Here is a 113,410-nt window from a genome sequence, read left to right as displayed (position 1 = left end):
CCGGTGAAGAACTTCGCCGCCATGCAACCGCCGCGGCAGGAGTCGTAATGGTCGCACTTGCTGCACGCGCCGCCGGTCTGCGGGGACCGCAGGTCCGCGAACAACTCGGAGTGCTGCCACACGTGCTGGAAACCGCCGTCCGACACGATGTTCCCGGCCAGGAACTGGTCGTGGATCGCGAACGGGCAGGCGTACACGTCGCCGACCGGATCGATCAGGCACACCACCCGGCCGGCGCCGCACAGGTTCAGCCCGGGCAGTGCGTCGCCGTACGCGGACAGGTGGAAGAAGGAGTCGCCGGTGAGCACGCCGTCACCGTTGGCAACCAGCCAGTTGTAGAGCTCCCGCTGCTGTTCCTGGGTGGGATGCAGCTCGTCCCACACGTCCGCGCCGCGGCCGGACGGGCGCAGCCGGGTGATCCGCAGCGTCGCACCGTACTTGTCGGCGAGCGCCTTGAACTCGTCGAGCTGGGAGACGTTCTGCCGGGTCACGACGACGGAGATCTTCGCGTCCTTGAACCCGGCCTCGGCGAGGTTCTCCAGCGCCCGCACCGCCATCGCGAAGGAACCGGGCCCGCGGACCGCGTCATTGACCTCTGCGGTCGCGCCGTCGATGGAGATCTGCACGTCGACGTAGTCGCTCGCAGCCAGTCGCGCGGCAACCTTCTTGTCGATCTTCACGCCGTTGGTCGAGAACTTGACCCCGACCTGGTGCGCGGTGGCGTAGTCCACGAGCTCCCAGAAGTCCGAGCGCACCGTCGGCTCGCCGCCGCCGATGTTGACATAGAACACCTGCATCTTCTGCAGCTCGTCGATGATCGACTTGCACTGCTCGGTGCTCAGCTCGCGCGGGTCGCGTCGACCGGACGAGGACAGGCAGTGCACGCACGAGAGGTTGCAGGCGTAGGTGAGCTCCCAGGTGAGGCAGATCGGCGCGTCGAGGCCGAGCTCGAACTGGTCGACGAGTCGACCGACCGGGGCCGGAGCGGCCGGGGATGCGACTGTCGGGGGCTCTAGGACTGAGGTCATGGGCTGTGTCCTCTTAGCGGAAGAAGGAGGGGGAACTGACGGTCGGGCGGGGCAGCCTCAGGCTGCGCTCGTCGCCACCACGGACGGCACGATCATCGTGGACTCGGCGAGGGTGGACAGTGCGCGCGCGTACGTCTCGATCTGGGCGTCGGGAATGCCTGCCGCACGGATGGCGGTGCGGGCATCGGGGTGCTCCCCCAGCGACTTGACGATTCCCACGATCGTGACGTTCTTGAGGAACGAGAGCTTCCTGGTGCCGAAGTGGTAGAGCAACGCCCCGAAAGGTTCGGGGCGAAGCGCCACCTGCGGGTGAAGCTTCCACCCGGTATCGAGATCCACGATCAGTACACGCCGCACATGCCGTCGATCGAAACCTCTTCCACGAGCGATTCCTGGACGAGCTCGGTCTCGGCAATGACAGTTTCGCGATGGTCGGACATCGACTTGCCTCCTGTGTCAGGGTTGGTGCCGGCCACGCCGCGATGTGCGCTGTGACCCGCTTCACGACAATAATGGCATCGAGTGCAGAATGAAAGACCGGAGGAGAAATTGGCGCGAAGCGGGAGCAACACACCCCGTCGGATCGGCCGGAGGCCGTCCACGACCCGCGATCGGATCAGCAACATCGCCATCGCGCTGTTCGGCGACCACGGATTCGAGGAGACCAGCGTCGACCAGATCGCCGAAGCCGCGGGGATCGCCAGGCGCACCTTCTTCCGCTACTTCCCGTCCAAGAACGCCGTGCCGTGGGGCGATTTCGATCTCCACCTGGCCAACATGCGCGAGCAACTCGCCGAACTGCCCGCCGACATCCCCCTTGCCGAGGGTCTCGCCGAGGCCCTGCTCGAGTTCAACAGCTTCCCCGCCGACGTCGCGGCCCTCCATCGCCAGCGGATGGAGATCATCCTGAAAGCGCCTGCGCTGCAGGCCTATTCGATGGTGATGTACAACGGCTGGCGGGAGGTGATCGCCGAGTACGTGGCCGCCCGACTCGGCCTGAGTCCGTCCGACCACCTTCCCCGCACGGTCGGTTGGACCGTCCTCGGCGTTGCCCTGTCGGCCTATGAACTGTGGCTCGACGACGAGTCTCTGGAACTGGCGACGCTACTGCGGGCGGGCAGCGACACCCTCTCGCGCGGACTCGCGGCGCTGCCGTCCGACCACCCACCGAATTCCGTTGCCGATCAAGATCTTTCCACCTGCGGGTAGGGCCACATCCAGCCGGAGCATCGGACGCCCCACCGGATGCAATTCTCCCGACCCGATCCCTTCGCGGCCGATACGCCCTAAAATGAGGATGGGAACGGCGCCTGCCGCCCCAACTTTGGGCCATGAAGGACACGATGACGGACAAGTCCGTGATCTTGGGACGACCGGCTGGCCGCAACTCCACCGGCGACTCACGGACGCCCGGCTCCACACACGGCAACCTGTCCGAGCAGGAGATCGTGGAAGCGGCCCTGCGCGTAGTACATGACGACGGGCTCGACAAATTGTCGATGCGACGCCTCTCGCGCGAGCTCGGCGTCTCCGCCATGGCGCCGTACTACTACGTCTCCGACAAGAACGAACTCCTCGACCTGGTCGCGACCGCGGCCCTGGCCGGCGTCACCGCCCCGGATCCCACCCTGGACTGGACGGAGCGGCTGCGCATCCTGATCGACCAGATCGACGAGTGCCTCGCCGCGTACCCCGGGCTCGGCGAGATCCTGCTCGAGCAGATGTTGCGCAAGCAGCGGCGGCTGATCGCGCTGGTGATGGAGATCCTGTTCGACGCGGGTTTCTCCGAGCGCAATGTGCTCGCCGCCTACGCGACGATCCACACCTACCTGTTCGGCCGCAGTGGCATCTCCACGCAGGACCCGACCCTGCCGGACCAGACCGGGCTGCCGGAGGTCGTCGCACGGGCAACCAGTCACCTCGACGAGGTGCACGGCCGCGACATCTACCGCTTCGGCGTCGAAACCCTGCTCGCCGGCCTGCGGGTTCAGCTCGACAGGCAGCTCGCCCAGCGGTAGTGAGCTGGGGTGTCCCGATTATCGGGAATCGAGGGTCGAGTTCTACGATCCAGCTGCTTCCATGGTTACCTGCTACATTTGAAACTAGAACACGTTCCAGATTTGCCACGAACACCGAGAGGATCCATCCCGATGACCACTGTTGACGTGCCGCACAGCTCGAGGTCGGTTGTGCTCACAGTGTCGGGCGTCGTCGAGGAAACCTCGGACGCGCGATCGCTCGTGTTCGACGTCCCCGCCGACCAGCGCAGCAAGTTCGACTACAAGCCCGGACAGTTCCTGACCCTGCGCATCCCGAGCGACCAGACGGGCTCCGTCGCCCGCTGCTACTCGCTGGCGAGCTCCCCGTTCAGCGACGCCGAGCCCAAGGTCACCGTCAAGCGCACCGTCGACGGCTACGGCTCGAACTGGCTCTGCGACAACGTCAAGGTCGGTGACACCATCGAGGTGCTGCCCCCGTCGGGCGTGTTCACCCCCAAGTCGCTCGACCACGACTTCCTGCTCTGGGGCGCGGGCAGCGGCATCACCCCCGTGATGTCGATCCTCAAGTCCGCGCTGAGCGAGGGTTCGGGCAAGGTCGTGCTCGTCTACGCCAACCGCGACGAGAACTCAGTGATCTTCCGCGACGAGCTGCGCAGCCTCGCCGCCCAGTACCCGACCCGGCTGACCGTCCTGCACTGGCTCGAGAGCCTGCAGGGCCTGCCCACCCCGGACCAGTTCGCGACCCTGGCCGCACCGTTCACCGGCTTCGAGTCGTTCATGTGCGGGCCGGGCCCGTTCATGGACACCGTGCACAAGGCCCTCGCCGAGGCCGGCGTCCCGCGCAACCAGGTGCACGCCGAGGTGTTCAACTCACTCGCCGGCGACCCGTTCCTGGATGTCGAGCTCGAGGAGATCACCGCGGAGGAAGCCGCCGACGCGGCGTCCGTCTCGGTCACCCTGGACGGCGAGACCCACGAGATGAGCTGGCCGCGCAAGCAGACGCTCGTCGACATCATGCTGGCCAAGGGCCTGGACGTGCCGTACTCGTGCCAGGAGGGCGAGTGCGGGTCCTGCGCGTGCACCGTGCTCGAAGGCAAGGTCGAGATGGGCAACAGCGAGATCCTCGACCCCGAGGACATCGCGGCCGGCTACATCCTCGGCTGCCAGGCGCGGCCCCTCACCGACAACCTCAAGATCGAGTTCTGACCCGCATCGCCCGGTAGCGGGCGCGGACGCCGGCGTCCAGGTGCTCGGTGGCATAGCCGAGCGCCGTCGCGCCCATCCGTGCGGCGTGCTCGTCGAGAAACCCGAGCAGCAGTCCCCGGTCGACCCGCTTGCCGACTTCACGCAGCATCCAGCCCAGTGCCTTCTGCGTGAGGTCGCGGCGGTCGTCGAGCAGTCGCGGGGCCAGATCGAGGGTCGTACTCGCGTCGCCGCGGCGGATGAACCCGAAAGTCGTCAGCAGTGCCACCCGCCGGCGCCACAGGTCCTCGTCGGCGGCCAGCTCGAAGACGAGCTCTCGTGGCCGGTCGTAGAGCCAGCCGCCCAGGATCCGTTCCGCGGACGAGTCGACCAGGTCCCAGTTGTTCACCCGGCCGCGCCGCACCGCAGCGAGGTAGAAGTCCGCGATACGCCCACGGTCGGCGTCGTCGCGGGTGCGCGCCGCACTCGCACGCTCGAAGCGTCCGCACGCGATCACCAGTCCGGCCAGCCGATGCTCGTGCACCTCGCTGTCGAGCAGTACGTCGACCTCGGCGAGGCCCAGGTCAGCGAACCTTCTTGCAACCTTCCGGATGGCGGGGACACGCACGCCGATGAACACGTCACCCTCGCCGTACTCCCCCGGACCCGTCTTGAAGAAGCGCTGCAACTGCTCGCTGTCCTGCGCGTTCGATTCCTCGTCCAGCGCCCGGATCACCTCTCCCGCCACCTGCATGACCCGACCCTGCCACGGTGGGCCCGACGACGCTGCCCTCGCATCGACCGATGCATTGACCGGGCGGTCAATCAGGTCTATACCGGAGGTATCAGTTCTCTGTGCAAGGAGGCAGGAAATGAAGGCAGAAATGGCGCGGTGGCAGGACTGGGCCGCCGTCGTGATCGGTGTGGTCGTGGCGCTTTCGCCGATCTGGGTCAGCACGAACAGCGCTGCGCGTTGGTCGATGATCGTGCTCGGCGTGCTGGTTGCCGTCGCAGGTCTGGCCAACATGATGTCTCCCGCAACCGAGATGGTCGTGTGGGCGATGGGCGTGCTCGGCGTTCTGATGTTCATCGCGCCGTGGGTCACCGGCTACTCCAGCATGATGGGTGCCTCGTGGACCTCCTGGGTCGGTGGCGCACTCACCCTGCTGACCGCTATGGCCGCGCTCCCCGAGGGGTCGCGGATGCACATCGGGCACGGCGGCGGGCTGGCAGCTCACCACTGATCCGCACACCCACCACCAACGACGACAACCGAGCCGGGCCGACCTCGATCGACCCGGCCGAAGGAGTACGCATGCCGGGTCCGCGCCAGCGCCGGACAGCCAGCGTGGACGGTGACGCGCGGGAACTGATCCTCGACGCCGCCGAAGAACTCATCGCCGCACGGGGTTTCGACGCCACCCCGACCGCCGCCATCGCAACGAAGGCCGGGGTTCCGAAGGGACTGGTCTTCTACTACTTCCCCACCAAGGAGTCGATCCTCACCACCCTGATCGCCGAGCGAATGCCCGCCGAACCGCTCGCCGACGTCGGCGACCTCGTCGTCACCGGCGAGCCGGAGTCGGCGCTGGTGAACCTCGACGCCGCCCTGAACCTGCGCGACCACCACTCCTCGGTCATGCGGGTGATCATCTGGCGTGAAGCCGAGACCCACCCCGCCGTGCGCGAGCACCTCCGACGACTGCGGGCGTACCTGCACAACGCGACAGTCGAGGTCCTGCGCGCGAGTTCCCCGCTGACCGCACCGGCCCGGGTCCTCGACTCCTGCGCCACCGCCTGGGTCGCGGCGATGTTCTCGGCCGCCAGCACCGACCGACTACGGGACCTCGACGAACTTGCCCGAGACCGCGCCGAAGACCTGCGCGGCGTCGCCCGACTCGTCGCGGCGGGACTGACCCAACTCAGCGCTGCCGGGGCCTAACGCGCCTTCGGCGCCTGTGCGCGCGGTTCACCCCGGTTGGGGTGAACCGCGCGCACAGTTGGCGCAGCCAACTCACGGCCGTCCTCGTACGCGCTCGCGCTGGCCGGCAACTGTCCGGGGCGCCCACTGAGCAACACCGAGACCGTGCCGCCACCGAAGCGCCCCGCCCCGAGTCCCTCCATGCGTCGCAAGGTCTGCGCCGCAACAGCTTCCGCACTGTCGAACAAGGTCACTCCCGAGGGCAGGCGCGCGGCGATCTCGTCGGCGACGAGCGGATAGTGCGTGCACCCCAGCACCACCGCATCACAGTCCGCCGGCGTCCGCGCGACCGCGTCGGCGATGGCACGCGACGCCAACTCCGCGTCACCCAGGTCGATCGCGTCGGCGAGGCCGTGACAGGCCACCCCGACCACCTCGGTGCCGTTCGCGAACTGCTCGATCAGGTTCGCCTGGTACGCGCTCGCGGTGGTCGCCGCGGTCGCCCAGATCGCCACCGACCGCGACACCGCCGCCGCCGGCTTGATCGCAGGCACCGTCCCGACCACCGGGATGTCGGCACCGAGACGGACCCGCACATGATCGAGAGCGGTGACGCTGGCGGTATTGCACGGCAGCACGACCACCTCGGCGCCGAGGTCCACCGCGCGCTCAGCCGCCTCGAGCACCCGATCGATCACCCACTGCGCGGGCTTCGGCCCCCACGGCGCACCCTCCGGATCCAGGCACAACAACAGGTCCAGATCGGGACGCAGTCGGCGCAGCCAGGCCGACGTGGGCAGCAACCCGAGGCCGGAGTCGATGAGCGCGACAGTCACCGAACCAACTTATCTCGGGCAGCATCCCCGTCCCGGACTGCCTCTGTCATCGCGGACAGGAACCGCTCCACGGTCTCCAACTCGTCGGCATCGAAGCCGCGGATCGGAGTGACCAGCCGGCCCACCAGCGGACCGAAGTACGACCATCCCAGGTAGCGGGCCTGCTCCTGCACCCGCAACAGCACCCGGCGCCGGTCGGCCGAGTCGGCAGCCCGGATCAGGTGACCCGCCCGCTCCAGCCGATCGATCAGGGCAGTCGTCGCCGCTGATCCCAAACCCAACTGCGCGCCGAGCCAGCCCGGCGTGGCCGCAATCGCGGCCCGGTCGGCGTCCAGCAGCACGATGAGCGCGCGCAGGTCGGTCGCGTGCAGGCCGTTGCGTTCGGCGAAGGCGGCACCGAACTGGTCCATGTCCGCGGCCAGTCGTCGCAGCCGGTGCACGAGCGCCAGCGCGGAGTCCGAGTTCACGAACGCCCCTCTCGATCGACGATTATCTCGATGATCGAGACTATCGTCGGTCGAGCGACCACTCGAAGGCGGGTCGGGCTCAGCGGGACAACAGCGCGCAACCGGCCACCGTCGGGACGCCCAGCCCCACCGCGGCGACCTGCGGATCGCCGACCTGAGCCGAGCCGGCCGACCCGCGCAACTGCTCCACTGCCTCGACGACCAGCTCCAGTCCCACCCGCCGACCTCGCCCCAGCTGCCCGCCGCCGGGGTTGACCGGCAGCGCGCCGTCCCGCGCGATCCGAACACCACCCGCGACGAAGCCCCCCGCCGCGCCGACCTCGCAGAAGCCCAGCGACTCCAACCACGGCAGCACCAGGAAACTGAACTCGTCACCGATGAGGGCGAGGTCGACGTCAGCGGCGCGCAGGTCGCACCCGGCCCACAGCGCGGCCCCCGCCCGGTGCACCGCGCTCACCGCCACCTCCGAAAGTTGCTCGGGCAGTGGACTGCTCGCATACGCGGACCCGACCGCCCCGACCCGGATCGGCCGCGACCGCGGATCGACTGCGGCATCCTCGCCACTGAGCACGACCGCCGCGGCGCCGCCCACCGCGGCCGCGCGGTCGTACACGCACAGCGGATCGGCGAGCATCGGGGCGGCGAGGTACTCGCGCAGCCCGAGCGGCGGTATGGACCCTCCGTTCCGGCTCGCGAGCAGGACAACCTGAGCCAGTTCGGTTCGGGTCAGGCCGAACCGCTCGACATAGGCCCGCGCGGCAAGCGCAGCCGCCACCAGAGGGGAGTCCGCTCCGTACGGCGCATGCCAGCCCTGCCACCCGCCGGCGCGCGAAACCGGGCCGAACGGCTCGGGTGGCCGCAGCCTGGCGGGTGCCGGCTCGGCCGCCTCGACGCACACCAGGTGCCGCACCTGCCCCGACGCGACCGCCATACTCGCCTGCGAAAGCACGGCCAGCACCGCGAATCGATCCGATTCCTCGGTCCGCCAACATAATTCGAGACCGAGCCCGTCGGCGACGGTGGCCGCGGACGCCCCGCAGGCGAACAATCCGTCGACCGCCGACCCGGACACCCCGGCGTCGGAGAGCGCGGCCCGCACCGCCGTCGCCGCGGCCGCCACCGGACCGCCGCCGCCTGTGGGCGCCCGGCCGACGCCCGTGATCGCGACCGCGCTCACGACACCGCCTCGAGTTCGTCCTCGGGCTCCTCGAGTTCCTCGATCTCGGCGATCGGCAGCCAGACCTCGGCGTCGACCTGCACGAACCGGAGACGGACCGGCGCGTCCACTCGCAACTCGTCCGCGGTCGCGCCGACCAGGTTCAGCAGCAGCCGCACGCCCTCCTCGAGGTCGACGACCGCGACCACGTACGGCGCCGCCGGTGCGGGCCGGACCGCCTCGGCGACCCGGGTCCAGCTCAGCAGCACGCCCTTGCCCGTCACCGGCTCGAACCGCAGATCGGTACGCCAGCAGTGTCGGCAACACGGAGTCGGCGGGAACGACCAGCGCAGGCACGAGGCACAACGCTGGACGGACAGCCGGCCGGACGCTCCGGACGTCCAGTGCGCCTCGGTGAGCTCGGTCAGCTCCGGCAGGGCACGCTGCCCGTGGACCATGAATCCACGCTAGTGCCTCACGCTCGGGTGCGGGGGACTACACGCCCGCGGCGGCCAGCACCTCGCCGATCGGGACCCGTCCGGCGATCTTGGCGCGCATCTTCATCACCGCACCGGCGAGACCGCCCCCGACCACCGCGACGAGGTGGCCGTCGCGCTCGTAGTAGGCGACGAACTTGCGGCCGTCGTCGCGGACGATGTGCACGGTGTCGTGTGCGGACGGCTCGCCCAGCGCCTGGATCTTCACGTCGTACTGGTCGCTCCAGAAGTACGGGACCTGGGCGGGTACCACGGGCCGGTCGCCGCCGACGAGCGCGTGGGCCAGGGTCTGGGCCTGCTCACCGGCGTTGCTCCAGTGCTCGACGCGCCGCTGACGACCCTCGGGGTGACGCCACGCGGCGACGTCGCCCGCCGCCCACACGTGCGGGTCGCTGGTCCGACCTGCCTCGTCGGCGAGCACCCCGCCGCCGTCGGCCGGTGCGGCCAGTTCGATGCCGGAGTCCGCGAGCCAGCCCGTGACCGGATTCGAACCGATGCCGACGACCACCAGGTCCGCGCGAACCTCGCTGCCGTCACCGAGCACCGCGCCGGTGACGCGCTGCTCGCCGACCAGCGCGGACAGTCCGGTGCCGGTGCGCAGGTCGACGCCCTCGTCCTTGTGCAGTCGCGCGACCAGCGCGCCGACCTGCTCACCGAGCACCGATGCCAGCGGGGTCGGCTGCGGCTCGACCAGGATCACCTCGAGGCCCGACTTGCGCATGGAGGCGGCCAGCTCGCAGCCGATGAAGCCGGCGCCGACGACGAGGGCGGTCCGGCCCTCTGTCAGCTCCGCGCGCAGTCCCCGCGAGTCCTCGAGGGTGCGCAGCACGTGCACGCCGTCGAGCTCGGCCAGTCCCGGGATGCGGCGCGGGGTCAGCCCAGTCGCGATCACCAGGTCGTCGTAGCTCAGGGTGGAGCCGTCGGCGAGGGCAACCTCGCGGGCGGCGGTGTCGAGCCCGACCGCCCGCGTGCCGAGGCGCAGGTCGATCTGCTGTTCGGCGAAGAACTCGGCGGGTTTGAGGGTGACGTCGTCGACCTCGCCGCGCACGACCTCCTTCGACAGCGGGGGCCGGTCGTACGGCGGGTGCGACTCCTCCCCGAGCAGCACCAACTCGCCCGGGTATCCAGCCCGCCTCAGCTCCTCTGCGGTCCGTAGACCAGCCAATCCGGCCCCGACGACCACGATCCGACCGACACTCATCTGCTCAACCCCTCTTGCCCGATACGTCCGCGACCGCGAACCGTCGCGCACAAGTCATACCAAACTGACACGTGTTCTAGAAAGGCCTCCGTCGCGTCAAGACGCGTCGAAGTTCGAGATCAGCCAGTCGTCGCCCACCTTCTGGAGCTCCACCCGTGCCCCCACCGTGGCCGACGCACGCTGCGGCTGCGCGGCAGAAGTGGTCTCCTGCGTCAGGAACACCAGCACCACCGCACTGTCCGCGTCGACCGAGGTCAGGCCGGTGCCGGTGACTGTCGAGTGGGCGGCGATCTTCTTGTCGCGGGCGGCCGGCACGATCACCGTGTCGGTGAGCCGGCCGTAGTAGTCCCGGAAGCTGCCGGTCAGCCGCTGCTGCGCGGCGTACATGTCGGCGGCGACCGTTTCCGGGGTGTAGGTCAGCAACGCCGCCGCACCATCCCCCGCGACCTGCCGGACCTCCGCGCGCACGGTGTCGTCGACCCGCGCGTCCGCCCGGTACCGGGTCAGGTACAGCCCACCGGCAAGCACCGCCAGCGCCACCGAAACGACCGCCAGCGCCGCCGTGAGCTTCGTCCGACCGTTCACGCCACGAACTCCATCTTCGAGACCTTGTATCCGCCGTCGACCTCGTCGACGGTCACCCGCAGGCGAGAGATCCGCGGCTGGGCCTCGGGCCCCGTCCGGTTGGTCACCTTGGACGTCACCTGCACGAGGACGGTCGCGGTCCCGTCACCCTCCGACTCGATGCCGGCGTCGACCCGCTCCGCCACGGCACTGACCTGTGCCTGCTTGACGACCGAGATGTACGAGTCGGCACTCTGCTCGAAGTCGTCGTGGAACTGGCCCGTGGCGCCGTCCAGCACCCGTTGCACGTCCTGCTCGGGGTGCTGGTGCGAAATGGTCGTCATGTTGGTGGCGCCGTCCCGCGCCGCCCGCAGGAAACTCTCCCGCTCGGACTGTGCGGCGGTCACCGAGTGGTGCTGCCACAGCAGGGCGCCACAGACCGCGGCCAGCAGCAGCACCACCGCGCCGAGCGCCGCGGGCAGCAGGATTCCCGACCGCCCACGACCACCGTCGGCCGGCGCGGCAGCGGATTCGACCTCCGTGCGCGCGTCGGTGGCCTGTGCGTCCCCCATGTCGGAAATCCTTCTCTGTGGTGTGCGAGTGCGCTCCACCGTAGGTGATTCGACTCACAGGCGTCGCGGGGCGTCCGCACTCACTAATGTTGACGGTGTGACCACCGAACCGCACCGGACCGAAGTCCCAGCGCAGCCGACGTCTCCGGCACAGCCCGAGCGATACAGCCCCGTGCAGTTCGGAGCTGCGTCCTCCACCGAGTTGGTGAGCTCGCAGGGCCGCACGATCATCGCGGACGCGGTGGTCGCGAAGATCGCCGGCATCGCGACCCGCGAGATCAGCGGTGTGTTCGACGTCGGTGGCGGCACGGCCCGTGTGGTCGGCGCGCTGCGCGACCGGATTCCCGGCGCCCGCGTCAACCACGGCCAGGGGGTGGCCGTCGAGGTCGGTGCCAAACAGGCTGCCATCGACATCGGCATCGTCGCCGAGTACGGCGTCGCGCTGCACGAACTGGCCGCCGGTATCCGCCGGAACGTGATCGCCGCCGTGGAACGGATGACCGGACTCGAGGTCACCGAGGTCAACATCACCGTCTACGACGTCGTGCTGTTCGACGAGGCCGCCCCCACCGGTGATCCCGACGCGAGGCCACGAGTCCAGTGACCGGCACACAAGACCCGCCCGTCGAGCCCGCGGAACGGATCGCCGCGCTGGCGCTGGCGGTGCCCGGCGTCGCGGACCTACATGGCGGGATGTTCGGGGAGGTCGCCACCTACCTGCCGGGCCGTCGGCTGCTGGGCGTCGCGCTCACCGAACAGGCCTGCGCTGTGCACATCGCGGTCACCTACCCCGGCAATGTCGTGGAGGTTGCGGAGGCGGTCCGCCGGGCGGTCACCCCCGTGGTCACGGTCCCCGTGAACGTGACCGTCGAGGACGTTCAGCTGGAGAGGACTGCGCCATGAACAACACAGTGATCGGCCTGATCACCGGCCTGCTGCTGGCGCTGGCAGGCATTGTCGGCGGCTTCGGTGGCTTCGTGTTCGCAGTGCTGCTCGGTGCGCTCGGCATGGCCATCGGCGCGCACCGTGACGGGCACGTCGACCTCGGCGCCCTGCTACGGGGCCGGGGCCGTGGCTGACCAGCCCGCCGCCGCCGGCGTGAGCGCCGCGGTTCCTGCAGTCACCACCCCGGTTCCCGCCGCGAGCGACGAGCAGATCGCTCTCGACCACGAGCGTGGCGCCCGGGGCCACCTGGTCGTCAAGGACAGGGCAGTCGCCCGGATCGCGGTCGCCGCGGCGCTGGGCGTGCCGGGGGTGGTCCGGCAGAGCGGCGGACTTTTCAAGCTGCCGGGACGGGACCTGCCGAGGGCCGAGGTGTCGATGGGCCCGGAGTCGGTGGCCGTCGCGCTGTACATCGCGGTCTCCTGGCCCTGCCCGATCGCGGTGCTCTCGCGCGAGGTGCAGCGGGAGGTGGGCGAGCGCATCGAAACCCTCACCGGCCTCCCGATGGACACCCTGCACGTGGTGGTTGCCGCGGCGGTCCCCGGTGACGCCGGCACCCCGGCCGACGTCGACACCCGGCAGTTGGTGGCCGAGGTTCCCGCCGACTGCCGCCCCACACCCCCACGCGCCCCCCTCGCCCGGCCCGCCGCGGCGCTGGTCACGGTGTTCGTCGCGGCCGGACTGCTGATTGTCGCCGGGCTCACCGGGCGGGAGTTCCTGATCGCCAAGGACGTCATCGCGCCGGCGGCCTGGCTGCGGAACTCGGTGTCCTGGGTGGCGGGGTTGCACTGGCAGTCCTGGATGCTGCCCACGGCCACCCTCGCTACGCTGACCGGCCTCGCCCTGGTCTACCTGGCTGTCACTCCCCGCACCCGCACGCACCTTCCGGTCGGGAAGCCGAAGGCCTCGGTGGTGTGGGTGCGGCCCACCGATGTCGCCCGGATGTGCAGCGCGCGAGCTCGGACGGTCGCGGGCATCAGGTCCGTTCAGACGACCGTGGACCGCCGACGCGCGACCGTGCACGTCGCGCCGACCGGTGAGGTGCACGCGCACGATCTGGAGGCCACCGTGCGCGACGCGGTCCAACCCGGGCTCGCCATGCTGGCCACCCCGCGGGAACTGCGGGTCCGAATCGGGCGGGTCAAGTCGTGAAGCGGCGGACCGCGGTGGTCGATCGGCTTGTCGTACTCGCGGCGGGCGGCGTGCTGCTGGCCGGCGGCGCGCTGGCGGTGAGCTGGCGACTGGGCCTGGACGCCTCCCGCGAACTCGTCAGCAGGCTCGACCGCGCCCGGGTCGCGTCGATCCCGGACCAGTCCTGGTGGCCTGCCGCACTCGGTGCGACCTGCGTCCTCACCCTGGTCGCCGGCATCACCCTGCTGCTGCTGAACCTGCGTCGCGGGCGCACCTCGACCGCGCAGATCGGCGGTGATCTCTGCGGTGCCGATCTCTCCGTCGACCTGGGACCGATGGCGGTCGGTCTGGCGGGTGAGCTGTCCGCGCTCGACGGGATTCGAACGGTCCGCGCGACCGCCGTCGACGACCGCGGCCTCGCCACCCTGCGGGTCACGGTGATCGGCGACCCGTCGCTCGACCTCGAGGACTTCACCCGCAGCGCGGAGGCGATGGCACAGTCCATGGCGGCGGCGCTGCCCGGCGCGGCGGTCGCGACGCAGGTGCTGTTGCACCTCGATCCCGTCGAACAACCCGGCTGAGCTTCCTCGGTACTGACGAAACGCCGAACGGCGCCCACTCCCGAGGGAGTGAGCGCCGTTCGGCTTTGGTACAGCTAGATCAACGGTGAAGCGAAATCACTTGATGATCTTGGTGACGCGACCGGCGCCGACGGTGCGGCCACCCTCACGGATCGCGAACCGCAGGCCCTCGTCCATGGCGACCGGCTGGATCAGCTTGACGGACATCTCGGTGTTGTCACCGGGCATGACCATCTCGGTGCCCTCGGGCAGGGTCACGACGCCCGTAACGTCCGTGGTACGGAAGTAGAACTGCGGGCGGTAGTTGTTGAAGAACGGCGTGTGGCGGCCGCCCTCGTCCTTGGACAGGATGTAGGCGTTGCCCTCGAACTCGGTGTGCGGGGTGGTGGTGCCGGGCTTGACCACAACCTGGCCACGCTCGACGTCCTCGCGCTTGATGCCACGAACCAGCAGACCGACGTTGTCGCCCGCCTGGCCGGAGTCGAGCAGCTTGCGGAACATCTCGATGCCGGTGACGGTGGTCTTGGTGACCGTCTCCTTGATGCCGACGATCTCGACCTCTTCGTTGACGTTGACCACGCCACGCTCGATACGGCCGGTGACCACGGTGCCACGACCGGTGATCGTGAAGACGTCCTCGACGGGCATGAGGAACGGCTTGTCGGTCTCACGGACCGGGTCCGGGATCGAGTCGTCGACGGCCTGCATGAGCTCGAGAACGCTCTCGCCCCACTTGGCGTCGCCCTCGAGCGCCTTGAGCGCCGAGACCTTCACGACCGGAGCGTTGTCGCCGTCGAACTCCTGCGACGACAGCAGCTCGCGGACCTCCATCTCGACGAGCTCGAGGATTTCCTCGTCGTCGACCATGTCGGACTTGTTCAGCGCGACCAGGATGTAGGGCACGCCGACCTGGCGGGCGAGCAGCACGTGCTCACGCGTCTGCGGCATCGGGCCGTCGGTGGCCGCCACGACCAGGATCGCGCCGTCCATCTGCGCAGCACCGGTGATCATGTTCTTGATGTAGTCGGCGTGACCCGGGGCGTCGACGTGCGCGTAGTGGCGCTTCTCCGTCTGGTACTCGACGTGGGAGATGTTGATCGTGATACCACGAGCCTTCTCCTCCGGCGCCTTGTCGATCTGATCGAAGGCCGAGGCCTCGTTCAGGTCCGGGAACTTGTCGTGCAGGACCTTGGTGATGGCCGCGGTCAGCGTCGTCTTGCCGTGGTCAACGTGACCGATGGTCCCGATGTTCACGTGCGGCTTCGTCCGCTCGAACTTCGCCTTCGCCACTTGATGGCCTCCTGTTGTGTTGCTTGCGGTATGCAGCAGTGCGGTTGGTTGTTACTTCTGTCGTGCTCAGCTGGTGAAAACTCGCCAGCGGTCTTGCTCCCAGCCGGTGTTACTCGCCGGTCGCCTTGGCGATGATTTCCTTCGAGACGTTCGCGGGAACCTCTGCGTAAGAATCAAACACCATGGAGAAGTTCGCTCGACCCTGGGTCTTCGACCGCAGGTCACCGATGTAGCCGAACATCTCCGAGAGCGGAACCAGCGCCTTCACGACACGGGCACCACTGCGTTCCTCCATGGCCTGGATCTGGCCACGGCGGGAGTTGAGGTCGCCGATCACGTCGCCCATGTACTCCTCGGGCGTGGTCACCTCGACCGCCATGAGCGGCTCGAGGATGACCGGACCGGCCTTGCGGGCGGCTTCCTTCAGGGCCTGCGAACCGGCAACCTTGAAGGCCATTTCCGACGAGTCGACGTCGTGGTACGCGCCGTCGAGCAGCGTCAGCTTGAGGTTCACCAGCGGGTAGCCGGCGAGGACGCCGTACTGCATGGCATCCTGCGCGCCGTGGTCGACGGAGGGGATGTACTCGCGCGGGACGCGGCCACCGGACACCTTGTTCTCGAAGGTGTACGACTCGCCTTCCTCGCCGATGTACGGCTCCAGCGCGATGATCACCTTCGCGAACTGACCCGAACCACCGGTCTGCTTCTTGTGGGTGAACTCGTGCTTCTCGACCGTCTTGGTGATGGTCTCGCGGTACGCAACCTGCGGCTTGCCGACGTTGGCCTCGACCTTGAACTCGCGACGCATGCGGTCGACGAGGATGTCGAGGTGGAGCTCGCCCATGCCGCCGATGACGGTCTGGCCGGTCTCCTCGTCGAGCTCGACGGAGAAGGTCGGGTCCTCTTCGGCCAGCTTCTGGATCGCGGTGCCCAGCTTCTCCTGGTCGGACTTGGTCTTGGGCTCGATCGAGACCTGGATGACCGGGTCCGGGAAGCTCATGGACTCGAGCACGATCGGGTCGGCCTGGTCGCAGAGGGTGTCACCGGTGGTGGTGTCCTTGAGGCCGATCATCGCGTAGATGTGGCCGGCCACGGCCTCGTCGACCGGGTTCTCCTTGTTGGCGTGCATCTGGAAGAGCTTTCCGATGCGCTCCTTCTTGCCCTTGGTCGCGTTGAGCACCTGCTGACCGGGATCGAGGCGGCCGGAGTACACGCGGACGAAGGTCAGCTTGCCGAAGAACGGGTGCGCAGCAATCTTGAAGGCCAGCGCCGAGAACGGCTCGTCCTTGCTCGGCTTACGCGTGATGATCTCGTCCTCCTTGTTGAGGACGTGACCCTCCACCTCGCCGATGTCCAGCGGGGTCGGCAGGTAGTCGATGACCGCGTCGAGCATGGGCTGCACGCCCTTGTTCTTGAACGCGGAGCCACAGAGCACCGGGTACAGCTCGGAGTTGACCGTCAGCTTGCGGATGGCGCCCTTGATCTCCTCGACCGTGAGCTCCTCACCGCCGAAGTACTTCTCCATCAGCGCGTCGTCGGTCTCGGCGACCGTCTCGAGCAGCTTGGTGCGGTACTCGTTGGCCTTCTCGACGAGATCCGCGGGGATCTCCTCGATGGTCGGCTCGGCGCCGGTCGGCACCACGCCGCGCCAGGTGATGGCACGCATCTCGACGAGGTCGACGACGCCGTCGAAGTCGTCCTCGGCGCCGATCGGCAGCTGCAGGACGAGCGGCTTCGCGCCGAGGCGGTCGATGATGGTCTGCACGGTGAAGTAGAAGTCCGCGCCCATCTTGTCCATCTTGTTGACGAAACAGATGCGCGGCACGTCGTACTTGGCGGCCTGACGCCAGACCTGCTCGGACTGGGGCTCGACGCCCTCCTTGCCGTCGAACACGGCAACGGCGCCGTCGAGCACGCGCAGCGACCGCTCGACCTCGACCGTGAAGTCGACGTGGCCGGGGGTGTCGATGATGTTGATCTGGTTGTTGTTCCAGAAGCAGGTCACGGCGGCAGACGTGATCGTGATGCCGCGTTCCTTCTCCTGCTCCATCCAGTCCGTCGTCGACGCACCGTCGTGCGTCTCACCGATCTTGTAGTTGACACCGGTGTAGAACAGGATGCGCTCGGTGGTGGTGGTCTTGCCGGCATCGATGTGCGCCATGATGCCGATGTTGCGGACCTTGTTCAGGTCGGTCAGCACTTCCTGTGCCACAGGACTGTCCCCGCTCGTATCTCGTGTCGGTCCTCGCGGACCACGTCTTTTTGTATTGTCAGCCGGCCCGGGAGGAACCGACACATCAGTGACAACGCGCGGGCGGCACGCGAGGTGCCGCCCGGCGTCAGATCACCAGCGGTAGTGCGCGAACGCCTTGTTGGCCTCGGCCATCTTGTGGGTGTCCTCGCGACGCTTCACGGCTGCACCGAGGCCATTGCTGGCGTCCATGAGCTCGTTGGCGAGGCGCTCGACCATGGTCTTCTCACGACGTGCACGCGAGAAGGTCACCAGCCAACGCAGGGCGAGGGTGGTGGAACGGCCGGGGCGAACCTCGACCGGCACCTGGTAGGTGGCGCCACCGACGCGGCGGCTGCGCACCTCGAGGGCGGGCTTGACGTTGTCCAGCGCGCGCTTGAGGGTGACGACCGGGTCGGTGCCGGTCTTCTCGCGCGCCTGCTCGAGGGCTTCGTAGACGATGCGCTCGGCGGTGGACTTCTTGCCGTCCAGCAGGATCTTGTTGACGAGCTGCGTGACCAGCGGCGACCCGTAGACGGGGTCGGCGATCAGCGGACGCTTGGGAGCGGGGCCCTTACGAGGCATTAGCTCTTCTCCTTCTTGGCACCGTAACGGCTGCGGGCCTGCTTGCGGCCCTTGACACCCTGGGTGTCCAGCGAGCCACGGATGATCTTGTAGCGAACACCGGGGAGGTCCTTCACACGACCGCCGCGGACGAGCACCATCGAGTGCTCCTGCAGGTTGTGACCCTCGCCGGGGATGTAGGCCGTGACCTCGACCGAGCTGGTCAGGCGAACACGCGCGACCTTACGGAGCGCGGAGTTCGGCTTCTTGGGGGTGGTGGTGTACACGCGGGTGCACACACCGCGGCGCTGGGGGCTGCCCTTCAGGGCCGCGGTCTTGAGCTTCGCGACCTTGTCGCGGCGACCCTTGCGGACCAGCTGGTTGATGGTTGGCATAGACCGGCTTTCCTCGTGTTGTTACAAAACGTCTTTTAGTCGAGCTCTGCGTCCCGCCTCTAAGTACCCGAGGTCGGGCGTGTCGAGCACCCGAAGTCCACCCTTTTCAGGGCACGCCGACTCGCGTCAGCCGCTTTCGCTGGCCTACCGGATACTCAAACTTGCCCGCATGCTCCGGGCACAGCGATCCACATTACCCGTCGGCGCGGCCTGAGGTCAAAGTGGACTGACGGTGGTAGTGAGCCGACGCCGCCGCGAGGCCCGATCTCCGCGACCGCGACTGTGCATTACCGAGCCCACCGCGAACGCACCGGGACCGACCGCAGCGATGAGCAGGAACGCCCAACTGTAGAGCGCGGCCGGCTCCCCGCCGTTGAGAATCGGCAGCGCGCCGTGGGGCTGATGAACCGTGAAGTAGGCGTACGCCATTGCGCCGGAACAGATCAGGGCCGCGCCCCGGGTTCCCAGCCCGATCATCACGAGGAAGCCGCCGACCAGTTCGATCAGCCCGGCCCACCAGTACGGCCAGCTCGCGAAGGCCGCCAGGTGCCCACTCCACGGCATCGCCGGGAAGCCGAACAGGTCGGTGGTGCCGTGCACGAAGAACAGGAACCCGACGACGATCCGGAACAGGCCGAGCGCGGTCGCCTCGAGCGTGCTCGCCCCTCGCACGTCCAGGCCTGGAGCGCTCGAACGAGTCCGGTCCATGGTGACACCTCACAGAATGTGGTCGGAGCTGGCAATCGGCGCGGCGCGCTCGGCGCGACACATCTATGTCACGAGGCGCGCACCCGGCGCGTTCACGTCGTGCCGCCGACCGATCGCTATTGGAAATCGTTTTCGTTACCTTCGCCACATTCCATTGCCCCCGCGGTCGCCCGCCCACTACGAATGATCGCGGTGCAGTTGATGCGCCCCGACCGAGAATCACCCGCAACACGCAAGGAGCACATCATGGGTTCTGCAGAATTCGCCACCGCCCTCGACGCCGTCAGCACGTTCGCCACCGCGATCGGCGACCTCACCGGCGGAGCGAGCACCCTCATCGGTTCCGTCGACGGCCTGGTCAACCCCAAGGCCTGATCGCCTTCTCCCGACACCCGACAGGGCCCGCACTCGGTTCGAGTGCGGGCCCTGTCGCGTTGCTCTAGGGGGAATCCTCGGCGCGGGACCACAACCCGTTCAGGCTGACGTGTCCGCCTGTGATGCTTCCAATTCGCTCAAGGCCGCCAGCTCCGTGAAACCGGCGCGCAGCAGGCGCGCGTATCGCTCCAGTTCCGGCATCATCACGGCGTCTGCGGTGAACGTGATCGTGAGTCGATCCGCCAACGACGCGACGAAGTGACTCAAGCCCGCGCCGTCGGTGATCGGGAGAATGCCGAACGAGTCGACCACGGGCGAGCCCAACAACTGCAGGTCGGCGATACCGCGGCCGACGTTCGAGATCAACGTGTTCCCGCCGAGGACCGGTTGTCCTGCGCGCCTCGCTCGCGCATCGGCCTTCAATGCCATCCGCATGTAGGGCGCGGGAATCTCGTCCAGGGTGTGAGCGTTGGGCGCCCCCAGGCGTTTCGTCAGGCCGTCCTTCGCCTCTTGAGCAGAATCCCGGATCGCACGCAGTCGCTCCAACGGGTCGGCTACGTCGGTGTGCAGATTCACCGAGAGCACATCGAACCGGTTTCCTGCCGTCGATTCCTTGAAGGCTCGTGTCGAGTAGGGCATCCTCGCCCCGAGCGAGCCGTCAGGCCACTCCCCGACCTCGGCAAGGTATGCCGACATCGCATCGGCGATGACAGACAGCACGACGTCGTTGACTGTGGCGCCCAGGCACTGGGACCGCACCGCCATGACTGCAGGCAGGTCGAACACCACCCGGCCGAACCGCAGCGTCGACGTCAGCGGCCGGTTGAATCGTGTCTGCGGCCATTGCCTCGCTGCGGCCGGGATTTCGGCTGCCGCACCTCGACCGTCCTTGCGAAGGCGGGCGAGCCCGGAGACCAGCCGGGCAACACTCCGCGGGGCACGTCGCACCGCCACGCCGAGCATCGACAGCCGGGAGCGGTCGCGCTCCGTACCCACGTCTGCGGTCGCGGGCTCCGACTCGCTTGCAAACAGTTGCCGCCCGAGCCGTACCGTCTCGGTCGCGTCGCCGACGCAGTGGTGGAACTTCAGCACCGCCACCGCGGCGTCTGCTGGCAGGTCGGCGATCCCCGAGACGTCCGTGATCACGTGCAACTCCCACGGCGGGCGCGTCAGGTCGACCGGCCCGTCGACGATGCCGCCGATCTGGTGCATCAGCGAGTCCCACCCCGGACCCGCCGAGGCTGTCAGCGTCACGTGGTTGCGCAGGTCGAACGTCGCGTCGAGCGACCAGTAGGGATAGTCGAGGTCACCGGGCACCCGGACCAGCCGCTGACGGAAGATCGGCGCACAGCGCTCGATCCGGTCCGACACCCAGGTCAGCAAGTCGTCGTACGCCAGCTCGACCCCGGCCGCAGCTGCGTCGAAGACGTAGACGTCCATGATCTTGGTTTGAGCGCCGTGCTCCTCGGCGTAGACATGCACCGCGTCATCGGCTGTGAGCTGTGTCGACAATGTCCCGGCCTCCTGTGCGACCCCCTGTCGCACAGTATCGGACATGCGACGCTCAGACGGAGATTCACAGACCGTCCAGTATGTCGACGTTCAGCCGACCGCCGGCTGCCCCAGCGCCGCGTCGAGGGTCGCCGACCACTGCCGAATGATGTGGGAGCGGCGCAGCGAGTCGTCCGTCAGCACGTCCGCGAGCCCGAGTCCGCGGGCCAGGTCCAGGGTCGCCTGCACCAACCGGTGCGCGACCGGATCGGCGTCGTCTGCTCCGAGCAACTCGACTGTCACGCGGTGCGCGACGCGGCCGAACTTCGCCTCCAACGGGACCACCCGCTGCCGCAACGCGTCGTCGGCCGCGGCAGCGGTCCACACCTGCAACGCCGCCCGGAACAGCGGACCCGTGAAATATTCGACCATCCGGGACACCACCGCTTCGGTCCGGCCGGGCCCGATCGGCAGGCCGACGGCCTCCTCCCGGATTTCCGCCATCCGGCCGTCGAACATGAAGTCCAGCGCCGCGGTGATCAGGTCCTCACGGGTGGGGAAATGGTGCTGAGCGGCGCCGCGGGAGACCCCCGCCTGCTCGGCGACCACCGACACTGTCGTCGCACCCCAACCCTGCGCGGCGAGGCAGTCGATGGTCGCCTCGAGCAGTCGCAGCCGGGTGGCCCGGCTACGGTCCTGCTTCGGTTCGCGTTCCATCGCAATCTCCTCGTGCGCTTCTCACTCTGCCCAGCGCGGCGGCCGCTTCTGGAAGAACGCCATCATGCCCTCCCGTGCCTCGTCGGAGCCAAACAGCCGTGCCGACTGTGCGGCCAACTCGTCGGCGTCCCGATCGAAGTCGGCGAGCACCCGCATGGTGGTGAGCTTCTTCGACTCCGCCAGTCCCTGCGGTGAACCCTGCCGTAGCGCCGCGAGCAGGTCGTCGACGCTCGCCCCGGTGTCGGCCGAGGCCACGGTGATCAGACCGATGGCTTCGGCCTGCTCGGGGCCGAACTTCTCCCCCGTCAGGAAATAGCGCCCGGCCGCACGGGAGGTCAGGCGCGGCAACACCGTCAGCGAGATGATCGACGCGGCCAGGCCGAGTCGCGCCTCGGTCAGCGCGAAGGTGCTCGACGGTCCCGCGACCGCAAGGTCACACGCGCCCACGAGTCCCATACCGCCGGCGCGCACATGTCCGTCGATCCGCGCCACGATCGGCTTCGGCAGCTCCAGGAAAACCCGCAACAACTCGGTCATCTGTCTCGTGCGCTGCGCAGCGATTTCGGCCGGATCGGCATCCGCGCTCGACGCAGCCTCCGACAAATCCGCTCCGGCACAGAACGTTCCGCCCGTGTGGGTGAGCACGACCGCGCGGACGTTCTCGTCTCGTGCCGCGTCCTCCAGCGCCTGCCGGAGCTCGCCGACCAACCGCGAGGAGATCGCGTTGCGGTTGTGCGGCGAGTCCAGCGTGACGGTCGCGAACCCGCCGGACACCTCGTAGCGGACGTACCGCTCGCTCACCTCGGCCATGACTAGTACGACCGGGGCAGTGCCAGCGAATGCTGGGAGACGAAGTTGAGGATCATCTCCCGGCTGACCGGCGCCACCCGCGCGATCCGCGCCGCGCCCAGCATCGCGGCCAAGCCGTACTCCTTGGTCAGACCGCCGCCGCCGTGTGTCTGGATGGCCTGGTCGAGCGCCTTGATGCTGGCCTCGGCAGCCGCGTACTTGGCCATGTTCGCGGCCTCCGCAGCGCCGAAGTCGTCGCCGCTGTCGTATAGCGACGCGGCCTTCTGCATCATCAGCTTGGCGAGCTCCAGCTCGATCTTGCACTGCGCCAACGGATGTGCGACGCCCTGGTGCGCCCCGATCGGCGTCTTCCAGACGGTGCGCTCCTGCGCGTACCTCACGGCGGCGTTCAGCGCGTACCGACCCATGCCGATCGCCATCGCGGCGCCGAGGATGCGCTCGGGGTTCAGCCCGGCGAACAACTGCATCAGCGCCGCGTCCTCCGAACCGACCAGCGCATCGGCGGGCAGTCGCACGTCGTCGAGGAACAGCGTGAACTGGTGGTCCGGCTCGACGATGTCCATCTCCATCGGCGTCTTGACGAAGTTCTCGGCGTCGGTGGGGACGATGAACAGCGCCGGCTTGAGCTTCCCGGTCTTGTGGTCCTCGGTACGGGCGACGATCAGCACCGCGTCGGCCTGGTCCACGCCCGAGATGAAGATCTTGTTCCCGTTCAGGATCCAGTCCTCACCGTCGCGACGTGCGGTGGTCGAGATCTGGTGCGAGTTGGATCCGGCGTCCGCCTCGGTGATGCCGAAGGCCATGATCTTGGTGCCGTCGGCCAGGCCCGGCAGCCACTGCTGTTTCTGCGCGTCGGTGCCGTACTTTCCGATGATCGTCCCGCAGATCGCCGGCGACACGACGACCAGCAGCAGCCCTGCACCGTGCGCGGCCATCTCCTCCTGCACCAGGGCCAACTCGTAGATGCCTGCCCCACCGCCGCCGTACTCCTCGGGCAGGTTCACCCCGAGGAAGCCGAGCTTGCCCGCCTCGTTCCACAATTCCGTCAGTGGTTCGCCCTTACGCGCCCGCGGCAGCACGTAGTCAACGTAGTTGTAGCGTTCGCCGAGCTTGGAGACCGCGGCGCGGAGCTCTTTCTGCTCGTCGGTCTCGATGAAACTCATGCGCTCTCCTCGGTAGTTTCTCCGACGGTGGGTTCTTCGACGATGGCGAGGATCGCCCCGACATCGACCTGCTGGCCGACCACGACATCCAGTTCGGTCAGCACGCCGTCCGTGGGAGCCGCGATGGTGTGCTCCATCTTCATGGCCTCGAGCCACAGGATGGGCCGGCCCGCGCTCACCGTCTCGCCGACGGCCGCACCGAGCCGGATCACGGTGCCGGGCATGGGCGCGAGCAGCGATCCGGCCGCCACCACGGACGCCGGGTCGACGAAAGTCGGCACCGCGGTGAGCGTCACCGCGCCGAGCGGCGAGTCGACGCAGACCAAGTCGCCGTAGCGGGCCACCTCGAATCGGCGGCTCAGACCGTCCACGGTCAGCACGACCGCCTCAGGAGTGGCCGACTCGAGCTCCGCGCCGGACACGAAGTCGGTGACCAGAACGCCGTTGCGGGTCAGCCGGTAGTCCACTTCGTAGGTGGCAGAAGCACTCTCGTACACCTTGCGCAGCGGCTGCGACGACACGTTGCGCCAGCCACTGGGCAGCGCGCCGTTGACGGGCGCGGTGCGACGGTTGGCCGCCACCTGCGCCAAGGCCGCGGCCAGGGCCGACACGCGCTCGGCCACCTCCACGGCGACCGGCGCCGACAGGGTGTCGAGCCCGTGCCGGTCGAAGAAGGCGGTGTCGGTCTCCCCCGCCAGGTAGGCCGGGTGCCGCAGCACGTTGACCAGCAGGTCGCGGTTGGTGACCAGTCCGTGAATCTTCGCACGCGACAACGCCGAAGCGAGCTGCGACGCAGCCGCAGACCGGGTCGGGGCCCATGCGATGACCTTCGCGAGCATCGGGTCGTAGAACACCCCCACGACCGATCCGTCGACCACGCCCGAGTCCAGGCGCACGCCACGAGTCGCAGTCGGAACGCCGAATTCGGTGTCCACACCGGCAATGTCGAACCGATGCACCGTGCCGCTCTGCGGCTGCCAACCCTGCGCCGGGTCCTCCGCGTACAGCCGAACCTCGATGGCGTGGCCGCGTTGGGCGGGCGGGTGCTCACCGAGCGCCTGCCCCTCGGCGACCTGCAGCTGCAGCTCCACCAGGTCCAGACCGGTGGTCAGCTCGGTGACCGGGTGCTCGACCTGCAGCCGGGTGTTCATCTCCAGGAAGAAGAAGCCGCCGTCCTCGTCCGCCAGGAATTCGACGGTGCCGGCACCCTGGTATCCGATCGCGGCCGCGGCGTCGACGGCCGCGTGGAACAGCTTCGCGCGCATCGCAGGAATCCGCTCGACCAGCGGCGAGGGCGCCTCCTCGACCACCTTCTGATGCCTGCGCTGGATGGAGCACTCGCGCTCGCCGACCGCCCAGACGGTACCGTGCGCGTCGGCCATCACCTGCACCTCGATGTGCCGGCCGGTCTCGAGGTAACGCTCGCAGAAGACGGTGGGATCACCGAACGCGGACGCGGCCTCGGCGCGCGCACCCTCGAGCTGCCCCGGCAGCTCGGCGAGCGTGCGCACCACCCGCATGCCACGACCGCCGCCGCCTGCGGACGCCTTGATCAGCACCGGCAACTGGTCCTCGGTCACCTGCGCGGGGTCGAGCTCGGCGAGCACCGGAACGCCGGCCGCGTCCATCATCTTCTTGGACTCGACCTTGGAGCCCATCAGCTCGATTGCCTTGACCGGCGGACCGATCCAGGTCAGCCCGGCATCCTGCACGGCCTTCGCGAATTCCGCGTTCTCGGAAAGGAATCCGTAGCCGGGATGCACGGCATCGGCACCTGCCGCCCGCGCCGCGGCGATGATCAGGTCGCCGCGCAGGTAGGTCTGCGCCGGGGTGTTGCCCGGCAACCGGACCGCGGCATCAGCCTCGCGCACGTGCGGCGAGTTCTCGTCCGCATCGGAGAAGACTGCGACGGTGCCGAGTCCCGCGCGGCGGGCGGAGGCGAACACGCGCCGGGCGATCTCGCCGCGGTTCGCGACGAGGACGGTGTTGAACTTCTCGGCTCCGGCTCGCTCCGCTCCTCGCTCCTTCGTCGCTGCGATGCTCACTCGACCCTCGCCTTCGGTGTTGAACTGGTCAGACATGGAGGCGGCGCTCACATTCTGAAGACACCGAAGTTCTCGGTGCCTTCGATCGGGGCGGTGGCAATCGCCGAGAGACAGAGACCCAGCACGGTGCGCGTGTCGCGCGGATCGATGATGCCGTCGTCGTAGACACGGCCGGACAGGAACAGCGGCAACGACTCGGCCTCGATCTGCGCCTCGACCATCGCGCGCATGCCCTTGTCCGCTTCCTCGTCGAACGGCAGCCCCTTGGCCTCCGCGCTGCCCCGCATCACCATCGACACGACGCCGGCCAGCTGGGCGGGCCCCATCACCGCGGACTTCGCACTGGGCCAGGAGAACAGGAATCGCGGGTCGTAGGCCCGGCCGCACATGCCGTAGTGCCCGGCCCCGTAGGAGGCACCCATCAGGATCGAGATGTGCGGCACCTTCGAGTTGGAGACCGCGTTGACCATCATCGCGCCGTGCTTGATGATGCCGCCCTGCTCGTACTCCTTGCCGACCATGTAGCCGGTTGTGTTGTGCAGGAAGATCAACGGCGTGTTCGCGCGATTGGCCAGCTGGATGAACTGGGTGGCCTTCTGTGACTCCTCACTGAAGAGCACGCCGCGGGCATTAGCGAGAATGCCGACGGGGTACCCGTGCAGCTCCGCCCATCCCGTGACGAGCGAGCTGCCGTACATCGCCTTGAACTCGTCGAAGTCGGAGCCGTCGACGATCCGCGCAATCACCTCTCGCGGGTCGAACGGGATCTTCAGGTCGGCCGGCACGATGCCGAGCAGATCCTCGGGATCGTAGAGAGGCTCGATGACCTCCGCTCGCGGCGCCGGGCCCTGCTTGCGCCAGTTCAGCCGCTTGACGATGTTGCGACCGATACGGATCGCGTCGTACTCGTCCTGCGCGAAGTAGTCCGCCAGACCCGACTTGCGGGCGTGCATCTCGGCGCCGCCGAGCGACTCGTCGTCGGACTCCTCTCCGGTGGCCATCTTCACCAGCGGCGGTCCGCCGAGGAAGACCTTGGACTGTTCCTTGATCATCACCACGTGATCGGACATACCGGGGATGTAGGCGCCGCCGGCCGTGGAGTTGCCGAACACCAGTGAGATGGTGGGAATTCCGGCCGCAGACGCGCGGGTGAGGTCTCGGAACATCCGTCCGCCCGGAATGAAAACCTCCTTCTGCGTGGGCAGGTCCGCCCCGCCCGACTCGACCAGCGAGATGACGGGAAGCCGGTTCTGCTCGCAGATCTCGTTGATCCGGAAGCTCTTCTTGATCGTCCACGGATTGCTGGCGCCGCCACGCGAGGTCGGGTCGTTCGCAACGATCATGCACTCGACGCCCTCGACCACGCCGATACCGGTGACCACGTTGGCACCGACCGGGAAGTCGCTGCCCCAGGCCGCGAGCGTGCACAGTTCGAGGAACGGAGAGTCCGGGTCGATCAGCAACTCGATCCGCTCACGAGCGAGCAACTTGCCCCGCTTGTGGTGTCGCTCCACCGACTTGGGCCCGCCGCCGGCGAGCGCCTTGTCGAACTCGACCTGCACCTCGGCAAGTTTCGTCTCCATCGCCTCCGCCGCCGCGAGGAAGTCCTCGCCCGCGGTGTCGAGCGTCGATCTCACTACCGTCATCGTTGCTTACTCCACTCTCACGCTTGGAATCCGAGAAGCTTTGCGGCCAGGGATGTCAGGATCTCGTTGGTGCCACCGCCGATGCCGAGGATGCGCATGTCGCGGTACTGCCGCTCGACTTCGCTCTCGCGCATGTAACCGAGACCGCCGAACAACTGAACCGCCTGGTGCGCAACCCATTCGCCGGTCTCGACGGCGGTGTTCTTCGCGAAGCACACCTCTGCGATGAGATTGACGTCGCCGGCGGTGTACCGGTCGACCACCGACCGGGTGTAGACCCGGGCGACGTCGATCTTGCGGGCCATCTCCGCGAGCGTGTTCTGCACCGACTGCCGGGTGATCAGCGGCCGGCCGAACGTCTCCCGGTCGCGGCACCACTGTGCGGTCAGGTCCAGGCAGCGCTGCGCGCTCGCGTAGGCCTGGGTGGCGAGCGCGACCCGTTCGGCGACGAAAGCCTGGGCGATCTGAGCGAAGCCGGAGTTCTCCGCCCCCACCAGGTTCGACGCAGGTACCCGGCAGTCCACGAACGAGAGCTCCGCGGTGTCCGAAGCCAGCCAGCCCATCTTCTCGAGCTTGCGCGAAACCGTGAACCCCGGTGTGCCCTTCTCGATCACGAGGAGCGAAACCCCGTTCGCCCCCTCGCCGCCGGTACGCACTGCGGTGACGACGAAGTCCGCTCGACAGCCGGAGGTGATGAAGGTCTTCGCGCCGTTCACGATGAAGTCGTCACCGTCGCGAACCGCCCGGGTGGTCAGATGTCCGACATCGGACCCGCCGCCCGGCTCTGTGATGGCCAGGGATCCGATGAGCTCGCCCGCGAGGGTCGGCCGGACCCATTTCTCGATCTGCTCGGGATCACCCGCGGCCACGAGGTGCGGAAGTGCGATGCCACAGGTGAACAGCGAGGCGAACAGCCCGCCCGAACAGCCCGCGTAGTGCATTTCCTCGCACACCACGATCGCGTCGGTCGCCTCTCCACCACCGCCACCGACCGACTCGGGGAACGAGACTCCGAGCAGACCCAGTTCGCCCGCCCGCCGGTGCAGTTCACGGGGCAACTCGCCCGCCCGCTCCCACTCGTCCTGGTGTGGCAGGACTTCCTTGTCCATGAACCTGCGGACGGTCTCACGCAACTCGCTGCGCTGCGCATCGTTCCACGCGTCGGTCACTACGCCTGCTCCTCGATTGACGGTCCCTCAGGCGAAGCCTCGGGCTGGTTTTCGACCAGTGCCTGCGGCACGGGAATGTGACGGGACCGCAACCATTCCGCGAGCCCCTTCGCCTGCGGGTCGAACCGGGCCTGGTAGGCCACGCCCTGTCCGAGGATCCCCTCGATGACGAAGTTGACCGCCCGCAACTCGGGCAGCATCGTCCGAACGATCGTCAGGTTCTCGGTCTCGGGCAGCATCGTCCGGATCCGGTCGACGGTGAGCTCGTGGGCGAGCCAACGCCACTGCTCGTCGGTGCGGACCCAGACCCCGATGTTCGCGTTACCGCCCTTGTCGCCGCTGCGCGCCGCCGCGATGGCGCCGAGCGGCACCTCCCGGACCTGGCCTGCGGGCAACGGCTCCGGCATCGCCGGGTCCGCGACCGCCGCGAGGGCGCGAGTGTCGACGGCCTGCGCGACATCGACACGGCTGCCGTCCGGCAGCACGGCGATGTGCGGAACCTGCTGGGCGTCCACGTATCCGGGGGTGAAGACGCCGTAGGGCGCGCCGTTGCCCGGCATCGAGGTGAAGGTGCACCCGGGATAGCTGGCCAGGGCGAGTTCGACGGCCACGCTGGAGAACGACCGTCCAACCTTGTTCGGGTCCGGATCCCGGACCACGCAACGCAGGATCGCGCTGGCTTGCTCCTCGGTCTCGGCGTCCGGGCGATCCAGTCGGGCGAGTTCCCAGTCGAGTTCCGCGGGCGTGACGGTCAGCCAGGACTCGAGTTGCTTGCGCGCCAGTTCCGCCTTGGCCTCGATGTCGAGACCGGTGAGCACGAAAGCCATTTCGTTTCGGAAGCCGCCGAGCGTGTTGAGTGAGACCTTCAGCTCCGGCGGCGGCGCCTCACCGCTGACCGGACCGATCCCGACCCGGTCGGGACCCGCCTGGGTCAGAGTCACGGTGTCGAGGCGGGTGGTGACATCCGGTCCCGCGTAGCGGGCGCCCTGGATCTCGTACATCAACTGCGCTGTCACGGTGCCGACCGAGACCGCGCCGCCGGTGCCCGCATGCTTGGTGATCACCGAGGATCCGTCGCTGCTGATCTCGGCGATCGGGAAGCCGGGTCGGGTGAGGTCTGCAATCTCCTGAAAGAAGGCGTAGTTCCCGCCTGTGGCCTGGGTGCCGCACTCGATGACATGCCCCGCCACGACGGCCCCGGCGAGCTGATCGTAATCGGTTCTGCGCCAACCGAAGTGTGCTGCCGCGGGTCCGACGATCACCGAGGCGTCGGTGACCCTGCCGGTCACCACCACGTCGGCCCCGGAGTTCAGACACTCCACGATGCCCCACGCACCGAGATACGCGTTTGCGGTCAAAGGCTGTCCCAGACCGAGTTCCGCGGCGCGGCCCGTCAGGTCGTCACCCTCGACATGCGCGAACTCCGCTGCCACACCGAGTTTGACCGCGATCTCCCGCAGCTTGTCCGTCAAGCCGGCCGGATTGAGGCCGCCCGCGTTGACCACGATCCGCACACCCTTGTCGACGGCCAGACCTAGGCAGTCCTCCATCTGACGGAGAAAAGTCTTGGCGTAGCCCAGGTTCGGATCCTTCATCCGGTCCCGCCCCAGGATGAGCATGGTCAGCTCGGCGAGGTAGTCGCCGGTCAGGTAGTCGAGTTCACCTCCCTCGAGCATCTCCCGCATCGCGGTGATGCGGTCGCCGTAGAAGCCCGAGCAGTTTCCGATCCGGACCGGGGCGCTCACGCGTCCGCCTTCCTCTCACGGCCGGCCCCGGGCGGGCCGGCGAAGACCTGCGCGATGCCGAGCCACGCCTCGGCGGCCGGCCCGACCGCTGTGAGCGCGAGGTCGTCTCGGTGCGCGCGCTGGGTCACGAGCAGGCAGAAGTCGTAGGCGGGACCGGCGACCCGCTGGGCCGCGTCGGGCGAACCCCAGGTCCAGACCTCGCCGCCCTCCGGCGCCGCGAGCTCGACCCGGAACTCCTCCGCCGGTGGAGCAAGCTCGTTGACGGCATAGGCGAAGTCGCGCGTGCGCACGCCGAGGTGAGCGATCGCGCGGAGCCGATTCGTCGGCGCGATGACCGCTCCGAGCGCCTCGGCGACGTCCCGCCCGTGCGCCCACGTCTCCATCAGCCGGGCGGTGGCCATCGACATGGCACTCATGGGTGGTCCGTACCACGGCAACTTCACACCGGCCGGGACGGCCGCCAGCGCATCGGCCAGGGCGTCGCGGCCAGCGCGCCAGTCGGCCAGCAGTTCGGCGGGCGGGCGGGCCGCTTCGATCTCGGCGCCCTCGTCCACGAAGCCGGTCGGGTTGGCCCAGGCTTGTTCGAGCGAGGCCGCGAACGCGTCGGCATCGGTGACGGCCATCAGCGAGGCGCGGTCGGTCCAGGCCAGGTGGCCGATCTGATGCGCGACCGTCCAACCCCGAGCCGGGGTGGCCGTCGCCCACCGCTGGGGCTCGAGGCCTGCGACGAGCGCGTCCACCGCGTCGCCCTCGGCGCGCAGATCGGTGAGGACGGTGTTCAGATCGGCCATGAGTCTCCCTCGACGGTGCTGTGTCCAGCATCACCCCACGAGAGAAAAAAAGCAAGCATGCCTGATTGTTATTGCCGGCCACTGACACCCGCGAGAAATGGTTTCGGAGGCAAACTTTCTTGCGCCGCAATACTGTTCAACGTTTCGCGAGAGTGCCGAAACGCTCCCGGCACACCGTCGCGTGCGGTACAACGGACGCGCGCCGACACCCGGCGCACCCATCCACCCACCGACCACCCCCAGGAGTGATCCATGTTCGATGCAATCCTCCCCCTGCTCGCCCTCTTCGCCCCTCCGACCATCACTGTCGGGAGCAGCGTCCCCGCCCCCGCGGTCGGCAGCAGCGTGGGATTGCCGGGCATCAGCCTGGGCCTGCCCGGGATCACCCTCGGCAGCTGACACGGCGGCCCGAGATCGCACCGTGTCGTGACAGTTCCCGGAACGAGACGTCATTCAACTGGCGGACAAATTCTCCGGCCACCCGGCGTTTACTCACCATTCGCTGGTCACGAACCGGTCACATCGGGTAGAACTGTCTGAACGCTTGACCAGGCGTCACACAATTTAGTCACGAGTAAACCAGGAGTGAATATGCTCTCGTCCGATCTCGCCGATCTGTTCGGCGGCCTGAACACCGTCTTCACGGCCCTCGACAACCTGTCCTCCGGCTCCAGCAGCGGCGGCTCGTCGGGCGGCTCGTCGAAGTAGGCAACCCACCCTGAGGGGGTCGTCGGCTCATGCCGGCGACCCCCTCAGTGCATCTTCATCCAGTGTGAATTCTTCGAATCATGCGCAGCATCAACAGCTTTCATCCGGTCACACTCGGACACAACGCCCCGAAACCAGTACACCGCGCCCGACCTTCCGGTAGAACTGGACCGGCCCCGCGCCCGCCGGGGTGACACAACGCCCAGGAAGACGGAGTGACAGCATGAGTTCCGAACTGACATCACTGCTCACCGCGATCGCGGCCCTGCTCGGCCCGGCGGAGCCCAAGGCCACGACAGACGGCTTCACCGGCAGCAGCACCGGCAACGTCGGCAGCACCTTTCCCTGATCCACGGCCGGGTCCGGACATGTCGTCCGGACCCGCCACCGCCGGGCCCCGCTCCGACTGCCCCGCCAGACCTCTCGCAACGACCGCACGTAGACACCGATGTTGACCATCCGCTACGCGGTCCCTGTGCTCGACGCCGGATTGGACGTGCGGGCGTGAGCACCCCGATGACCGGGCCGGCGACGATGGCCGACGCCACCGAGACGATCAGCACGCCGAGCGCCGCACTGGACAGGTAGGCACGCTGCCATCCGGCGCTGTGCAGCAGGGCGGCGAGCGGACACACCGAACGAACTGCCCTGGACTATGGCGACGACGTATGCGGCGACCCCGACGCACCAGACCAGCCACACCCGTTCGTTAACCAAACGGTACATTTCTCGACAGTCGCGGCGGGGTCGGGGTGGCGAGGTCGTCGAGCAGGCCCGCGGACCAGTCGAGCAGGCCTGCCACGTCCAAGCCGTGCGGCGGATCGTCGGCGTACGCGCGAATCCGCTCGCGCCCCCGGTCGAGCAGTGACCGCGCACCCGCCCGGTTCCCGCGCATCAGGTGGGTCAAACCGACCGCGAGCTGCGCGAGGCCCTGCCACAGCGCCCGCTCTACCTCGGGTGCGGACTTCCACGCGTCCTCGAGGACCTCGTGCGCATGAAACGGCATTCCCTCGTCGAACAGCCGTTGTGCCTCGGCGACGGACTCCGCGGGCGTTCGAACCTGCCCCTCGGAAATTCTCGGCACTCCGTCGGCGCCCCGAGGCAGCGGGCGCCCCAGCCCGTCGCGCGGCCGCGCGTTGAGCGGCCGGCCCCGCGCATCTCGCTCACGCCCGTCCATGCGTCCACTCTAATTCCGCGCAAATTCGACACCCAAACAACTGTCCAACTTCGAATTTAACCGTTACCGTGAGTAACACGGGTTAGTCGGTCAGCCGGCACGTCAAGGGAGACAAATGGGTCAGATTCACCACCGCGCGATCGCGAACGTGCCGGTCGAGCAGGCGTTCGCGTACGTCGACGACTACCGCACTGTGCCGAAGTGGATGTTCGGCATCACCAAGTTCGCTCCCGTCGGCACCCGGACGCAGGGACTCGGCGCCACCTACGACGCCGCCATGCAGATCGGCCCGAAGTCTCTCGGATCGCGGGTCCGGATCACCGAATGGGAAGAGAACGTCGTGATCCGACTCGAGTCGGTCGACGGCATTGCCAACGGTTCGACCTGGCGGTTCACCCCGCACGGTGCGGACAAGACCGAATTGACCGTCGACTTCGACTACTCGCTCGGCGGCGGGCTGCTCGGCAAGGCGCTCGCGAAGATCGTCGAACCCATCGTGGGAACGGCCATCAAGCACACCGAGGCCACCCTGCGCGCCCAGGTCGAGGCGCTCACGGAGAAGCACAGCGCCTGAAAAGGCCTCGGGGGCCCACCCGCATCGCAGGTGAGCCCCCGAAACCGTGCACCCGAACTCAGGCCAGCAGGCCCTTCGCGATGTGCGTCACCTGGATCTCGTTGCTGCCCGCGTAGATCATCAGCGACTTCGCGTCCCGCGCGAGCTGCTCCACCTTGTACTCCGCCATGTAGCCGTTGCCGCCAAAGAGCTGCACCGCCTCCATCGCGACCTCGGTCGCGGCCCGCGAGGAGTACAGCTTCATTGCCGAGGCCTCGGCGAGGGTCACCTTCGCGCCGGCAGCAGTGCGCTCGATCGCGTTGAACACCATGTTCTGCACATTGATCCGGGCGACCTCCATCTCGGCCAGCTTGAGCTGGATCAGCTGGAACTGCGCGATCTCCTTGCCCCACAGCTTGCGGGTCTTGGCGTAATCGATGCACAGTCGGTGGCACTCGTTGATGATTCCCAGTGCGAGCGAGGCGATGCCGATCCGCTCAGCCGCGAACGACTCCTTCGCGCTCTCCTTGCCGTCGCCCTTGGCCGGGTTCTCGGTCTCGCCCAGCAGACGGTCCTTGCCGATCCGCACGTTGTCGAAGAACAGCTCGCCGGTGGGCGAGGAGTTCATGCCCATCTTCTTGAACGGCGGGCTCTGGGTGAAGCCCTCCATCCCCTTGTCGAGGACGAAGCCCAGCACCTTGCGGTCGCGGCGGTCGACGGAGGCGTCGCCCTCGTCGAGCTTGGCGTAGACGATGGTCACATCGGCGTACGGGCCGTTCGTGATGAAGGTCTTCTGGCCGTTGAGGATGTAGTCGTCACCGTCGCGCCGCACGTAGGACTTCATGCCGCCGAACGCATCCGAGCCCGAGTCGGGCTCGGTGATCGCCCAGGCGCCGACCTTCTCCATGGTGACCAGCTCGGGCAGCCAGCGCTTCTTCTGCGCGAGGGTGCCGCGGCTGCGCAGGGTGCCCACCGTCAGGCCCAAGCTCACGCCCATCGACGCGACCAGGCCGAGACTCACACCCGCGAGCTCGCTGTTGAGGATCACGCCCATGCTGCCCGCGCCGCTGAATCCGGCGGTCTTGTCGCCGGACTCGGGCAGCGTCTCGCCGCGCTCGCGCGCGTCCTCCTTCGCGAAGGCCTTCTCGAGCGCCTCGCTGGCCATCTCGTCCATCCCGAAGGTGGCGTACATCTTGCGGATGATGTCGAACGGGGGCAGCTCGCCGCTCTCGAGCTTGTCGACGTGCGGCTTGATCTCCTTCTCGATGAACCCACGCAGGGCGTCGCGGAACATCAGATCGGTATCGGACCACTCGTACATGTAGTGAACTCCAGGGATTCGACGGGGATGACCAGAGGCAAATATAGAACACGTTCTCATTTGGACACTACGCGTGCGGAGCGTCCTGGACACTCCCATCTCGCCACGCGCACACTGAAATGCACAACGGCCCTCGACAACGGTGCGTCGTCACGCGCCGGTGAGGCAGCGATGAACCTCGGATACGCACTGGCCTACCGTCTCGGCATCACGCCCTGGGAACGAGCGCGGCCAGGGTTCCGCGCCCAACTCGGGACCTACCTCGACCACGAGGAGACCGGCGGCGGCGCACCGGGCAGGGCCCTCGACGTCGGCTGCGGCACCGGCGACCATTCGATCGAGCTTGCAGGTCGCGGCTGGCAGGTCACCGGGGTCGACGGGGTCGCCACGGCCGTCCATCGGGCGAAGACCAAGGCGGCGGCCGAGGGGGTGGACGTATCGTTCCTGGTCGGTGACGTGACCACCCTCGGCCCCGCGGCCGGTTCCGGCTTCCGCTTCGTGCTCGACGTCGGCTGCTTCCACGGCCTGACCGCTTCCCAGCGCCACGACTACGCGCGCGAGATCTCTGCCGTCACCGACCCCGGCGCGTCACTACTGATGTTCGCGTTCGGCCCAGGTCATCGCCGGCCACTGCCGCGCGGGGTGGCGCGTGCCGAACTGGAACGCACATTCCCGGACTGGACCCTCGACGCCGACGACCCCGCCGATACTGCGGGGATGCCCCGGCCACTGCGCAATTCGAACCCGCGCTGGTTCCATCTGACGCGCAGATGACTGGCAGCAACTCAAGCGGCGTGGCGGTGCGCGCGCCGATGGTGCCTGCCTCCGGACAGCCCCCAGTTCTCGTCGGGCACCTGCGAGGCGCGGCCCCTGCGCTCGATGGTGAAGTCGGTGATCGGCAGCCGCTCGAGCAGTCCGGGTTCGGCGCAGGCGTCCCCGCGCACGCCCTGCTCGAGCAGCGAGTAGGCCGTGTGATTCACCGATTGGACCGCGAGGCGCAGCGCGTCCATCGCAGTGGGTTGCGGACCGAATCGAGCCAGGGTGTGCCCGCCCTGGACGGTGGTGCCGACCACCGCGTAGAAGTGCCAGTCACACTCGGGTTCGGTCGCCATGATGCGCCTTCTTCCCTGTCCGGTCTTCGTCGTTAGACGGTATCGCCGCAGTCCGACACCTTTGCGGAGCCACGCCCGAAGGACCGTGACGAGTCGTGGCACCATCAGTGATTCGTAGCCGACACCCGGAGCGATTGCCGCCGAAGAATCCTCCACCTTGGACATCCCGATCCAGCCCGAACTGTTACAGCAGCACGGCCCTAGTCCTCCTTCTGCGCCGACCGCAGCTTGTCGCAGAGCCGTTCGAGGGTCTCGAGTTCCTCGCGGTCAAGGGCGGTCCCGACCAGTCGGCGGATCTGCGCGGCGTGCCGGCGCCCGATCCCGCGCTGAATCTGCCCGCCCGCCTCGGTCAGAGCGACAACCGTGCCCCGCCGGTCCTGCGGGTCGGCCTCGCGACGCACCAGACCGGCGGTCTCCAGCCGCTCGACCATCCGACTCAGCGACGGCTGGGCCAGCAGGATCTCGCGGTTCAGGTCGCGGAGCCGCAGGCGTCCGTCGGGGCAACGACTGAGAGTGAACAGCACGTCGTACTCGCGGCGGCCCAGCGGATCCCAGGCGTCCTCGGCGTCGAACCTGCGCATCAGCGTGACCTGAGCACGAAAGAGAGACTCCCAGGCCCCGGTCGCGAGCGCGGTGGTGCTGCGCGGTCCCACGCCGCCCCGCTCAGCGGGCGGCATCGGCCGCACCGTCGACCTGGGTCGGATCCGCGAGCCGGCTCGCGTGCGTCGGCGGGTTCTCGGGAACCCCCGCCGGCCTCCGAGCGGCGAACTCGCGGCGCAGCACCGGGACCACCTCGCCGCCGAGCAGGTCGAGCTGCTCGAGCACCGTCTTCAGCGGTAGTCCGGCGTGGTCCATCAGGAACAGCTGGCGCTGGTAGTCGCCGAAGTGGTCGGCGAACTCGAGGGTCTTCTCGACCACCTGAGCCGGCGAGCCGACCGTGAGCGGGGTCTGCTCGGTGAAATCCTCGAGCGACGGGCCGTGCCCGTAGACCGGCGCGTTGTCGAAGTACGGGCGGAACTCGTCCACCGCGTCCTGCGAGTTCTTCCGCATGAACGCCTGCCCCCCGAGTCCGACGATCGCCTGGTCCGCCCGGCCGTGGCCGTAATGCTCGTAGCGCTCGCGGTAGAGGTTGATCAGCGCGATGTAGTGCTCCTTGGGCCAGAAGATGTTGTTCGCGAAGAAGCCGTCGCCGTGGAAGGCCGCGATCTCGGCGATCTCGGGGCTGCGGATGGAGCCGTGCCAGACGAACGGCGGAATCCCGTCGAGCGGTCGCGGAGTGGACGTGAAGTCCTCGAGTGGCGTGCGGAACCGACCTTGCCAGTTGACGACGTCCTCGTCCCACAGGCGACGCAGCAACTGGTAGTTCTCCAGTGCCAGCGGGATTCCCTGCCGGATGTCCTGGCCGAACCACGGATACACCGGTGCGGTGTTTCCGCGACCCATGATCAGGTCCACCCGCCCGTCGGCGAGGTGCTGCAGCATCGCGTAGTCCTCCGCGATCTTCACCGGGTCGTTGGTGGTGATCAGGGTGGTCGAGGTGGACAGGATCAAGGTGCTCGTCTGCGCGGCGATGTAGCCGAGCATGGTGGTCGGCGAGGACGGCACGAACGGCGGGTTGTGGTGCTCGCCGGTCGCGAACACGTCGAGGCCGACGTCTTCGGCATGCTTGGCGATGGTGGTCATCGCCTTGATCCGTTCGTGCTCGGTAGGCACCGAACCCGTGGTGGGGTCGACCGTGACGTCCCCGACGGTGAAGATTCCGAACTGCATGTGCCGTCTCCTATTCATGCGTTTGCATGAATCCAACCGCAGTGCAGATCCCGGCATTCCCCGACACTCAAGAGGTCGGCAACCGCCGGCAAATCGAAGCCATGCAGGGCGGTGAAAACGAGGGGGTAGGGGAAGACGACGCGGCTCTCCGGAATCCCCCCATCGGCCCCTAATCTGCGACTGCTTCTCCGCGCGGCCGGGACGCCGCGGGTTCCAATGACTCTCGACGCCGCCCGGCGTCCTCAGTCACCAACGCGACACACAGGAGCGCTCATGTCCTTCTCGACCGCCTTCTCTTCCCTGTTCTCCTCGTTGTTCGGCGCGCAGTTCAGCGGCGGCCCGTTCGGCGGCAACTTCGGCGGCAACTTCGGCGGCGGCGCAAACGGCGGCGGCACCGGCGGCTTCCACTTCTGACAGGTCGTGGCGCCGGCGTGAGCCGCCGGCACGAACGACGATGGCCCGCACTCCCCGTGGGAGTGCGGGCCATCGTCATCGTGAGCGGCTCAGTGCATCATCATCGGCGCCGCGGACTCGCCCTCGGCAGGCGCGACCGGCTTGCGCCGCGGCAGCAGGAATGCCGGAATCAGCGTCAGCAGCAGCAGCACCAGCGCCACCATGAAGGTGTTGCCGAAGGCATCGGCGGCCGCGGACAGGATCGAATCCGAGGTTCCGGGCGGCTCCGCGGCGACGACCTCGGGCACGTGCTGGGACATGATCTTCATGTTGTCCAGCCCGCGATCGAGCATCTGGTTGGTCAGCACGACCGACATGGTCGCGGTACCGATGGAGCCCGCCACCTGCTGGACGATGTTCATCAACGTCGAGCCGCGGGCCACCGTGTGGTCGGTGAGCGTCTGCATGGCGGCGGTCATGATCGGCATCATCGTGCAGCCCATACCGAGACCCATGACGAACAGCGAGCCGAGCAGCAGCACGTACGAGGTCTCCGCACCGACCTGGGTGAACACACCCATGCCGATCGCGATCAATGCAACGCCGAACATGACGATCTTGCCGGGCCCGATCTTGTCGACAAGGTTGCCCGCGATCGGCATCGTCAACATGGCACCGATGCCCTGCGGCGCCAGCAGCAGACCTGCCGCCAGTGTGGTCTCCCCGCGCACCTGCAGGAAGTAGCTCGGGAACAGTAGACCCGCACCCATGAACGCGACGACGAACAGACTCGACGTCGTCACGGCGATCGTCAGGTTGCGGTTCTTGAACAGTCGCAGGTCGATCAGCGGGTGGTCCTTGCGCAGCGCATGGAAGACGAAGGCAATGATCAGCACGAGGCCGATACCCGCCGAGACGAGCACCCGGGCCGAGGCAACAGTGCCGGTCTCCGGGATGGAGGAGACACCGAAGAGGAACAGCGCCAGACCGGGCGAGAGCAGCAGCATGCCGAGGAAGTCGAAAGATTCGGACGGACTCGGCTTGTCCTGCGGCAGCAGCATGAACGCGGCGGTCAGGGCGATGATGCCGATCGGCAGGTTGATCAGGAAGATCCAGTGCCAGCTCGCCGCCTCGATCAGCCAGCCACCGAGGATCGGACCGCAGATCGGACCGAGAAGCATCGGGATGCCGAGCACCGCCATGACGCGACCGACCCGATGCGGGCCGGCGGCGCGGGTCATGATCGTCATGCCCAGCGGCATGAGCATGCCGCCGCCGAGACCCTGCAGCACCCGGAAGCCGATCAGCGACTGGATGTCCCAGGCCATGCTGCACAGCACCGAACCAGCCACGAACAGCACCAGTGCGGACATGTAGAGGCGCTTGGTGCCGAACCGGTCCGCTGCCCAGCCCGTCACGGGAATCACGGTCGCCAGCGCGAGCGTGTAGGCGGTCATCGTCCACGCGACGGTGGCGTACGTCGTGTCGAATTCGGCCATGAAGGTCGGCAGCGCCACGCTCACGACCGTCACGTCGAGGATCGACATGATGGCGCCGAGCACCACCACGCTGGCGATCTTCAGAACTGCGCCGTCGAGCTTGTCCGAGGCAGCTGGTGCTCCCGGTGTCGGCGTCGTCATGTGTTCTCCTGACAGTGGGCTCGCAGGGCGTCGCCCGCGAGAATGGATTTCAGTGATTCGAACAGCTGCGTGCGGTCCGAATCCGGCAGCCTGGCCGCGAAGGTCCGCAGCTCGCCCCGCTTGGTCTCGATGTAGCCGGCGACGAGGATACGACCCGCCTCCGACAGGGAAATTCGTTTGATGCGCCGGTCCTTCGGGTCTTCCCGACGGACCACCAGGTCCTGGTGCACCAACTGGTCCACATTGCGCCCCGCTGCCGCGACCGAGAGGCCCAGCGGCCCGGCCACCTCGTGGATCGCCACCGGCTCGCCGAACTGCGCGAGCACGAACAGGGCGCGCACCTGGGAGAACGAGAGATCCATCGCCACCAAGGTGTCCATGGCCCCGCACTCCTCCATCCCCAACAGTCGCATCAGGAACTCGTCGAGAGCACCGTAGAGATCATCCGGGGAAGCAACCACCGCGCAATAGTAGCGGTGGTGCAACTATTGCTCAATCGTAATTAATGTGAACGCCGTCTCATTGCCCACCAATCCGACCATGCGGTCTGCCGGAAGGCAAACGAGTTTCCGCGAGGCCCCGAGCTTCGCGCAACAGCCGCTCGCTACTGTCGGGAGCATGGCGCCTCGGATCCTGATCTTGATGCGGCACGGCAAGTCTGCCTATCCGCCGGGCATCGCCGACCACGACCGCCCCCTCGCTCCCCGCGGCGAACGCGAGGCCGGACTCGCCGGCGACTGGATCCGACGCACGCAACCGCCGGTCGACGCCGTCCTGTGTTCTACCGCCACCCGGACCCGACTGACTCTCGACGCCACCGGCATCGAGGCACCCGCCCGATACGAAGAGTCCCTGTACGGGACGAACGCGGCGGGTGTCCTGCACGAGATCGCCCGGACCGACGACGGTGTTCACACCCTGCTGGTGATCGGCCACGAACCCGGCATCCCCGACGCCGCCGTCGCGCTGGACCCGAGCGGCGCGACGGCCGACCGGATCGCAAAGCGCTTTCCCACCTCGGCGATCGCCACCCTGTCGGTGACCGGCAGCTGGTCGCGAATCCTCTCGACCCGCGCCGCACTCACGAACTTCCACGTGCCGCGCTGACTGGGCCAGTCGAATCCGTGCTGACTGGGCCAGTCGAATCCGTGCTGACTGGGCCAGTCGATTCCGTGCTGACTGGGCCAGTCGAATCCACGCTGGTGTGTCAGTCGCGGACCAGCACCGCCTTGCCCAACACCAGGCCCGACTCGAGATCGGTGAGGGCCCGCGCGGCGTCGGCCAGCGGGTAGCGCGCCTTGACGAGCGGTCGCAGGCCCTCGGCTACCAGCTCGGTGAGGGCCTCGTGGGTCTGCGTCATCGCTTCCGGGTTCGAGCGAAGGAACTCCCCCCAGGCAGCGCCGACGATGCTGATGTTCCGGAAGAGCACCCGGTTCACCTTCACCGACGGGATCGCGCCGCCCGCGAACCCGATGACCACCAGCCGACCCTCGGGCGCGAGTACGCGCACCGCGTCGTCGAAGGCATCCCCGCCGACCGGATCCACCACGATCTGCGCGCCGACGTTGCCGGTGAGCTCACCTATCCGCGCGGACCAGTTCTCGTCCAGCGCCACGACCTCGTCCGCGCCGAGCTCGCGCAGGAAGTCGGCGGCGCCCGAGCGGCGCACCACCGCGATCACCCGCGCCCCGTGCGCCTTGGCCAGCTGGATCGCCGCCGTGCCGACACCGCCTGCCGCACCAAGCACGACGACCGTCTCCCCCGCGACCAGTCCGGCGCGACGAGCGAGCGCGAACTCCATCGTCTGGTAGTTGATGATCAGCGAGGCCGCCTGCTCGAAATCGAGTTGCTCGGGGATCCGCATGACCCGCGAAGCGGGAATCGCCACCCGCTCCGCGTAGCCGCCGAGATCCGACATCGCGAGCACCCGGTCGCCCGGCTCCAGGCCACTGCCCTCCGGCGCGGAGATCACGACACCCGCGATCTCGGCGCCTGGCACGAACGGCGGTTCGGGTCGCAGTTGGTACTTGCCGTAGCTGATCAGCAGGTCCGGAAAGCACACACCCGCGGCCTTCACGTCGACGAGAACCTTGCCGTCACAGTCGGGTTCGGGAATCTCCCGCACCACCATCCCGGCCGGACCGGTCAACTCCGACACCACCACTGCCTGCACCAGACACCTCCATCACCCGTCGCGCACGCGCCGTGTCGCCGACGCTAGTCGCCATGTCACCGACGCTAGTCGCCGCCGTTCGATTTCGGCGATAGTGTGCGGATCGCCGACGTGATCGGCCCCCACCTGTCGAGAGGACTCCTGTCGTGGACTTCGATCAGCCGCTCGCCGCGCCTCCGGGTGACGGATTCGGGTTCTCGGTCTCGCGACCGGTGCGCACCGGCGACGTCGACCCTGACAACCGGTTGCGGCTGGACGGGATCGCCCGCTACCTGCAGGACATCGCGTCCGACAACCTCGACGCCGCCGAACTGGCCGACAGCGACCCCGTGTGGATCGTGCGTCGCTCGGTGATCGACGTGGTCCGGCCCGCCCTGTGGCCGGATCGGGTACACCTGCACCGCTGGTGCTCGGCCCTGTCGACCAGGTGGTCGTCGATGCGGGTCCGGTTCACCAGCGACAAGGGCGCGCTGATCGAGACCGAGGGGTTCTGGATCAACATCAATCCCGACACCGGGATGCCGACCCGGATCAGCGACCAGACAATGGAATTGCTGGCGCGCAGCACCGACGAGCACCGGCTCAAGTGGCGGCCCTGGCTCGGCGATCCGGCCCCCGAACCGGACGGCACCGACACCGCGTTCCCGCTGCGGGCGACCGACATCGACCCCCTGCAGCACGTCAACAACGCCGCGTACCTGCACGCCGTCGAAGAGCACCTGGTCGGGCGGAGCGACCTGCTGGAGCAACCGCATCGGGTGGTCATCGAGTACCGCGCGCCGATCAGGGCCGGCGAGCACCTGACCATTCGACGCCGCGACGACGAGCGGTCGGTGATCCTGTGGTTCCTGGTCGACGACGCCGTCCGGGCCGTGGCGCGGGTCTCGGGCGTTCACTACTGACGCCCGAGACCGGGCACGGTCAGCTCTTCGAGCGCCCCAGCGACACCATTTCGACGATGTCGAGCATCTTGACCCGGGGCCGTCCCGCGGCCTTGCCCAGCTCGCGTTCGCGCGCGTCGATCAGTTTCCAGCCTGCCCAGTCCAGTTCCTCGGGCGCCCGATCGGCCAGCAACGTCGTGAGCGCTTCGCGGTCGCCCTTCGGCGGGTTCAACCGGTCCGCGGCCAGATCCTCGAGGATCAGCGCGATGGTGTCGTGCGCGCACTGGCGGTTCGTGCCGATCACGCCGGAGGGGCCGCGCTTGATCCAGCCCGCGGTGTAGGTACCCGGCACCGGGACGTCGGTGCCGACCTCGGTGACGCGGCCGCCGATGTTGGAGATCGTGCCCCGCTGTTCGTCGAACGGCAGGTCCGCGACCGGCACGCCGCGATACCCGACCGACCGCAGGACCAGCCCGGTCTCGAGCAGTTCGGTCTGCTCGGTGCTGCGGGCACGCAGCGCGCCGTCCTCGCCCGCGACCATCTCGTTGCGCGCGACCAGCAGGCCGGTGACGTGGTCCGCGCCCTGCACCTCCACCGGGGAGACCAGGAACCGCAACACGATCCGCTTGCGGTGACCCGCCGACGGGCGGGCCGCGTACTCACGGAGGATCTCGAGCTTGAGCCGCTTCGCGGGGTTGGCCCCGACCTCGGCCGCGCTGACCTCGTCCAGCTCGAGTTCCGCGGGGTCGACGATTATGTCGACGTCGGGCAGCCGGCCGAGCGCGAGCAGTTCGGGGCAGGTGAACGCGGCCTGCGCCGGGCCGCGGCGACCGAGCAGGACGACCTCCTCGATCGCACTCGAGCGCAATGCCTCGACGGCGTGCTCGGCCATGTCCGTCTTCGCCAGGACGTCCGGGTCGACGACCAGCAGTCGCGCGACGTCGAGCGCCACGTTGCCGTTGCCGACGATCACCGCCCGCGAACCGGTCAGGTCGAAGGAGTGGTCCGCGTAGTCCGGGTGGCCGTTGTACCAGGCGACGAACTCGGTGGCGGCCAGGCTGCCGGGCAGCTCCTCGCCCGGGATGCCGAGGTGTCGGTCGCTGGGCGCGCCGACCGCGTAGATGACCGCATGGTGGTGTGCGAGCAGGTCCTCGTGGGTGATGTGCTTGCCGACCTCCACGTTGAGGTGCAGTCGGAACCCCGGCCGGCGGGAGACCTCGGCGAACAGGTCGGTGACGGCCTTCGTCTCCGGGTGGTCGGGGGCGACGCCGGCACGCACCAGGCCCCACGGGGTGGGCAGCCGGTCGAACATGTCGACCTCGATGCCGGACCGCTTGAACGCCAGCAGTTCGCGAGCCGCGTAGAACCCGGACGGGCCCGACCCCACGATCGCGACGCGGAACGGATCCTGGTCGGTCTTCGGGAACTTCAGCGACGGCGCGGGTTCGAAGTCCTCGAGCTCGACGCCCTCGAAGTAGTCGGCGTTGATCTTCGAGTAGCGCGCCATCGCTTCGGGCAGGTCGTCGTCGCGGAAGATCGCCTCCACCGGGCACGCGTCGACGCAGAGCCCGCAGTCGATGCAGGTCTCCGGGTCGATGTACAGCATTTCGGTGGACTTGAAGGCCCGCTCATCCGGTGTCGGATGGATGCAGTCCACCGGGCACACCTCGGTGCAGCTGGCATCGTTGCAACAAGGCTGGGTGATCACGAACGCCACTGTCGGTCTCCTCCGAACTAGAACCTGTTCTCGCAACAATACCTGGGTCGTGCGAGCAAAGTCACAGAGGTCGAACGATAGTCGGACCGTTCCGCTCAGCTCAGCGTCCGGGTACCGATCACGCGCAGCAACTCGAGCTTCTCGCGGGCCCTCGGCGCCCGGCCGCGGGGCGTACACCAGCAACGACTGGGACGCGTCCGGGATCACGACGCTGATCGGATCGGACCTCGCCGGCAGGCGCCGGCACGAAGCCGTGATCGCCGGCGCGCGCTACCCGGAGGCGCAGCTCGCGGCCCTCGACTGCGAGCGCTGAGTACCGACCGTCAGCCGAGGAACTTCCGTCCTGCAACGACGACCACGCCGAGGATCACGGCGATCAGCAGAGTGGGCCAGAACCCGAGCAGCCACCAGCCGAGACCGAACAGCACGATGCCAGGGGTGGCCACCATCAACGCGATGGCCGGGCTCTCCCGGACCGTCTCGAGCGCGGCCTGCGTCTTCACCTTGTCGATTCCCTTGCCTGCCATGGCGTCCTCCGTGCTCGCGAAACCGATGTCCGGTTTGTTCCCACAGTAGACGCGAAACGACCCCCGCACCCATTGATGGGGGCGGGGGCCGTTTCGTCGAACAGACGGGTCAGCGGTAGTCGGTGCTGAACCCGTAGTCGTCCAGCGGAACCGCAGCACCGGTGCCCTGGCCGAAGCCTTCCGGGCTGTAGTACTGGTCGTCGTAGGACGGCACGGCGTACGCCGCGGCGCGCGCCTCCTCGGTCGGCTGAACCTGGATGTTCCGGTACCGGTTGATGCCGGTGCCGGCCGGGATCAGCTTGCCGATGATCACGTTCTCCTTGAGACCGATCAGCTTGTCCGAGCGGCAGTTGATCGCCGCATCGGTCAGCACGCGAGTGGTCTCCTGGAAGGACGCCGCCGACAGCCACGAGTCGGTCGCCAGCGAGGCCTTGGTGATACCCATGAGCACCGGACGACCGGCTGCGGGCTCACCACCCTCGGCGACGACGCGACGGTTGGACGCCTCAAACTCGGCCCGCTCGGTGAGCGAACCGGGCAGGAACTCGGTGGCGCCCGAGTCGATGATCGTCACGCGGCGCAGCATCTGGCGCACGATCACCTCGATGTGCTTGTCGTGGATCGACACACCCTGGCTCCGGTACACCTCCTGGACCTCGTTGACCAGGTGGATCTGCACCTGGCGCGGGCCCATCACACGCAGCACCTCGTGCGGATCGGCAGCACCCTCCATGAGCTGCTGGCCGACCTCGACGTGGTCACCGTCGGAGAGCAGACGCTCGGAGCCGTCGTCGTGCTTGAACACGCGCAGGCGCTGACGCTTCGACAGCTTGTCGTACACGACCTCTTCGCCGCCGTCGTCCGGGACGATGGTGATCTTGTAGAAGCGGTCGCCGTCCTCGAGCTGCACCCGTCCGGTGACGTCGGCGATCGGGGCCTTGCCCTTGGGGACGCGGGCCTCGAACAGCTCCTGGACACGCGGCAGACCACCGGTGATGTCAGCCGCGCCGGCCGCACCACCCTGGTGGAAGGTACGCATGGTCAGCTGGGTACCCGGCTCACCGATCGACTGGGCGGCGACAATGCCGACCGCCTCGCCGATGTCGACGAGCTTGCCGGTCGCCATGGAGCGGCCGTAGCAGGTGGCACAGACACCGGTACCGGTGGTGCAGGTGAGCACGGAGCGCACCTTCACCTCGGTGATGCCCGCCGCGAGCAGCGCGTCGATCGCCGGATCACCCAGGTCCGCGCTGCGCTCGACGATCACGTTGCCGTTCTCGTCGACCGCGTCCGCGGCCAGCGTGCGGGCGTACGTGGAGGTCTCCACGTGCGCGTCCCGGATCATCGTGCCGTCGGCCAGCTTCTCCGCGATGGTCGTGACGATGCCGCGCTCGGTGCCACAGTCCGTCTCGCGCACGATGACGTCCTGCGAGACGTCCACCAGACGACGGGTCAGGTAACCCGAGTCGGCGGTACGAAGCGCGGTGTCGGCCAGGCCCTTACGGGCACCGTGCGTGTTGATGAAGTACTCGAGAACGGTCAGGCCTTCCTTGAAGGAAGACTTGATCGGACGCGGGATGAACTCACCCTTCGGGTTGGTCACCAGGCCCTTCATACCGGCGAGCGAGCGAACCTGAGTCATGTTGCCGGCGGCGCCGGACTTCACGATCATCGGGATCGGGTTGTCGTCGGGGAAGTGCGCCTCCATGGCCTTGCCGACCTCGTCGGTGGCCTCGGACCAGATCTTCACCAGAGCACTGTTGCGCTCGGCATGGTTGAGGGCACCGCGCTGGTACTTCTTCTCGATCTGGTCGGCCTGCGCCTCGAAGGACTCCACGATCTGAGTCTTCTCCGGCGGCACCAGGACGTCCGAGATCGAGACGGTGACACCCGAACGCGTGGCCCAGTAGAAGCCGGCGTCCTTGAGCTTGTCGACCGTCTGCGCGACCACGATCATCGGGTAACGCTCGGCGAGATCGTTGATGATCGTCGCCTGACGCTTCTTCGGCATCTGCTCGTTCACGAACGGGTAGTCCGCGGGGAGCAGCTCGTTGAACAGCACGCGACCAAGGGTGGTCTCGGCAATCCAGCTGTCGCCGTAGTTCCAGCCGCCCTCGGGGAACAGCTCGTCCTCGATCTCACGCGACGGACGCTGCGTGGTCAGGCGGACCTTGATCTTCGCCTGCACCGCGAGCGCGCCACGGTCGACGGCCATGATGGCCTCGGCGGGCGAGGAGTACACGCCGGTCTCGGCGTGGTCCTTCGACGCCGCGACGAGCTCACCCTCGGCGCCCTCGTCCAGACGGGTCAGGTGGTACAGACCGGTCACCATGTCCAGACGCGGCATGGCCAGCGGACGACCCGACGCGGGCGAGAGGATGTTGTTCGAGGACAGCATCAGGATGCGGGCCTCGGCCTGCGCCTCCGCGGACAGCGGCAGGTGCACGGCCATCTGGTCACCGTCGAAGTCGGCGTTGAACGCCTCACACACCAGCGGGTGCAGCTGGATGGCCTTGCCCTCGACGAGCTGCGGCTCGAAGGCCTGGATGCCGAGGCGGTGCAGCGTGGGTGCACGGTTGAGCAGCACCGGGTGCTCGGCGATGACCTCTTCCAGGACGTCCCACACCTGGGCACGCTGACGCTCGACCATCCGCTTGGCCGACTTGATGTTCTGCGCGTGGTTCAGGTCGACCAGTCGCTTCATCACGAACGGCTTGAACAGCTCGAGCGCCATCAGCTTCGGCAGACCGCACTGGTGCAGCTTGAGCTGCGGGCCGACGACGATGACCGAACGGCCCGAGTAGTCGACGCGCTTGCCGAGCAGGTTCTGACGGAAACGACCCTGCTTGCCCTTGAGCAGGTCGCTCAGGGACTTCAGCGGGCGGTTGCCCGGACCGGTGACCGGCCGGCCACGACGACCGTTGTCGAACAACGCGTCCACGGACTCCTGCAGCATCCGCTTCTCGTTGTTGACGATGATCTCGGGGGCGCCGAGGTCGATCAGTCGCTTGAGGCGGTTGTTGCGGTTGATCACGCGGCGGTACAGGTCGTTCAGGTCGGAGGTGGCGAACCGGCCACCGTCGAGCTGGACCATCGGGCGCAGCTCCGGCGGGATCACCGGAACGGCGTTGAGGACCATGCCCATCGGCGAGTTGCCGGTGGACTGGAACGCCGCGACGACCTTGAGGCGCTTGAGAGCGCGCAGCTTCTTCTGGCCCTTGCCGCTACGGATGGTCTCCCGCAGGTTCTCGGCCTCCGCATCGATGTCGAAGACCTCCATCAACTTCTGGATGGACTCCGCACCCATGGCGCCGGTGAAGTACTCGCCGTAGCGGTCGACCAGCTCGCGGTACAGACCCTCGTCGACGATGAGCTGCTTGACTGCCAGCTTGGTGAAGGTGGTCCAGATCTCCTCGAGCCGGTCCAGCTCACGCTGGGCGCGGTCACGGAGCTGACGCATCTCGCGCTCGCCGCCGTCCTTGACCTTGCGGCGGACGTCGGACTTGGCGCCCTCGGCCTCGAGCTCGGCGATGTCGGCCTCGAGCTTCTGGGCGCGGGCCTCGAGGTCGGCGTCACGCTGATCGGCGACCGACTTCTTCTCGACCTCCATCTCCGCCTCGAGGGTGGACAGCTCGTTGTGGCGGAGCTCGTCGTCGACACCGACGATGACGTAGGCGGCGAAGTAGATGATCTTCTCGAGATCCTTCGGCGCCAGGTCCAGCAGGTAGCCGAGCCGGCTCGGCACACCCTTGAAGTACCAGATGTGGGTGACGGGAGCGGCGAGCTCGATGTGGCCCATGCGCTCGCGACGCACCTTCGCCCGGGTCACCTCGACGCCGCAGCGCTCACAGATGATGCCCTTGAAGCGGACGCGCTTGTACTTACCGCAGTAGCACTCCCAGTCCCGGGTGGGGCCGAAGATCTTCTCGCAGAAGAGGCCGTCCTTCTCGGGCTTGAGCGTGCGGTAGTTGATGGTCTCCGGCTTCTTGACCTCGCCGAACGACCACTGACGGATGTCCTCAGCGGTGGCCAGGCCGATGCGGAGTTCATCGAAGAAGTTGACGTCGAGCACGTAACTTCCTTTCCCCAGAGGGATTATGGTTTGCGCCCTCGCGGGCGCCTACCTGTCTGCCAAATTCAAATGTGGGCTACGCCCCCGGGCCACATCTTTCGACGTGGCCCGGGGACCAAACACCTAGTTCGCGAGGTCGTCCACGGTCGCCGCTTCGTTCCTGGACAGGTTGATGCCCAGGTTCGCCGCCGCACGCTCGAGGTCCTCGTCGTCGCCGTCGCGCATCTCGATGGCCGCGCCGTCCGAGGACAGCACCTCCACGTTGAGGCAGAGCGACTGGAGCTCCTTGAGGAGCACCTTGAACGACTCGGGGATGCCGGGCTCGGGGATGTTCTCGCCCTTGACGATCGCCTCGTACACCTTCACGCGACCGACCACGTCGTCCGACTTGATGGTCAGCAGCTCCTGCAGCGTGTACGCCGCACCGTAGGCCTGCATCGCCCAGCACTCCATCTCACCGAAGCGCTGGCCACCGAACTGGGCCTTACCGCCGAGCGGCTGCTGCGTGATCATCGAGTACGGACCGGTCGAACGGGCGTGGATCTTGTCGTCGACCAGGTGGTGCAGCTTGATGATGTACATGTAGCCGACCGACACCGGGTACGGGAACGGCTCGCCGGAGCGGCCGTCGAACAGGGTGGCCTTTCCGTCCGCGCCGACCATCCGGTCGCCGTCACGGTTCGGCAGAGTCGACGCGAGCAGACCCGTGAGCTCGTCCTCCTTCGCGCCGTCGAACACCGGGGTGGCGATGTTCGAGTCGACGGGAGCGGAGAGCATCTCCTCGGGCAGGTTCTGCGCCCAGTCGGGACGGGTCCCGTCGGACGCGATCTGCACGTTCCAGCCGGCCTTGCCGATCCACCCGAGGTGGGTTTCGAGCACCTGACCGATGTTCATACGACGCGGGACGCCGTGCGTGTTCAGGATGATGTCGACCGGGGTGCCGTCGGGCAGGAACGGCATGTCCTCCTGCGGGAGGATCTTGCCGATGACGCCCTTGTTGCCGTGGCGGCCGGCGAGCTTGTCGCCGTCCTGGATCTTGCGCTTCTGGGCCACGTAGACGCGGACCAGCTCGTTGACGCCGGGGGGCAAGTCGTCGTCATCCTCACGCGAGAACACGCGGATGCCGATGACCTTGCCGTTCTCGCCGTGCGGCACCTTCAGCGAGGTGTCGCGCACCTCGCGCGCCTTCTCACCGAAGATGGCGCGCAGCAGGCGCTCCTCGGGGGTCAGCTCCGTCTCGCCCTTCGGGGTGACCTTGCCGACCAGCACGTCGCCGTCGCGAACCTCCGCGCCGATCCGGATGATGCCACGCTCGTCCAGGTCCGCGAGAACCTCGTCGGAGACGTTCGGGATGTCCCGGGTGATCTCCTCGGCACCGAGCTTGGTGTCGCGGGCATCGATCTCGTGCTCCTCGATGTGGATCGAGGTGAGCACGTCCTCCTCCACGAGGCGCTGCGACAGGATGATCGCGTCCTCGTAGTTGTGGCCTTCCCACGGCATGATCGCCACGAGCAGGTTCTTGCCGAGGGCCATCTCGCCGTCCTCGGTGCAAGGACCGTCGGCGAGGACCTGACCGGCCTCGACGCGCTGACCCTCGTCCACGATCGGACGCTGGTTGGCACAGGTGCCCTGGTTCGAGCGAGCGAACTTGCGCATCCGGTACGTCTTGCGGCTGCCGTCATCCGCCATCACGGTGACGTAGTCGGCCGAGACCTCCTCGACGACACCGGTCTTCTCGGTGACGACGACGTCGCCGGCGTCGACCGCGGCCCGCAGTTCCATGCCGGTGCCGACCAACGGCGCCTCGGAACGGACCAGCGGCACGGCCTGACGCTGCATGTTCGCGCCCATCAGTGCGCGGTTGGCGTCGTCGTGCTCGAGGAACGGAATCATCGCGGTCGCGACGGAGACCATCTGTCGCGGCGAGACGTCCATGTAGTCGACCGCGGTGGACGCGACGTACTCGACCTCGCCGCCCTTGACGCGGACCAGGACCCGCTCGTCGGTGAAGTGCCCGGCGGAGTCGACGGGCGAGTTGGCCTGCGCGACGACGTGCCGGTCCTCCTCGTCCGCGGTCAGGTAGTCCACCTGGTCGGTGACCTGACCGTCGACGACCTTGCGGTACGGGGTCTCGATGAAGCCGAACGGGTTGACCCGGGCGTACACCGACAGCGAACCGATCAGGCCGATGTTCGGACCCTCAGGGGTCTCGATCGGGCACATGCGGCCGTAGTGCGACGGGTGCACGTCGCGCACCTCGAGGCCGGCACGCTCACGGGACAGACCACCGGGGCCCAGCGCCGACAGGCGACGCTTGTGGGTCAGGCCCGACAGCGGGTTGTTCTGGTCCATGAACTGCGAGAGCTGGGAGGTTCCGAAGAACTCCTTGATCGCGGCCACGACGGGACGGATGTTGATCAGGGTCTGCGGCGTGATCGCCTCGACGTCCTGAGTCGTCATCCGCTCGCGCACGACGCGCTCCATGCGGGACAGGCCCACCCGGATCTGGTTCTGGATCAGCTCGCCCACGGTGCGGAGACGACGGTTACCGAAGTGGTCGATGTCGTCGACCTCGACCGGCACCTCGACGCCGCCGGGAGCGGTCATCGTGGTGTCACCGCCGTGCAGGCGCACCAGGTACTCGATCGTCGCGACGATGTCTTCCTCGGTGAGGGTCGACGCCGTGATCGGCTGGCCCGCGTTCAGGCCGAGCTTCTTGTTGATCTTGTAACGACCCACGCGAGCGAGGTCGTAGCGCTTCTCCTTGAAGAACAGGTTCTCCAGCAGGGTCTGCGCGGACTCCTTGGTCGGCGGCTCGCCCGGGCGCAGCTTGCGGTAGATGTCGAGCAGCGCCTCGTCGGTGCCGGCGGTGTTGTCCTTCTCCAGCGTGGCCATGAGGATCTCCGAGAAGCCGAAACGCTCGGTGATCTGCTCGGTGGTCCAGCCGAGGGCCTTGAGCAGCACGGTGACCGGCTGACGACGCTTGCGGTCGATGCGGACGCCGACGGTGTCGCGCTTGTCCACGTCGAACTCGAGCCACGCACCGCGGCCCGGGATCACCTTGACGCTGTGCAGGTCCTTCTCGGTGGCCTTGTCGACCGAGTGGTCGAAGTACACGCCGGGCGAACGCACGAGCTGCGAAACGACGACGCGCTCGGTGCCGTTGATGATGAAGGTGCCCTTGTCGGTCATCATCGGGAAATCACCCATGAAGACCGTCTGGCTCTTGATCTCGCCGGTGTTGTTGTTGATGAACTCGGCCGTGACGAACAGCGGGGCCGCGTACGTCATGTCCTTGTCTTTGCACTCGTCAGTCGAGGCCTTGACCTCGTCGAAGCGCGGGTCCGAGAAGGACAGGGACATCGAGCCCGAGAAATCCTCGATCGGGGACAGCTCGGTGAGGATGTCCTCCAGACCGCCGGTGGCACCCTCGTCGCCACGGGCCTTGGCCCGCTCGCGAGATGCCGGCGAGCCGATCAACCATTCGAAGGAATCGGTCTGTAGATCAAGTAGCCCGGGGACTTCGAGAGGCTCGCGAATTTTCGCGAACGAGACCCTCTTCGGGGCTCCGGGGATTCCGGCAACTGCCTTGGTCTGGCTAGAGACTGCCAAGATGCGTCCTTCCAGCACCTCACGCGGGCCGCTCGTGCTGTTGCGACCGCCGCTGTATCTGCTTCTTCTGTGGGGCGAATTCGCTGGTTACAACCCGAACGAAACTCGTCAACAGACGTAGGAAGCGATCGCTTCACACGCGGTGAGGTCGAGAGGTGGACAGGAGGCAGCCAGCGCAACGTCCAAAGGTACCGGAAACCGGCGCAGAATACAACCGGGCGCGGCAGCAAGCCAACATCCGCGGCCTACGACCAGCGGATCCTGCCGAGAAGCAGGCGTCCAGGCACTGTGCAATACGACCACGAATGGCAATACGGACCACGAGTGGCGGCGAGACGACCACGAATGGCGCAACGCGGGCCACACATGGCGATACAGCCAGGCATTGGCGAGGTTCGTGCATCCATGCCGTCACTCGCGCGCAGTGCCTCCATTTGCGCCGGCGCGAACCCGCACAGACCCGCGATCACTCGCATGTCTCGCCAATAGAGTGACGCGTCACGCCCGCCGCGTCAAGACCTCGTCCCGCGATTCGCCCGACGGATCGCCGAAGCGACGCCCCAACCGGGCCGTCAGCGGTCCCGGATGTCGGAGAGCAACCAGGTGTCGCCGACCTTCGTCATGGTCACCGACAGCGGGCCCTCGGCACTCCCCTGCGCCTGACCGTCATTGCTCGCACTGACGTTCATGCTGGCCACCAACTCCGCCTTGTCGTCGGAGAGCAACTTGGCGCCGATGTCCGTGACCTGCGCACTTGTCGCGGTCTTCGTCTGCACGACGGCATCCCGGGTGACCTTCGCGGTCTTGTCGAACTCCGTGCGCATGTTGTCCGTGAGGACCGCGCGGGCGTTGTCGAAGTCCTGGTCGACCGTGTCGAACTTGTAGGTGTAGAGCGTCTCGATGGCGTGCTTCGCGTCGGCGGTGACCTTCGAGGTCGCCGAGGTGTCCACCCAGGCCCGGTTGGACACGTCCGCACCCGGCTCGAACGCCGCGACGACCGCGAAGGCGCCCAGCACGACCGCCACCGCACCGACCACCACGACCGGCTTCCAGGCGCCTCGATCGGACTCGCCGGGTCCCGTGGCCGCTTCGGCCGCGGCACCTGCGGACTCCGACGCCCCCCGGGGGCGCAACGCGCTGGTGCGGTTGATCTTCTTGCGCGGCAACTCGGGCTCCGCCGCCGCACCGGCACCCTCCGCGGCATCCGGGGTGTCGACTGACGCGCCCGCCGGGATCTCGACCTCGACCTCGGGCGTGGGCTCGGTCGCGGCGACCGCGGGCGTCGTGGTTGCGGGCTCCGGATCGAGCGACTGCGTCGCGGCGACCTCGGGCTCCCGGACCTCCTCCACGGGTGCAGCGGCCGCCTTGCGGCTCCCTGCGGGCCCGGTTCCGGCGACCTTGGGACGGCGCCCCTTGGGCGGCGGCGTGTTGCTGGTGCGACGAGTTGGGGGCACTGTTCGATACTCCTTGGATTCCTCGGCGGGCGTAGGGCTGAGTGCCGCTACTGTCCGCCCGAGTTCGCTGCCGGCGCGGGCGCCTCGGGGGCTGGCGCAGGCGCCGGTGCGGGTTCGGTGGTCGGCGCGGGAGCGGCACTGCCCGCATCCATGGCCAACGGTGCACCGACGTTCTCGACCTTCGACGCCTTCCAGGTGCCGTCGACATCGGTCAGACCGATGCGCATGGTCACCTTCACCTTGTTGGCGGGCTTGTTGGGCCACGTCGTGGTGGTGGTCAGCACGACCAGCGAGGTCGCCGTGCCCTCGTCCCGACTGAACTCGGTGAGTGCCGCGTCGACGACCTGCGCCTCACTCTTGGCGCCGGTCTGCTTGACCTGCTCGGTCATCTGACCCTTGGTGTCACTGAGCGACTTCAGCATGTCGTCGCCGGTGATCGACGACTCCATGTCTGCGAAGGTCTTGTCGAGGTTCGCGGAATCGACCGTGTTGAGGTTGATCGCCGCCTGCCGCGCACCCGTCAGCGCATCGTCGCGGGCGGCGGCCGCCGGCTTGTCACTGAAGAACGCATGCCCCCAGCCGTAGCCGAGCCAGACGGCGAATCCGAGTGCGACGACAGCGAGCACGCTCACCGCCGCCAGAGCGGCCTTCTGCAGTTTCGTGCTACGCATCACGTTTCTACCCTACTACCTAGTAACTTCGGCCCTGTGAACGCCGACTCGGGCGCAGCCTCGGAAGATGACGCCGACTCGGGCGCAGCCTCGGAAGATGACGCCGACTCGGGCGCAGCCTCGGAATATGTTTGCGACCTACTTGGGCGTGACCCCGAGCAGGGTGGCGAGCTGAGTCGCGATCGGATTGAGGTTCAGCGTCTCCGGCGCCTTCTTCGGCTTGTTGTCCCACGGCTGCGGGGTCTGTGGGTCCGCGTACACAACCCGGTTCGCGCTCCGAACGCCGGTGACGCTGCCCAGCGGCGTGGTGCAGTTCGCCTTCGTGTTCAGCGGGAACTCGTCCCGGGTCGGATCGAAGTTCGGGTTGTCCTTCTTCATCTGGGCGAGGATCTCGTAGGTCCCCTCGTAGCCCTGTGTGCAGGGCGGCGGCTGGTTCATCTCGAGAAGCAGACCCTGGTGCAGCGTCCCGTCGCCGGGCGCGGCAGTGCTCGCGCCCGCCGCCAGCGCGGGCAGGAACGTCAGCAGGATGTTCAGTGCGATGCTGCGTGGTCCGAGCGCCTGCGTGACCAGCGACAGGTTGGACAGGTCCGTCGTCAACGCCGGGCCGGCAGTGCCGATCAGCGAGCCGACCTGGTCGCTGGCAGCCGTTCCCGTACCGATCAGCCGGCGAATGTCCGGATCGTTGGACTTGAGCTGCGCCGAGATCAGGTTCAGGTCGGAGCTGAACTGCTTGATCGACGACGACTGCTCGGACTGGGTGTCCAGCACGGTCCGGCTGTCGTGGATCAGCTTCAGCGTCTGCGGCAGGTTCTCGATGCCGGTCTTCGTGAACGAGTTGACCGAGTCGACGAGCTTCTGCAGGTCGTCGCCCTTGCCGTCGAACGCCTTGCCCAGCTCGGTGACAGTGGTGTTCAGCGCCTCCAGCGGCACCGACCGCACCAGCGAGTTGGTGCTCGAGAGCACCGCCTCCACCGGCACCGGGATGGCGGTGTTCTTCCTCGTGATCACCGACCCGTCCTCGAGGAACGGGCCCTCGTCGCTGGTCGGCTGCAGATCGACATACTGCTCGCCGATCGCGGACCGGTTGGCGACAACCGCCTTGGCCGTGGCCGGAACCTTGGGAGCGCCGGACTTGAGCTTGAGGTCCACCTCGACCCCGTCGTTGGTCAGGTGCAGGTCGCCGACCGTGCCGACCGGAACGCCGCGGTAGGTGACCTCGGCATTGGTGAAGATGCCGCCCGAGTCCGGGAAGTCGGCCTTGACCGTGTACTGGCCGAAGCCGAGCAGATTGTCCAGGCGCACGTACTTCCCGCCCACGTACACCAACCCGACGATCGCGACGAGCACGAACGCGACCAGCTGCACGCGAACCAACCGTGACCTCATCGGCCACCCACCCCCAGCTTGTCGAGGAGCCCGCTCAGCGGGTTCTGCGGAGCCTCGTCCTTCTTGGCTTCGTCGGTCTTACCCTTGGCAGGCTCCGTGCCCGGGGCCACCGGCGCGCCCGGCGGCGGCGCGGGGGCCGGCACGATCGGGGGCAGCGGCAGCAGCGAGACCGTCGGCCATCCGGGCCGCGGACCGTTGCCGTTGTAGTACGGGTTGGACGGATCCACCTTCGGCACGTGGCCGCCGTAACCCGGCGGCGGCGCGATGTAGACCGGGTCCGGCTGCCCGACACCTAGGGCGTCGAGCTGCTGGCCGATCCGCATGTCGAGCGAGAGGAAGAGGTTCATCGAGTTGCCGTGGATGACCTTCTCCGCTCCGTCCGGGAACGGGAAGGTCGGGATCAGCGGCAGCACGGTGACCAGGTCGTCGCCCGAGTCGGCCAGCGCCTGCAACGTCGGGCGCAGTGCCCGCAGGTCCGCGATCAGGTTGTCCTTGGACTTGGTGAGTACGTCGGTACCGACCTGCCCCAGCCGGTCGAGCTGGCCGAGCATCTGGACGAACTGCGGACGCTGCTCGTTCAGCACCTGCACCGCGGGCGGGATCTCCGCGAGGATCTTGTCGATCTGCCCGGTCTGCTCGACCACCCGGCCGCTGAGCGCGTCGAGTCCGTCCAGCGCGCGGGTGATGTCGTCGCGTTGCTGGTTCAATCCGTCGACGAGTGTGTTGGCCTGATCGAGCAGGCCGCGCACCTTCTGCTCGCGACCGTCGAAGACATTCGTCAGCTCGTGGATGATCGGCTGCAGCTGGGCGACGCCGCCGCCGTTGAGCAGCAGCGACAGCGCGCCGAGGACCTGCTCGATGTCGGTGGCGTGCCGAGTCCGGTCCACCGGAATGGTCGCCCCGTCCGACAGCCGCGCCGCGTCGGGGTTGGCCGCCGGAGCCTTGAGCTCGATGAACTTCTCGCCGAGCAGGCTGGTCTGCTGGACACTCGCGAGTGCGTTCGCGGGCAGGTTGACCGAGGAGTCCACCACGACGTCCACGTTCGCGGTCCAGCCGTCGCTCGGCACGCCGACGTTCTCGACGCGGCCGACCGGCACGCCGTCCACCTTGACGGTGGACTGCGGGACCAGGTCGAGCACATCGTCGAACTGCACCGTCAGGTGCATCGGGTTGTCACCGATCTTCGCGCCGCCGGGCAGCGGGATGCTGTAGATGCCCTGGGAACCGCACCCCGAGGCGACCAGCGCGATCACGCAGGCGCCGGAGCCGATAGCGATTGCGCGCTTCACCCGTGTCCCTTCCCGCCCCGGCTTCACTGCCCGCTCCTGTGTCACTGCCCGCCCCCGTTTCACTGCCCACTCCGGGGGATGTTCTGATCGCTGAGACCCGGCGCCTGGGAGTTGCCCAGCCGCGGTGAGACGGTGCCGGGCACGGTGCCCGGCTGGGACGGCCGCTGCAGGTTGTCGCCACTGAGGATGCCGAACGGCAGGTTCAGGGTGGGCGTCTTCACGCCCGCGGTGACCTGGTCCATGATCGTCTTGCAGTTGTCGAGCACCGGCCGCATCTGCCGTCCGAGCGCGTCGAACTTCGGGTCGCCCGGCATCAGCTTCGACAGGTCCATCAGCTTGCACAGCGTGCCGAACGGGTCCTGGGTCTCGGGCAGGTTCACCCGCGAGGCGAGGGTGCCGGACTCGGCGTCGTAGGAGTTGACGACATTGCTGATCGCGAGCGGCAGGGTGGTCAACGAGTCGACCAGGTCCTGACGGTTGTCGGCGAGGGTCTGCGTCACTTGGACCAGACCCTCGGCGTTGCTGGCCACCAGGTCCTTGTTGTCGCGGACGAAGTTGGCCACGTCGCCGAGTGCGAACGACAGCTGGTTCAACGCGGCGCCGAGGTTCTGACGCTCGCCCGAGAGGAACCCGCTGAGATCCGCGAGCTGACTGTTGAACTGGCGGACCTGCGCGTCGTTCGCGGCGAGGGCGCTGACGAATGTCTGCAGGTTCTTGACCGTGTCGAACAGGTCTCCACGGTAGTAGTTGAGGGTCGCCGCGGCCTTGGACAGCTCGGTGATGGTGGTACCGAGGGCCTGACCGTTGCCGTCGAGATTCTTCGAGGCGGTGTCGACGAGATTCGACAGCGCACCGTTCTTGTTGGCGCCGTTGGGACCGAGCGCCTCGGACAGTCCCTCGATGCTCGAGTACAGCTGGTCCACCTCGACCGGGGTCGCGGTGCGCTCGCGCGGGATCGTCGCGCCGGACGCCATCACGTCACCGCCGTTGTAGGCGGGAGCGAGCTGGATGTACCGGTCCGAGACCACCGACGGCGTGATCTGCGCGGCCTTGGCGTCGGCCGGGATGTCGACGCCGCGGTCGACGCGCATCTGCACCTTCACCTGGTCACCCTGCGGCTCGACGTCGGTGATCGAGCCGACCTTGACTCCGAGTACCCGCACGTCCGAGCCGGCGTAGATACCGACCGACTTGTCGAAGTACGCGGTGATCTTGGTCGTGCCGGCCCGGGTGAGCAGCCACCAGCCACCGAACGCCAGGACCAGCGCAACCACCACGACCAGTGCGGTCGTGATCATCTGGGCGCGGGTGAACCGCGTCCGCTTACCAGGGCTCACGCCGGTCATCAGTTACCCCCCAGCGTGCGCACCGGATCGCGGTATCCCGGGATGAGCGGGAGCGCGGGCGGTGTCAGGTTGACGACCACCTGGTCGAACCAGCGCCCGTTGCCGACGATGTTCGCGTACAGCCGTGTGAACGGTGCGTACAACTTGATTGCCTTGTCCAGGTTCGCGTTGTTGTCCTGCAGGATCTGCACCACACCGCGCAGTTGCTCGAGCGCGGGACCGATCTGCGCCTCGTTGTCCTTGACCAGGCCGGTCAGCTGCTGCGAGAGCCGCTGAGTTCCGGTGAGCAGCTTCGAGATCGACTGCTGACGGTCGTTGAGCTCGCCGAGCAGCAGCCCCGCGCTCCCGATCAACTGGGTGAACTCGGCGTTGCGGTCGGCCAGCACCTTCGAGGTCTTCGACGTCGCCGCGAACAGCTTGTTCAGCTCCACGTCGCGGCTCTCGATGGTCTTCGACAACCGCGAGACGCCGTCGAGCGAGGCCCGGACATCGGCCGGGGTCCCGGAGAACGCCTCGGAGAGCGTCTGCATGCTCTTCGCGAGTTGGGGGGTGTCCACTTCACTCAGCGTGGTCGCCGCGCTGGAGAACGCGTCGATCACGTCGTACGGCGAGGTGGTGCGATCGAGTGGGATGGTGTCGCTGGCCCGCAGCGAGGAGGAGCCGCGGGGGTCGAGGGACAGGTACTTCTGCCCGAGGATCGTCTTGATCTGGATCGAGGCCGTGGTCTGGTCGCCCACCCATGCGTCCTTGACCTTGAAGGCGACCTCGACCTTGTTGCCGTCCAGCGAGACGTTGGTGACCTTGCCGACCTTGACGCCCGCGATGCGGACCTCGTTGTTCGGCTTGAGGCCCGCGGCCTCGCTGAACTCGGCCCGGTACGTGGCACCGGCCCCGATCAGCGGCAGGTCCTCGAGGAAGAACGCGGACATCGTCGCGAGCAGCACCACGACGATGCCGAGCGCACCGATGGTTGCCGGGCTGCGTCGTTGCTTCACTGGCCGGCTCCGTTCGCCGAGCACCGCGGTGCGGAGTTGGTGTACAGCGGCTGGTTCACGGTCGGCAGTCCGGTCGGCAGGTTCAGGTGCTTCGACTCGCCGGGACCGGCCACGACGTCGATGCCGCAGAGGTAGAACTGGAACCACGAGCCGTAGCTGGCGATCCGGCTCAGCTTGTCCAGCTTGACCGGCAGGGTCTGGAGAATCTTGTTCACCTTGTCGCTCTGCGCGTTCAACGTGCCCGCGAGGGAGTTGAGCGCGGACACCGAACCCTGGATGGACGGCCGCGTCGGCTCGAGCAGGCCCGCGGTGGTGTCGGTGAGACCCGCGAGCGAGGTCACCGCGCTGCCGAGCACGCCGCGGTCGTTGGCGAGGCCGGTGACCAACTGCTGGGTGTTGACGATCAGCGAGCTCAGCTCGTCGTCGTGCTTGTTCACGGTGCCGAGGATGCCGTTGAGGTTGTTGATCACGTCGCCGATCACCCTGTCCTTGTCGGCGATCGTGTTCGTCAGCGAGGCGGTGTTGCGCACCAGTTCGGAGATGGAACCGCCCTCCCCCTGGAACACCTGGATGATCTGGAAGGACAGCTTGTTCACGTCGTCGGCGTTCAGCGTCTGGAACAGCGGACGGAACCCGTTGAACAGTGTGGTCAGGTTGACCGCCGGCTTGGTGTGGTCGAGCGGGATCGTCTCGCCCGCAGTCATTTTCATGCCCTGCTGGCCCTGGCCCTGCTCGAGCGCGATGTAGCGCTGGCCGACCAGGTTCCGGTACCGGATGGTCGCGGTGGAACTCGCGGGGATCCAACTCCGGTCGGTCAGCGAGAACTGCACCTGCGCCTCGCGGTCGTTGACGATCGAGATCTTGTCGACCTGACCGACGCGGACGCCCGCGATGCGAACCTCGTCGCCCTTGTTGAGCGAGGCGACGTCGGAGAACACCGCGTTGAACTTGGTACCCCCACTGCCACTGGTGTTCGCGATGGTGAACGCGAGCATGGCGGTGGCCACCACTGTGACGACGGCGAAGATGATGAGCTTGGTCAACGGCGCTGCGAGGCCACGGAACTGCTGCTTCACTTGACGCTCACCTCCGCTCCCCGCAGTGCCGGTGCGCCCAGCAACGTCGTCCAACCGGGTACGTTCTCCGGCAAAGTGTCGGTACCTGCCCCGTAGATCACGGCCAGTGTGTCCTGTTCGAGTGTCGAGCCGGTGTAGCTGGCGGGCGTGTTCGGTGCGCCCGCCGCGGTGGGAACCGGCGAGTACTGCGGCCGCTCCGGCGAGGCCACGTAGGACGGTCCCGGGTTACGCGAGGGCACCTGGTAGGCGCCGTCGTTGTACGACCCGCCCGGGTACTGGCCGAACTTCTCCCCCGGCGCCGCGGGCGTGTAGCACTTGGCTCCGCGGTTGTCGAAGAGCCGCGGCTCGTCCTGGTTGGGCAGGTAGCGGCCCTTCGGGTTGACGAACACCGTCGCCGCCCGCGCGCCGGGATGGTCCTTGAGGCTGCCGTCCGCATTGAGGCCGAGGATGTCGCTGGCGCTCTTCACGATCGGGACGAACTGGGCGAACGTGCAACCGAAGGTCGGTGACGCGTCGGCCAGCACCTGGAGGGTCTCCCTGGAGTCGGCCGCGATCGTGATCAGCGAGTCCCGGTTCGTGGTCAGGAAATCAGCTGTGGTGCCCGCGGTCCCGGTGGCCGTGGAGATCAGCGTCCGGATCTGGTTCTGCTGCTGGACCACGGTCGCGCTGGTGGTGCGCAGGTTGTCGAGTGCGTTCACGAGTTCCGGCGCGGCGTCGGCGTAAGTCTGGGAGAAGTCCGCGAGACCCTTGATGCCCTGACGCAGGTTCGGCATCTCGGTGTTCACGCCCGCGAAGATGGTCTCGAGCCGCTCGAGGCTCAGGCCGATGTCCTTGCCGCGCCCGGTCAGCGCCTGGTTCAGCGCGCCGAGAGTGTTCGCGAGATCCTGCGGCGGGACCGCCTGCAGCAGCGGGAGCAGGCCGTCGAGCAGTTCGCCCACCTCGATCGCGTTGCCACTGGCGTCCTGGTACAGGGTGTCGCCGTTGGTGATCGGCGCCTTGGTGTCCCCCGGCGGCACGATCAGCGAGACGTAGCGCTCACCGAACAGCGTCTTGGGCAGCAGTCGTGCCGTGGCATTGGACGGGATCAGCTCGGCCTTGTCCGGGTCGATGGCCAACTGCGAGGTGACCTTGCCGTTTGCGGTGGACGCGGACCGCACCTCCCCCACGATCAGACCGCGCACCTTCACGTCGGCATGGTTCGGCAGCGAGTTGCCCACGGTGTCGGTCACCAGGCTGACGTTGACGACCTTCTTGAAGGACTTGTTGTACATGCCGATCGTGAACGCCACGAACAGCGCGAGCACGAGAAAGAACACCAGGCCGAGCACCCGCCGGCGCACGACCGATCCTGTGTCGCTCATCCAGCAACCCTCACTGTGGTCGTCGTTCCCCAGATCGCGAGGCTGAGGAAGAAGTCGAGCACGGCGATCGTCACGATCGCCGTCCGGACGGCCCGGCCCACGGCCACACCGACGCCGGCAGGGCCGCCGGAGGCGTTGTAGCCGTAGTAGCAGTGGATCATGATCAGCACGAAGGCGAAGACCAGCACCTTGCCGAACGACCACAGCACGTCGGCGGGTGGCAGGAACAGATTGAAGTAGTGGTCGTACGAACCGCTCGACTGCCCGTTGAACAGCGTGCTGATGATCCGCGAGGCGAAGTACGACGCCAGCAGGCCGACGATGTACAGCGGGATGACTGCGACGAACCCGGCGATCATGCGGGTGGTGACCAGGAACGGCACCGACGGCACCGCCATCACCTCGAGCGCGTCGATCTCCTCGGAGATCCGCATGGCGCCGAGTTGGGCGGTGAAACCACAGCCGACCGTCGCCGACAGGGCCAGGGCCGCAACGATCGGCGCGATCTCACGGGTGTTGACGTACGCGGAGAGGAAGCCGGTCAGCACCGAGCTTCCGAGCTGGTCGAGCGCGGCATAGCCCTGCAGGCCGACGACGACACCGGTGAAGCCCGACATCATCACGATGACGCCGATGGTGCCGCCGATCACCGCGAGCGCCCCGGAGCCGAACGTGACCTCGGCGAGCAGCCGCAGCACCTCGCGGCCGTAGTGCGTCACGGTCCGCGGGATCCACGCGATCGACCGGGCGTAGAACGACATCTGGTCGCCTGCGCGGTCGAGCACGTTCAGCGGTGCGCGCCCCACCTTGCGCGCCCGCATCAGTGTGCGGTCGCCGCGCCCCTTCGCGATGGTCATTCGGTCAAGCCCCCTTCGCAGGAACGACCTGCAGGTACACCATGGTCAGGATCAGATTCGCGAAGAAGAGCAACAGGAACGTGATGACGACGGTCTGGTTCACGGCCTCGCCGACGCCCTTCGGGCCGGGGTTCGGGTGCAGCCCCTTGTAGGCGGCGACGACGCCGGCGATGACACCGAAGATCGCGGCCTTCGCTTCGGCGATGTAGAGGTCGGGCAGCTGCGCCAGCGCTGAGAACGAGGACAGGTAGGCACCGGGGGTGCCGCCTTGGAGGATCACGTTGAAGAAGTACCCACCGCCGATACCGACGACCGACACCAGTCCGTTGAGGAGCACCGCGACCAGCACCATGGCCAGCACGCGGGGCACGACCAGGCGCTGAACCGGGTTGATGCCCAGCACCTCCATCGCGTCGATCTCCTCGCGAATCGTCCGGGAGCCGAGGTCCGCGGTGACCGCCGAGCCGGCGGCGCCCGCGATCAGCAGCGCGGTCACGATCGGACTGCCCTGCTGGATCACCGCGAGGACGCTGGCCGCACCGGTGAACGACTCCGCGCCGAGCTGCTTGATCAGCGAACCGGTCTGCAGCGAGACGACCGCACCGAACGGGATGGCGACGAGCGCGGTCGGCAGGATGGTGACGCTGGCGATGAACCAGGCCTGCTCGATGAACTCACGGAACTGGAACGGCTTACGAAACAGATTCCGGATGACGTCGACGAACAACTGGACGATCAGCCCGGCTTGGGTCAGCGCTGCTGAAACGGGACTCAGCAGCGAGGACTTCGAACCCCCCATCCGCGCGGACTACCCGTGGCTCCACGACGACGACTCGGCACCGGAGTCGTTGTACGCGGGAATCACCTGAGTTGCCTGGTCGTCGCCGAGGCTCTCGAGAATGGGCTGCTGGGCCTCGGGCGGGAGGGTGTGCAGGATCGAGCGCACGCGGGCCTGCCGACGTCCGACGGCCTGACGCACCGGCATGCCGGGGGTCGCCTGCATCTGCGGGACCACACCGGAGACCTCCTGGGAGCCGTCGTGATGCCCGGCTTCCTTCATCGCGAGTTCGGCGGCCATCTGCGAGTCGTCCTTCTCCTCGGACATACCGATCGGACCGATCTTGCTGCCGTTGAGGAACTGCTTGACCACCGGCTCCTCGCTGGTGAGGAGGACTTCGCGCGGGCCGAACATCACGAGCTGCTTCCGGAAGAGCATGCCCAGGTTGTCCGGCACGGTCCGGGCGAGGTTGATGTTGTGCGTCACAATCAGGATCGTCGCGTCGATCTGCGCGTTGATGTCGATCAGCAGCTGACTGAGGTAGGTGGTGCGAACCGGGTCGAGGCCGGAGTCCGGCTCGTCGACGAGGATGATCTCGGGGTCGAGCACCAGCGCGCGGGCCAGCCCGGCGCGCTTGCGCATACCGCCGGAGATCTCGCCGGGCAGCTTGTTCTCGGCACCGATGAGTCCGTTGAGCTCGAGCTTCTCCATCACGATCTTGCGGATGTCGGACTCGGACTTCTTGGTGTGCTCACGCAGCGGGAACGCGACGTTGTCGTAGAGGTTCATCGAGCCGAACAGCGCGCCGTCCTGGAAGAGGACGCCGAACATCTGCCGGATCTCGTAGAGCTCCTTGGACGTGCACTGAAGGATGTCGGTGCCGTCAATCACGATCGACCCCTGTTCGGGCCGGAGAAGACCGATCAGCGACTTCAGGAATACCGACTTACCGGTTCCCGAAGGCCCGAGAAGGGCGCTGACCTCGCCGGCAGGCAGCGTCAGGGTGACGTCCTGCCAGATCTTCTGAGAGCCGAAAGACTTGGTGAGCCCCTCGACCGATACCTCTACTCCCACCGCAAACCTCCACGCTGTTCGATACACCGACCCCGTTGTGGGTTGGGTCACTCTATCGCATCGATGTGGTACCTGTGACCACCGATGCTACTCACGAGTAAGTACGTAGTGCAACAGCACCCAGCGGCCCTCGTGTACACCCGTCCGACCTGCGCGGATCGCCGGGTCACCAACTGGTCACTCGTTCAGATATCGCCTGGTAGAAACAAGAAAAGAGGGCCACTCCCCATTCGGGGAGTAACCCTCTTTTCGATCGTGACGCCGAGGCGTTACACGAGGAGTCTTACTTGATGGAGATGGTGGCGCCGGCGGCGACCAGCTTCTCCTTGGCGGCCTCGGCCGCGTCCTTGGCGACCTTCTCGAGGATGGCCTTCGGCGCGCCCTCGACGAGGTCCTTGGCCTCCTTCAGGCCCAGGCCGGCGACGACCTCACGGACGACCTTGATGACCTGGATCTTCTTGTCGCCAGCCGACTCGAGGACGACGTCGAACTCGTCCTGCTCCTCAGCGGCCTCGGCGGCAGCGGCCGGGGCACCGGCGGCGGCAACGGCGACCGGCGCAGCGGCGGTGACCTCGAAGGTCTCCTCGAACGCCTTCACGAACTCGGAGAGCTCGAGGAGGGTGAGCTCCTTGAACTGGTCCAGCAACTCTTCGGTGGTGAGCTTCGCCATGATGGCGGTCCTTCCTGTAAGTCCCATGTCGCTGATCCGCGACGAAGTGGGAGGGGTGTATTACGTGATACGCAAGGCCTCGATGCGCCCACGACTGGCGTGGACACGACCTCGTGCGGATCAGCTTTCGGCTGCGGAGCCTTCCGCGGCCTTCTTGTCCTGCAGCGCAGCGGCCAGACGGGCCATCTGCGAGGCGGGGGCATTGAACAGGCCGGCGGCCTTTGCCAAGTTGCCCTTCATCGCGCCGGCGAGCTTGGCCAGCAAGATCTCGCGGGACTCGAGGTCCGCGATCTTGTTGACCTCGTCCACGGACAGCGCATTGCCGTCCATGTAGCCGCCCTTGATGACAAGCGCCTTGTTGTCCTTCGCGAAAGCCTTGATGGCCTTCGCGGCGTCGACCGGCTCGCCCTTGATGAACGCAATGGCGGTCGGTCCGACGAACAGGTCGTCAAGGCCCTCGACGCCCGCCTCTGCGGCGGCACGCTTGACCAGGGTGTTCTTGGCGACGGAGTAGGTTGCGCCTGCTCCGAGCGCGCGACGCAGCTGCGTCAGACTCGTCACCGACAGACCACGGTATTCCGTGATGACAGCGGCAGTCGAACCCTTGAACTGCTCAGTGATCTCCGAAACCGCGGAGACCTTTTCGGGCTTTGCCATACTTCGCCTCCTCTCGTGACATCGTGTTGGTCCGCCCTGCGGACGTGGCCACAACATGCAAAACGCCCCGGTGCAGGGCACACGGGGCGTACACGAGGAGGTCCGCACCCAGCTCGCGCCGGATGCACATCTCCCCTACCTCGTCCTCCTGCGTGGGCCGTCGGGCATATCCCGAACCTTCAACCGATGCTGTTGCCAGCGCCGGTGACCAACGGTCTTGGGTAGAACTTCTTGGGGTGAACTCGAAATAGTTCGAACTCTTTCCGAGACAGTACCGGACCCTGCAGGTGAACGCCAAAACGGCACAGCCGAACCCGAAGACGCCGGAGACCCGCGTCACACCCGCACCCCGAAAGTGATGCGGTCGGCGCTACCACCGCAGCTTTGACTGTTACCTATCGTCACACATAGTTCTATTGTCATCGCATGACGTCCACACTCGACGCACGGCCCGGGCTTCTCGGCTCACGATCACGCCGATTCGCCGCGCTTGCCGTGATCTGCCTCGCCGAACTACTCGTCGTCCTCGACAACACCATCGTCAACGTCGCCCTCCCGTCCATCGGCGTGGACCTGCAGACCGGTGTCAGCGGGCTGCAGTGGGTGGTCGACGCCTACACCCTGACCTTCGCCGGACTGCTGCTGGCCTGCGGCAATCTCGGCGACCGCTACGGCAGGCGACGGGTGATGGTGATCGGTCTCGTCGGGGTCGGCGTGATGTCGGTCGCCGGCGCAAGTGCCGAAACCCTCGGCCAGGTGATCGCGGCACGTGCTGCGATGGGGGTGTTCGCGGCCGCGGTCTTCCCCGCGACGCTGGCGCTGATCATCAACATCTTCACCGACGTCCGCGAGCGCGCACTGGCCATCGCCGCCTGGACGGCGATGGCCGGATTCGCCATCGCGATCGGCCCGATGTCCGGCGGCTGGCTGCTCGAGCACTTCACCTGGCACTCGGTGTTCTGGATCAACGTCCCGGTCGCCGCGATCGCGGTGGTCGCCACGCTGACCCTGGTTCCGGAATCCAAGGCGTCGGCGGTCGGCCGCCTCGACCCGCTCGGAATCGGACTGTCGATCGCGGGAATCACCCTGCTGGTGTGGTCGATCATCGAGGCCCCGAAGCACGGCTGGACCAGTGCCACCACACTCGGCGGCATCGCGGCCGCGAGCACCCTGCTGGTCGGGTTCGTGCTCTGGGAACTGCGCACCCCGACTCCGATCCTGAACATGGCCCTGTTCCGCAATCGCCGCTTCTCCCTGCCCGCACTGGCGATCGCCATCGCCTACTTCTCGATGTTCGGCTTCCTCTTCCTGATCACCCAGTACTTCCAGGGCGTGCGGGAGTACACCCCGTTCGAGTTCGGTGTCGCGTCACTACCGTTCGCGATCTCGGTGGCGGTCGGCGCACCGATCGCGACCCTGCTGGCCCAGCGAATCGGGACCACCGCGGTCATCGTGTTCGGGCTGCTCCTCACCGGGCTCGGCCTCTACCTCGGCGGACAGGTGAACGTCGACAGCATCTATCTCACCGGAGTGCTGCCGTCGATGGTCTCGATGGCGCTCGGCCTCGCGATCGTGCAGGGCCCGGCCACGGAATCGATCATGTCCTCGCTCCCCCTCGACGAGGCGGGCGCGGGCTCCGCAGTCAATGACACCACCCGCGAGATCGGCGGCACCCTCGGCGTCGCGGTACTCGGGTCGATCGTCGCCTCGTACTACGCCACCACGATCGCCCCCGTCATCGACCGGGTGCCAGACAGTTTCATGAACGAGAACGAGAAGGGCTTCGCCCGCGCGACCGTGCTCAGCGTGCTCGAGATCCGACAGCGGGAGATCCCTGCCCTGCTGGAACCGCAACGCGAACAGCTGATCACCGCGATGAAGACGACCGTCCTGCACGGATCGCACACCGCATCCCTCGTGGCGACCGGCGCGGTACTCGTGTGCGCACTGGTCGTGGCTATCTTCCTGCCCTGGGCTCCGGCGGACGGCGACTCCGTCCTGCTGGCCTGGCGCAACAAGGACTGAGCCCGAACGACGACGAGGCCGGTACGGGAATCCCGTACCGGCCTCGTCGGCTGTGAAACGACTTACTCTGCAGCATCCTCGAGGAGGTTGCGGGTGCGGTTCGGATCCACCGGGATGCCCGGTCCGGTGGTGGTCGCAACCGTGACCTTCTTGACGTAGCGGCCCTTGGCGGAGGACGGCTTCGCACGCAGGATCTCGTCCAGCGCGGCGCCGTAGTTCTCCACCAGCTGGGCGTCGTCGAAGGACGCCTTGCCGATCACGAAGTGCAGGTTGGCCTGCTTGTCGACGCGGAAGTTGATCTTGCCGCCCTTGATCTCGGTGACGGCCTTGGCGACGTCAGCGGTGACCGTGCCCGTCTTCGGGTTCGGCATCAGGCCACGCGGTCCGAGGACGCGGGCGATGCGGCCGACCTTGGCCATCTGATCCGGGGTGGCGATCGCGGCGTCGAAGTCCAGCCAACCGCCCTGGATACGCTCGATCAGGTCCTCGGCGCCGACCGCGTCCGCACCGGCGGCCTCGGCCTCGGCGGCCTTCTCGCCCACCGCGAACACGATGACACGGGCGGTCTTACCCGTGCCGTGCGGGAGGTTGACGGTGCCGCGGACCATCTGGTCCGCCTTGCGGGGATCGACGCCGAGTCGAACGGCGACCTCGACGGTCGCGTCCATCTTCGTGGAGGCGGTCTCCTTGGCGAGCTTCGCAGCCTGCAGCGGGCTGTAGAGCTTGCTCTGGTCGACCTTCTCAGCGGCGGCGAGGTATGCCTTGCTGCGCTTTGCCATTTCTTCTGTCCTAACTAGCGGTTCAGTTGTGGTTACGGGCCTGGCCGGCCCTCCCACGTGTTCATTCGAACTGTGCGCGCCCTGCACCCCTACCGGGGTGAATACCGCGCACGGGCGGCGGAGCCGCTCTTAACCCTGCAGTGTCATGCGGGGCTTCGCTGCGCTCAGCCCTCGACGGTGATACCCATCGAGCGAGCGGTGCCGGCGATGATCTTCGCGGCCTGCTCGATGTCGTTGGCGTTGAGGTCCTCGGCCTTGGTCTTCGCGATCTCGCGCACCTGGTCCATGGTCACGGTCGCGACCTTGGTCTTGTGCGGCTCGCCGGAGCCCTTCTGCACGCCGGCGGCCTTGAGCAGCAGCTTGGCGGCCGGAGGGGTCTTCAACTTGAAGTCGAAGGTCCGGTCCTCGTAGACGGAGATCTCCACGGGGATCACGTTGCCTCGCTGCGACTCGGTCGCGGCGTTGTAGGCCTTGCAGAACTCCATGATGTTCACGCCGTGCTGACCAAGCGCGGGACCCACGGGCGGGGCAGGGTTAGCCTGACCGGCCTGGATCTGAAGCTTGATGAGCCCGGCGAGCTTCTTCTTCTTGGGGGGCATCTTCGTTCCTAATTTCTTGCGGTGTGTGTTTCTTGCTACTGCAATGCAAGTGTGTGGGGCGCTAGATCTTCGAAACCTGGTTGAACGAGAGCTCGACCGGAGTCTCACGACCGAAGATCGAAACCAGCACCTTGAGCTTCTGCTGCTCTGCGTTGACCTCGCTGATGCTGGCGGGCAGCGTCGCGAACGGACCGTCCATGACGGTGACCGACTCGCCGACCTCGAAGTCCACCTCGATGAGCGGCTTCGCGGCGGTCTCGCCCGCAGCAGTCTCGCCGGCGGCGGCCGACGCCGCAGCGGCGGGCTTCTTCGCGCCCTCCTGCGGCATCAGGAACTTGACGACCTCGTTGATGGTCAGCGGGGACGGACGCGAGGTGGCACCGACGAAGCCGGTGACGCCCGGGGTGTTGCGCACCGCGCCCCACGACTCGTCGTTGAGCTCCATGCGGACCAGGATGTATCCGGGCAGGACCTTCCGGTTGACCTGCTTGCGCTGACCGTTCTTGATCTCGGTGACCTCTTCGGTGGGAACCTCCACCTGGAAGATGTAGTCACCGACGTCGAGGTTCTGGACGCGGGTCTCGAGGTTGGCCTTCACCTTGTTCTCGTACCCGGCGTAGGAGTGGATGACGTACCAGTCACCGGGGGCGCGGCGGAGCGCGGCCTTCATCTCGGCGACCGGATCGACCGGCTCTTCCTCGACAGCGGAGGCATCCGCATCGGCGGCTGCTTCGACCTCGGCGCCTTCGGCCGTGACGGCGTCACCGTCAGTGCCCTCGTCGACGACTACGCCGTCAGCGGACTCCACAGCGACCGCGTCATCGGCAACATGCTCTTGCGCTGCAGCCTCAATTGCGTCGTTCTCGGGGGTGCTCACTGGCGCACTCGCTTCCTCTCATCGCATTTCGGTGTCCGGTTTCAGCCGAACAGCCAGCTGACGCCCTTGATGAACGCCAGGTCCAATCCACTGATGAACGCCACCATGAAGGCGACGAAGACCAGGACCACGGTCGTGTACGTGATCATCTGCTTGCGGTTGGGCCAGATCACCTTGCGGAGCTCGGCGATCACCTCGCGCAAGAATTTCCGCAGACGCTTGAAGAAGTTCTCCTTGCGCGGCTTGTCGGCCTTGGCCTTCTTGCCGGGCTTGGCCACGGCCGGCGATCCGGCGGTGGCGGCGACCGTGGTCGCGGTGGAGGTGTCGGCGTCCGCGCCGGTGGCGCGGGTACGACGTCCCGGACGTTTGCCGGTCGGCCGAGAGGAATCCGAAGCGACGATGTTGGCGTCGTCAACGATGTCGTCGGAGCCCGAGGACCCCGCCGCGTTGCCGGCGTTTCCGCGATCCTCGCTCACCGTCGTTCCTCTCAGTCGCTGGCATCCGGGGCAGGGGCGACAGGACTTGAACCTGCAACCTGCGGTTTTGGAGACCGCTGCTCTGCCAGTTGAGCTACGCCCCTCTGGTCGACCGTCACGTCCGAGTCCTCAGGACCCGAACCAGCCGACCAATCTGTGATTACACAACACGCGCGCCACCCCGATCGGCATTGAACCGGCACCGTAGGGCAGCGCGCAGCGCTGAGTTATCGCAGAAATCTCAGTGTACTGCACGGTGGTCTTGCATTCCCAATCGGCTGGAAGTCAGCCGAATCGGACGGTGGCGGTCGCCCGTCCGAAGATCTTCTTCTCGTCCACCTTGGCGACGATGGCGATCACCGCGGTGCGGTTCTCGTTGTCGACCGACCGAATCTTACCGGTAAGCACAATCGCGGTGCCCTTGGTGTCGTTCGGAACGGCAACCGGGCTGGTGAAGCGGACGTTGTATTCGAGGACTGCACCCGGGTCGCCCACGAACTCGGTGATGTAGCCGGCGCCGATACCCATCGTCAGCATTCCGTGCGCGACCGCCGTCGGCAGCCCGACACCCTGCGCCACCGCGTCGTCCCAGTGGATCGGATTGGGATCGCCGGCCACGCCCGCGTACTGCACCAGGTCGGACCGGGTGAGCTGGACCGTCTTCTCCGGCAGTTCCTGGCCCTCGGTGATCTCGTCGAAAGTGCGCAGCGCCATCACTCGCCCTCCTCGACGTGTCGGCCCATCAGTGTGGTGTAAGTGGTGAGCACCAGCTCGCCGTCCTGGTCGGTGATGTCGTTCCGGGTCACGATGATGTCACTGCCGCCCATCACCCGGAGCGAGTCCACGAACACGTCGCAGTACAGGCGGTCGCCGACCTTCATCGGACGATGGAAGACCAACCGCTGGTCGGTGTGCAGGATCCGGCTGAGGTCGAGCTCGACGTTCAGGGAGTTGAAGAACTCCTCCTGAGCGAGGAAGCCGAATACCGAGATGAAGGTCAGCGGGGCGATCAGGGTGTCGTACCCGAGCTCCTGCGCTGCGGCCTCGTCCCGGAACGCAAGGTCGTCGTTCTTGACCGCGCGCGCGTACTCGCGCACCTTCTCGCGGCCGACCTCGTAGTAGTCGCTGAACCTGTGATGCAGGCCAACGAGATCAGCTGTCAGTTTCACCGAAGTGGCACCCTATCTGCACTGGACGCAGCAGTTGAGGGGCGGTCGTCGGTCGTGGGAAACCTGCTCCGGACACCGTCGCGCGTGCGTCGACACCAAAAAAATTCGCGTGCCCCGCGGTGGAGATTGCGGGGCACGCGAGGAAGACTACTTGGATTCGCGGTGAGCCTGGTGAGTTCCGCAGTTCGGGCAGAACTTCTTGATCTCGAGGCGATCGGGATCGTTGCGCCGGTTCTTCTTGGTGATGTAGTTCCGGTGCTTGCATACCTCGCAGGCCAAGGTGATCTTGGGTCGAACGTCAGTCGAGGCCACGGTATGCCTTCTTTCGGGTGAATCTGATCGGGGTCAATCAGGGTGTGTTGCCATGTTCTTCTGTGAAACCATGTGTCACTTGTGTAGCGATGGCCGGACTTGAACCGGCGACACAACGATTATGAGTCGTTTGCTCTACCAACTGAGCTACACCGCCTCGGTGCATCGATGCCAGTCTAATAGGCACCCAATCCAGCGAGCCCCCTAACGGAATCGAACCGTTGACCTTTTCCTTACCATGGAAACGCTCTGCCGACTGAGCTAAGGGGGCGTGCTTCCGCGCACTTCGTTCGTGCGTTGAAGCCTCCAAGAGGTTACACAGTCTCTGTCCGGAGTTCCAAACCGCGAGGTCAGGGCCCGTTTTCAACTGTCTAACCACCAGGCCCCAGCAAGCGCGAACTCGCTGGGACCCAGGTGTGGCAGATGTAGGATTCGAACCTACGTAGGCATAAGCCGACGGATTTACAGTCCGCTCCCATTGGCCGCTCGGGCAATCTGCCGGGTGACATCCACGGTCGCTGCGGCCCGCCGTCTCCGGCACACCGCTCGCTTCCCTGGCGCGGAAAGTAGAATACATCGGCCGGGGCGGGTAAATGCAAACCGTGTGGTTATCGTGGGTTCTCGAGCGCCGGAACGGGTCCGCGCGCACCGAACAGAACTGGGAGACGTCGTGGCGGATTCGTCCTTCGATGTGGTGAGCAAGGTTGACCGACAGGAAGTCGACAACGCGCTGAACCAGGCCGGCAAGGAGCTGTCGACGCGATTCGACTTCCGCAACACCGGCGCGAGCATCGAGTGGTCCGGCGACGAGGCCATCGCGTTGACGGCCGACACGGAGGAGCGCCTGCTCGCAGCACTGGAGGTGTTCAAGGAGAAGCTGATCCGCCGGGACATCTCGCTCAAGGCCTTCGAGGCGGGCGAGCCGGCCCAGTCCGGCAAGGTCTACAAGCTCACCGGCACCCTGGTCCAGGGCATCACCAGCGAGAACGCCAAGAAGATCTCGAAGAAGATCCGCGACGAGGGCCCCAAGAGCGTCAAGGCTCAGATCCAGGGCGAGGAACTGCGGGTGACCAGCAAGAACCGCGATGACCTGCAGTCGGTCATCGCGCTGCTCAAGGGCTCGGACTTCGGCATCGCCCTGCAGTTCGTGAACTACCGCTAGGACGCCTCTCCTGAGTCCTTTCGGGTCACCGGGTGCATCCACATCACAGGTGAATCCGAAAGGAGGTCAGAGCACCGGCGCGTGAAGGCGGCCGATGGTCCGCGGGAACGCCCGCGGACCATCGGTCATACCTTGATCAGCCGGCGACGACCGGCAGCACCAGTTGTTGGGCCGGATCCCCGGTCGCGACGGTCACCTGGTGCGGCACCAGACCGCCGCGGAAGCTGGAGTCGCCGCCCGCGAGGACCAGGCGCACGCGGTGGCCGGTGTCGAAGCGGTGCACGATCGCCGGCAGCGTCACCTGCACCGGCTTGCTCGGATCGACGATCCGGACCGGGGCGACCTGGCCGTTGATCTGCGTGGCGGACCCGTCCGGTCCGACGTCGTACAGCTTGGCGAACACCACGACGGCGTCCAGGTCACCGGTGACCGGCGTCGGCGTGGACACTTGCACGGTCAGTGTGGGCGCACCCACGACGTCCATCGGTGCGGCCTGCGGATCCGATGTCCAGTCGACGTAGCTGCCGGGCGGCTGGTTCTCCGGCCGCGGTCCCGGGTCGACCTTGATGTTCGACGGCGTGGACCCGGCGACGACCCCGCCGGCCGGGGTCCCGAAGGTCTGTGTGCCCGGGCGGATCGTGTCGCGACCGCCTGCCAGCTGCCGACCGTCGGAGAGAGGGAACGAGCGCGGCTCGCCGACCGCCGTCGAGGAGGCCGTCGCGTAGCGGACCGGGTCGTCGCCGCTGCCCGCCGCCCAGTCCTGGAAGTAGGCGAACGTGGGCCCGGTGCCGACCGCGGAGTCCTTCAGGTAGTGGTCGAACCAGTCGAGGTAACGCGCGGTGGTGTACTGCGTCGCCGGGTCGGGCTTCGCGAACGCCCGCGACAGCAGGTTGGTATCCCCACCGGTCGAGTGACCGGCCTTCTGCCAGATCATCTTGACGTCGGAACCGCGGCGCTGCAGGGCGTCGAACGTGGCCTGCGCCTCGTTGAGGTTGAACAGGGTGTCCTCCTCGCCCTGGATCAGCAGCACCGGGACGTGGATCCGGTCCACGTAGGAGGCGGCCGATGCCGAGCGCAGGAACTGCACGGTCTGCGGGTCCGGGAAGCCCTGCGTCATCGACGTGGCCAGTGCGGTGCAGACCTGGTCGGAGAAGTTGGGGCAGCCGAGCAGTTTGGTCGGGTCGGCCCGGTAGCCGGCCTCCCCCGGCGCGGTCAGCCCGGCGGCCATGAACATCGTGGCCCAGGTGGTCTTGGTGGCACCGGGGACGGCGCTGCTCACGCCCGACACGGCACTCGTACTGTTGGGCGCGAGCGAATAGCTCAGGTCGTTCCACGTGATCATCGGCACGATCGCGTCGATGCGCGGGTCGGTCGCGGCCGCGGCGAGCTGGATCGCGCCGCCGTAGGAGCCGCCGACCATGCCGACCCGGGGATCGTTCGCCAGCGCCCGTCCGTCGTGCGCGACCCGGTCCTTGACCACGTAGTCGAGGCCCGGCACCGGCTGCGTGTGCGCGGCGTCGCGGAACGCGATGCCGTTGGCACCGCCGAGGAAGCTGACCAGATCCTGAGCTGCCTGGCCGTCGGGATCCGGGCTGTCGAGTCCGACCTTGCAGCCCGACCCACCGAATCCGACGCCCGAGTAGGCGAGCACCACATAGCCACGGCCGGCGAGGAACTCGGCGGTCGGGCGCTGCGCGTCCTTGGTCTGCCCGAACCCGTGCGTCGTCAGCACTGCGGGCGCCGGATCGTCCGCCGACACCCCGGCCGGGGTGTACAGGTCGCCCTCGATGTCGCAGAGTCGACTTCCGTCCGGCCCGACCGTCGTAGCGAAATGCAGTGTCTGCACGGCGATCCCGGCAGGGTCCGCGTGCGCGGCGACCGTGGGAATCACAGCGCCCGCTGCGGCGACGGCTACTGCTGCCAGCAGCGTCGTAACTCTCGTCATCTGACCACCCGTCTCGTATGTCTACCGGACGGTAAACCTACTCGCCGGGACCCATTCAGTCGGGCAACTTTCGACCTGCCAGGTCCTCGAGGCGGGCGATCCGCTCGGCCATCGGAGGGTGGGTGGAGAACATCCGACTCATCTTGTCCCCCGCGCGGAACGGGTTGGCGATCATCATGTGCGACTGCGCGGCGATCTTCGGCTCCGGCGGCAGCGGTGCGGCCTGCACACCCCGCTCGAGCTTGCGCAGCGCCGAGGCCAAGGCCAGCGGGTCACCGCTCAACTCCGCCCCCGACTGGTCGGCCTGGTACTCGCGCGACCGCGAGACCGCCATCTTCACCACCGTCGCCGCGATCGGCCCCAGCAACGAGACCAGCAGCAACGCAAACGGATTCGGGCGGTTCTCGCCACGACCTCCGAACATCGACGCGAACATCGCCATGTTGGCCAGACCGGAGATCACCGCCGCCATCGCGCCCGCCACCGAGGAGATCAGGATGTCGCGGTTGTACACGTGCGAGAGTTCGTGGCCCAGTACCGCCCGCAGTTCCCGCTCGTCGAGGATCTGCAGGATTCCGCTGGTGCAGCAGACCGCCGCGTTGCGCGGGTTGCGTCCGGTGGCGAACGCATTGGGCGCCGCGGTCGGGCTGATGTACAGCCGCGGCATCGGCTGGTGCGCGGTGGTCGCCAGCTCACGGACGATCTTGTAGATGACCGGGGCCTCCACCTCGGTGATCGGCTGCGCGTGCATCGCCTTGAGCGCCAGCTTGTCGCTGTTGAAGTACGCGTAGGCGTTCATGCCCACCGCCAGCACGATCGAGAAGATCAGGATCGTCGGGTTGCGGAACAGCGCGCCGATGAAGACGATCAGCGCCGACATTCCGACCAGCAGGCCGAAGGTCTTGAGCCCGTTCGAATACCGATGCACGGTCGCCTCTTCTCTCGCAGTCAGTCACGAGGTGAACGAAGAAAACAGGATCAGCGTTCCCACGCGCGGGGGTCGCACCCCCGCGCTGGGACCAACGCTACCGTCAGCCGACCCGGGCGATCGTGTATTCGACCAGGCGTTGGAGCGCCTCGTTGGCCGGGCCCTGCGGCAACTCTGCGAGCTGGGCACGGGCGGAATCTGCGTACTCGCCCAGCTTCGCCTTCGCCGCGGCCATACCCGGCGAGCGCTCCAGCAGCGCCAGCGCCTCGGCGACCTCGTCATCGTCGGTGACCGGTCCGTCCAGCAGCACCCGTAGCCGGTCCGCGTCAGCCCCCTCCTCGCGCAGCGCGTACAGCACCGGCAGGGTGTGCACCCCCTCACGGAGATCGGTGCCCGGCGTCTTGCCCGACTGCGCGGCCACCGAGGAGATGTCGATGATGTCGTCGGAGATCTGGAAGGCAGTCCCGACCGCATCGCCGAGGCGCTCGAGCCGCTCCACGTCCTCGGGGGCGGCGCCGGAGAACGTGCCGCCGAACCGGCCGCACGCCGCGATCAGCGAACCCGTCTTCTCCCAGACCACCTTCAGGTAGTGCTCGACAGGATCCTGGTTCGCCTTGACGCCGATCGTCTCGCGCATCTGACCGGTCACCAGCTCCGCGAACGTCTCCGCGATGATCTGCACTGCCTCCGGGCCGAGCGTCGAGACCAGCCGGGACGCGTGCGCGAACAGGTAGTCGCCCGCGAGGATCGCCACGCTGTTGCCCCAGCGGGAGTTGGCGCTCGGGGCGCCCCTTCGCATGGACGCCTCGTCCATCACGTCGTCGTGGTACAGCGTCGCGAGGTGGGTCAGCTCGACGACGGTCGCGGCCGTGGTCACCGCCTGGGCGGTCGGGTCGGGACCCAGCTGCGCGGTGAGCACCGTGAACAGGGGGCGGAAGCGCTTGCCGCCCGCCTTCGCCAGATGCAGGGCGGCCTCGGTCAGGAAGTCCTCCCCGTCGGACAGCTCACCGACCAGCAGCGCCTCCACGTCGGCCAGCCCGGACCGCACCACGTCGGCCAGCGCCTGGTCGCCCAGATCCACACCGGCCACGACGGTGTTCGTCGCTTCGCTCGTGCTCACGATCTCAGTACCCATCCTTCGTTCTCCGGAATACCGGTTCCCGGGATCCCGGCACCCGCCATCCGCCACTCGGCAACCGCCTCTGGTGCCACGGTAGTGAACCTATCGGGTCGGCCGCTCCCCCGGGCTGCCACGACTGCGCTCGGTCGTCCTGAGAAGATACTGCTGTGGTGCCTCCGCAGGTCGACCCCGACTCGTCTACAACCGTGCCCACCGACACCGACGAGGTACCGACACGGACCGAGGTGCTGGTGATCGGCGCAGGTCCGGCGGGCTCCGCGGCCGCCGCCTGGGCCGCCCGCTCCGGCCGCGACGTCCTGCTCGCCGATGCCGCGACATTCCCGCGGGACAAGACCTGCGGGGACGGGCTCACCCCGCGGGCGATCGCCGAACTCGAACACCTCGGCCTCGGCGACTGGCTGGCCGGGCGGGCGACCAACCGCGGGCTGCGACTGTCCGGATTCGGCCAGAACCTGGAGCTGCCGTGGCCCGGCGGCTCGCTGCCCGCGACCGGGAGCGCGGTGCCACGCACAGAACTCGACGACCGGATCCGGCAGGTCGCGCTGGCGGCCGGCGCGCGAATGATGCAGGGCGCCAAGGCCGTCGACGTCGAACGCGACGGCGGGCGCGTCCGCTCGGTGACGCTGCAGACCGCCGACGGCCCCCGTACCGTCGCCTGCGACCGGCTGATCGTGGCGGACGGGGTCCGCTCGAGCCTGGGCAAGCAGCTCGGCAGGCAGTGGCACCGCGACACCGCCTACGGCGTGGCTGCCCGCGCGTACGTCGACTCCGGCCGCAGCAGCGACGAGTGGATCACCTCGCACCTGGAACTCCGCGACCACGAGGGCACCCTGCAGTCGGGGTACGGCTGGGTGTTCCCGCTGGGCACCGGCGAGGTCAACCTCGGCGTCGGCACCCTGGCCACCGCCAAGCGTCCGGCCGCCGGCGCGCTGCGACCGCTGATCGAGCTCTACGCGCAGCAACGCCGGACCGAGTGGGAACTCGACGGGCCGGTCCGCGCGGTGGCGTCCGCGCTGCTGCCGATGGGCGGCGCCGTCTCGAACGTCGCGGGCCCGAACTGGGCGATCATCGGCGACGCCGCGGCCTGTGTGAACCCCCTCAACGGCGAGGGCATCGACTACGGCCTCGAGACCGGACGGCTGGTCGCGCAGGCGCTCGGCGAACCCGACCTCACCGAGCTGTGGCCGACGCTGCTGCGGCAGCGGTACGGACGGGCCTTCTCCATCGCGCGACGGCTCGCCGGCCTGCTCACCGTGCCGCGGGTACTACCCGCGACTGGCCCGGTGGCGATGCGCTCGCGGGCGCTGATGACCGTCGCGGTCCGGGTGATGGGCAATCTGGTCACCGAGGCCGACCGGGACCTCACCGCCCGCGCCTGGCGGGCGGCCGGCGCGTCGTCGCTGCCGCTGGACGCCCGGCCGCCGTTCAGCTGAGTCAGATCCTCCCGAGCGAGAAGGCGGGGAACCGCCCACCGGTGCGGTGCCCGCGGAACACGACCCGGGCCTGCCCCCGGCCGGGGTCGGGCAGGGCCCCCTCGATGGAGGCGTAGACCCACGGCCCGTCGTCCAGTTCGACGATCGCGATCGTGGCCGGCTCGTCGTGGGAGTGCGGCATGCAGCCGGGCACTGTCACCGGCGGCACGGCGTCGGGATGCATACGGGTCCACGACACGATCGATCCGGTGCCCGAGCACGGCACCCAGTCGAGGTCGTCGCCGCCACACGACGTGCACGCCCAGGTGTCCGGGGCGAACATGGTCGCGCAGTCCTCGCAGCAGCGGATCATCAGCGTGTCGACTGCCTGCCGCGGCAGCATCGCGGTCATGCCGGCACCACGTCTCGCCGGGGCTCGAGGGCTCTCGTCATCGCGTCACCGAAGGTTTCCGGATCGCCGATCAGCCAGCAGTGGTTGCCCGCCACGGTGACCACCCGCGGATCACCGAGCGCCTCGCGCATCGACTCGAAGCTGACCTGCGGGATCACTGCGTCGGAGGTCCCCCACAGCAGGGTGACCGGGATGCCGCGGTCCGCGAGCTCGGCGAGCTCGGTCCGCAGGTCGGCCTTGCGGGCGACGTGTGCGGTGCGCCAGACGGCCATCGGGTCGCGCAGCACGTTCGGCAGCGCGTCGCCGGCGATGGCGCCGACCACCTGGGCGAACCGACCCGATGAGACTGCGTCCGCCTGCAGGTGCCAGAGCCACTCCCACAGCGGGCGCTCGCGGATCGGTCGGGCCACGCCGTCGGGCGACCACTGCGCCCCGCCTACCGAGTTGACGAGAACCAGGGCGTCCACGTGATCGGGCAGGTCGTGCGCGGTGCGGGCGGCGACGCCACCGCCGAAGGAATGCCCGGCCACCGTCACCGGGCCGCGGATCCCGATCGCGTCGATGAACTTGCCGACCCACTGCGCATAGCCTGCGAGGTTGCGCTGGCCGACCGGGAGTTCCGGGGTGCCGCCGAATCCGGGCATGGCGGGGGCGTACACCCGCACGCCGCGACCGGCCAGGCTACGCAGCGCCGCCTGGTAGGCGCCGGGGGCGAGCCCCCACCCGTGCAGGAACACGACCGGCCGCCCGTGCCCGCCGACGCCGTAGGAAACCTGAGTCGAGTCGACGCGGACGTCCCGCCATCGAATGTCCTGCGCCGGGCGCCGGACATGGGAACGCGGCGTGGTGAACTCGAACTCGTGCATCGGAACCTCGACTTCGCGACAGGCATCTGAGACTTGCATCACAGTGCCGGGTGTCGCGCGTAGGCACCACGGCCGAACTACCCGTGTAGGTACCTGTCTTTCTGGAACAGGTACCTACTTGGAACCTGTTTCGGCAGGTCAGTCCTGCGAATCCGGATTGTGGTGCGCACGGGACCGGCCGACCACCCACGCGGCGATCTGGGCCCGTGAGGTGAATCCGAGCTTCGCGAGCACGTGCTCGACATGGCCCTGGGCGGTGCGCTGGGAGATGACGAGCCTCGCCGCGATCGCCTTGTTGGTCAGGCCCTGCGCGACCAACTCGGCCACCTGCTGTTCGCGTCGGGTGAGCCCGACCTCGGTGGCCTGCTGCGGCGCGCTCGGGGTTTGACGTTCGTCCAGCGCGTATGCGACGGCATCCTCGAAACTCAGGTTGCGACCCTGTTTGAGCGCTACGTCGAACAGTCCCTCGCCGAGACCCGCGCGGGCGTCACGCTCGCACTCTTCGTGGCAGACGAGAAGGTTGGGCACCAACACCGTCGGGCTGCCCACCGCGCGGGACAGCGACCCGGCGGCACCCATCAGCACCGTCGCCCGCCGGTGCCTGCCGTCGCGGGCCGCGATCCAGGCGAGGACTTCCATGCAGGAACTCGACGCCAGCGGATCGTCCACCACGCGGGACAGTCGCAGGCCCTGCTCGAGCAGTCGCTCCGCCCGCACCGGATCCTCGGTCCACACCGTCAGTGCGAGTGCCAGCGTGGTGTACCCCCGGATCGCCGACTCACCGTGCGGCTCGGTGATGGCGAGCACCCGTTCGTGGTACTTCACCGCCCGGTTCTCGTCGCCGAGCACGCCGCAGGCCACGGCGAGCCCGAGCAGGGAGGTGGTCTGCCGGAGCAGGTCGCCCTGGGACTCGAATCCCTCGATCGCGGCCTCGAACAGCCTGACCGACTCCGTCAGCCGTCCGCCGAACAGCGCCTGCGATCCCGCGGCCAGCGTCGCGTCCAGATCCGCGCGCGGGTCACCGAGGCGGTCCGCGACCACACGCGCCCGAGCCACCAGCCCTCCCGCGGCGTCGATGTCACCCTGAGTGCCGGCCAGCACGCTCGCGACGTAGAGGCCCCTGACCAATTCCGGCGTCGGGACCTCCGGTGCTGCGGCGACGGCGCGGTCGAGCCAGAGTCTTCCCTCTGCGGCCAGGCCCCGACACAACCAGTACGGGTACAGCGCTGTCGCGATGCGTAGGCCGGGCAGCACCTCGCCGGGCACGCTGACGCAGCAGTGCATGGCTTCGCGCAGGTTGGGCTGCTCGCGTTCGATCCGGGTGAGCCACTGCACCTGCTTCGGGCTGATCCATTCGGCCTCGGCCTGCAGCACGAGCGCCTCGTACCAGTCCCGGTGGCGCCGGTGCACCAGCTCGTACTCGCCAGAGGACTCCAGCCTTTCGCGGCCGTACTCGCGCAGTGTCTCGAGCATCCGGTAGCGGACGACCGCCCCGGCCTCCTCACGGATCAGGATCGACTTGTCGACCAGGGAAGCGAGCACGTCCAGCAGGTCCGCGGGTGCCGGATCGCCGGCGCACACGCCCTCGACGGCGTCGAGCTCGAAGCTGCCCGCGAACGCCGCGAGGCGGCGCCACAGGACCTGTTCGTCCTCGGTGCACAACTCGTGACTCCAGTCGACGCTCATCCGCAGCGACTGCTGGCGGGTCGGTGCGCCGCGACTGCCGATGGTCAGCAGCCGGTAGCGGTCGGTGAGCCGTTCGAGGATCTGCTCCGCGGACATCGCCCGCAACCGCACCGCCGCGAGCTCGATGGGCAGCGGCAGACCGTCGAGCTGATGACAGATCTGCGCGACCGCCGCCCAGTTGTCTTCGGTCAGGGCGAACCCCTGCACGGCCGCGGAAGCCCGCTCGACGAACAGCGTCACCGCCTCGTAGCGGGGCAGGCCCTGCAGTGTCGGCGGCTTGTCGAGGTCCGGGACTGTCAAAGACGGCACCCGCATGACGGCCTCGCCGCCGATGGCGAGGGGCTCGCGACTGGTCGCCAGGATTCGCAGTTCCGGACAGGCGCGCAGCAGGCCCTCGACGATGCCCGCGACGGCGTCGATCAGGTGCTCGCAGTTGTCGAGAACCAACAGCAGACGCCGGGTGAGCAGATACTCCGTCAGCATGGTCAATGCGCTGTGCCCGGGCTGCTCACGCAGACCCAGCGCCGCCGCGACGGTGTCGACAACCAGCGCCGCGTCCTGGAGTTCACCGAGTTCGACGAGCCACACGCCGTCCTCGAAGGCCCGGCGCGAGTCCTCGGCCACCCGCAGCGACAGCCGGGTCTTGCCGACGCCCCCGATCCCGGTCAACGTCACCAGCCGGGACACCGACAGCAGCCGCTTCGCTTCGGTGACCTCGCGGCGTCTGCCCACGAAACTGGTCAGCTCCTGGGGCAGGTTTCCCGGTGCACCACGGACGGCGGACTGCTTCATCAGGCGTCACTCTCGTCTCGCGGGGGTGACCCGCACTGCGGACAGATCGGTCGTCGGCGTGCGTGTTGCGGCCGACGGGCAAACCTATCGCGGCCCAGGCTCACAATCGCGCAGTTTCCTACCGCTGTGCTCTATGTAACGCGACGACCCCACCGGTGAGGTTGCGCCACTGCACGTGCCGCCAGCCGGCGGCCTCGATCGTGGTCGCCAACTCCTCCTGCGTCGGCCAGGCACGAATCGACTCCGCGAGGTACACGTAGGCGTCGGGATTACTGCTCACCGCGCGCGCCACCCGCGGCAGCGCCTTCATCAGGTACTCCATGTACACCTGGCGGAACGGGCCGAAGGTCGGGGTGGAGAACTCACTGACGACCAGGCGTCCACCCGGTTTGGTGACGCGTGCGATCTCGCGCAGTCCGGCCTCGAAATCGGAGACGTTGCGGAGGCCGAAGGAGATGGTCGCGGCGTCGAACACCGCGTCCGCGTACGGCAACGCCATCGCGTCGCCCGCGACCATCGGAACCCGGCGGGTCGCGCCCGCGTGCAGCATCCCCTTGGAGAAGTCGGTGGCGACCACCCAGGCTCCGGACCTGCCGAGTTCGACCGTCGAGACACCGGTGCCCGCCGCGAGGTCGAGCACCCGCTCCCCCGGCTTCAGGTCGAGCGCAGCGCGAGTCGCCTTGCGCCAGCGCCGGTCCTGACCGAACGAGAGGACGGTGTTGGTGAGGTCGTAGCGCTTGGCGACGCCGTCGAACATCGACGCGACTTCGTGCGGTTTCTTGTCGAGCGACGCCCGCGACCCGTGTGTTGTTGCCACACCACTGACGGTACAGGCGCGCCGCCGACCGCCTGCGGCCAGTTCACAGGGGCGCCGGCAAGGTCCGTCACTCACGCGATGCGCGGAAATCGCACGTCCGCGGACCCGGTCACCTCGGCGTAGTGGCCGAGCAACTCCTCGCAGACGGCGGCCCAGGTGCGGCCGCGGACCGAGTGCCGCGCGGCCTCGCCGAAACGGGCGCGCAGCATCGGCTCACGCAGCGCATCCACCGCGCTGGGCAGCAGTTCGGCGAAGCGCTGCACCGGCAGCAGGTACCCGGTGCCGCAGTGCGTGATCAGATCGCGCGGTCCGCCCGCGTCCGGACCGATCACCGGCACCCCGCTCGCCAGGGCCTCCTGGACGGCCTGGCAGAACGTCTCGTGCTCGCCGGGATGGACGAACACGTCGAAACTCGCGAAGGCGCGGGCCAGGTCGTCGCCGCCGAGTTGACCGGTGAACACCGCGGACGGCAGCAGCGCCTGCAGTCGCGAGCGCTCCGGGCCGTCCCCGACGACCACCAGCTGCACGCTCGGGTCGTCGGCGAGCGCTGCCAGCCGCTCGACGTGCTTCTCGGGCGCCAGCCTTCCGACGAACCCGACGACCGTCCGCGCGCCCGTCGGGTCCCAGCGCGACCTCAGCTCGGGGCAGCGCCGGGCGGGGGCGAACCGGGTGGTGTCCACGCCGCGGGCCCACCGGTGCACCCGCGGCACCCCGTGCGCGACCAGCGCGTCGACCGCGGAGGTGGACGGGGCGAGGGTGCGGGCGGCGCCGCGGTGCAGTCGCCGCGTCCAGCGCCACGCGGCCCGGCTGGTCAGCCCCAGCCCGTAGCTCTCGGCGAACCCGGCGACGTCGGTCTGGTAGACCGCGACCGCGGGCACCTCGAGTCGGCGTGCGGCGGCGAGACCGGCCGCGCCCAGCACGAACGGCGACGCCAGATGCACCACGTCCGGGTCGAACGCGCGCAGAGCGGCGGTCAGCCCGGGCTGCGGGATCCCGACCGGCAGGGAGCTGACCTTCGGGATCGTGACGGCGGGAACCCGGTGTACCGGGACCCCCTCGTGCACGGTGGCCGCGGCCGGCTGCCCGGCGACGGTGTCCGGGGCGACGATCATCGCGTCGTGTCCGCGGCGACCGAGGTGCTCGACCACCCGGAGCACCGAGTGGGTCACTCCGTTCACGTTCGGCAGGAACGACTCCGCAACGACGGCTACGCGCACCACACCAGTGTCGGGGCCGCCGCCGACGCGCGTGGGCGGCGAAGGTGACGGTCGGGGAAAGTTCCGGCGAACCTCTGGTCTACCCGACCGTGCGGCGCCGGACGATCCACAGCACCGGCAGCGCCACGATCCAGGTCACCACTATCACCGAGCCCGCCGGGACGAGCGCCACCCGGGCGTCCCGGCCCGCGACCCGAACCAGGTCCGGGTCGGAGCGGGCGTACTCGACGTCGATCCGCTGCCCGACCGTCAGCTTGGTCGGGTACAGCACACCGAGTCGCGGCGTGTGGGTGACGCCGTCCGGGGTGACGAAGCTGACCGCGGAACGACGGGTGCCCGCGGACAGCACCTCGGCGGTCGCGACGCCCTTGTCCGAGTTGATGGTGTGGTCGTTGCGCCAGGCGGCGAGCACCAGCAGCACCGCGAGCGCGGAAATGCCGATCGCGACGACCAGCACACCGCGGGTGACCCGGCGAGCGGTCTTCGGCGTCACAGCTGGGCCCGCACAGCGGCGTGCAGTTCGCGCAGGCCGGACCGATCGGTCGCGACCTCGAGCACCCGGATGCCGTCGGAGTTCGGCTGCGAGAGCGCGACCGCCAACTGCTCGACATTCACCGCGCGGTGCGCGATCCGGTACGCCGCGCACAGTGCGGACAGGTCCATGCCGTGCGGGGTGCCGAAGATCCGCTCGAAGACGCCCGCGTACTGCGGGTCACCCTGCTCGAGCAGCTCGAAGATGCCGCCACCGTCGTCGTTGGCCACGACGATCGTCAGATCCGTCGGGCGGGGTTCGCCGGTACCGATCAGCAGCCCGGACGCGTCGTGCAGGAAGGTCAGGTCACCCATCAGCGCGACCGTCCGCGTGCCGGTGCGTTCCGCGACCAGCGCGGCGCCGACGGCGGTGGAGACGGTGCCGTCGATACCCGCGACGCCGCGGTTGGACAGCACCCGGACGCCGTCGTGCGGGTAGCTGACCAGCGCTGCATCCCGCACCGGGTTGGAGGCACCGAGGACCAGCTGGTCGCCAACGGAGAGCGCGTCCATCACGACCGCGGCCACGTGCAGTCCGGTCGCGTGCGGGTGAGCCGAAAGTTGTTGCCGCACAGCCTTGTCCGCATGCTCGGTCAGGTGCCGGCAGCGGTCGAGCCAGGCCTGCTCCGGCGCCCCGGAGATCACCGCCCGGGTGCCCGTGGCCAGGACGTTGCCGGAGACGTCGGGCCAGCGCGGGCCCGTCGTCAGGGCGTACACCGACACCCTCGGGTCCGCGAGCAGCTTGGCGACCGGCCGGTGCAGTGTCGGCCGCCCGGTGATGACGGCCTGGCGCGGACCCAGCTGCGACAGCGCCAGCGGATGTAGCGGCACACCGTGCAGCGGGGCCGTCGGTTCGGCCACGGTGGGCAGACCCGCCAGTTCGGGGCGGTGGCCCGAGCCGTGCCCGGAGATCACCACGGTGTCCGGCGTGAGGTCGAGCTCGAGCGGGACGTCCAGCGTGGCGTGCTCGGTGGTGGTCCAGGCCGCGCCGCCGGGCCTGCCCTCGGGGACCGGGCCGTGCGGGTGCACGTCGGGGACGAGCGGCTCGCGCAGCGGAATGTCGAAGTGCACGGGGCCGGCGTTGCCCGACCGGGTGCCGCGGGCCGCCGCGAGCACCCGACACACCGCCGAGCGCCACTGACTGTTCTGTTCGTGCGCGCGGAGTCCACGTGCCGGCCCGGTGTCGCCGCTCTCCTCGGCCAGTCCGAGGCTGATGGTCGCGCGGACCTGACTGCCGAACAGTCCGAGCTGCTCGACGGTCTGGTTCGCGCCGGTGCCGAGCATCTCGTAGGGACGGTTGGCGCTGAGCACCACCAGCGGCACGCGCGCATAGTTGGCCTCGAGGACGGCCGGGCCGAGGTTCGCGACGGCGGTGCCCGACGTCATCACGATCGGTACCGGGCGACGGTCGGCAATCGCCAGGCCCAGCGCGAGGAAGCCGGCGGTGCGCTCGTCGATCCGCATGTGCAGCCGCAGCTGCCCGGCGGAGTCGGCGCGCTGCAGCGCGAAGGCCAGCGGCGCATTGCGCGAACCCGGGCACAACACCACGTCACGGACCCCGCCGCGGATCAGTTCGTCGACTACGGCGGTGGCCTGGGCGGTGGACGGATTCACGGCTTCCAGGGTGTCAGACGACACGCGCCACGCCACCGTCGGCACCGCCACGGGCCGCGGCCGGCTGGCACGATGGCGACGGTGCGCACGTGATCGAGGGCCGGGCCGTCCGTGAACCCGGTGCAGCAAACCACCCAGATCGATAGGTTAGCCTTGCCTGAATTCAACCCGGAGTAGAGGTGGGGCATGGCCAAGCGCACCAAATTCGTCAAACCCGAGCACCGCGAGTTCCTTCGGGCACGGGTGCTCGGCAGCAAGCAGATCAGCCCCAACTTCGTCCGGGTGACGGTCGGCGGCGAGGATCTGCGCCGGCTGCGCCCGATGGGGTTCGACCAGTGGTTCCGGATGTTCATCCCGGCGACAGGAGCGACGGGGAACGAACTGAGACTGCCCAGCGCGACCAGCAACCTCTGGTACGCCCAGTATCTCGCGACTCCGAAAAGTGTTCGGCCGGTGCAGCGCAACTACACGGTGCGCGCGTTCCGCACCGCCGAGCACGCCACCTTCGGCCAGGAGGTGCCGGAGCTGGACATCGACTTCGCAGTTCACGGCTCGGGGGCCGCGTCGGAGTGGGCGAACGCAGCCGCGCCCGGCCACGAGATGGCCCTGCTCGACGAGGGGTTGATCTACAACCCGACGCCGGACGCCCAGTGGCAGCTACTTGTCGGCGACGAGAGCGCACTGCCGGCAATCCTCGGAATTCTCGGCTCGGCGCCCGCGGATCTGCGAGCGGAGGCGTACATCGAGATCGCGCACGCCGACGACGCTCAGGAGGTCGCGGCCCCTGCCGGGGTGAACCTGCACTGGCTGGTGCGGTCGGACCCCCATGCGCGCCCCGGCCGGCTGGCACTGGAAACCGTGCGGTCGGCGCGACTGCCGGACGGCCCGTCGTACACCTTTGTCGCGGGCGAAAGCGAGCTGTCCACGGGACTGCGACGGCATCTCGTCAACGACCGCCACATCCCCAAGTCCGACATCGCCTTCACCGGGTACTGGCGCTGACGCGCCTGTGAGTACTTCTGGTCCCCATCGGGGCCAGAAGTACTCACAGGCAGCGGAGCTGCCTAGCTTGCGTGCTTCTGGACGAGCGCGCCGAGCCGGGGCAGGGCCTCGACGACGTTCTTCTTGGCCGACGGCCGCAGGCTCGAGTAGACCTTCTTGACGGCGCTCTTGCTGGTGCCCTCAATCTTCTCGTCGGTGACGCCGAGAAGCGCGTCCGCGACCTCGTCGCCACGGGCGGTGAGGAACTCGCCGAATCCGGCGGCACCGGCCGTGCCGAAGTCCTGCCAGAACGGCTCCAGACGGGCCACGAAGCCCGGCAGCAGTCCCTCGACCGCGTCCGGAACGATCGACGGTCCGACCTTCTTCACGGCGCCGTAGCCGCCCTTGAGGGCCAGACCCGAGGCGCCGGACTTGTCCGAGACCTCCGCGTCGATCAGCTCCTGCACGTCCGCGACGACGGCCGGCAGCCGCGACGGGTCGAGCAGGGTTTCGTTCAGTGCTGCAACCACTTTCAATGCCTCCGATGTTGACTGGGATGTCGAGGCCAGACCCTATACGACGGCACGACCCCCCAGTACACACCAGTCACTCAGTTCACATCTGCCACTCCCCGATTCCCGTCCCGACATTTCGCTGGCAACACTCCAGCACATTCGGGGCACGCGGCGACGCGGCGGCTCAGTGCCCGCCGAGCAGCCCGTGACAGCGCGTCAGCCGGGCGAGCCACCAGTCCGTCCGCTCGCCCGGCGCCTGCAGCTGGGCGAGCCGTTCCGGATCGGGGTCCACGAGCGTCGCGGCCAGGACTCCGTCGCGCAACGGGCGCGGCGCAGCGACGTCCGCCTCGAACAGGCTTCCGGTGCCGAGCCCGCATGCGAACTCAAGGTCCGGCAGTGCCGCGGCCGCGGCCAGCCCGGCGCCGATCCCGACCACCGTGTCCAGCGCACTCGACACGACGACCGGAACACCGTGCGCGGCGAGCTCCTCCGACAGTCGCAGCAGTGCGCGCATGCCGCCCAGCGGCGCCACCTTCACCACCGCGACGTCCGCCGCACCCGCCCGGACCACTCGCATCGGGTCCTCCGCCCGCCGAATGCTCTCGTCCGCGGCGATCCGGACCCCGCGGCCGGTCAGCCTGCGCCGCAGCTCGACGAGTTCCGGAACACTCGCGCAGGGCTGTTCGGCGTACTGCAGCTCGCCGTCGGCGGTCAGCGCCGTCAGCGCGGTCGCCGCCTCTGCCACGCTCCAGCCGCCGTTGGCGTCGACGCGGACGTGCTCGACGTGCTCGCGGACCGCAGCCACCCGTGCCAGGTCGTCCGCGAGGCTCTGACCCTGCTCCGCGACCTTGACCTTCGCGGTGCGAGCTCCGGGGAAGCGGGCCAGGATCTCCGGCACCCGCGCCGCGTCGACCGCGGGCACGGTCGCGTTGACCGGCACCTGCGAGCGCTGGGAGGGCGGCGGACCCTGCCAGGCACACTCGATCGCCGAGCGCAGCCAGGACACGGCCTCGCGGTCGTCGTACTCGGGGAAGGGCCCGAACTCACCCCAGCCCGCCGGCCCGCGCAGCAGCAGCACCTCGCGCGTGGTGATGCCGCGGAAGCGCACCCGCATCGGCAGGCAGACGACGGTGGCGGCGGCGAGGAGCTCGTCCAGCCCCGGCGCAGTCGCACTCACGCCGTCACCGCCGCGTCCACGAAGGCCTCGCCGCGCAGCACGGGCACGACCGCGCTGGCATCGAACTCGGCGGCGATCTCCACATCCTGCGCGAATCCCTTCTCGATCAGCTCCCGACCGCTCGCACAGTCCCGCAGCCGGGCGGTCAGGTCCCCTGAGGACGCGACGAACACCTCTGCCGCCGAACGCGACTCGGGCGCGCACCGGTCCTGTGCCACACCGAGGGCCGAGAGCACCGCGCCCGCACCCCAGAGGTCCTCCACCGCGGGTCGCAGGGTGCCGTCCGGCCACCGCTCCCCCGCCGCGATCACCGCGACCCGGTCCGCCCCGCTCTCGCGCACCCACGTCGCCACCGCGCTCGCGTTACGCAGCGACGCGCCGACCACCTCGACTCCCGATTCGGCGAGCCCGAAGCACAGCGCCGACCCGTTCGGGGACGGCAACACCAGCCGGGCGGGCGCCGGCGTCGCGCGAACCGAGGCCGGCGAGAGGCTGATCTCGCCCGCCGCGGCCCGGGACCGCCCGACCGCGACCACCGCATCCCGCTCGGCGGCATACCCCGCGGCCGAACTCGGGTCCCAGCGGTACGGGTAGACGGCGGTGCCCGCGTCGAGAGCGACGGTGAGCGTGGTGGTGAACGAGAGCACGTCCACCACGACAGCGACGTCGCAGTCCCGGACCAGCGCGGCCGCACCGGCGGGGCCCCAGTCGAACCGGACCCGGTAGTCCCCCTGTCGGTGGGCGGGCGGCAGGCGCCCGTCCTCCCCGTGCAGCCCGCTCACGGTCAGGGCTGCCCTGGTAGCAGCACCAGCATCAGGGCCTCGCAGTCCGCGACCAGGACGCCGTTCTCGTCGACCATGCGGGCGCTGACGAAGGTCTTGCGCCCCTCCACCCGGTCCACCTGGCCCTCGATGACGAGCTTCCGGTTGATCGGGGTGACGCTGCGGTAGTTGACGTGCAGGTACGCAGTGCGGCTGATCGGTCGACCGTAGGCGTGCGTGATCATGCCGAACAGATCGTCGAACACCAGTGGCAGCGTGCCCCCGTGCGCGGCGCCGTTCCCGCCGAGGTGGAACCGGCGGAACACCCCGGTGCTGCGGACGCCGGTGTCGTCGAACTTCTCGATGGTCCACGGGAGCATCAGCAGGCTGCCGCGGCCGGGCAGGTTCATGCAGCGGCCGCCGATCTGGGCGCCTTCCGGGACGCGGTGCGGTTCGAGCAGCGCGGCGAGCGCCTCAGCCTGGTCCGCCGCCCGCTTGACCACGTCGGCGGGCGGCGCGGTGGACACCGCGAGGTCCTGCACGGTGCGCAGTGCCTCGATCAGCCGGCCGAAGTCGGGGCCGCCGCCGTCCTCCGCGGCCTTGTAAACCGGGAACCCGCCGTGATGGTCGTAGTCGTCGGTCTTCTCGCGCTGCTCGCTCATCCCTGCACGGTAACCCGGGCTTTTCGGCGCACGCACGTCGGTCGCGTACCCGGGGCATATCCTTGGGCACCGTGACCTTCAATCCGCAGCTGTGGCGCCCCGTCCCCGGGTTCGAGAACCTCACCGACATCACCTATCACCGGCACGTCACGCAGGGCACTGTCCGCGTCGCGTTCAACCGCCCGGAGGTGCGCAACGCCTTCCGTCCGCACACCGTCGACGAGCTGTACCAGGCGCTCGACCACGCGCGGATGACCTCCGACGTCGGTGCGGTGCTGCTGACCGGCAACGGCCCGAGCACCAAGGACGGCGGCTGGGCGTTCTGCTCCGGCGGCGACCAGCGGATCCGTGGGCGCAGTGGCTACCAGTACGCCGACGGCGAGACCGCGGACACCGTGGACAAGGCCCGCGCCGGCCGCCTGCACATCCTCGAGGTGCAGCGACTGATCCGCTTCATGCCGAAGGTGGTGATCTGCCTCGTGAACGGCTGGGCTGCGGGCGGCGGGCACTCCTTGCACGTGGTGTGCGACCTGACGCTCGCCAGCCGCGAGCACGCCCGGTTCAAGCAGACCGACGCCGACGTGGGCAGCTTCGACGGCGGCTACGGCAGTGCCTACCTGGCAAAGATGGTGGGGCAGAAGTTCGCCCGTGAGATCTTCTTCCTCGGCGAGACGTACACCGCCGAGGAGATGCACCGGATGGGCGCGGTGAACAAGGTCGTCGACCACGCAGAACTCGAGGACGTCGCGATCGAGTGGGCAGCCAAGATCAACGGCAAGTCGCCGCAGGCGCAGCGAATGCTCAAGTACGCCTTCAATCTTCAGGACGACGGACTGGTCGGCCAGCAGCTCTTCGCAGGCGAGGCCACCCGGATGGCGTACATGACCGACGAGGCCGTCGAGGGGCGGGACTCGTTCCTCGAGAAGCGTGACCCGGACTGGTCCCCCTACCCCTGGTATTTTTGAGTCGCAGGCCTGTTCGGCGAGCCGACTCCGGCTCGCCGAACAGGTGTGGACCCCCTAGCTTTTCGCGTTGACGACCTCGTCGGAGAAGCGGCGAACCGCATCCAGGCGCGCCTGCGCGTCGGTGAAGTCCGCACCGTAGAGATGCCACGGCGAGACCCGGACCTCGGTGACGCCGAGTTCCGCGAGCGCGCGATAGTCGTCGACGTCGCGGATCCCGGTCGGCGAGGCGTTGATCTCGAAAGGCTCGTCGCTGCGTCCGTATTCGGCGCGCAGCTCACCCAGCCGGGTGATCGCGGCGGTCAGCTCGTCGATCTCCGTGTTGACCGACAGCCACCCGTCCCCGAGCCGGGCCGCCCGCCGCAGGCCGGCCTCGCTGTGACCGCCGACGTACACCGGCAATGCGCGATCGGGTGCGGGGCTGATCATCAGCCGATCGAAGTCGTAGTGCTTGCCGTGGAATTCGACCCACTCCGGTCCGCGCCCGGCGCACACCGCCTTGATGATCTCGATCGCCTCGTCGGTGCGCGCGCCCCGTGTCCGCATGTCGGTTCGGGTGAACGCGAACTCCTCGGGGATCCACGACAGCCCGACACCGACCGCTATCCGGTTGCCCGACATCACGGCCATGGTCGAGAGCTGCTTCGCGGTGAGCAGTGGGTCTCGCAGCGGAAGCTTGAGCACGTTGGTGTAGAAGCGAATTCGCTTGGTCACGGCGGCCATTGCAGTCATGGCGATGAAGGGGTCCGGCATCGGAGCCTCCGGCGCCCACATCCGTTTGCCGTCGGGCGAGTACGGATAGGGAGCCGAGACGTGCTCGGGGTAGAACACCGAATCGGAGAGCGAGATGCTGTCGAATCCCACTTCCTCCGCAACCTGAGCCAACTCGCACAGATCCAGGGCGTCGATCATCGCGCCCGCCAACGACCACTTCATCGCTCCACCATCTTCTTCGCTGCTCGACCGACAGTTCACAGCCGACCGTATTGTCGGGCGGTACGGAATCGCTCAGCGATTCCGATGACCGGGACCGGTCGAGACCGGCCCCGGCCAACCCCTCGTCAGGTCACTTCGGCGAGATCCAGGCCTTGTCGAAGAACATCATGTCCGCGATGTCGCGCTTGACGCCGTGAACGTTCGCGTCCCACGCGGTCAGTACCGTCGCCGGGCCCCAGATCACGTAAGGCACCGTCAGGTTGGCGTACTCCTGCACCCGACTGATGGCGTCACGAACAGCGTCTTCGGTCGGCGCGGTCTGGACCGCCGTGATCAGTGTGTCCATCTTCGGGTCCGCGAACCCGGAAGCATTGTTCTTCGAGTCGCTCGCCATGCTGTTGTACAGATTCAGGTAGGGCGCTTCTTCGCCGACCGGCGCCGCGCCCCTGGTCATGTCGAAGTCATGGTCTCTGTACACCCTGCGGACCAAGTCGGTCACGTCGGTTGCGTAGTCGATGGTCACGTCGAAGCCGATTGCGTTCAGTGACGCCTGCACCGTCAACGCCGTGGCCTGGGTGCTGGGCTCTGAGGTTGCGAGGTAGCGGAGTTTGCCGTCGTACCCGTCTGCCTTCGCTTGATCCAGCAGTGTCTTCGCCTTCGTCGGATCGAAGGGAATGCCTGCGGTGTTGTTGTACCAACGTGACGCCTTCGGGACGAGTTCAGAACTGGCGGTGCCCAATCCATTGTTCGCACGCGTATTGAGAGCCTCCGGATCCACCCCGTACGCGATGGCCTGGCGGACGCGAACATCGGCCCCAGGCCTGCCCTCGCGATTGTTGATCGTGCCGAGTCCGTTCTGACCGGTGGGACTGAGATACCCGGAGTACCCGTCGTCGAGAACCTGTTTGACGACACCTTCGTCCCGGAGGATGTACGTCATGTTGATCTGGCCGCTCTTCAGTGACTCGTACTGAGACTGAGCGCCCGAGGTGGGAACGAATCGCAGTGTGTCCAGCGGAGGTCTACCACCCTGATAGTCCTTGCGCGCAGCAAGGACCAATTCCTCGTGCGGCGTGAACTTGGCCAGGGTGAACGGACCCGCCCCGATCGGGGTGAACGTTCCGTTGGCCTCGGAGCTTCGAGCAACGACCATTCCGGGGCCCATCGACAACAAGGCCGGAAACTGATTCCACGGTCTCTTGAGCGTGAACTCGACGGTGGTGGCGTTCGGGGTGTCGACTCTGTCCACGATGTTCAACCAGGACTGCGACACATCGCCCTTGGCCGCCACGAATCGGTCGATGCTCCACTTCACTGCTTGCGCGTCGAGGGCGCTTCCATCGCTGAAGGTCAAGCCGTCGGGGAGGGTGAGCATGTACACCGTGAAGTCGCCGTTGCTCGTCAGCGTCTTCGCCAGCTGTGGCACGAAGCTCCCGGCTGCGAAGTCACTGCGCACGAGCGTGTCGTAGATTGCGGCCATTTCGGTCCCGCCGGTCGAGCCGGCGGATTGAGTCTTGGTTGGATCCAGCACCGCGGGGAATGAATAGGACCCGAAGGTGAGAACGCCTCCGTCAACCGGCTCTCCGCCGTCGTGTGCGCCTACGAAGCCTGCCGCACCGCTGCCGGCCAGGGAGCCTGCGCCCGAGGCGTCGCCACTACTCGACGCGCAGCCGGTCAACAACAGTGCACCGGCAATGGCGAGTGCAATCAGGCGAGTGCCGGACCGAATTATTCTGGTGTGCATACGATTCCCAATACTGTGTAGGGTCCGGCGAACCTTCCCCTACGCAACGGGAGGTCGTACTGCGCGGCCGAAACGACCGCGCAGCACGACTGTTCGCACAAGACCGGGTGAGCTGCTCTGCCTCAGATCTTGACGACCTTCGAGGTCGGGATCGGGTGCGAGTCCGCCTTGATCCAGCGCATCGCCCACGTACCCTCGGCATGCGAATCCGTGTCGATCCAGTTGCCGTAACCCGGATCCTTCGCCGCCACCACGATCGTGAGGGTGCCGTCGTCGTTCAGCTTCGCGGTGTGGTTGTTGATGTAGATGTTCGTCCGGTTGTAGTCGAGGGACTCCACCCAGAAGTTCTGCAGCACGAAGTTGAAGTACTCGCAGTTCGGGACCTCGGTCTCGATGACCCACGCCTCGTCCTCGGCGAGCTTCCAGTACCCGTGCAGGTAGAAGATCGTCGGATCGCCGCCCGCCTTCTGGAACTGCTCCTGGCCGCGGTCGAAGATCTCGTTGGGCTGCGGCATGAAGTCGCGCGACCACTCGAGGAACGTGGCCGCCGACCCCTTCAGCATGCCGATCGAGCGGTCCAGACGCTGCCCCAACTCCTCCTCGGTCAGGGGAACGAACTCACCGTCGGGGTTCAGGCACTCGATGGACAGCTCGCCGGGCACCTCGGCACGCCGGTCCGCGTAGGTCTGCCGAACCGAGATGAGGTTGCTGTCCACCGCCAGCGGCAGCCAGGCGCCCTCGGCCGGCTCGTCCACGCTGGCGATGAACTCGAAGCGGCCGTTCTCGTCGACCTCGAGGTCGTGAATGTGCAGGTCGCCGGTCTGCAGCATGGTGCCGTCGATGTGGTACCGATTGACGCGGGAGCCGAAGGTGATCAGCGAGACCGTGCCCCGGGTCCCGGTGATCCGGTAGCTGTACTTCCCGGAGATGTTGGCGCGCATGTAGATGTTGTCCGGGTTGTCGGCGCCGATCTTCGTCATCATGTTCGGGTTCGGGGCCGAGGTGAACTGCGGCCACCGCGGATCGGTGTACTCGACGCAGTTGATCGTCGCGTAGCGCAGCAGCCGGCTCAGGTACCGGACTCCCTCGGCCTGCGTCAATGTGTCCTGCGGGACGATGTCGTCGTCCAGGATCCTTCCGACCTCGAGCAGGTCTGTGCAGAACTTTTCCCAAGTGGCGTTCATGTGAGTATCCCTGTTCTGGTTGATGTTTCGACTGTTCAGACGGTGGCGGCGAACTTCGCCTCGACATCGGCGGCCGTCACGCCGAACTCCTCGAGCGAGTAGCGGTGCGACGGACGCCGATGGTCGGCGAGGCTGGCCTCGTGCGACGCCTGCACAGCGGCGCGAGCCTCGTCCGTGAAGGGCAGCTCGAACTGCGAATAGATCTTCTCGACGGTGCCGACCGAATCCGCGAAGAAGTCCTTGTAGTCGACGTCGATGAACTGGTCCGGGTTGTATCGGGCACGAGCCGCGTTGAACTGCGCGTTACCGCGCGACCACAGGTCGAGTTGGGTGCGCCCGATGGCCGGGCGGTCGAAGGCCTTCGACATGCCGTGTCCGCCCTGCTCCGCGAGGCTGAAGGTGGACGCCATCGACGTCAGCGGATCCCGGAAGGTGCGAACGAGCAGCGCGTCGGGGTAGACCTTCATGATCTCGTCGATCGCGAAGACGTGGCTGGGACTCTTGAGCACCCACCGTCGGTCCGGATCGTTCAGCCCGATCAACTGCAGGTTCTTCTTGTGCCGCGCGTACGTTTCGGTCCAGTCCTGCTCGGCAAGCCACCGGGTGTAGCTCGGCACGTACGCGATGGTGTCGAACGCGGTCGACAGCATCGTCTGCTGCAGCAGACGCCAACATTCCTCGACCTCCTCCGCTCCCATGAAGTGCACCTTCATCAGGTCCGCCTCGTTCGCCTGCCGTGCCCGGTAGAAGGCGTCGGAGCGCACGTAGTCCGCGTTCTCCGACCACTCGTCGCGAGGGGGACGCGGCTGAGGAGTCTCGGCGAGCCACATCTCGGCACCCTGATGCGCCGGGTCCGCGCCGAGCAACCGGTGCAGCGCGGTGCTGCCGGTCCGGGTCAACCCGACCACGAAGATCGGGCGCTCGATCGGAACATCTACGTGCTCGGGGTATTTCGCGAACCCGGCCTCGCTGGTCAAGCGCCCCGCGAGCGCTCCGGTGATCATCTTTCGTGCGATCGCCTTCCCCTGTGGGGTGAGGTCGGCCTCCTTCTCGAACGAGTCGAGCAGAACCGTCAGCCCCTCGACGTAACCGTCGCCGCCGAAGTCGTCGTACCCCGCCTGCTCGCGGGCAGCCTGCTGCAGGTCCTCGATGGATCCGATGCCGGCGTAGTCGTGTGTCATCGTCAAGTCCTTGTGAGAGTCGATCAGTGGTGGGCGTGGCCGCAGTTGACGTCCAGGCACTGCCCGGTGATCGCCCGAGCGAGATCGGACGCGAGGAACAGCACGGCATTCGCGATGTCGTCCGGTTCGGGCAGCCGACGCAGATCGGTACCCGCGGCGATCTCGGCGTAGACCACGGCCGGGTCGACGCCGCGCTCGGCAGCCTGCTTCTCAACCATCCGCTTGACCCGATCCGCCCAGATGTAGCCCGGCGCAACCGAGTTCACCCGGACACCCATCGGACCCATCTCGACCGAGAGACTGCGCGCGAGGGCGAGCAGCCCGGCCTTCATCACGCGGTAGGCGCCGAAGTTCGGCAACTGGTTGCGCAGCACCATCGAGTTGATCATCACGACCGACCCCTGGGACCGTTCCAGCGCGGGCGCCAGCTTCCGGGTCAGGTTGAGTGCCGCCAGCAGGTTGATGTCCAGGCCCTGCCGGATCGTCTCGAAATCTGCGTCGAGCACCCGCTCGTGCGGTGGTTGCACAAAAGCGTTGTGCACCACCGCGTCGACGACTCCGAACTCCTCGAGCGCCGACTCGGCGAGGTTCGTCACCGACGCGTCGTCGGTGAGGTCGGTCGGTACGGTCACCGCGGTACCGCCCAGGGCGCGGATCTCGTCGGCGACCTCCGTCAACCGCGACTCGGTCCGTGCGGCCAGGACGACCCGGGCACCGGCAAGCGCGCCGCGGACGGCCACCGAGCGTCCCAGCCCCGTACCCACCCCGGAGACGACCACGACCTTGCCCTCGAGCATCGCCGGCATCGTGGGCGCCACCAACTCGGCGGCCGTCACACCCGTGCCTGCGGATCGAGCACGACACTGAGCGAGACGATCCGGCCGTCGTCGTCGAACTCGAAGAGATCGCTGGCGAGGAAGTCGGGCATGCCCTCACGCTGGATCCGCAGCTGCATCGACGCGTACCGGCCGGTGACGACGATCGGCGAGTAGCGGCTGACCGTGAAGTCCACCTTCGCGTTCTCGGTGTCGAACCCGCGGATCTCCTCGATGCCCCGGTAGCTCCGGACGCCGAGCGGCTCGTGCTGAACGGCGTCGTCCGCGAACAGCGCGACCAGCTGGTCGACGTCGTGGTTGCCGAGGTGCTTCACGTACGACTCGACTACCGAACAGATTTCGTCTCTCGAGAGCAAGGAACGCTCCTTCCGTGATGGGTGGGTGGGTACTCGGGAAACGCACTCAGGCGATGACGCCGCGGCCGCGCAGGTGCTCGATGATCAACCTGCCCGCCTCCTCCGGAGACGTCGCGGTCGTGTCGATCCGCAAGTCGGGATGCTCCGGCGACTCGTACGGCGAGTCGACACCGGTGAAGTTCGCCAGCTCCCCGCGACGTGCCTTCTTGTAGAGGCCCTTGGGATCCCGCTGCTCGGCGACGTCGATCGGGGTGTCGACGAACACCTCACAGAACTGGTCGGACCCGACCAGCTCACGCGCCGCCTCACGCTCGGCGCGGAACGGAGAGATGAAGGACGCCAGGACGATCAGACCGGCGTCGGCCATCAGCCGGGCGACCTCGGTGACACGCCGGATGTTCTCCACCCGGTCCGCCTCGGTGAAGCCCAGGTCGCGGTTGAGACCGTGCCGGACGTTGTCGCCGTCGAGGAGGTAGGTGTGGCAGCCCAGCGCGTACAGCTGCCGCTCGAGCTCGTTGGCGATGGTGGACTTGCCCGAGCCGGAGAGTCCGGTGAACCACAGCACCTGCGGGCGATGGCCGTTCAGCGTCTGGCGCGCCTGCTCGTTCACGTCCACGGCCTGCCAGTGGATGTTGTCCGACCGGCGCAGCGAGTGCGCGATCATGCCGGCACCGACTGTCGTGTTGGTGAGCCGGTCGATAAGGATGAACCCGCCGGTGTCGCGGTTCGCTCTGTAGGCGTCGAACGGCACCGGCCGGTCGAAGCTGATGTTGCAGACGCCGATCTCGTTGAGCGCCAACGTGTTCGTCGCGGTCTTCTCGAGGGTGTTGACGTTGACCTTGTACTTGGGCTTGGTGATCCGGGCCTGCACGGTCATCGTGCCGATCTGACACAGGTACGGGCGTTCGGGCAGCATCTCGTGCTCGCCCATCCACACGACGTGCGCCTCGAACTGGTCCGCGACGCCGGGCAGTGCGTCCGCGGCGGCGAGGACGTCGCCGCGGCTGACGTCGATCTCGTCGGTGAGAGTGATGGTGACGGAGCGGCCCGCGGGCGCCTCGTCCAGGTCGCCGTCCATCGTGACGATTCGCGCGACGGCGGATTCCTTGCCGCTGGGCAGCACCCGCACCCGGTCGCCCGGCCGTACGACGCCGCTGACGATCTGTCCGGAGAAGCCGCGGAAGTCCAGGTCGGGACGGTTGACCCACTGCACCGGCATCCGGAAGGGGCTGCCCGCGAGTTCCTCGGAGATCTCGACGGTCTCGAGGTGCTCGATCAGCGTCGGGCCCTGGTACCAGGGGGTGTTCGGGCTCCGGTCGGTGAGGTTGTCGCCCATGTACGCCGACATCGGGATGGCGACGACGTTGGCGAGGCCGATCTCGTTCGCGAAACTCGTGTACTCGCTGACGATCTCGTCGAACACCTGCTGGGAGTAGTCGACAAGGTCGAGTTTGTTGACGGCGATCACCACGTGCCGGATGCCGAGCAGCGAGACGAGGTAGGAGTGCCTGCGGGTCTGGGTCAGCACACCCTTGCGGGCGTCGATGAGGATCACCGCGAGGTCCGCGGTGGACGCGCCGGTGACCATGTTGCGGGTGTACTGCTCGTGGCCCGGGGTATCGGCGACGACGAACTTGCGCTGCTCGGTGGAGAAGTAGCGGTAGGCGACGTCGATGGTGATGCCCTGCTCACGTTCGGCCGCGAGACCGTCGACGAGGAGCGCGAAATCGAGCCCTTCCCCCTGCGTGCCGCTCTTGCGCGAGTCGGCCTCGAGCGCGGTCAGCTGGTCCTCGAAGACCAGCTTCGACTCGTAGAGCAGCCGGCCGATGAGGGTGGACTTGCCGTCGTCGACGCTGCCGCAGGTGATGAAGCGGAGCATGGACTTGTTCGCGTGCCGGGCGAGGTACTGCTCGATGTCGTCGGCAATCAGATTGGACGGGCTTGTCATCAGAAGTAACCCTCCTGCTTCTTCTTCTCCATCGATGCGCTGCTGTCGTGGTCGATCACGCGACCCTGGCGCTCGGATGTGGTGGTCAGCAACATTTCCTGGATGATGTCGGTCAGCGACTCGGCGGTGCTTTCCACCGCGCCGGTGAGCGGGTAGCAGCCGAGGGTGCGGAACCGCACGCTCTTGAGCTCGGGCACCTCGCCGGGCAGCAGCGGCATCCGGTCGTCGTCGACCATGATCAGTGCCCCGTCACGCTCGACGACGGGCCGCTTCGCGGCGAAGTAGAGCGGGACGATCGGGATGTTCTCCTGCCGGATGTACTCCCACACATCGAGTTCGGTCCAGTTCGACAGCGGGAACACGCGCAGGCTCTCGCCGGGCGACTTACGGACGTTGTACATCCGCCACAGCTCCGGGCGCTGCTGCTTGGGATCCCACCGGTGCTCGGCCGAGCGGATCGAGAAGACGCGCTCCTTGGCGCGGGACTTCTCCTCGTCGCGCCGGGCGCCACCGAACGCCGCGTCGAACTTGTAGTGGTCGAGGGCCTGCTTGAGTCCCTCGGTCTTCCACATATCGGTGTGCGTCGCCGAGCCGTGCGTGAACGGGTTGATCCCCTTCTCCACACACTCCGGGTTCTTGTACACCAGCAGGTCGAGATCGCCGGCCGCAGCGGTCTCCTCGCGCAGCTTGTACATCTCGCGGAACTTCCACGTGGTGTCCACGTGCAGCAGCGGGAACGGCAGCCGCGACGGGTAGAACGCCTTGCGCGCCAAGTGCAGCATCACAGCGCTGTCCTTGCCGACCGAGTACAGCATGACGGGGTTCTCGCTCTCGGCGACAGCCTCGCGCATGATGTGGATGCTCTCGGCCTCCAGCCGTTCGAGATGGGTCAGGGTCTTGCTGGTTGTGGGACTGCTCATCGCGCGAGTGCCTCCAGTGCGGTGCCGGCCAGTTCGGGGCGGCAGATCAGTAGGTCGGGCAGCCAGGGGTTTTCCTGGTTGTAGATCGGTTCGGACCCGTCGATACGGGAAACATGCAGTCCGGCAGCGCGTGCGACGGCCACGGGGGCGGCGGAGTCCCACTCGTACTGGCCGCCGGAATGGGCGTAGATGTCGGCGTCGCCGCGGACCACAGCCATCGCCTTCGCACCGGCCGAGCCCATCTCGATCAGGTCGGCGCCGAGCGCGGTGGCCATCGCCATCACCGGTTCGGGCCTGCGGGTACGGCTGACGACGACGCGAGGGGCTCGCGGCAGCGGCCCGGCAGGTCCGGCCACGTCCACGGTCGAGTAGGTGGTCCCGAGCGCAGGCATCGCGACGGCGCCCGCGGTGAGCAGCCCGTTCTCGACGAGCGCGACGTGCACGGCCCAGTCGGTACGACCGAACTCGCCGAACTCGCGGGTGCCGTCGAGCGGGTCGACGATCCAGACCCGGTCGGCGGCGAGCCGGGCCGGGTCGTCGGCACCCTCCTCGGAGAGCACCACGTCGGCCGGGAACCGCCGCGCCAGCTCGGCGACGAGGAACTCGTGCGACAGCCGGTCGCCCGCGCCGCGCACCTCGGCCGGGTCGAGACCCGCCCGCTCGGCGTCCAGTCGATACGCCAGAAGGAGTTGCCCTGCAGCGGTGGCGATCTCGGCTGCAGCACGGTCCTCGACGGAGCCGCCGACGGTCGAGGGATGCGGCGTGAGGGCCGCGGCATCTGTGGTCATGCTGTGACTGTAGCCACAGAATGAACAATGTTCAATACTAGATCGAACATTGTTCATTCTGAAGCGGGCAGGCCTGCCCCGAACTGGACGGATACGGTGACGCGGTGAGCGAATCGAACGGCAAGTCGATCTACGGCGACGCGGGCGCGCGGCGGCGGCGAACATTGGACGCGGCGGCGGCCCTGCTGGACGAGGGTGGCTACTCCGCGCTCACGATCAGGTCGGTCGCGAAGAGTTCCGGCACCAGCACCGGCCTGATCTACCAGTACTTCGCGGACAAGCAGGAGATCTTCATCGCGCTGCTCAACGAGAGCCAGCTCGAGTCCACCGCCTACGTGGCCGCGCTGCCCCGCGACGGCGGCGTCGCCTCGCTGATCGCGGCGGTCATCCCGAACTCGGTACGGCAGTGGGCGCGAGTCGGGCGCATGACGGCAACCTGGCGCGACATCGAGGGCGCCACCCGGTCCGAACGCGAGTCCGTTCGCGAACTGCGCGTGACCGCGGAGCAGTACAACGAGGAACTCCGCCGGGCGCTTCTCGAGGCCGCGGAGGCGGAGGGCCGGACGCTGCTCGACGATCCGGCGCTCATCCGCTTCGTCCTGTCGGGACTGATGGGCGTTTCCGACACCATCGTCAACAGGTGGGCGCCGAATCTCGACGCGACGGAGTTCGCCGAGTTCTCCGCCGCCGTGATCACGCGCGGGATCACCGCACCGGGCGCTGCCGGTTAGGTGTACTCCACTCGCACCCTCTCGATGCGCCCGGTGAACGGGAACGGGGCCCGGTCGCGGTAGTCCAGCGACACCGGCGACCCGAGGCAGGTGCCGATGTCGAGGCAGTCGTTGGCGGTGAACAGCAGCGGCGCGCTGATCGGAACCGTACCCTCGGCGACGGTCGCGCCGTCGACCGCGAGCACCACCCGGAGCGGCCCGCCCAGCCGCGACTCGACGAACTCCGTGTCGACGGTGATCTTGTGGGTGCCCGGCGAAAGCCGGTCGGCGGACCGAATCTTGGTGCGCATCAGGATGAACAGGTTGTACTCGTAGCAGAGGTACCCGTCGTCCACGAAGCAGGTGAGTCCGCCCGAGTTGGAGCCGAGTGCGTAGAGGACGCCGCGCGGTTGGTGGTTCGCCTCGAGCTCGATCGTCACCCGGTTGTTCTTGTTGCCCAGTGCGGGAGCACAGAATTCGGGCATCCGGGTGATGTCACCGGAGAAGTCCCACTTCCGGTACGGCGGCGCGATCCGCATCTCGGGATGCATGGCGACCACCCACAGCCCGCCACCGACCGGAAGCACCTCGTTCTTGGCGGCCTCGATGGCGAACAGCTCGCGCAGCTGCGCCAGCTTCTTCGGGTGATCGGCGGCGAGGTCGTGGTTCTGGGTCCAGTCCTCGTCCAGGTTGTAGAGCTCCCAGGTGTCGTCGTCCGGGCTCCATTCCCCGATCCCCGGCGGCAGTCCCGCCACCCACGGTGCCCTCGGCCCGAAGGCCGACGCCATCCAGCCGTCGTGGTAGATCGCACGGCTGCCCATGATCTCGAAATACTGGGTGAGCTTGCCCGCCTTCGCATTCGGGTCCGTCAACGACTCGGCGAACCCGGCACCGTCGATGGGGTCCTGCGGGAATCCGTTCACCGTCCGCGGCGGCGTGACCCCGGCGATCTCGTACAGCGTGGGAACCACATCGTTGCAGTGCAGGAACTGGCTGCGCGGCACCGGATCCGGGTCGACCTTCGCGGGCCACCGCACCACCATCGGGTTGCGGGTGCCACCGAGATGCGAGGCGAGCAGCTTCATGCCCTTGTACGGCGTGCTGCCCGCCCACGCCCACCCGGAGTGGTACATGTTGTCCGTCTTGGGAGATCCGAGCACGTCGAGCCCGCCGAGATCCTCGAGCGCCGCGATGTGCTGGGCCGGGGTTGTCGGGATACCGTTCTGCGCGAGCAGTTCGCTGATGGTGCCGTTCTGCCCCTCGCCCGACGAACCGTTGTCGCCCCAGATGTACATGACGACGGTGTTCTCGCCGTAACCGAGCCGATCCACCTCGTCGAGCAGCCTGCCCACCTGGACGTCGCAATGCTCGGCGTAGCCGGCGGCCACCTCCATCAGCCGCCGCTGGAACGGTTTCTCGTCGTCCGGGATGTCGTCCCACGCCGTCATGGTCTGGTCACGCTCGGTCAGTTCCGCCTCGGGCGGGATCCAGCCCTTCTCCTTGGCGCCCGCGAAGGCCCGCTCCCGGTAGGCGTCCCAGCCGTCGTCGAACTTGCCGGCGTACCGGTCGGCCCACGGCTTCATCACGTGGTGCGGCCCGTGCAGGCAGCCGCTCGCCCAGTACATGAGGAAGGGCCTGTCCGCCTCGAACGCCTGATGCCTGCGCAGCCAGCCGATGGCGTCGTCCGCGAGGTCCTCGCTCAGGTGGTAGCCCTCCTCGGGGGTTTTCGGCGGCAGCACCACCGTCGTGTTCCGTACCAGGTTCGGCTCGTACTGCGAGGCCTCACCCGCGAGGAAACCGTAGAAGTACTCGAAACCCACACCGGTCGGCCAGTTGTCGAACGGCCCGGCCGCCGTCGTCTCCTCGGCCGGGGTGTTGTGCCATTTCCCGAACGCCGCCGTGCTGTAGCCGTAGTGCCGCAGCACTTCGGCAACAGTGGCGCTGGAGCGGGGGATGTGCCCGGAATAGCCGTCCCAGTCGTTCGCCAACTCGGCGATCTGCCCGTAGCCGACGCGGTGGTGGTTTCGACCTGTGAGCAGTGAGGCCCGCGTCGGCGAGCACATCGCGGTGGTGTGAAAGCGGTTGTAGCCCACGCCCTCGCCCAGCACCTTCTCGAGCGTCGGGGTGTTCACCTCCCCACCGAAAGCGCTCGGCAAGCCCGGACCGGCATCGTCGATCAGCACGATGATGACGTTCGGAGCGTCGTCGGGTAGTCGGCGCGGCTTCTCGCGGGGGCTGTACACCGACTCCTGCATGGTCCGGCCGGCCACGCTGCCCGACGGGGTCGGCGGGAACGGCAGCGTGTCGCCGCCGGAAATGGGGTCTGCGATCACGGTCGAACTCATGTGCTCTGTCCTCTCGCCGCCTAGCGAAACAGTCGAGCTTTCGACCCCACCACTTCAACACGTTGAAACGTCGTGTCGCGGCGTTTCGGGCACACTGGTCGGATGGGCTTCGACCGCGAGCAGCCTGCCCCCGAGCACCGCCGCCCCGACGGCGTCACCGACGCCGACGTCGCGGCGGTCGGCCGTCTGACCGAGGCGCTCGAGACCGTCGAACGGGCCCGCGGCCACCTCTACGAGTTCCATCAGCTGATCGGCCACGCGGACAACCAGCTCGGCGACGCGGTCGACGCGCTGGCCGCAGCCGGCCACCAGGACCTGGCCGCGCGACTACGTGAGGAACTACTCGGCCGCAACGTGCTGCCCGGGCGCTGGACCTTCCAGGCGGTCGAGGAGTTCGACGACGGCTACTGGTCGGAGTTCCGCGCCTTCGAGCAGACCGCCCGCGACGAGGTACTCGACGGCCGCCGCCACGTGTACGAGGCGGAGATGAAGGAAGGTCGCCGCACCCACGGCCGATCCGGCCACGAGGCCCGCCCGATCCAGGAGGGATGAGTAGTGGAGATCCTCAGCAGCCGAGTCATCCTGCGCCCGGCCGACTACCCCGCGACCCTCTCGTTCTACGGGCGCGCGCTCGGCCTGGCGGTGGCGCGCGAGTACCCGGGCGGCACCGTGTTCTACGCCGGACAGTCGCTGATCGAGATTGCCGCACACGGCGGTTCGGGCGGCGGGTCCCGCTTCGACGGCGCGATCTGGCTGCAGGTCCGCGACCTGATCCAAGCCCAGCTCGAACTCGAGCGCGCCGGGGTGGCGATCGTCCGGGCGGCCAGACAGGAGCCGTGGGGCCTGCACGAGATGTGGATCGCCGACCCGGAAGGCGTCCCGATCGTGCTCGTGCAGGTGCCCGAGGACCACCCGCTGCGTCGGGACACCCGCTAACCCGAGGGGTGTGGCGCCGACTCCCGGCGGGGCAGAGCGGGGCGGGCGACGAGTTCGACCACCAGCAGAGCCAGCGCGGCGAGCAGGATGGTCACCACCACGACGAGTCCGGACGGATAGCGCCAGAACACCACCGTCGCAATGGCAATCACGATGATCGCCACCCGCAGCGGCATCCGGAAGGTGGCCACCGACCGCTCGATCTGGTTCGGCTCGCGACCCTCCTTCGGCGCCCGCAGCGCATCCATCCCCCGCCGGTACGCCCGGCGCACGGCGGCGGCGGAGGTCGAGGTGCCGGACAGGTAGCCGATGATGCCGACGACCACCGCCGCCGCGAACACCGCGCGCAGCGTGGTGCGCAGCGGCACGATCAGGGTGTCGAACAGCACCGCCGCCGCATCGGGTGAGAGCGCGTCCGAGGGGATCGCGCCCAGGTAGACGGACCGCCCGATGCTGATGGAGACGGCGAGCAGCGCCATCGCCACCGCGAGGGACGCGCCCACCAGCGACAGCGCCCGCCGGCGGCCGTTCTTCGGCGCCGCCCACACCGCCGCGACCGCGACGAGCAGGGTCAGCCAGGGCAGCACGGTCGAGGCCTTCTGCAGCGCCGAGACCGCCCGCTGCGCCTTCACCAGGTCGGCGGATTCGAAGATCACGAACGTTGCGTTGACGTCGGGGAGCTTGTCCACGAACGAGAATCCGCGCTGAACGAGATTGGACTTCACGGTGTCGATGATCGCGGCGAGCGAGACGCTCACCTCACCCTTGTCGTTGACCTTCACGCTGCCCGAGGTGTCGCCGGTGGCTGCCGCGACGAGTTCCTGGTGCGCCTGGCGGTTGGCCTCGATCCACATCGTCTCGAACTGGCTCGAGGTGACCAGCGACGAGGCCGCATCGTGGACGAAGGACTTGGCCTGGCCGGCAATCACCGGGGCCAGCCCGACCACCGCGGACGGCACGCGGGGAGCGATCTCGGTCAGGGCGCCGAGGGCGTCGGCCGTCATCTTCTCCACGTCGACCCGGGTCATGATCTGATCTGTGATCTGATTCGCCAGCTCGGCCTGCAGCACCGGGTCGGCGGCCAGCGGGGTGACGGTCTGGACGTACCGGTCCGTGTCGAGGACCTCGCTGCGCGCGAACCGCGCGACCACCGATGCGTAGCCGAGTACCGCGACGAGCACCAGCAGCAGTCCGGTGGCGGTCCATCGCAGGGCCGGGTGCCCGCGGCGTGCCGGTTCCGAAATCCCCTGCGCTACCGCCCCAGTCGATTCCGGCCGTTGCTTCGCTTCGCGAAGTTCCGCGACCTCTCGTCGCAGCCGCAGTAGTTCGCTGCGCTCGTCGCCGGTCAGCGCGTCGTCCGACCCTGAGTCCGCCATCGCGGATCCCCTTCCGTCACGCCGCGCGCAGGGCGCCGCTCCCGCGACGAGTACACCAGAGTCGGCACCCGAACAACTCACCTACTGAGGATGATCCGCGGCGTCGCTCCTTGACGACGAACCACGACAGGGCGGACGATGTGCAACGATCCCGTCCCGCACGCCGCACGGCCCGAAGGCGGAGCCATGAGCGCTGACAGTCGCGGCCCCGCCCCGACACGAACCGGTACCGGCCTGATCCTGCCCGTGCTGGGCGCGAGCCAATTCCTGATGACGCTGGACAGTTCGGTGATGAACGTGTCCATGGCCTCCGTCGCCGCCGACCTCGATACCACCATCACCGGCATCCAAACCGCCATCACCCTCTACACCCTGGTGATGGCGACGCTGATGATCACCGGCGGCAAGATCGGGACGATCCTCGGCCGACGGCAGACGTTCGCATTGGGACTGATCGTCTACGCCATCGGCTCCACCACGACGGCCCTGGCGCCGAATCTGCCCGTGCTCCTGGTCGGATGGTCATTCCTCGAAGGCGTCGGCGCCGCGCTGATCATGCCGGCGATCGTCGCCCTGGTCGCCGCGAACTTCCCCGCCGAACGCCGGCCCGCCGCGTACGGACTGATCGCCGCGGCCGGCGCGATGGCCGTGGCTGCGGGACCACTGATCGGCGGCGCCGTCACCACCTTCGCCTCCTGGCGGTACGTGTTCGCCGGTGAGGCGGCGATCGTCGCGGCGATCCTGCTGGTGCTGCGCCGCATCGCGGACGTGCCCCCGCAACGGGTCCGGCTCGACCTGCTCGGCTCGGCACTGTCGGTGCTGGGCCTCGGTCTGGTCGTGTTCGGCGTGCTGCGCTCGAGCGAATGGGGATGGGTTCTGCCCCGGCCGGGGACCACCGTCCTGCTCGGGCTTTCGCCGGTGTTCTGGCTGATCCTCGGCGGACTGCTGGTGACCTACGCATTCCTGCGCTGGGAGACGCACCTGTCCCAGACGGACGGCCGGCCTCTGCTGGACGTGACTCTACTGCGCAACCGCCAGCTCACCGGCGGGCTGACGATGTTCTTGGCTCAGTTCATGATTCAGGCCGGCGTCTTCTTCGCCGTGCCACTGTTCCTGTCGGTGGTTCTCGAACTGAGCGCCCTCGACACCGGCATCCGACTGCTGCCGCTGTCGGCCGCGCTGCTGGTCGCGGCCGCCGGCATCCCGAAGATGTGGCCGCACGCGAGCCCTCGCCTGGTGGTGCGTATCGGACTCGGCGCCATGCTCGTCGGCATCGTGATCCTCGCGGCGGGCATGGACCCGGGTGCCAACGCGGGTGTCGTCGCGATACCGATGTTGTTGATGGGAATCGGTCTCGGCGCGTTGGCATCTCAACTCGGCGCAATAACGGTCTCGGCGGTGCCGGACGACAAGAGCCCGGAGGTCGGCGGCCTGCAGAACACCGCAACCAACCTGGGTGCCTCGTTGGGGACCGCGCTGATCGGCTCGGTACTGATCGCCACCCTCGGCACTTCCGTGCTGGCGGGGATCGAGGGCAATCCCGCCGTACCCGCCTCGGTGCAGGCGCAGGCCACCACGGAACTGAGCGGCGGGGTGCCCTTCCTGTCCGACACCCAGTTGCGCGCCGCGCTCGACCAGGCATCGGTGCCCGCTGCCACCACCGATGCGGTCGTCGAGGTGAACGCCCAGGCCCGGCTCGACGCGCTGCGGGTGGCGTTCGCACTGGCCGCGTTGCTCACGGCGGGGGCGCTGCTGGCCAGTGGCCGAATCCCCCGTCTCCCGGCATCGGCGTGAACGGACCGTTCAGGCTCACCAGCGACCTGAACGGTCCGTTCACGCGCAGCACTACTTGCGCAGCGCGTCGGCGATCTGGTCGGCCTGCGCCTGGCTCTCCATGAGCTGACGCAGCAGCCACAGCCGCAGTACCCGGGCCACCGCGCCCGCGAGGTACACCGCGCCACCGAGCACGGTCAGCGCGAGGAAGGCGGACGCCAGGATCTGGTACGACGCGATGTTGCGCAGGTCCGACTGCGTCAGCGAGGAGAAGTACAGGATGAACGAGACGAGCGTCCCGACGACCATCAGCACCAGGCCGACGATCCGGGCCTTGCCGTCACCGGACGACTGACCGCCCTTGAGCTTCATTTCCTCGACATCCTTCTTGAACTGCTCACGACGCTCTTCCGCCACAACGGTCATCGTCATCCTCCTAGGTAACTGGTTGAAAGTTCACGGTCGATTTCCTGCGGGTCGCCGGAGCGAACCACGCGGCCCTGCAGCATCAGCGCCGCGGAGGTGGCAATGGGCAGTACCGCGCGGGCGAACTGCTCGGCCACCAGGATGGACAGGCCCTCGGCAGCCAATTGACCGACGATGTCGTACATCTCGGTGACGACCCGCGGCGCCAGGCCCATCGAGAGCTCGTCGAGCAGCAGCACCGTCGGCGCCGTGCCGAGTGCACGGGACAGGGCGAGCATCTGCTGCTCGCCGCCCGACATCGAGCCGGCGAGCTGGCTGCGCCGCTCCCCGAGCCTCGGGAAGCGTTGGTAAGCAGCGGATTCCAGCTCGTCGAGGCTGTGCCCGGTGCCCGTCGCGACCCACAGGTTCTCGCGCACGGTCAGGTTCGGGAAGACGCCCCGCCCCTCGGGGATCGAGCACACCCCGAGCCTGGCCAGCTGGGATGCGTCCGCGCCGTTGACGACTCGTCCGGCCAGCCGGAACTCGCCCGCCGTCACCGGCTGCAGGCCGGAGCACACCTTCAGCGCGGTGGTCTTGCCGCCGCCGTTGGGCCCGAGCAGCGCGACCACCGAGCCGGGATGCAGCACGAGGTCCACGCCGTGGAGTACCTCGATGGCGCCGTACGCGGACCGCACCCCGGACAGTTCGAGCAGCGGCTCCGGCCCCGTTGCGGCGGAATCCGATTCGGCGACGCTCACCGACGTTGTCATGCCACCGCCTCCGTTCCGATGTAGGCCGCGATGACCGCGGGGTCGTTGCGCACATGCTCGGGTGTGCCGGACGCGATCAACGCGCCGTAGTCGAGCACGTGGATCTGCGAGCACACCTTCATGACCAGCGGCAGGTCGTGCTCGACCAGACAGATGCCGAGGCCGTCCGCGGCCAGCCGGACCAGCAGGTCCGCGAAGTCCTCGGTCTCCTTCTCGGTCTGCCCCGACGCCGGCTCGTCGAGCAGCAGCACCCGCGGATCGGTCATCAGTGCCCGCGCCACCTCGACTACTCGGGCGCGACCGGTCGGGATGTCGGAGACGTCCTTGCCCGCGACGTCGGCCAGTCCGGTCAGCTCGAGCAGCCGGTCGGTCTCGGCCTCGAGGTCCTTGCGGTGCCGCCGCGACCCGGTGCGATGGATGTCCCCGGCCACACGGAGGTTGTCGCGCACCGACAGCGACAGGAACAACTCCAGCCGCTGGAAGGTGCGGGCCAGACCCATGCGGGCCCGCTTGTACGGGGCCTTCGAGGTGACGTCGACGCCGTCGATGAACACCTTGCCCTCGCTGGGCTTCTGCAGGCCGGTGACGGTGTTGAACAACGTCGTCTTGCCGGCACCGTTGGGGCCGATCAGCCCCGTGACGGTGCCGCGCTCGACTGCGATGCTCGCTTCCTTGACCGCGGTGTGCCCGCCGAAGCGGACCGTGATGCCGCGGGTCTCGAGCAGCGGTGTGCCGGTGGACGATTCACCGGACGACGTGGACTCAATGGACGGCATTGACGATCAACTCCTTGGCCTCGGTGGTGTCGATCTCGGGGGCCGCGTGCCGACCCACCGCGACCTCCGCGGATGCCGGCGTCTGTGCCGGCTGCGAACTCGGGCGCTGCGCGGGCAGGCCGAGGTCGCGCTCGACCCTCGCAAGGTCCTCCCCGGAGTACGGCTCGGCGACGCCGATGTCCTCGACCGGCGTGACCTCCCGCGCCTCCAACTCCTCCGCGGTGAGCACCTTCGACGGCATCAGCCATTCACCGACCACCGGCAACGCGAACACCGTGACGATGGTCAGCGAGGCGAACCACCAGTTGTCGAGCACACCGGTCAGCGCCAGCACGTACAGCACCGCCACGAACGCGCCGCCCCCGATGAGCACCGGCTTGGCGCCGGACAGCTTGCGATAGCCCTCGATCACCTGGTGCACGCTGCCGCTGGGGTTCTTTCCGACGCCGATACCGATCAGCGCGGGGCTGACCGCGGCGATGTGGCCGAGCAGCAGGTACAGCCCCTCGAGTTCGGGTTGTGTCTTCGCCAGGTTGTTGAACGAGACCATGATGACGGCGAAGCCCACGCCGGACATGACGCCGCCGAAGAAGGCGCCGCTGACGTAGCCGATGCCTGCGACCACTGTCAGCATCAGCAGCGAGAGGCTGACGATGATGGTGAACGACTCGCCCGAGACCGAACCCATGGCGCTCGACATCAGGATGCCGCCGAGCCCGGCGATCGCCGCCGAGATCATGAACACGCTCAGCTTCAGCTTGACCAGGCTCTGTCCCAGCATCGCCGAGGCGGCCGGGCTGTCCTTCATCGCGGCCAGGCGACGGCCGTAGCCGCTGTTGCGCAACGCGATAACCGCGACGCCGAGCACCGCGAACAGCACCGTCGCCGTCATCAGGAAGGTGGTCTTGTTCTGCAGGTCCAGCGGACCGATCTGCAGTGGCGGGATCACCAGCGAGCCGCCGGTGAACAGCGAGAACTTGTGTCCGAACAGCTCGCGCTCGGTGGTGTCGCGCAGCACCATGTTGCTCAGGAAGACGCCGAACGCCATCGTGGCCAGCGCGAGGTACAACCCGCGTAGCCGCAGCGCGGGCAACGCGACCAGACCACCGACCAGCGCCGCGACCAGCACGCCGAGCACGACACCGACTATGGTGAGCCGCTGCGCCAGACCGGATCCGTTGATGCCGAAGTGGTAGACGACGATCGTGGCCACCGCACCGAACGACAGTGGCGCAAGGTTCAATTCGCCGGCGTAGCCGGTGAGCACCGTCAGCGACAGCGCGATGATCGCGAAGGTGATGCCGATGGTGAGGGTGGAGATCGCGGACTCCACCATCAGCAGCCGGATCAGGTACACGATGACGACCAGCGCGACACCCCAGGCGATCGCCTTGCGAACACTCGGCACGTGGTAGCGCTCCCGGGTCCGCACCGCCGCGCCGCGCAGGCGGTCCTGCGGCAGCACGATCAGCACCACGAACAGCGCGATCATCGGCAGCGACACCCGCAGGTTCGAGGTCCACGTCCAGGTGGTGGGTGCGTACCCGAGCAGGTAGGTACCTGCCAGACCGAGCACCAGCGCACCGACGAAGGTGCGGGGAATGCTCCGGAGCCTGCCGAACATGGCGGCCGCGAACGCGTCGATCACCAACAGCGTCAAGAAGTTTGCCTCGAGGGTGCCACCGCTGATCGGGGTGACCAGGATGCCGGCGAGCACCGCGAGCATGGAACTGAGCGCCCACGAGAAGCCTGCGATCCGCTCGGGGTTGTGCCCGCTGAGCCGCAGCAGGTCCGGGTCGTCGACGACGCCGCGCATGGTCGTGCCCATCCGGGTCCGCGTGAACAGCAGCCGCAGACCGACGGCGATGGCGATCGCGGCGACGAGGCAGATGATTTCGTGCACATGGACGGTGGCACCGAAGAACGAGACCTTCGCGTTGTCACCGAAGAACATCTTCAGGGTGCGCGGATCCTCGGGGTGCCAGAACCACTGTGAGAGGAAGAGCATGCCGAGCATGATCGAGACGGTGACCACGATCTTGGTCACGTCGGCAGTGTCGCGCAGGCCCCGCATGATCAGGAAGTAGAGGGCCAGACCCATCAGCGGTCCGAAGACCCCGA

Annotated in this window: 113 protein-coding genes and 4 tRNA genes (2 of these 117 only partly in view); 27 read left to right on the top strand and 90 right to left on the bottom strand. The window is 67.9% G+C overall.

The features are described from left to right. The 3 genes in view from mftC to mftA are tightly spaced (at most 57 nt apart) and all read right to left on the bottom strand, a layout consistent with a single transcriptional unit that may run on beyond the window. On the bottom strand, window positions 1-1,028 hold the 5' portion of the coding sequence (gene mftC, locus FK531_RS13195) for a mycofactocin radical SAM maturase (protein ID WP_142100007.1). Its footprint begins 217 nt before the window's first position; the window shows 1,028 of its 1,245 coding nt (coding positions 1-1,028); it begins with the start codon at window positions 1,026-1,028; its stop codon lies beyond the left edge, outside the window. A gap of 57 nt (window positions 1,029-1,085) precedes the next feature. Next, window positions 1,086-1,385, bottom strand: coding sequence for a mycofactocin biosynthesis chaperone MftB (gene mftB, locus FK531_RS13190; RefSeq protein ID WP_142100005.1), 300 nt, complete (start codon window positions 1,383-1,385; stop codon window positions 1,086-1,088). Beyond that, window positions 1,370-1,468: a mycofactocin precursor MftA gene (gene mftA, locus FK531_RS13185; protein ID WP_142100268.1), complete on the bottom strand. Its 99-nt coding sequence runs from the start codon at window positions 1,466-1,468 to the stop codon at window positions 1,370-1,372. The genes mftB and mftA overlap by 16 nt, the downstream gene beginning before the upstream one ends. 109 nt (window positions 1,469-1,577) lie before the next feature. Between mftA and mftR the strand changes: the two genes are divergently transcribed. From mftR to FK531_RS13170, 3 genes are all read left to right on the top strand, one after another. Further along, the gene (gene mftR, locus FK531_RS13180; protein WP_142100003.1) at window positions 1,578-2,237 is read left to right on the top strand and encodes a mycofactocin system transcriptional regulator MftR; all 660 of its coding nucleotides are present in this window, start codon (window positions 1,578-1,580) and stop codon (window positions 2,235-2,237) included. A gap of 122 nt (window positions 2,238-2,359) precedes the next feature. Next, complete coding sequence (gene mftR2 / locus FK531_RS13175; RefSeq protein ID WP_142100001.1) at window positions 2,360-3,046, top strand: mycofactocin system transcriptional regulator MftR2; 687 nt, start codon at window positions 2,360-2,362, stop codon at window positions 3,044-3,046. 132 nt (window positions 3,047-3,178) lie between these two features. After that, window positions 3,179-4,234 (top strand): ferredoxin--NADP reductase, encoded by a 1,056-nt coding sequence (locus tag FK531_RS13170; RefSeq protein ID WP_142099999.1) that lies wholly within the window; start codon window positions 3,179-3,181, stop codon window positions 4,232-4,234. On the opposite strand, the gene FK531_RS13165 is transcribed toward FK531_RS13170, so the two are convergent. After that, the gene (locus tag FK531_RS13165) at window positions 4,218-4,964 is read right to left on the bottom strand and encodes a DNA alkylation repair protein (protein WP_142099996.1); all 747 of its coding nucleotides are present in this window, start codon (window positions 4,962-4,964) and stop codon (window positions 4,218-4,220) included. The two genes, FK531_RS13170 and FK531_RS13165, sit on opposite strands and share 17 nt — an antisense overlap. 118 nt (window positions 4,965-5,082) lie before the next feature. Here FK531_RS13165 and FK531_RS13160 point away from each other — a divergent pair, with 118 nt between their 5' ends. Together FK531_RS13160 and FK531_RS13155 are read left to right on the top strand one after the other, a co-directional pair. Then, complete coding sequence (locus tag FK531_RS13160) at window positions 5,083-5,454, top strand: SPW repeat protein (protein ID WP_142099994.1); 372 nt, start codon at window positions 5,083-5,085, stop codon at window positions 5,452-5,454. 71 nt (window positions 5,455-5,525) lie between these two features. Further along, window positions 5,526-6,152, top strand: coding sequence for a TetR/AcrR family transcriptional regulator (locus FK531_RS13155; protein WP_142099992.1), 627 nt, complete (start codon window positions 5,526-5,528; stop codon window positions 6,150-6,152). On the opposite strand, the gene FK531_RS13150 is transcribed toward FK531_RS13155, so the two are convergent. From FK531_RS13150 to FK531_RS13120, 7 genes are all read right to left on the bottom strand, one after another. After that, window positions 6,149-6,967 carry a glutamate racemase gene (locus FK531_RS13150; protein WP_142099990.1) on the bottom strand — a complete coding sequence of 273 codons (819 nt, stop codon included), beginning with the start codon at window positions 6,965-6,967 and terminating at the stop codon, window positions 6,149-6,151. The genes FK531_RS13155 and FK531_RS13150 overlap by 4 nt on opposite strands. After that, window positions 6,964-7,434 (bottom strand): MarR family winged helix-turn-helix transcriptional regulator, encoded by a 471-nt coding sequence (locus tag FK531_RS13145; protein ID WP_354003511.1) that lies wholly within the window; start codon window positions 7,432-7,434, stop codon window positions 6,964-6,966. The genes FK531_RS13150 and FK531_RS13145 overlap by 4 nt, the downstream gene beginning before the upstream one ends. A 79-nt stretch (window positions 7,435-7,513) precedes the next feature. After that, complete coding sequence (locus FK531_RS13140) at window positions 7,514-8,611, bottom strand: thiolase C-terminal domain-containing protein (protein ID WP_142099988.1); 1,098 nt, start codon at window positions 8,609-8,611, stop codon at window positions 7,514-7,516. After that, window positions 8,608-9,048, bottom strand: coding sequence for a Zn-ribbon domain-containing OB-fold protein (locus tag FK531_RS13135; protein ID WP_142099986.1), 441 nt, complete (start codon window positions 9,046-9,048; stop codon window positions 8,608-8,610). Before FK531_RS13135 ends, FK531_RS13140 begins: the two co-directional genes overlap by 4 nt. A 37-nt stretch (window positions 9,049-9,085) precedes the next feature. Continuing rightward, window positions 9,086-10,288: an NAD(P)/FAD-dependent oxidoreductase gene (locus FK531_RS13130; RefSeq protein ID WP_142099984.1), complete on the bottom strand. Its 1,203-nt coding sequence runs from the start codon at window positions 10,286-10,288 to the stop codon at window positions 9,086-9,088. A gap of 96 nt (window positions 10,289-10,384) precedes the next feature. Next, the gene (locus FK531_RS13125; protein WP_142099982.1) at window positions 10,385-10,873 is read right to left on the bottom strand and encodes a twin-arginine translocation pathway signal; all 489 of its coding nucleotides are present in this window, start codon (window positions 10,871-10,873) and stop codon (window positions 10,385-10,387) included. Beyond that, window positions 10,870-11,424 carry an Rv1363c family protein gene (locus tag FK531_RS13120; RefSeq protein ID WP_142099980.1) on the bottom strand — a complete coding sequence of 185 codons (555 nt, stop codon included), beginning with the start codon at window positions 11,422-11,424 and terminating at the stop codon, window positions 10,870-10,872. Before FK531_RS13120 ends, FK531_RS13125 begins: the two co-directional genes overlap by 4 nt. A gap of 172 nt (window positions 11,425-11,596) precedes the next feature. Here FK531_RS13120 and FK531_RS13115 point away from each other — a divergent pair, with 172 nt between their 5' ends. From FK531_RS13115 to FK531_RS13095, 5 genes are read left to right on the top strand one after another with little or no spacing between them, the layout of a single operon-like run. Further along, complete coding sequence (locus FK531_RS13115) at window positions 11,597-12,028, top strand: Asp23/Gls24 family envelope stress response protein (RefSeq protein ID WP_142100265.1); 432 nt, start codon at window positions 11,597-11,599, stop codon at window positions 12,026-12,028. Further along, window positions 12,025-12,327 (top strand): Asp23/Gls24 family envelope stress response protein, encoded by a 303-nt coding sequence (locus tag FK531_RS13110; RefSeq protein ID WP_142099978.1) that lies wholly within the window; start codon window positions 12,025-12,027, stop codon window positions 12,325-12,327. Before FK531_RS13115 ends, FK531_RS13110 begins: the two co-directional genes overlap by 4 nt. Next, entirely contained in the window at window positions 12,324-12,503 is a 180-nt protein-coding gene (locus tag FK531_RS13105) for a DUF2273 domain-containing protein (RefSeq protein WP_142099976.1), read from the top strand. Before FK531_RS13110 ends, FK531_RS13105 begins: the two co-directional genes overlap by 4 nt. Continuing rightward, window positions 12,496-13,518 carry a DUF6286 domain-containing Asp23/Gls24 family envelope stress response protein gene (locus tag FK531_RS13100; RefSeq protein WP_246098131.1) on the top strand — a complete coding sequence of 341 codons (1,023 nt, stop codon included), beginning with the start codon at window positions 12,496-12,498 and terminating at the stop codon, window positions 13,516-13,518. The genes FK531_RS13105 and FK531_RS13100 overlap by 8 nt, the downstream gene beginning before the upstream one ends. Further along, window positions 13,515-14,078 carry a hypothetical protein gene (locus FK531_RS13095; RefSeq protein WP_142099974.1) on the top strand — a complete coding sequence of 188 codons (564 nt, stop codon included), beginning with the start codon at window positions 13,515-13,517 and terminating at the stop codon, window positions 14,076-14,078. Before FK531_RS13100 ends, FK531_RS13095 begins: the two co-directional genes overlap by 4 nt. Before the next feature lie 96 nt (window positions 14,079-14,174). Here FK531_RS13095 and tuf read toward each other — a convergent pair whose 3' ends face one another. The 5 genes from tuf to FK531_RS13070 all read right to left on the bottom strand — a co-directional run bounded on the left by tuf (window position 14,175) and on the right by FK531_RS13070 (window position 19,265). Next, window positions 14,175-15,368 (bottom strand): elongation factor Tu, encoded by a 1,194-nt coding sequence (gene tuf / locus FK531_RS13090; protein ID WP_142099972.1) that lies wholly within the window; start codon window positions 15,366-15,368, stop codon window positions 14,175-14,177. 109 nt (window positions 15,369-15,477) lie between these two features. Continuing rightward, window positions 15,478-17,580, bottom strand: coding sequence for an elongation factor G (gene fusA / locus FK531_RS13085; RefSeq protein ID WP_142099970.1), 2,103 nt, complete (start codon window positions 17,578-17,580; stop codon window positions 15,478-15,480). Window positions 17,581-17,712: 132 nt separating this feature from the next. Next, window positions 17,713-18,183 (bottom strand): 30S ribosomal protein S7, encoded by a 471-nt coding sequence (rpsG, locus tag FK531_RS13080; RefSeq protein ID WP_114718789.1) that lies wholly within the window; start codon window positions 18,181-18,183, stop codon window positions 17,713-17,715. Further along, window positions 18,183-18,557 (bottom strand): 30S ribosomal protein S12, encoded by a 375-nt coding sequence (rpsL, locus tag FK531_RS13075; RefSeq protein WP_027500620.1) that lies wholly within the window; start codon window positions 18,555-18,557, stop codon window positions 18,183-18,185. Before rpsL ends, rpsG begins: the two co-directional genes overlap by 1 nt. Window positions 18,558-18,773: 216 nt before the next feature. After that, complete coding sequence (locus FK531_RS13070) at window positions 18,774-19,265, bottom strand: DoxX family protein (protein ID WP_142099968.1); 492 nt, start codon at window positions 19,263-19,265, stop codon at window positions 18,774-18,776. Between the two features lie 246 nt (window positions 19,266-19,511). Between FK531_RS13070 and FK531_RS22895 the strand changes: the two genes are divergently transcribed. Next, window positions 19,512-19,640: a hypothetical protein gene (locus FK531_RS22895; RefSeq protein ID WP_290367625.1), complete on the top strand. Its 129-nt coding sequence runs from the start codon at window positions 19,512-19,514 to the stop codon at window positions 19,638-19,640. Between the two features lie 99 nt (window positions 19,641-19,739). On the opposite strand, the gene FK531_RS13065 is transcribed toward FK531_RS22895, so the two are convergent. The 9 genes from FK531_RS13065 to FK531_RS13025 form a co-directional block, all read right to left on the bottom strand. Further along, entirely contained in the window at window positions 19,740-21,152 is a 1,413-nt protein-coding gene (locus FK531_RS13065; RefSeq protein ID WP_181762943.1) for a wax ester/triacylglycerol synthase family O-acyltransferase, read from the bottom strand. A 90-nt stretch (window positions 21,153-21,242) separates the two neighbouring features. Next, a complete protein-coding gene (locus FK531_RS13060; RefSeq protein WP_142099964.1) occupies window positions 21,243-21,848 on the bottom strand; it encodes a TetR/AcrR family transcriptional regulator in 606 nt (201 codons plus the stop codon). A 21-nt stretch (window positions 21,849-21,869) separates the two neighbouring features. Then, window positions 21,870-22,658 (bottom strand): enoyl-CoA hydratase family protein, encoded by a 789-nt coding sequence (locus FK531_RS13055; RefSeq protein WP_142099962.1) that lies wholly within the window; start codon window positions 22,656-22,658, stop codon window positions 21,870-21,872. 2 nt (window positions 22,659-22,660) lie between these two features. Continuing rightward, window positions 22,661-23,821, bottom strand: a complete 1,161-nt coding sequence (locus tag FK531_RS13050; RefSeq protein ID WP_142099960.1) for an acyl-CoA dehydrogenase family protein — start codon at window positions 23,819-23,821, stop codon at window positions 22,661-22,663. Beyond that, on the bottom strand, window positions 23,818-25,866 hold the full coding sequence (locus tag FK531_RS13045; RefSeq protein ID WP_435531051.1) for an acetyl/propionyl/methylcrotonyl-CoA carboxylase subunit alpha: 2,049 nt from the start codon (window positions 25,864-25,866) through the stop codon (window positions 23,818-23,820). Before FK531_RS13045 ends, FK531_RS13050 begins: the two co-directional genes overlap by 4 nt. A 47-nt stretch (window positions 25,867-25,913) precedes the next feature. Next, the gene (locus FK531_RS13040) at window positions 25,914-27,512 is read right to left on the bottom strand and encodes an acyl-CoA carboxylase subunit beta (RefSeq protein ID WP_142099956.1); all 1,599 of its coding nucleotides are present in this window, start codon (window positions 27,510-27,512) and stop codon (window positions 25,914-25,916) included. Between the two features lie 17 nt (window positions 27,513-27,529). After that, entirely contained in the window at window positions 27,530-28,681 is a 1,152-nt protein-coding gene (locus tag FK531_RS13035) for an acyl-CoA dehydrogenase family protein (protein WP_142099954.1), read from the bottom strand. Then, the gene (locus tag FK531_RS13030) at window positions 28,681-30,426 is read right to left on the bottom strand and encodes an acyclic terpene utilization AtuA family protein (protein ID WP_142099952.1); all 1,746 of its coding nucleotides are present in this window, start codon (window positions 30,424-30,426) and stop codon (window positions 28,681-28,683) included. The genes FK531_RS13035 and FK531_RS13030 overlap by 1 nt, the downstream gene beginning before the upstream one ends. Continuing rightward, a complete protein-coding gene (locus tag FK531_RS13025) occupies window positions 30,423-31,217 on the bottom strand; it encodes a TIGR03084 family metal-binding protein (protein ID WP_142099950.1) in 795 nt (264 codons plus the stop codon). Before FK531_RS13025 ends, FK531_RS13030 begins: the two co-directional genes overlap by 4 nt. Before the next feature lie 252 nt (window positions 31,218-31,469). Here FK531_RS13025 and FK531_RS22385 point away from each other — a divergent pair, with 252 nt between their 5' ends. Next, window positions 31,470-31,616, top strand: coding sequence for a hypothetical protein (locus FK531_RS22385; protein ID WP_181762942.1), 147 nt, complete (start codon window positions 31,470-31,472; stop codon window positions 31,614-31,616). 532 nt (window positions 31,617-32,148) lie between these two features. Continuing rightward, the gene (locus FK531_RS22890; RefSeq protein ID WP_290367624.1) at window positions 32,149-32,274 is read left to right on the top strand and encodes a hypothetical protein; all 126 of its coding nucleotides are present in this window, start codon (window positions 32,149-32,151) and stop codon (window positions 32,272-32,274) included. 360 nt (window positions 32,275-32,634) lie between these two features. Here the strand turns inward: FK531_RS22890 and FK531_RS13020 are convergent, their stop codons facing one another. Next, window positions 32,635-33,102 (bottom strand): DUF309 domain-containing protein, encoded by a 468-nt coding sequence (locus tag FK531_RS13020; RefSeq protein ID WP_142099948.1) that lies wholly within the window; start codon window positions 33,100-33,102, stop codon window positions 32,635-32,637. Between the two features lie 115 nt (window positions 33,103-33,217). On the opposite strand from FK531_RS13020, the gene FK531_RS13015 reads away from it, so the two are divergent. Further along, window positions 33,218-33,676 (top strand): SRPBCC family protein, encoded by a 459-nt coding sequence (locus tag FK531_RS13015; protein ID WP_142099947.1) that lies wholly within the window; start codon window positions 33,218-33,220, stop codon window positions 33,674-33,676. Window positions 33,677-33,734: 58 nt separating this feature from the next. Here the strand turns inward: FK531_RS13015 and FK531_RS13010 are convergent, their stop codons facing one another. Continuing rightward, window positions 33,735-34,976: an acyl-CoA dehydrogenase family protein gene (locus FK531_RS13010; RefSeq protein ID WP_142099944.1), complete on the bottom strand. Its 1,242-nt coding sequence runs from the start codon at window positions 34,974-34,976 to the stop codon at window positions 33,735-33,737. A gap of 171 nt (window positions 34,977-35,147) precedes the next feature. Here FK531_RS13010 and FK531_RS13005 point away from each other — a divergent pair, with 171 nt between their 5' ends. Continuing rightward, on the top strand, window positions 35,148-35,750 hold the full coding sequence (locus tag FK531_RS13005) for a class I SAM-dependent methyltransferase (protein WP_142099942.1): 603 nt from the start codon (window positions 35,148-35,150) through the stop codon (window positions 35,748-35,750). A gap of 11 nt (window positions 35,751-35,761) precedes the next feature. Here the strand turns inward: FK531_RS13005 and FK531_RS13000 are convergent, their stop codons facing one another. The 3 genes from FK531_RS13000 to FK531_RS12990 form a co-directional block, all read right to left on the bottom strand. After that, complete coding sequence (locus tag FK531_RS13000; protein WP_142099940.1) at window positions 35,762-36,088, bottom strand: hypothetical protein; 327 nt, start codon at window positions 36,086-36,088, stop codon at window positions 35,762-35,764. Window positions 36,089-36,288: 200 nt separating this feature from the next. Beyond that, window positions 36,289-36,765 carry a MarR family winged helix-turn-helix transcriptional regulator gene (locus FK531_RS12995; RefSeq protein ID WP_142099938.1) on the bottom strand — a complete coding sequence of 159 codons (477 nt, stop codon included), beginning with the start codon at window positions 36,763-36,765 and terminating at the stop codon, window positions 36,289-36,291. After that, window positions 36,752-37,858, bottom strand: coding sequence for an LLM class flavin-dependent oxidoreductase (locus tag FK531_RS12990; protein ID WP_142099936.1), 1,107 nt, complete (start codon window positions 37,856-37,858; stop codon window positions 36,752-36,754). Before FK531_RS12990 ends, FK531_RS12995 begins: the two co-directional genes overlap by 14 nt. 273 nt (window positions 37,859-38,131) lie before the next feature. On the opposite strand from FK531_RS12990, the gene FK531_RS22380 reads away from it, so the two are divergent. Continuing rightward, the gene (locus FK531_RS22380) at window positions 38,132-38,272 is read left to right on the top strand and encodes a hypothetical protein (RefSeq protein ID WP_220126948.1); all 141 of its coding nucleotides are present in this window, start codon (window positions 38,132-38,134) and stop codon (window positions 38,270-38,272) included. 89 nt (window positions 38,273-38,361) lie between these two features. Here FK531_RS22380 and FK531_RS12985 read toward each other — a convergent pair whose 3' ends face one another. Together FK531_RS12985 and FK531_RS12980 are read right to left on the bottom strand one after the other, a co-directional pair. Further along, on the bottom strand, window positions 38,362-39,891 hold the full coding sequence (locus FK531_RS12985; RefSeq protein WP_142099934.1) for a DHA2 family efflux MFS transporter permease subunit: 1,530 nt from the start codon (window positions 39,889-39,891) through the stop codon (window positions 38,362-38,364). Continuing rightward, window positions 39,888-40,304, bottom strand: a complete 417-nt coding sequence (locus tag FK531_RS12980; RefSeq protein WP_142100261.1) for a MarR family winged helix-turn-helix transcriptional regulator — start codon at window positions 40,302-40,304, stop codon at window positions 39,888-39,890. The genes FK531_RS12985 and FK531_RS12980 overlap by 4 nt, the downstream gene beginning before the upstream one ends. Window positions 40,305-40,509: 205 nt before the next feature. Here FK531_RS12980 and FK531_RS12975 point away from each other — a divergent pair, with 205 nt between their 5' ends. After that, complete coding sequence (locus FK531_RS12975) at window positions 40,510-40,998, top strand: SixA phosphatase family protein (RefSeq protein ID WP_181762941.1); 489 nt, start codon at window positions 40,510-40,512, stop codon at window positions 40,996-40,998. A gap of 100 nt (window positions 40,999-41,098) precedes the next feature. Here the strand turns inward: FK531_RS12975 and FK531_RS12970 are convergent, their stop codons facing one another. After that, window positions 41,099-42,064, bottom strand: coding sequence for an NADPH:quinone oxidoreductase family protein (locus FK531_RS12970; protein ID WP_142099932.1), 966 nt, complete (start codon window positions 42,062-42,064; stop codon window positions 41,099-41,101). Between the two features lie 146 nt (window positions 42,065-42,210). Here FK531_RS12970 and FK531_RS12965 point away from each other — a divergent pair, with 146 nt between their 5' ends. Next, window positions 42,211-42,966 (top strand): acyl-[acyl-carrier-protein] thioesterase, encoded by a 756-nt coding sequence (locus FK531_RS12965; protein WP_142099930.1) that lies wholly within the window; start codon window positions 42,211-42,213, stop codon window positions 42,964-42,966. 19 nt (window positions 42,967-42,985) lie between these two features. On the opposite strand, the gene FK531_RS12960 is transcribed toward FK531_RS12965, so the two are convergent. From FK531_RS12960 to rplJ, 17 genes are all read right to left on the bottom strand, one after another. Continuing rightward, window positions 42,986-44,662 (bottom strand): 4Fe-4S binding protein, encoded by a 1,677-nt coding sequence (locus FK531_RS12960; RefSeq protein WP_142099928.1) that lies wholly within the window; start codon window positions 44,660-44,662, stop codon window positions 42,986-42,988. 323 nt (window positions 44,663-44,985) lie between these two features. Next, window positions 44,986-45,189 carry a hypothetical protein gene (locus FK531_RS12955; RefSeq protein WP_142099926.1) on the bottom strand — a complete coding sequence of 68 codons (204 nt, stop codon included), beginning with the start codon at window positions 45,187-45,189 and terminating at the stop codon, window positions 44,986-44,988. 109 nt (window positions 45,190-45,298) lie between these two features. Next, window positions 45,299-49,261, bottom strand: a complete 3,963-nt coding sequence (locus FK531_RS12950; protein ID WP_142099925.1) for a DNA-directed RNA polymerase subunit beta' — start codon at window positions 49,259-49,261, stop codon at window positions 45,299-45,301. 123 nt (window positions 49,262-49,384) lie between these two features. Continuing rightward, window positions 49,385-52,891 carry a DNA-directed RNA polymerase subunit beta gene (gene rpoB, locus FK531_RS12945; RefSeq protein WP_142099923.1) on the bottom strand — a complete coding sequence of 1,169 codons (3,507 nt, stop codon included), beginning with the start codon at window positions 52,889-52,891 and terminating at the stop codon, window positions 49,385-49,387. 554 nt (window positions 52,892-53,445) lie between these two features. After that, complete coding sequence (locus tag FK531_RS12940) at window positions 53,446-54,327, bottom strand: hypothetical protein (RefSeq protein WP_142099921.1); 882 nt, start codon at window positions 54,325-54,327, stop codon at window positions 53,446-53,448. A gap of 47 nt (window positions 54,328-54,374) precedes the next feature. Beyond that, on the bottom strand, window positions 54,375-54,998 hold the full coding sequence (locus FK531_RS12935; protein ID WP_290367627.1) for a hypothetical protein: 624 nt from the start codon (window positions 54,996-54,998) through the stop codon (window positions 54,375-54,377). Between the two features lie 138 nt (window positions 54,999-55,136). After that, a complete protein-coding gene (locus FK531_RS12930; RefSeq protein WP_142099919.1) occupies window positions 55,137-56,384 on the bottom strand; it encodes an MCE family protein in 1,248 nt (415 codons plus the stop codon). Further along, window positions 56,381-57,673 (bottom strand): MCE family protein, encoded by a 1,293-nt coding sequence (locus FK531_RS12925; protein WP_142099918.1) that lies wholly within the window; start codon window positions 57,671-57,673, stop codon window positions 56,381-56,383. Before FK531_RS12925 ends, FK531_RS12930 begins: the two co-directional genes overlap by 4 nt. A gap of 59 nt (window positions 57,674-57,732) precedes the next feature. Further along, complete coding sequence (locus tag FK531_RS12920) at window positions 57,733-58,971, bottom strand: MCE family protein (RefSeq protein ID WP_142100255.1); 1,239 nt, start codon at window positions 58,969-58,971, stop codon at window positions 57,733-57,735. Between the two features lie 47 nt (window positions 58,972-59,018). After that, window positions 59,019-60,014: an MCE family protein gene (locus FK531_RS12915; RefSeq protein WP_142099916.1), complete on the bottom strand. Its 996-nt coding sequence runs from the start codon at window positions 60,012-60,014 to the stop codon at window positions 59,019-59,021. After that, window positions 60,011-61,090: an MCE family protein gene (locus FK531_RS12910; protein ID WP_246098130.1), complete on the bottom strand. Its 1,080-nt coding sequence runs from the start codon at window positions 61,088-61,090 to the stop codon at window positions 60,011-60,013. Before FK531_RS12910 ends, FK531_RS12915 begins: the two co-directional genes overlap by 4 nt. Further along, window positions 61,087-62,451, bottom strand: coding sequence for an MCE family protein (locus FK531_RS12905; RefSeq protein ID WP_142099914.1), 1,365 nt, complete (start codon window positions 62,449-62,451; stop codon window positions 61,087-61,089). Before FK531_RS12905 ends, FK531_RS12910 begins: the two co-directional genes overlap by 4 nt. Further along, entirely contained in the window at window positions 62,448-63,308 is an 861-nt protein-coding gene (locus FK531_RS12900; RefSeq protein WP_142099912.1) for an MlaE family ABC transporter permease, read from the bottom strand. Before FK531_RS12900 ends, FK531_RS12905 begins: the two co-directional genes overlap by 4 nt. Window positions 63,309-63,312: 4 nt before the next feature. Continuing rightward, entirely contained in the window at window positions 63,313-64,107 is a 795-nt protein-coding gene (locus tag FK531_RS12895) for an MlaE family ABC transporter permease (RefSeq protein ID WP_142099910.1), read from the bottom strand. A gap of 9 nt (window positions 64,108-64,116) precedes the next feature. Beyond that, window positions 64,117-65,160: an ABC transporter ATP-binding protein gene (locus FK531_RS12890; RefSeq protein WP_181762940.1), complete on the bottom strand. Its 1,044-nt coding sequence runs from the start codon at window positions 65,158-65,160 to the stop codon at window positions 64,117-64,119. Between the two features lie 283 nt (window positions 65,161-65,443). After that, window positions 65,444-65,830 (bottom strand): 50S ribosomal protein L7/L12, encoded by a 387-nt coding sequence (rplL, locus tag FK531_RS12885; protein ID WP_142099906.1) that lies wholly within the window; start codon window positions 65,828-65,830, stop codon window positions 65,444-65,446. 120 nt (window positions 65,831-65,950) lie between these two features. After that, window positions 65,951-66,487, bottom strand: a complete 537-nt coding sequence (rplJ, locus tag FK531_RS12880) for a 50S ribosomal protein L10 (RefSeq protein ID WP_142099904.1) — start codon at window positions 66,485-66,487, stop codon at window positions 65,951-65,953. Window positions 66,488-66,913: 426 nt separating this feature from the next. On the opposite strand from rplJ, the gene FK531_RS12875 reads away from it, so the two are divergent. Beyond that, the gene (locus FK531_RS12875) at window positions 66,914-68,512 is read left to right on the top strand and encodes an MFS transporter (protein WP_142099902.1); all 1,599 of its coding nucleotides are present in this window, start codon (window positions 66,914-66,916) and stop codon (window positions 68,510-68,512) included. A gap of 62 nt (window positions 68,513-68,574) precedes the next feature. Here the strand turns inward: FK531_RS12875 and rplA are convergent, their stop codons facing one another. The 11 genes from rplA to FK531_RS12820 all read right to left on the bottom strand — a co-directional run bounded on the left by rplA (window position 68,575) and on the right by FK531_RS12820 (window position 73,224). Beyond that, complete coding sequence (gene rplA / locus FK531_RS12870) at window positions 68,575-69,291, bottom strand: 50S ribosomal protein L1 (protein ID WP_142099900.1); 717 nt, start codon at window positions 69,289-69,291, stop codon at window positions 68,575-68,577. A 164-nt stretch (window positions 69,292-69,455) separates the two neighbouring features. After that, on the bottom strand, window positions 69,456-69,890 hold the full coding sequence (rplK, locus tag FK531_RS12865) for a 50S ribosomal protein L11 (protein WP_142099898.1): 435 nt from the start codon (window positions 69,888-69,890) through the stop codon (window positions 69,456-69,458). Window positions 69,891-69,951: 61 nt separating this feature from the next. Further along, entirely contained in the window at window positions 69,952-70,767 is an 816-nt protein-coding gene (gene nusG, locus FK531_RS12860; protein WP_142099896.1) for a transcription termination/antitermination protein NusG, read from the bottom strand. A gap of 41 nt (window positions 70,768-70,808) precedes the next feature. After that, window positions 70,809-71,243 carry a preprotein translocase subunit SecE gene (gene secE / locus FK531_RS12855; RefSeq protein ID WP_181762939.1) on the bottom strand — a complete coding sequence of 145 codons (435 nt, stop codon included), beginning with the start codon at window positions 71,241-71,243 and terminating at the stop codon, window positions 70,809-70,811. 31 nt (window positions 71,244-71,274) lie between these two features. Continuing rightward, window positions 71,275-71,347 (bottom strand) — tRNA-Trp (locus tag FK531_RS12850). A 181-nt stretch (window positions 71,348-71,528) separates the two neighbouring features. Next, window positions 71,529-71,957: a (3R)-hydroxyacyl-ACP dehydratase subunit HadB gene (gene hadB, locus FK531_RS12845; RefSeq protein ID WP_142099892.1), complete on the bottom strand. Its 429-nt coding sequence runs from the start codon at window positions 71,955-71,957 to the stop codon at window positions 71,529-71,531. Beyond that, entirely contained in the window at window positions 71,957-72,412 is a 456-nt protein-coding gene (gene hadA / locus FK531_RS12840) for a (3R)-hydroxyacyl-ACP dehydratase subunit HadA (protein WP_142099890.1), read from the bottom strand. The genes hadB and hadA overlap by 1 nt, the downstream gene beginning before the upstream one ends. Before the next feature lie 147 nt (window positions 72,413-72,559). Continuing rightward, window positions 72,560-72,724 (bottom strand): 50S ribosomal protein L33, encoded by a 165-nt coding sequence (rpmG, locus tag FK531_RS12835; RefSeq protein ID WP_142099888.1) that lies wholly within the window; start codon window positions 72,722-72,724, stop codon window positions 72,560-72,562. An 84-nt stretch (window positions 72,725-72,808) separates the two neighbouring features. Further along, window positions 72,809-72,881, bottom strand: a tRNA-Met gene (locus tag FK531_RS12830). A gap of 41 nt (window positions 72,882-72,922) precedes the next feature. Further along, window positions 72,923-72,995 (bottom strand) — tRNA-Thr (locus tag FK531_RS12825). A gap of 146 nt (window positions 72,996-73,141) precedes the next feature. Beyond that, window positions 73,142-73,224 (bottom strand) — tRNA-Tyr (locus FK531_RS12820). A 170-nt stretch (window positions 73,225-73,394) separates the two neighbouring features. Between FK531_RS12820 and FK531_RS12815 the strand changes: the two genes are divergently transcribed. Then, on the top strand, window positions 73,395-73,886 hold the full coding sequence (locus FK531_RS12815; RefSeq protein WP_142099886.1) for a YajQ family cyclic di-GMP-binding protein: 492 nt from the start codon (window positions 73,395-73,397) through the stop codon (window positions 73,884-73,886). 136 nt (window positions 73,887-74,022) lie between these two features. Here the strand turns inward: FK531_RS12815 and FK531_RS12810 are convergent, their stop codons facing one another. From FK531_RS12810 to FK531_RS12800, 3 genes are all read right to left on the bottom strand, one after another. Then, on the bottom strand, window positions 74,023-75,831 hold the full coding sequence (locus FK531_RS12810; RefSeq protein WP_142099884.1) for a CocE/NonD family hydrolase: 1,809 nt from the start codon (window positions 75,829-75,831) through the stop codon (window positions 74,023-74,025). A gap of 55 nt (window positions 75,832-75,886) precedes the next feature. Further along, window positions 75,887-76,759 (bottom strand): zinc metalloprotease HtpX, encoded by an 873-nt coding sequence (htpX, locus tag FK531_RS12805; protein ID WP_142099882.1) that lies wholly within the window; start codon window positions 76,757-76,759, stop codon window positions 75,887-75,889. Between the two features lie 103 nt (window positions 76,760-76,862). Continuing rightward, entirely contained in the window at window positions 76,863-77,894 is a 1,032-nt protein-coding gene (locus tag FK531_RS12800) for a polyprenyl synthetase family protein (protein ID WP_142099880.1), read from the bottom strand. A gap of 191 nt (window positions 77,895-78,085) precedes the next feature. Here FK531_RS12800 and FK531_RS12795 point away from each other — a divergent pair, with 191 nt between their 5' ends. Continuing rightward, window positions 78,086-79,333, top strand: coding sequence for a geranylgeranyl reductase family protein (locus FK531_RS12795; protein WP_142099878.1), 1,248 nt, complete (start codon window positions 78,086-78,088; stop codon window positions 79,331-79,333). A gap of 1 nt (window position 79,334) precedes the next feature. Here FK531_RS12795 and FK531_RS12790 read toward each other — a convergent pair whose 3' ends face one another. From FK531_RS12790 to menD, 7 genes are all read right to left on the bottom strand, one after another. Next, window positions 79,335-79,724 (bottom strand): Zn-ribbon domain-containing OB-fold protein, encoded by a 390-nt coding sequence (locus FK531_RS12790; protein ID WP_142099876.1) that lies wholly within the window; start codon window positions 79,722-79,724, stop codon window positions 79,335-79,337. Then, on the bottom strand, window positions 79,721-80,590 hold the full coding sequence (locus FK531_RS12785; protein WP_142099874.1) for an alpha/beta fold hydrolase: 870 nt from the start codon (window positions 80,588-80,590) through the stop codon (window positions 79,721-79,723). Before FK531_RS12785 ends, FK531_RS12790 begins: the two co-directional genes overlap by 4 nt. 138 nt (window positions 80,591-80,728) lie before the next feature. Beyond that, window positions 80,729-83,068, bottom strand: a complete 2,340-nt coding sequence (locus FK531_RS12780; RefSeq protein ID WP_142099872.1) for an ATP-binding protein — start codon at window positions 83,066-83,068, stop codon at window positions 80,729-80,731. Between the two features lie 118 nt (window positions 83,069-83,186). Next, entirely contained in the window at window positions 83,187-83,885 is a 699-nt protein-coding gene (locus tag FK531_RS12775) for a demethylmenaquinone methyltransferase (protein WP_142099871.1), read from the bottom strand. Window positions 83,886-83,956: 71 nt separating this feature from the next. Next, window positions 83,957-85,102, bottom strand: a complete 1,146-nt coding sequence (locus FK531_RS12770; RefSeq protein ID WP_181762938.1) for a glycosyltransferase family 4 protein — start codon at window positions 85,100-85,102, stop codon at window positions 83,957-83,959. 79 nt (window positions 85,103-85,181) lie between these two features. Further along, window positions 85,182-85,595 (bottom strand): DUF3592 domain-containing protein, encoded by a 414-nt coding sequence (locus FK531_RS12765; RefSeq protein ID WP_142099869.1) that lies wholly within the window; start codon window positions 85,593-85,595, stop codon window positions 85,182-85,184. Beyond that, the gene (gene menD / locus FK531_RS12760; RefSeq protein WP_142099867.1) at window positions 85,592-87,247 is read right to left on the bottom strand and encodes a 2-succinyl-5-enolpyruvyl-6-hydroxy-3-cyclohexene-1-carboxylic-acid synthase; all 1,656 of its coding nucleotides are present in this window, start codon (window positions 87,245-87,247) and stop codon (window positions 85,592-85,594) included. The genes FK531_RS12765 and menD overlap by 4 nt, the downstream gene beginning before the upstream one ends. 186 nt (window positions 87,248-87,433) lie before the next feature. Between menD and FK531_RS12755 the strand changes: the two genes are divergently transcribed. Further along, a complete protein-coding gene (locus FK531_RS12755) occupies window positions 87,434-88,249 on the top strand; it encodes a siderophore-interacting protein (RefSeq protein WP_142099865.1) in 816 nt (271 codons plus the stop codon). 62 nt (window positions 88,250-88,311) lie between these two features. Here the strand turns inward: FK531_RS12755 and FK531_RS12750 are convergent, their stop codons facing one another. From FK531_RS12750 to FK531_RS12735, 4 genes are all read right to left on the bottom strand, one after another. Beyond that, window positions 88,312-88,758 carry a DUF6918 family protein gene (locus FK531_RS12750; protein WP_142099863.1) on the bottom strand — a complete coding sequence of 149 codons (447 nt, stop codon included), beginning with the start codon at window positions 88,756-88,758 and terminating at the stop codon, window positions 88,312-88,314. Between the two features lie 169 nt (window positions 88,759-88,927). Continuing rightward, on the bottom strand, window positions 88,928-89,920 hold the full coding sequence (locus FK531_RS12745) for an o-succinylbenzoate synthase (protein WP_290367623.1): 993 nt from the start codon (window positions 89,918-89,920) through the stop codon (window positions 88,928-88,930). Next, window positions 89,917-90,702: a 2-phosphosulfolactate phosphatase gene (locus FK531_RS12740; RefSeq protein ID WP_435531050.1), complete on the bottom strand. Its 786-nt coding sequence runs from the start codon at window positions 90,700-90,702 to the stop codon at window positions 89,917-89,919. Before FK531_RS12740 ends, FK531_RS12745 begins: the two co-directional genes overlap by 4 nt. Window positions 90,703-90,704: 2 nt before the next feature. Further along, window positions 90,705-91,343, bottom strand: a complete 639-nt coding sequence (locus FK531_RS12735) for a PaaI family thioesterase (protein ID WP_142099861.1) — start codon at window positions 91,341-91,343, stop codon at window positions 90,705-90,707. 71 nt (window positions 91,344-91,414) lie between these two features. Between FK531_RS12735 and FK531_RS12730 the strand changes: the two genes are divergently transcribed. Next, complete coding sequence (locus FK531_RS12730) at window positions 91,415-92,308, top strand: 1,4-dihydroxy-2-naphthoyl-CoA synthase (protein WP_142099858.1); 894 nt, start codon at window positions 91,415-91,417, stop codon at window positions 92,306-92,308. Between the two features lie 54 nt (window positions 92,309-92,362). On the opposite strand, the gene FK531_RS12725 is transcribed toward FK531_RS12730, so the two are convergent. The 9 genes from FK531_RS12725 to FK531_RS12685 form a co-directional block, all read right to left on the bottom strand. Next, the gene (locus tag FK531_RS12725; RefSeq protein WP_142099856.1) at window positions 92,363-93,241 is read right to left on the bottom strand and encodes a TIGR03619 family F420-dependent LLM class oxidoreductase; all 879 of its coding nucleotides are present in this window, start codon (window positions 93,239-93,241) and stop codon (window positions 92,363-92,365) included. Window positions 93,242-93,371: 130 nt separating this feature from the next. Beyond that, window positions 93,372-94,985 (bottom strand): ABC transporter substrate-binding protein, encoded by a 1,614-nt coding sequence (locus tag FK531_RS12720; protein WP_142099854.1) that lies wholly within the window; start codon window positions 94,983-94,985, stop codon window positions 93,372-93,374. A 122-nt stretch (window positions 94,986-95,107) separates the two neighbouring features. Beyond that, entirely contained in the window at window positions 95,108-96,169 is a 1,062-nt protein-coding gene (locus FK531_RS12715) for a DUF1214 domain-containing protein (protein ID WP_142099852.1), read from the bottom strand. A 35-nt stretch (window positions 96,170-96,204) separates the two neighbouring features. Beyond that, a complete protein-coding gene (locus FK531_RS12710) occupies window positions 96,205-97,350 on the bottom strand; it encodes a sulfotransferase family protein (protein ID WP_142099850.1) in 1,146 nt (381 codons plus the stop codon). A gap of 23 nt (window positions 97,351-97,373) precedes the next feature. Next, a complete protein-coding gene (locus FK531_RS12705) occupies window positions 97,374-98,156 on the bottom strand; it encodes an SDR family oxidoreductase (RefSeq protein ID WP_142100245.1) in 783 nt (260 codons plus the stop codon). A gap of 26 nt (window positions 98,157-98,182) precedes the next feature. After that, on the bottom strand, window positions 98,183-98,542 hold the full coding sequence (locus tag FK531_RS12700; protein WP_142099848.1) for a nuclear transport factor 2 family protein: 360 nt from the start codon (window positions 98,540-98,542) through the stop codon (window positions 98,183-98,185). A gap of 46 nt (window positions 98,543-98,588) precedes the next feature. After that, window positions 98,589-100,490: a sulfate adenylyltransferase subunit CysN gene (gene cysN / locus FK531_RS12695; RefSeq protein ID WP_142099846.1), complete on the bottom strand. Its 1,902-nt coding sequence runs from the start codon at window positions 100,488-100,490 to the stop codon at window positions 98,589-98,591. Next, window positions 100,490-101,410, bottom strand: a complete 921-nt coding sequence (gene cysD / locus FK531_RS12690; RefSeq protein WP_142099844.1) for a sulfate adenylyltransferase subunit CysD — start codon at window positions 101,408-101,410, stop codon at window positions 100,490-100,492. The genes cysN and cysD overlap by 1 nt, the downstream gene beginning before the upstream one ends. Next, window positions 101,407-102,198, bottom strand: coding sequence for a 3'(2'),5'-bisphosphate nucleotidase CysQ (locus FK531_RS12685; protein ID WP_142099842.1), 792 nt, complete (start codon window positions 102,196-102,198; stop codon window positions 101,407-101,409). Before FK531_RS12685 ends, cysD begins: the two co-directional genes overlap by 4 nt. Window positions 102,199-102,302: 104 nt before the next feature. On the opposite strand from FK531_RS12685, the gene FK531_RS12680 reads away from it, so the two are divergent. Then, a complete protein-coding gene (locus FK531_RS12680; protein ID WP_142099840.1) occupies window positions 102,303-102,929 on the top strand; it encodes a TetR/AcrR family transcriptional regulator in 627 nt (208 codons plus the stop codon). On the opposite strand, the gene FK531_RS12675 is transcribed toward FK531_RS12680, so the two are convergent. Beyond that, a complete protein-coding gene (locus FK531_RS12675; RefSeq protein WP_142099838.1) occupies window positions 102,926-105,253 on the bottom strand; it encodes an arylsulfatase in 2,328 nt (775 codons plus the stop codon). The two genes, FK531_RS12680 and FK531_RS12675, sit on opposite strands and share 4 nt — an antisense overlap. A gap of 102 nt (window positions 105,254-105,355) precedes the next feature. Here FK531_RS12675 and FK531_RS12670 point away from each other — a divergent pair, with 102 nt between their 5' ends. Then, window positions 105,356-105,805 (top strand): hypothetical protein, encoded by a 450-nt coding sequence (locus tag FK531_RS12670; RefSeq protein ID WP_142099837.1) that lies wholly within the window; start codon window positions 105,356-105,358, stop codon window positions 105,803-105,805. 3 nt (window positions 105,806-105,808) lie between these two features. Further along, window positions 105,809-106,189 carry a VOC family protein gene (locus FK531_RS12665; protein WP_142099835.1) on the top strand — a complete coding sequence of 127 codons (381 nt, stop codon included), beginning with the start codon at window positions 105,809-105,811 and terminating at the stop codon, window positions 106,187-106,189. Here the strand turns inward: FK531_RS12665 and FK531_RS12660 are convergent. Beyond that, on the bottom strand, window positions 106,186-107,565 hold the full coding sequence (locus tag FK531_RS12660; RefSeq protein ID WP_142099833.1) for a hypothetical protein: 1,380 nt from the start codon (window positions 107,563-107,565) through the stop codon (window positions 106,186-106,188). The two genes, FK531_RS12665 and FK531_RS12660, sit on opposite strands and share 4 nt — an antisense overlap. 186 nt (window positions 107,566-107,751) lie before the next feature. Between FK531_RS12660 and FK531_RS12655 the strand changes: the two genes are divergently transcribed. Continuing rightward, window positions 107,752-109,359: an MFS transporter gene (locus FK531_RS12655; protein WP_142099831.1), complete on the top strand. Its 1,608-nt coding sequence runs from the start codon at window positions 107,752-107,754 to the stop codon at window positions 109,357-109,359. Between the two features lie 51 nt (window positions 109,360-109,410). Here the strand turns inward: FK531_RS12655 and FK531_RS12650 are convergent, their stop codons facing one another. The 4 genes in view from FK531_RS12650 to FK531_RS12635 are tightly spaced (at most 2 nt apart) and all read right to left on the bottom strand, a layout consistent with a single transcriptional unit that may run on beyond the window. Then, window positions 109,411-109,764, bottom strand: a complete 354-nt coding sequence (locus tag FK531_RS12650; RefSeq protein ID WP_142099829.1) for a hypothetical protein — start codon at window positions 109,762-109,764, stop codon at window positions 109,411-109,413. 2 nt (window positions 109,765-109,766) lie between these two features. Continuing rightward, window positions 109,767-110,513, bottom strand: a complete 747-nt coding sequence (locus FK531_RS12645; RefSeq protein WP_142099827.1) for an ABC transporter ATP-binding protein — start codon at window positions 110,511-110,513, stop codon at window positions 109,767-109,769. Next, entirely contained in the window at window positions 110,510-111,289 is a 780-nt protein-coding gene (locus FK531_RS12640) for an ABC transporter ATP-binding protein (RefSeq protein ID WP_142099825.1), read from the bottom strand. Before FK531_RS12640 ends, FK531_RS12645 begins: the two co-directional genes overlap by 4 nt. Beyond that, window positions 111,276-113,410, bottom strand: partial view of a branched-chain amino acid ABC transporter permease gene (locus tag FK531_RS12635; protein ID WP_142099823.1) — the 3' portion only. The gene runs 205 nt beyond the window's last position; the window shows 2,135 of its 2,340 coding nt (coding positions 206-2,340); the start codon falls outside the window, past its right edge — the gene reads right to left on this strand; its stop codon occupies window positions 111,276-111,278. The genes FK531_RS12640 and FK531_RS12635 overlap by 14 nt, the downstream gene beginning before the upstream one ends.

This window comes from Rhodococcus spelaei (genome assembly GCF_006704125.1).
Classification (GTDB): domain Bacteria; phylum Actinomycetota; class Actinomycetes; order Mycobacteriales; family Mycobacteriaceae; genus Rhodococcus_G; species Rhodococcus_G spelaei.
This window is presented reverse-complemented; position numbering and strand designations above follow the sequence as displayed.

Excerpts from the sequence above, each read along its gene's own strand:
- mftA (WP_142100268.1), bottom strand. The coding sequence starts at position 1,468 with ATGTCCGACCATCGCGAAACTGTCATTGCCGAGACCGAGCTCGTCCAG.
- mftR2 (WP_142100001.1), top strand. The coding sequence starts at position 2,360 with ATGAAGGACACGATGACGGACAAGTCCGTGATCTTGGGACGACCGGCT.
- FK531_RS13170 (WP_142099999.1), top strand. The coding sequence starts at position 3,179 with ATGACCACTGTTGACGTGCCGCACAGCTCGAGGTCGGTTGTGCTCACA.
- FK531_RS13165 (WP_142099996.1), bottom strand. The coding sequence starts at position 4,964 with ATGCAGGTGGCGGGAGAGGTGATCCGGGCGCTGGACGAGGAATCGAAC.
- FK531_RS13160 (WP_142099994.1), top strand. The coding sequence starts at position 5,083 with ATGAAGGCAGAAATGGCGCGGTGGCAGGACTGGGCCGCCGTCGTGATC.
- FK531_RS13155 (WP_142099992.1), top strand. The coding sequence starts at position 5,526 with ATGCCGGGTCCGCGCCAGCGCCGGACAGCCAGCGTGGACGGTGACGCG.
- FK531_RS13135 (WP_142099986.1), bottom strand. The coding sequence starts at position 9,048 with ATGGTCCACGGGCAGCGTGCCCTGCCGGAGCTGACCGAGCTCACCGAG.
- FK531_RS13130 (WP_142099984.1), bottom strand. The coding sequence starts at position 10,288 with ATGAGTGTCGGTCGGATCGTGGTCGTCGGGGCCGGATTGGCTGGTCTA.
- FK531_RS13120 (WP_142099980.1), bottom strand. The coding sequence starts at position 11,424 with ATGGGGGACGCACAGGCCACCGACGCGCGCACGGAGGTCGAATCCGCT.
- FK531_RS13105 (WP_142099976.1), top strand. The coding sequence starts at position 12,324 with ATGAACAACACAGTGATCGGCCTGATCACCGGCCTGCTGCTGGCGCTG.
- rpsG (WP_114718789.1), bottom strand. The coding sequence starts at position 18,183 with ATGCCTCGTAAGGGCCCCGCTCCCAAGCGTCCGCTGATCGCCGACCCC.
- rpsL (WP_027500620.1), bottom strand. The coding sequence starts at position 18,557 with ATGCCAACCATCAACCAGCTGGTCCGCAAGGGTCGCCGCGACAAGGTC.
- FK531_RS13070 (WP_142099968.1), bottom strand. The coding sequence starts at position 19,265 with ATGGACCGGACTCGTTCGAGCGCTCCAGGCCTGGACGTGCGAGGGGCG.
- FK531_RS22895 (WP_290367625.1), top strand. The coding sequence starts at position 19,512 with ATGGGTTCTGCAGAATTCGCCACCGCCCTCGACGCCGTCAGCACGTTC.
- FK531_RS13060 (WP_142099964.1), bottom strand. The coding sequence starts at position 21,848 with ATGGAACGCGAACCGAAGCAGGACCGTAGCCGGGCCACCCGGCTGCGA.
- FK531_RS13055 (WP_142099962.1), bottom strand. The coding sequence starts at position 22,658 with ATGGCCGAGGTGAGCGAGCGGTACGTCCGCTACGAGGTGTCCGGCGGG.
- FK531_RS13050 (WP_142099960.1), bottom strand. The coding sequence starts at position 23,821 with ATGAGTTTCATCGAGACCGACGAGCAGAAAGAGCTCCGCGCCGCGGTC.
- FK531_RS13040 (WP_142099956.1), bottom strand. The coding sequence starts at position 27,512 with ATGACGGTAGTGAGATCGACGCTCGACACCGCGGGCGAGGACTTCCTC.
- FK531_RS13025 (WP_142099950.1), bottom strand. The coding sequence starts at position 31,217 with ATGGCCGATCTGAACACCGTCCTCACCGATCTGCGCGCCGAGGGCGAC.
- FK531_RS22385 (WP_181762942.1), top strand. The coding sequence starts at position 31,470 with ATGTTCGATGCAATCCTCCCCCTGCTCGCCCTCTTCGCCCCTCCGACC.
- FK531_RS22890 (WP_290367624.1), top strand. The coding sequence starts at position 32,149 with ATGAGTTCCGAACTGACATCACTGCTCACCGCGATCGCGGCCCTGCTC.
- FK531_RS13020 (WP_142099948.1), bottom strand. The coding sequence starts at position 33,102 with ATGGACGGGCGTGAGCGAGATGCGCGGGGCCGGCCGCTCAACGCGCGG.
- FK531_RS13015 (WP_142099947.1), top strand. The coding sequence starts at position 33,218 with ATGGGTCAGATTCACCACCGCGCGATCGCGAACGTGCCGGTCGAGCAG.
- FK531_RS13010 (WP_142099944.1), bottom strand. The coding sequence starts at position 34,976 with ATGTACGAGTGGTCCGATACCGATCTGATGTTCCGCGACGCCCTGCGT.
- FK531_RS13005 (WP_142099942.1), top strand. The coding sequence starts at position 35,148 with ATGAACCTCGGATACGCACTGGCCTACCGTCTCGGCATCACGCCCTGG.
- FK531_RS13000 (WP_142099940.1), bottom strand. The coding sequence starts at position 36,088 with ATGGCGACCGAACCCGAGTGTGACTGGCACTTCTACGCGGTGGTCGGC.
- FK531_RS12995 (WP_142099938.1), bottom strand. The coding sequence starts at position 36,765 with ATGCCGCCCGCTGAGCGGGGCGGCGTGGGACCGCGCAGCACCACCGCG.
- FK531_RS12990 (WP_142099936.1), bottom strand. The coding sequence starts at position 37,858 with ATGCAGTTCGGAATCTTCACCGTCGGGGACGTCACGGTCGACCCCACC.
- FK531_RS22380 (WP_220126948.1), top strand. The coding sequence starts at position 38,132 with ATGTCCTTCTCGACCGCCTTCTCTTCCCTGTTCTCCTCGTTGTTCGGC.
- FK531_RS12985 (WP_142099934.1), bottom strand. The coding sequence starts at position 39,891 with ATGACGACGCCGACACCGGGAGCACCAGCTGCCTCGGACAAGCTCGAC.
- FK531_RS12980 (WP_142100261.1), bottom strand. The coding sequence starts at position 40,304 with ATGCGACTGTTGGGGATGGAGGAGTGCGGGGCCATGGACACCTTGGTG.
- FK531_RS12975 (WP_181762941.1), top strand. The coding sequence starts at position 40,510 with ATGGCGCCTCGGATCCTGATCTTGATGCGGCACGGCAAGTCTGCCTAT.
- FK531_RS12955 (WP_142099926.1), bottom strand. The coding sequence starts at position 45,189 with ATGGCAGGCAAGGGAATCGACAAGGTGAAGACGCAGGCCGCGCTCGAG.
- FK531_RS12935 (WP_290367627.1), bottom strand. The coding sequence starts at position 54,998 with ATGCGTAGCACGAAACTGCAGAAGGCCGCTCTGGCGGCGGTGAGCGTG.
- FK531_RS12930 (WP_142099919.1), bottom strand. The coding sequence starts at position 56,384 with ATGAGGTCACGGTTGGTTCGCGTGCAGCTGGTCGCGTTCGTGCTCGTC.
- FK531_RS12920 (WP_142100255.1), bottom strand. The coding sequence starts at position 58,971 with ATGATCACGACCGCACTGGTCGTGGTGGTTGCGCTGGTCCTGGCGTTC.
- FK531_RS12905 (WP_142099914.1), bottom strand. The coding sequence starts at position 62,451 with ATGAGCGACACAGGATCGGTCGTGCGCCGGCGGGTGCTCGGCCTGGTG.
- FK531_RS12900 (WP_142099912.1), bottom strand. The coding sequence starts at position 63,308 with ATGACCATCGCGAAGGGGCGCGGCGACCGCACACTGATGCGGGCGCGC.
- FK531_RS12895 (WP_142099910.1), bottom strand. The coding sequence starts at position 64,107 with ATGGGGGGTTCGAAGTCCTCGCTGCTGAGTCCCGTTTCAGCAGCGCTG.
- rplL (WP_142099906.1), bottom strand. The coding sequence starts at position 65,830 with ATGGCGAAGCTCACCACCGAAGAGTTGCTGGACCAGTTCAAGGAGCTC.
- rplJ (WP_142099904.1), bottom strand. The coding sequence starts at position 66,487 with ATGGCAAAGCCCGAAAAGGTCTCCGCGGTTTCGGAGATCACTGAGCAG.
- FK531_RS12875 (WP_142099902.1), top strand. The coding sequence starts at position 66,914 with ATGACGTCCACACTCGACGCACGGCCCGGGCTTCTCGGCTCACGATCA.
- rplA (WP_142099900.1), bottom strand. The coding sequence starts at position 69,291 with ATGGCAAAGCGCAGCAAGGCATACCTCGCCGCCGCTGAGAAGGTCGAC.
- rplK (WP_142099898.1), bottom strand. The coding sequence starts at position 69,890 with ATGCCCCCCAAGAAGAAGAAGCTCGCCGGGCTCATCAAGCTTCAGATC.
- hadB (WP_142099892.1), bottom strand. The coding sequence starts at position 71,957 with ATGGCGCTGCGCACTTTCGACGAGATCACCGAGGGCCAGGAACTGCCG.
- FK531_RS12810 (WP_142099884.1), bottom strand. The coding sequence starts at position 75,831 with ATGACGAGAGTTACGACGCTGCTGGCAGCAGTAGCCGTCGCCGCAGCG.
- FK531_RS12800 (WP_142099880.1), bottom strand. The coding sequence starts at position 77,894 with ATGGGTACTGAGATCGTGAGCACGAGCGAAGCGACGAACACCGTCGTG.
- FK531_RS12790 (WP_142099876.1), bottom strand. The coding sequence starts at position 79,724 with ATGACCGCGATGCTGCCGCGGCAGGCAGTCGACACGCTGATGATCCGC.
- FK531_RS12785 (WP_142099874.1), bottom strand. The coding sequence starts at position 80,590 with ATGCACGAGTTCGAGTTCACCACGCCGCGTTCCCATGTCCGGCGCCCG.
- FK531_RS12780 (WP_142099872.1), bottom strand. The coding sequence starts at position 83,068 with ATGAAGCAGTCCGCCGTCCGTGGTGCACCGGGAAACCTGCCCCAGGAG.
- FK531_RS12755 (WP_142099865.1), top strand. The coding sequence starts at position 87,434 with ATGGCCAAGCGCACCAAATTCGTCAAACCCGAGCACCGCGAGTTCCTT.
- FK531_RS12735 (WP_142099861.1), bottom strand. The coding sequence starts at position 91,343 with ATGAGCGAGCAGCGCGAGAAGACCGACGACTACGACCATCACGGCGGG.
- FK531_RS12725 (WP_142099856.1), bottom strand. The coding sequence starts at position 93,241 with ATGAAGTGGTCGTTGGCGGGCGCGATGATCGACGCCCTGGATCTGTGC.
- FK531_RS12720 (WP_142099854.1), bottom strand. The coding sequence starts at position 94,985 with ATGCACACCAGAATAATTCGGTCCGGCACTCGCCTGATTGCACTCGCC.
- FK531_RS12715 (WP_142099852.1), bottom strand. The coding sequence starts at position 96,169 with ATGAACGCCACTTGGGAAAAGTTCTGCACAGACCTGCTCGAGGTCGGA.
- FK531_RS12710 (WP_142099850.1), bottom strand. The coding sequence starts at position 97,350 with ATGACACACGACTACGCCGGCATCGGATCCATCGAGGACCTGCAGCAG.
- FK531_RS12705 (WP_142100245.1), bottom strand. The coding sequence starts at position 98,156 with ATGCCGGCGATGCTCGAGGGCAAGGTCGTGGTCGTCTCCGGGGTGGGT.
- cysN (WP_142099846.1), bottom strand. The coding sequence starts at position 100,490 with ATGACAAGCCCGTCCAATCTGATTGCCGACGACATCGAGCAGTACCTC.
- cysD (WP_142099844.1), bottom strand. The coding sequence starts at position 101,410 with ATGAGCAGTCCCACAACCAGCAAGACCCTGACCCATCTCGAACGGCTG.
- FK531_RS12685 (WP_142099842.1), bottom strand. The coding sequence starts at position 102,198 with ATGACCACAGATGCCGCGGCCCTCACGCCGCATCCCTCGACCGTCGGC.
- FK531_RS12675 (WP_142099838.1), bottom strand. The coding sequence starts at position 105,253 with ATGAGTTCGACCGTGATCGCAGACCCCATTTCCGGCGGCGACACGCTG.
- FK531_RS12670 (WP_142099837.1), top strand. The coding sequence starts at position 105,356 with ATGGGCTTCGACCGCGAGCAGCCTGCCCCCGAGCACCGCCGCCCCGAC.
- FK531_RS12660 (WP_142099833.1), bottom strand. The coding sequence starts at position 107,565 with ATGGCGGACTCAGGGTCGGACGACGCGCTGACCGGCGACGAGCGCAGC.
- FK531_RS12655 (WP_142099831.1), top strand. The coding sequence starts at position 107,752 with ATGAGCGCTGACAGTCGCGGCCCCGCCCCGACACGAACCGGTACCGGC.
- FK531_RS12650 (WP_142099829.1), bottom strand. The coding sequence starts at position 109,764 with ATGACCGTTGTGGCGGAAGAGCGTCGTGAGCAGTTCAAGAAGGATGTC.
- FK531_RS12645 (WP_142099827.1), bottom strand. The coding sequence starts at position 110,513 with ATGACAACGTCGGTGAGCGTCGCCGAATCGGATTCCGCCGCAACGGGG.
- FK531_RS12640 (WP_142099825.1), bottom strand. The coding sequence starts at position 111,289 with ATGCCGTCCATTGAGTCCACGTCGTCCGGTGAATCGTCCACCGGCACA.